We start from the raw sequence: 115,343 nt of genomic DNA on the forward strand, positions 1-115,343 counted from the left end.
GTTGATATTGTCTTCACCCAGCGCACTAAACATACGACTGGCCACATTCGCATGGGAACGCATTCCCACGCCGACAATAGAAACCTTGGCAATCTTGTCGTCTGTGATCACCTCACGGGCGCCAAGTTCCGCCGAAACACGCTCCAAGACTTCGCGAGCCTTAACCAAATCATTGCGATGTACCGTGAAAGTAAAATCGGTAGTCCCGTCAACCGCACTGATATTCTGCACGATTACATCGACCTCGATATTCTCTTTACCGACAGGTGCCAAAATACGGCAGGCAACACCAGGGGTGTCTGGGACACCACGGATCGTTAGTTTGGCTTCATCACGGTTAAATGCGATGCCGGATACGACAGGCTGCTCCATCTCGTTATCTTCCTCATCCAGGCTTATCAGGGTTCCTTCACCCTCTTCAAATGTTGAGAGCACGCGCAACGGAACCTTGTATTTGCCAGCGAACTCCACGGCGCGGATTTGCAGGACCTTGGAGCCAAGACTGGCCATTTCCAGCATTTCCTCAAAAGTGATCCGATCCATACGGCGCGCACTATCCACCACACGTGGATCAGTGGTATAGACCCCGTCAACATCCGTATAGATTTGGCATTCCGTGGCATCAAGGGCAGCAGCAAGCGCTACCCCCGTGGTGTCTGAACCGCCGCGCCCCAGAGTGGTGATATTTCCGTTGTCATCCACGCCCTGGAAACCGGCAACCACAACTACTTTGCCTTCATCCAGGTCTGTGCGCATACGCTCGACATCAATGCGCTGGATGCGAGCCTTGGTGTGGGCATTATCCGTGAGGATCTTGACCTGCCCGCCAGTATAGGAGCAGGCATCATAACCGCGCTTCTTAAGGGCCATGCTCAACAGCGCAATAGTGACCTGCTCACCTGTGGACACCAGTACATCGAGTTCGCGGGGGTCGGGTTTTTCCTGAATCTGGTAGGCGAGCTCAATCAGGCGGTTGGTCTCTCCACTCATAGCGGAAAGAACGACAACCATACCGTGCCCCTTTGCACGAAATGCGGCTACTTTATCGGCGACGGCTTCAATACGCTCAATAGAGCCTACGGAAGTCCCGCCGTATTTCTGCACGAACAAACTCATAACTTTCTGTGTTTCCTTAGCTCCAGGCCAAGTCCGCGCACCACCCGAAATCGTGCAGGCGCGCACTTAATCACCAAACTTCGGCGAAATCAACTTCACACGCTATTTATGGCGCCAAATTGGCCGAAATCAGCTTTTTAGGGCGTTCTCTACCCATACAGGCACTTCTTGCAGCATACCTGGCAGAGCCGAAGCATCGGTGCCACCCCCCTGCGCCATATCGCTGCGACCACCGCCCTTGCCGCCAATCTTGCCAGCAGCAAAACGCATCAGGTCTCCCGCCGATAGGCGGTCGGTGAGGTCTTTAGTCACTGCCGCAACCAAGGCAACCTTTTCCTCTCCCGGCGCCGCCAGCAATACAACTCCGCTGCCCAATTTGCTCTTCATTTGGTCAGCCAGGTCACGCAAAGATTTAGGGTCGGCGCCGTCGATTGATGTAGCCAACAGTTTAAAGCCCGCAATCTCTATTGCCTGGGCACTGAGGTCTCCACCAGCACCACTGGCCAGCTTAGTCTTGAGTTGCGCAACTTCCTTTTCCAACTTGCGGTTATTGAGCAGTAACTGCTCTACCTTATCTGCAAGAGTGTCCGGGCGCGCCTTAAGGAGAGCCGCAACATGTTCTAGCCGCTGCTCAGCTCGATCAAATTGTGACAGCGCATGCGCACCGGTGACCGCCTCAATACGTCGCTGGCCAGAAGCGATGCCACTCTCGCTGACAATACGCAAAAGACCAATATCCCCCGTGCGTTTCACGTGAGTGCCACCACACAGCTCTACAGAAAAAGTCCTGCCCTCTACAGCGCCCATAGAGAGAACGCGCACTGTATCGCCATACTTTTCACCGAACAGTGCCATGGCACCCATTTCTTTGGCTGACTCAATATCTGTCTCGCAGGTATCAACCGGTGTGTTCGCGCGAATCTGCGTGTTCACTAGGGATTCGATCGCATGCAATTGCTTGGCGGTGACCGCTTCCGGGTGGGAGAAGTCAAAACGCAAGCGCTCGGAATCCACCAATGAGCCCTTCTGGGTTACGTGTTCGCCGAGCACTTTACGCAGAGCGGCGTGTAGCAAGTGAGTCGCGGAGTGATTCAATGCCGTTGCCTGGCGTACATCCGCTGACACCTCAGCAGCGAGCTGCTCACCAACAACTACTGTTCCCTGCAGCAGCTTGCCGGCATGTAAATGGTGACCGCCCTGCTTGGCACAATCACGCACCTCAAAACGGCCCGATGCGGCCTTTAGATAACCGCTATCCCCAACCTGACCACCTGACTCAGCGTAAAATGGCGTACGATCGAGGATTACCACGCCTTCTTCCCCATTCTCCAGACGCTCAACCTGATCTCCGTCTTTGAGAATCGCGGTTACTGTGCCTTCTGCTTCGGTGGTTTCGTATCCAAGGAACTCCGTGGCACCTTGCAGATCCAAAGCTTCGGTATAATCCTGCTTAAATTTACCGGCGGCACGGGCCCGCTCACGTTGAGCTTCCATAGCGGCTTCATAACCCGCCATATCCAGAGATAGGCCGCGCTCGCGGGCGATGTCCTGGGTTAGATCTGTAGGAAAACCGTAGGTATCGTGTAAGGTGAATACCAACTCACCCGGCACCTCACTCCCTTCGAGAGTGCTCAATGCACTCTCAAGCAAAGCCATACCTTTATCCAAGGTCTTGGCGAATTGCTCCTCCTCTTTGCGCAGTGCCTGCTCAATCAGCGACTGCTTCTCACGCAATTCTGGATAGGCCTCTCCCATCTGCTCTACTAGAGCGTTCACTAACTTAAAGAAGAAGACTTCTTTGTGGCCCAACTTGTGCCCATGACGCACTGCCCGGCGAATAATACGACGCAATACAAAGCCACGACCTTCATTGGAAGGCATAACACCATCGGCGATTAAGAAGGAGCAAGAGCGAATATGATCAGCGATCACACGCAGAGACTTTTCCTCTGGGTTATCGCAACCAACAATGCTACTAGCCGCTCGTAACAACGCCTGGAACAGGTCAATTTCATAATTTGAGTGCACGCCCTGCATAACAGCGGCGATACGCTCCAGCCCCATTCCGGTATCGACAGAGGGTTTAGGCAGCGGGTGCAGCTCACCGTCCGCCGTGCGTTCGTACTGCATAAATACCAGGTTCCAAATCTCGATATAGCGATCGAGATCGTCGTTGTCGGAACCAGGAGGGCCACCGGGTACATCTTCGCCGTGGTCAAAGAAAATTTCTGAACTGGGACCACAGGGGCCGGTATCACCCATTTGCCAGAAATTATCCTCATCAAGACGGGAGAAGCGCTCAGGGCTCACCCCAACTTCCTTTTGCCAAATATCGGCTGCTTCATCATCGCTGATATGCACGGTTACCCACAGGCGCTCTTCTGGCAAGTTCAGCACCTTGGTGAGGAAGTCCCAGGCAAAACGGATGGCATCGCGCTTAAAGTAATCACCGAAGCTGAAATTACCCAGCATCTCGAAGAAGGTGTGGTGGCGCGCGGTATAACCTACATTTTCCAGGTCATTATGCTTACCCCCAGCACGCACGCAGCGCTGCGAACTAGTGGCCCGGTTGTAGGGACGCTTTTCCTGACCGAGGAAGGTGTCCTTAAACTGCACCATGCCGGCGTTGGTGAATAGCAGGGTCGGGTCATTGCCCGGAATCAAGGAGCTTGACGGCACCACAGTGTGGCCCTGTTCGGCAAAGTAATTCAGAAAGGCGTCGCGAATCTGTGCGCTTTTCATCCGGCGTAATTCCACTTCGTTAGTTGAGAGTTATTGAATGACACCGGTGACGCGGTGTCTCGTCTGTCCCGCTACTGTGCAAGCCCCTGCTCGGGCATGGTTTGTTGAGCCAGTAGATGGACATGCAGGTGAAATACGGTCTGCCCCGCGCTTCGACCATTGTTGACCACAAGTCGAAATCCCTCTAATCCCAGCTTTCTACCAAGTTCAGCCGCCACCCACATCAGATGGCCGAGCAGAGCCTTGTCATCGCTTTTGGCGTCGAACAAGTTAACCAGGGGTTTACGCGGGATAATGAGGAGATGGGTCGGGGCTTGTGGCGCCCGATCCTCAATAACGATACAAAGATCGTCCTCGTAGATTTTCTCGTTCGCAATTTCGCCCGAGATAATTCGACTGAAAACGCTGGGTTCACCCATTGGTTTATTTTTCCAGCTTTTCCTCAGCAGTCAGCTGACGCGCCTCGGATTCCAGCATCACCGGAATGCCGTCTTTTATTGGATAGGCCAGACCGCTAGCTTTACACACCAGCTCCTGGGTCTCCTCACGGTACTCAAGCGGCGCCTTGCTTACCGGACACACTAACAGGCTCAGTAACTTCTTATCCATGTTCCACCCCACTATTTCCCCCTGGCGTAACAAGCAGGGGGCAAAAATGACCGCGTATCATACAATGCTTCATAGGGTTTTTCACGGCATTCGCCAAGGGTGACAACCAGCATGGTTGGCAGCCCTTTATTTTTATCAAGAGACGACAGGCCCCGCCTGCGGTTCGTAAGATTTTAAATGACCAAGCAGCAGATCACGCGCTAAACGTCCCTCTTCGACTTCATTAAAAAGCTCATGATAAGCCTTGGGAAAGCAGTGCAGCATTTTGCGGGCCGAGCCCATCCGCCCAAACCACTCACGACTCACTCCAGCTTCCACCAGCCGATCGGATTCCGGCAGCAACATCAGGCAAGGCACCAGTAATCGCTCCAGATTAGCGGAGAGAAACTCCCGCTCGCGTAGAAATGTCTCAAACCAGCGCAGTGAAACCCCTCGATGCGTTAGCTCATCCTCACGGTAAGCTTCAATTACCGCAGAATCCCGGCTCAACCACTGGCTATCTATCCTGCTGGAAAGCACTAGCCCTGGGAACATCTTTGCCAGCATCAGTACCAGCCTCAACTCGAGTCCCGAAGGCTCCTTAGCCCCGCGGAAACCCGGTGCTGATAGGATGAGGCTATCTACAGCCCCATAGCGAATGGCACTGCCACATGCGACCACCGCCCCCATACTATGCCCCAACAGATGCAGCCCTGTACCGGGGTTACCACTTTTGACCAGGCAGATAAATTCATAGAGGTCCTCGCTATAGAGCGAGAAATCCTCTATGTGCCCCCTCTTCCCCTGGGACAAACCATGACCATAATGGTCCGGCGCATACACACTGAAACCTGCCCGATTAAGATGTGCCGCTAAATTAACGTAACGGCCGCTGTGCTCACCCAGCCCATGGGAAATCACCACAGTTCCCCGCGCGTCTTCAACCCACCAGCGGCGGTAATGCAAACTGATGTTTCTTGTTAAAAATTCCATTGTCGCAGCCCACTTTCCTTATTGTTTTATCGAGGTTTGGTCACCCCTAACCCTCCCCCTCAAGGCTATCTCGGTACTTACCCAACATAGCTAGATGATTCATACATGCTCGCTTAACCAAAGCTCTCTGCACCATTTCGATATTTTCCAGCTTGCCATGCCAAGTCGCTAACGCCGGCTGTTGCAATGCCCTTCCATAGGAGAAGCTCAACTGCCATGGGGCATTGTTAAGCTGGTTAAGGGCATTCAGGTTTTCTGTAGCCTCTTCCGGGCCCTGACCACCAGAAAGAAAATTGATACTGGGCACTGCGGCAGGCACACTGCGGCGCAGGCTGCGCAAAGTGTATTCAGCCACCTCTTGCGGCTCCGCACTAGGCAACTCTGCTCCGGGAGTGACCATACTCGGCTTGAGCAACATCAACTCCAAAATAACACCATGACGATTCAAGGCATGAAAAACACTGCTCCAAACCTGTTCGTTAACAGTCGCGGAGCGTTCAAGACTGTGACTGCCGTCCATTAGCACTTCCGGCTCAACAATGGGCACCACCCCCTCAGACTGGCAAGCGGCGGCATACCGAGCCAGCATTTCCGCGTTAGCCGTAAGCCCCAACTCAGTGGGGTTGTGAGCACTCACGGGATACACTTCCCGCCACTTGGCAAATCGCGCTCCCTGCGCCTTATATTCCCGCAAGCGTTCGATAAGGCCATCGAGCCCATAGGTGATCATGTCCCCCTCCGCACCGGGAAGAGGCCCCTTGCCTTTATCAACTTTAATACCCGGTAGAATCCCCTGTGCCGCCGCCACCTCAGGCAAAGGCGTACCACCTCTATCACTCTGACCGAGCGTTTCCTCAAACAGAATGACACCACAAATAAAGTCCCCAAGCCCCTCACTCGACAGCAGGGCCGCACGGTAATCCCGGCGGTTTGTTTCGGTTGATTCCACCCCTACAGCAGAAAAGCGCTTGGCGATAGTTCCACTGCTCTCATCTGCAGCCAGGATTCCCCGACGACCATCGACCAGAGAATCTATCGTTGCTTTTAACTCATCGTAAACTGTCATAGAAACACCTCCATGTGTCAAAACCCAGTCAAGGATAGACGCTTAAATTAGAATACTTTGCAGGCTGCAACTGCTCGCTTCCAACCCGTCAGTAGGGAATCCCTTTTTTCTGCTGGCATTCCCGGCAGAAAATCGCGCTCAATCTCCAGCAGACGCTCCGGTAGCCGGTGAAAATGCCAGAGACCACTGCCGATCCCCGCCAATAGCGCCGCGCCGATTGCCGTGGACTCAATCTGTCTGGGGCGCTCTACACGCAGATCGGAAATGTCGGCCTGAAACTGCATCAAGAAATTGTTCGCGCTTGCCCCACCATCGACACGCATATGGCTGATATCAACCTTTAGAGCCTCTTCCATAAGCCGCGCCAGCTCATCACTCTGGTAGGCGATGGACTCAAGAGTGGCGCGAACTACTTCAGCCCGCCCCGCGCCCCGGCTCAGGCCACACAAGGTCCCCCGCGCCGACGAATCCCAGTGTGGTGCACCCAGGCCGCTAAACGCCGGCACCAAATACACTCCGCGGGTATTGGGAATGCTCTGCGCAATAATCTCGCTATCGACAGCCCGCTGAATCAATCCCATTTCATCACGCAGCCACTGTATTGCAGAACCCGCGGTAAAAACTGAGCCCTCAACTGCATAGCCTGGTAACCCATGGGGATCACAGGCGATTGTGGCCAGCAGGCCGCGAGGTGGCTCAGGGCGTTTTTCGCCGGCATAGACCAGCATAAAGCAGCCAGTGCCATAGGTATTTTTGAGATCTCCTGGGTTCGTACAGCCTTGCCCAAACAGCGCCGCCTGCTGATCTCCAGCCACCCCACAAATAGGTGCACTGACGCCAGCAAAAGCTGCTGGATCCGTATCGACAAAATATCCGGCAGACGGCCTGATTTCTGGCAGAATCGATTCAGGGCACTCAAAAAGCGCTAATAGCTCTGGATCCCAGCTTTTCTGCTCCAAGTTATAAAGTAGGGTGCGACTGGCATTAGTATGATCAGTCATGTGCGCGCGGGCACCGCTCATCTTCCAGATCAACCAGCTGTCTACCGTGCCAAAACACAGCTCCCCCTTGCGAGCACGCGCCTGTAGATCCGGCTGCTCTCGAAATAGCCACAGCAGCTTACTGGCAGAAAAGTACGCATCCAATAGTAACCCGCTGCGCGCGCGCAGCCATTCGGACTTTCCTTCTGTGGCAAACTGCGCACAAATATCCGCCGAGCGCCGACACTGCCAGACAATTGCCCTATGTACTGGCTCGCCTGTGTGACGATCCCACAGGATCGTGGTCTCTCTTTGGTTAGTGATACCAACCGATTTGATTTCGGATACGCAAACACCAGCACGCTGCAGAGCAGCCATACAGACACGTTGGGTGACTTGCCAGATCTCCTCGGCATCCTGCTCGACCCATCCAGGCTCTGGATAGTAATTGGGGATCTCTGAGTAACTGCGCCCCACCAGGGTGCCGCTACTATCAAAAACGAAAGCCGTAGTGCCTGTAGTGCCCTGATCAATAGACAGGATCATAAAGTCTCTCGCGCTTATTATTCTTTCTCTCATTACCCTAAGCCTGAGGGAGAGCATTACCTTCGCGCCTCAAGCAAGCATGAGAGTATAAGCGTGATTACTCTTCGTCCAGCGCCCAGCTAATAGCATCTGAAGAGAAACCGCGGTAAGACAGGTAGCGTTGGCGACGTGCGCGCTCCTTCAGTTGCTGTTCCCGCGGCAACGCCAAATCAATTGGCGAGCGATATTTGCGCTGCAGCTGCTCATGGGCCAGGGAAAACCAGTCCACCTCTAACTGCTCTAAGACCTGGGATAAAAGCTCAGCGGAAATGCCGCGCTGTTGTAATTCCAGGCGGATACGCAGGGGCCCCTGACCACGCTGAACACGAGAACGGGCAAAAACTTCGGCAAAGCGCTGATCAGACTGGTAGTTGAGTTCTTGCAAGCGCGCGAATAGCGCATCGAAGTCGGCATCGGGGAACTTACCCACCAGCTTGCGCCTCAATTCCAAACGGGAATGCTCGCGGCGGGTAAGCAGCTCAAGCGCCGCGCCGAAAAGCGCTTGAGCTGGGTCGGCGGTGAAAGCCGCCTTGGAGGAAAAAGACACTTACTCTTCCGGCAGTTCCGCGGCCTCTCCGGGGCTGGCCGGAACCAGATCGCCCAACAGCTGTGCGCGCAGCTGGCCCTCAATTTCATTGCGGATATCGGGGTTATCACGTAGGAACTTGGTAGCATTGGCCTTACCCTGACCAATCTTTTCGCCCTTGTAGCTATACCAGGCGCCCGCCTTATCAACCAAGCCCAGCTTCACACCGTAGTCGACAACCTCACCAATCATATTGATGCCTTCGCCATACATGATCTGAAAGTCCGTCTGTTTGAAAGGTGGGGCCACCTTGTTCTTCACCACCTTCACACGGGTCTCGTTACCCACTACTTCATCGCCATCTTTTACCGAGCCGATGCGACGAATATCCAGGCGCACAGAAGAGTAGAACTTAAGGGCATTACCACCAGTTGTGGTTTCCGGGGAGCCGAACATTACACCGATCTTCATACGAATCTGGTTAATAAAGATCGCCAGGGTATTAGTGCTCTTGATGTTACCGGTCAGCTTTCGCAGCGCCTGGGACATTAGTCGAGCCTGCAGGCCAACATGAGTGTCACCCATCTCCCCTTCGATCTCAGCACGTGGAGTCAGAGCCGCGACGGAGTCCACAACCAATACATCTACAGCACCGGAACGCACCAGCATATCTGCCACTTCCAAGGCCTGCTCGCCGGTATCTGGCTGGGAGACGATTAACTCATCAACATTTACACCGAGCTTTTCGGCATAAATGGGATCTAGGGCGTGTTCTGCATCCACGAAAGCACAGGTGCCGCCTTTGCGCTGGGCCTCGGCGATCACTTGCAGGGTTAGAGTGGTTTTACCAGAGGATTCCGGGCCATAGATCTCAACGATACGGCCGCGAGGCAGGCCGCCTATACCCAGCGCCACATCCAGGCCGAGAGAGCCAGTGGAGATTGCGGGGATACGCTCGCGCTCCTTATCCCCCATACGCATCACTGTGCCCTTGCCAAACTGGCGTTCGATCTGCGACAGCGCCGCTTTCAATGCCTTGTCTTTATTGGAATCCATGACCGTTCCCGTATATCTGAGCTGTGTTGAGTGGGGCAAGCTTATCGAAGGATTACTGTATAGGCAACCAGTAATTCCGGCACAATCAGTACCAATCTTCCCAACACGGTTACACCGCTCTAAATTCAGCACAACCCCGCTATCACACCAGTAAACTGACCAGGTAGCTCACCTTAAACAGGGTGCTCCTCCAGGATCTTCAGCATCCCTTTGAGAGCCTCCAGCACCGTTTGTGCCTGAACTGTGGCCCGATCCCCTTTAAAGTGGAAACACCGAGCATCAATCTGAACCGGTTCCTGCCCTTCCGCATGAGCCCAGGCAATCCACACAGTACCGACTGGTTTCTCTTCGGTACCGCCACTGGGACCAGCAATACCGCTTACCGCCACGGACAGGTTGGCATCCATCATAGCCAGCACTCCACAAGCCATTTGCCGGGCAACTGGTTCGCTGACCGCACCAAACTGTTTTAGGTCCTTCGCATCCACCCCTAACACACTGTGCTTGATGCGATTGGCATAACTAACGACTGAACCATCAAACCAATTGGACGCATTGGGAATAGAAGTGATCGCCGCGGCAATCGCACCACCAGTGCAGGACTCCGCAGAGGTTACAAACCAACAGCGCGTTATCAATTCCTCACCAAGCTGCTGTGCCAAACTTAATATCTCGCCATGATCAGCCATTTTTCTACCCACGTATCATTTCTCAAGGTACTCACTCGCCAGGAGCAACCCGCACATCACCTAATATTATGCCAACTGAACGCAACCTCCACTAACAAGACCGCCATCCGCTGCACCAAGCAATGACGTATAGCCATCCATAGACCTACAAGCAGCAAACGAAAATAACATTACCCTGCCAGCCTTAAAATTACTAAAGCGGTACTACAGCCTCTGTAGATGCAAAAAACTACCTCCCTTTAATCAAGACATAACTACCCACAAAAAAGATGTAGCTCTTCTAGTCGGGCACGCCCAACACATAAACATCCTCATAGGTTTTAAAAGTGCGGAAAATATAGCTACAGGACAAAGAAAAATGCATGGTACTAACCTCGTGCGATAAGCAGGACTGAGCACGCGATAAAGGGGGAAAGCACTCACCCAAGAATAACCCGCTATTTGTTAGGCTTTATTCGTCGATAAAAAAATCAACGATACCCCTTTGATAGCCAAAAAAGAATAAAAAGCTATGCTAATAAAACAATCAGTGATGGTTATGACTATCCTGGGAAGCTGCGCTTCTCCATTAATCAACGCAAAAACTTTAATCTGGGAAGATAATTTTGATGGAAACAGTATTAATAAATCCGTCTGGACTTACGATGTAGGCCGCTGGGGCTGGGGCAATAACGAACTACAAGATTACACGGACAATAGTAATAACGCCTATATTGAAGAGGGTAATCTGGTTATTCAGGCACAACGCAATACTGATGGCAGTTTTACATCTGCCCGCCTGAAAACGATTGGCCGATTCTCTTATCGATACGGTACGATTGAAGCCCGCATCAAGCTACCTGACCTTAACGCTGGTCTCTGGCCGGCTTTTTGGCACCTCGGTAATAACTATGGGCAGGTCGGCTGGCCCGCATGCGGTGAACTGGATATTCTCGAAGCCGGCATGGCCGAGGCGCTCGAAAGCGGCAGTGTCAATTCAACGATTTCCAGTGCCTTCCACTGGCATCACGAGTCCGATGAATACACAGGACAAGCGGATTACGGTCAAAGTAAAAACCTCATCAAAGATTTTGGCTACAGTAGGGATTTAACCGAGGATTACCATATCTTTGGTATGACTTGGACACCCGGCCGTATTACGATGTGGGTGGACGATGAAGCCAACGAAATTATCAGCATTGGCAGTGAAGACCCGGCGTTTGATGAGTTTCGTCAAGAGCACTTCCTGATACTCAACCTCGCTGTGGGCGGTATTTTCCCACAGATTTTTAGCAATGAAGAAATCACTGCACCGATGCCCGCCAAAATGTATGTGGATTATATCCGTATCTATGATAACGACGATAATAACTACAACACAGAAATCACCCTGGCCGAAGACAAGGCAAAATTCGGCAACCTAAGCATCTACGGTGACGGTGAAGATATCTCTGAGTCTTTGCAGCTTGGCACCGATACCGAACTCTATATCTGGAACAATATGGAATCCACCGCAAGTGTTGATGACAATGAGGCCTTGGAATTTAATATTGACGCTGGCGATTGGTTTGGCATGGGTTTTTGGATGCACTACGACCTAAATATGATGCACTATCAAAATGGTCACTTAAACTTACGTATCAAGACCAGCAGCACTGAAACGATTGGTATTGGTATCGCCAGCACTGGCAGTGGTAGCGATAGTTGGGTTGATTTAGTCGATGGCGGTGAAGACTATGGGTTAAAACGAGATGGACAATGGCACTTGGTCAGCATTCCGCTAAGCAAATATGCTGTGGACTTCCACACCATTAGCCAGGCCATAATGGTTCGTGGTGACGCACCTGCAGAGGGGTTCACCTTGGCCATTGATGACATTTACTTCAGTGAGGGAGAGGCAAAGACTATCCCCGCTGGCATTTTTTCCGTATACAGTGAAACGTTCGAAGCCGATTCGACTTTTAAGCTGGGTAGCGATGGCAATTTATTCGTGCGGGAAAACACCCTGCTGGAAGTCTCTCAATCACCATTCGAAGGCGAAGAGTCCCTCTCCTACCAATCCTCTGGAGCCGGCTGGTTTGGCATGGCGTTTACCGCCAACAGCTACCACGACCTATCCGCTTACGATAACGATAGAGCCACACTAAATTTTTTCCTTAAAACCAGCAGTGACACCCCTTTTAAAGTCGGCATGAAGAGTGGCAGCATCAATAATGTTGAACAAAAATGGATCGAATTTAACAAAAACCCTGATCCCTATGAATTTGTCCGTGACGGCCAATGGCAACAAATATCCATTCCAGTCAGCGACTTCAGCGATGAAGTGGATATGTCCAACGTGATTCAGTTATTTGAAATATTAGGTGTAGAAGGAGATATCACTAATATTGAGATCGATAACATCTATTTTTCCAGTGAAGCCTCTGGATCCTACTGTCAGCACCCACCCCACAAGTGCCATCCACATCATGGGCGACAGGAGCACCCTAAAAGAAAATGCCAGCCCTGCTGCCCCCTAAGTGGCTTCAGCAATGATCAGCTGTTTAACTATCGACTGGGAGGGCACCAACACCGCCGTCTAGACTCTGCTGAAGAATAACGATGACAGCCACCGGACAATATCCAGTCCCTGTACGGATTAAGTAACCATAAACGTCAACACTCAATCAGTGTAAACTGCAACTACCCTACTTAAAAATTAATTGTACCAAACGGAGCACAGCGTACAGATTACCTACCTGAGAAACCAACGCCTTCTGGACGGTCTGGGCAGCATCTTAATGATGATGCCCAGTTTATTATCTGATTGTGAGGAAAGTTATAAAATTTCAATTAAATCGCACAAAAGGGTATATATACTCTGCACTCAATCATTTAGAGAAATATAAACCCAAAAAACAGCTATCGATAACCCATTGCCGATATGGAGCGCCCTTGATTCAGGTAGCTACTATACAGTTCAGCTACAGGGGTTGGCAGCAATTCGGCCTCCACTACCTCAAAGCCCAGCGACAAATAAAAAGACTCTAAGTGGATATAGGGAAAGGTATAGGTATTCCTGTCAAACCTCTTAGCCAGGAGTGCTAGCAATAAACGCGCGACTCCCCGCCCCTGGTACTCAGGGGCCACCGCAACCCCTGCGAGTAATTTAAAAGATTCATATCTACGCAGGTAGCCACAGCCGATCACCTCACCCCACTCGTTACGCACGACTGCACAATCTTCATGTCGCTTGGCTTTGCCACGAAATCCATGCATGCGATAGAATTTATTCGCTAGCGGAATCTCAATATCTGCCAGCCATTGAACCTTATAAGAAGGCTGCGTAACTCCCATAAATCTGCCTGTACTCAGTAGTCGAAAAATGCCCAGAGAAACCTGCAATACTTGCCTGCGCCCACCCAATGTTTGCTATTGCAGTGCATTGGTGAGCCTAACAAGCACCATAAAAGTGGTGATCATACAGCACCCGCAGGAGGAGAAGCACCCATTCAATACAGGACGTATGGCACACCTATGCCTGAGTAACAGCGAAATGATGATAGCCGAGAGCCTATCGACCCATCAGCTAAACACTTTGCTTTGCACGCCCTCCGCCCTACTCTACCCATCCCTGGAATGGTTACCTGACAGTGGCGAGCTGAACTCTAATAATCACCAATCTGTTAAAACTTCAAGTAAACAAGCACCTGTTAAGCAGCTGATCGTGCTAGATGCAACCTGGAAGAAATCCAAAAAAATTCTCCACCTCAATCCTCAATTGCAACGTCTTCCACGGATCAATCTTGGTGGGGACCTAAAATCAAATTATGAAATCCGTAAAACTTCTGTAGCAGACGGGCTATCTACAATTGAAAGTATCGCCATGGCAATGCAATTGCTAGAGGGGAATAACAATTTTTTAAAATTGTTAGCGCCATTTGAAAAAATGGTTGAGCTGCAACAGAAGAGCTTTACATTTGAACCCGCGTGAATAACCAAACCCATGTTAAATTTCGTATTAGGCCAAAACCCAACTATACGGGGTGTCTACTAAACGTGGGTAAGTCTTACACCTAACGCCGCGCTCTGGGGCAAACCGAAGCGCAGCGTAGGTTTGTCCCTGGCAGTGCCTGTTAGGCCACACCGCTCTGACTATAAATTGAATACTCGGCATGCGTTACCACTCAAGAAAAGCTCCTCCACATCTTCTCCCAACGCCAGCTCTGGAAGATTCTCGAGCGCTTTGGCGGGCATGATCATTGGGTAATTTGTGCCGAAGAGAACTTTGTTGCGGCCATGCCCTCGCATAAACTCGACTAGAGGCTGTGGGTATCTCTTAGCGGTGTACGCTGACGTGTCGATGTATACGTTTTCGTGCTTTGTAGCCACCGCAATAGCCTCATCTGTCCAAGGGTAGCCAATGTGACCACCGACGATTTTTAGCTCAGGAAAATCCAGGGCCACCTGATCTAGGTAGATAGGTCGACCAACCTCCGACGGCATGAGCGGCCCGGTGTGACCAATCTGGGTGCAGAACGGAACACCAAGATCACAGCATGCTGTGTACACGGGATAAAACCGGCGATCGATCGGCGGCACCTCCCAAATCCAGGGCAAAACCCGAATCGCTTTGAAACCTAGTTCGTTTACGCAACGTCGGATCTCTCGAACAGCCTCCATCGGCTTCGAGATGTCCACTGACCCCACGCCAACCAACCTGTCAGGTGCCTTAGCCACGAAACCTGCGACTTCATCATTGGAGATCATGACATTTCGGGGAGCAACCCAAGCCGATATCAGACTGCGATCCACACCACCTTGATCCATCATTCCGAGAGTCATCTCTATCGGGATTTCTGTTGTCGGCATAGGCATCTTCGTCCACCTGCGTAGCGACTTGAAGACTGGATCTTGCGAGTGCCGTAATGTTGGGTGCTGTGCCCAAGCATCAACAATCATCTACTTTTCTCCTTTGCTGCTTAACGCCGCACTAAGCGGCAAAACATTGTTGGCTAAAATAGTGAACGTAGTGAACAACAGCCAACTGTTTTTTGTCCGTTCTTGAGTGCTTTGTTATGTTTTACTACACTGTTTTATCGATTGAAAAAACTTACTAACCAATCGAACGTAAAAATGCTTGTAAGAATTTTCAAACCTACGAGGCCAACAAACAGAACTATTAAGGCTACTTTAAGTTTTTTACTTTTGATGTTATTCCAGAATAATAACTTAGCCTTAAATTCACTTTTTAACTCGGCTATATCTTCTTTCACACTAAATCCCTTTAGTCATCACAAATTTAAAATTGAAGCTAAGAATCAATAAAAACACAACGCCCGAAACAGGGGCGGCCAATGCTGTGCACATTTTGTGCGAAACTGGGAGCGCAGCGATCCGCACAAAATGTGCACTGCGTCGGGCGTCCCGCGGAAGCCCGAAGGGGCGGAGCATCCTGCTTGCGTTTGGTATGAATTTAGCACGCCACTTCACGAATCTCTTCAATTGCAGGTAACCCAGAAAAAATGCCGACTAGCCCAAACACATAGGTAGTCTTACCAATACACCCTTCCATCTCGGAGTGAATCCTGCCATTTCTAATTGCTGTGTCGGAGAATAACAGTAAACTCAATACGTTAGCTGGAGGCCGTGTCTGTAAATTAACATGATCTTTTGATGGAATTAATACTAAAACATTGCCTCTGGGTGGTTTGTACATATAACCGAAAACTTGAACATGATTGCCATAGTAACTTTCAAACATACCGACAACCATAGGCACATCTCCTCACATGAACCCGCCGGACGGCTTATTACTACAAGCGGTCAGCCCCAAGAGAACTAGAAGTAGTATTGATTTAGTATTTCTCATGAATTCATAAGCCGTGGTTTGGGGCTGACATGGAGCGCCAGCGGAATGGCAGTCCCAGCCGAAGGCGACAACACCGCCTTGTTATGTGAAATTAAGGCTAATCTTGAAAATCCCATGGAATTTCCTTTTTAAATAGAGCAATAGTTTGCTCTACTAGCTCTAAATCGAGATCCTTTTTGTAAAGAGTAACTTCTCTAGTTTTTTTTGAGTCATCACGAAAAACCTCCAACACCATATCCTTTCCGGTGTATACCTCTACGCCGATGCCATCCCTATCACCACCGACATCACTAGTTATTATGTACTTTTCAATTTTGGGGAATTCAATACTCATACTCTGGAACTACGTTTTCACTTAACGCCGCATTCAGGTACACCGTAGGCGTCACCTGGAATGCTTTGTTAGCTGCGTGCTGGTTGGTGGAACTCTATAACATTGTCATCTGGATCTCTTATAAAGAAAAACTGAGCACCGTTGTATTCGGCTTCACCTGTTATAGTAAAACCCAGAGCTTCGACGTTACTTTTGGCTGAGTCATAGTCTGTTATTTCTAAAGCGATGTGCGTATAGCCTGGATATTTCATATCACCTTCCATTAGCACATTTTTCCTTGGTGCATCCTTTGAAGCATTAAGGATCAAGTTGATGTTAACTCCTGATGGATGCTCAACTATAGCTACTGGCTCAGGGCCTACTGGGCCAACTATAAACTCAAAACCTAGCTTGCCATAGAATTCACGAGAGACATCCAAATCTCTAACCCTCAATCCTACATGATTAATTCTGGTTATATCTTTCATCATCGTTCCTTGATATTGAGTGTAAATGATTCGGAGCAGCTAACGCCGCCGGCAGGGGCAGCTTACCTTGTGCACATTTTGCGCGCCAATGGGAGCGCAGCGACCTGTGCAAAACGTGCACAAGGTAAGCTGTCCCGCGGAGGGCCGAAGGCCCGGAGTGAACTTGAGTAACTTGTTAATGGCTTAACCCTCCGGCGGCAACATATTACCAAACAAAGCCATTAAACTTAGCACAACAAAGATAACCCACCAGACTATGTAAGCCCCTCTAGTAAATTTCTTTTTCCCGCGGCGAAAAATGGCAAGAGGTATACCTACTATTGCAAAAGCAATTAGAACACTGATTATGGCACGGCCAAAAACAAATCCTATGTCATATGCTGAAGGTCCTTCGTTAGTTGCAATTAGGCTGGCAGTAAAATAATTGAATGCCAAGCTCACAAGAAGCATTACCAACGTATTTATATTTAGTTTGTTATTCATTGTTTTCGATTGTACCCGCGCCCATTAACGCCCCGCTAAGCGGCGAGCGAAGCAACGCGTAGCGAGTCCAGTGGAGGCTGCGCTTTTCGCGGCCGGAATAGTGCTTGAGCGGCTTGTTATGTTTATGACCAAACCAACCCTACCTCAGATGCCTCAGTTGAGCAGCAAAACATTAAGTTACAACCATGGCTACTCTGTTGCTTTATTAAATCTCGCATCTCTTCGATAGCTTTAACCATTTCTTGATAAAACTCAGGTTTCTTTGGCTTACGAGGAACATCTACTTCTGATGCATTAGCAAGTGCAAAATCACCAAGCATTAAGCTCCTACCACTGATGGCATTCCATGATGCTGCAGCTTCTATATCTCCATTATCTACCGCCCTCATAAATCGCTCATTTGAAAATTTATTACTTGATATAACAGCTCGTAATGAAGACTCAACTGTGTCAATACATACCGTTGCCACATGCGACTCATGGTCATGATACAAGGCAAAGGTATATATATCTAATTCACGCGCTTTGGCCTTCCTAAGCCCTTCATAGATTATTTTTTTAAATTCTTCTCTCATAATTACCACAAACTAAAATACATAACGTTGCCAGCAAGGACAGCCGAAGCAAAGCGAAGGCTGTCCGGTAGAGGCCCGCAGGGCCGTAACGAACAGCATCGACTTGTTATATAACTTACTTAACTCGAATAACAGTACCTTTCAAATACTGCCCAATACCATTTACTTCCCATAATAGCAAGGCATTACCACCATTTGCGCACACTAGTGGGCTTGCTTGAGATTTAGCTGATGAAATGGTTCTTGGATAACCAACAAATGGGATAAGTTTAAACTCAACAACACCCAGTTCATCAAAATCTATCTTAGGCGGTATTGTGAAAACAGTAACTTCACAATTTTTACTAAATGCATTATGAGATACATCACCGGTTTTTGTGAACGTACTGCTACAAGATGCTATAAAAAAAACAATTGCTGGAACTACTTTTTTTTCATGGACTATCCTTGTATAGATAATTGGTACTTCATATGTAACGCCCACAACAGCGGCGATTGAAGCATCGGGCGCTTTGCGGGAGCAAAGTGCCCGATGGGTCAAGCGTCCGATGCTTGTGCTGGTTATAGGGGTTCACATCCTTCCCCCCATCAAAAAATAGACTAACCACACACCGATGTAGCCAATACAAAGCAAGCCAATAAAAATCACTGTTGAAAATAGAATTGATCGTTTAACTTCGGCAGCACCTTTCACCCCAAAAGCGCCAACAACGAATGCAATCGTCTGAACCGGAGCTGAATACAAATAGTAAACAGTGGCCGATGAATCATGTTCGTTGACACTTGTAAGAAAGAGTTGAGTAGCTACGGCGATCAGGAAAACCGGTAGCCAAATAAGTGTTGCGAGTCTGATTGGAGTCAAGATCATGATACTGCGGAAGCCCTATAACGCCCGTAGCACGTGAAAATTTGGAGCGCAGCGGAAAATTTTTCCCGTGCCTAGGCTTGTATGGTTGTTCTTGTCCGATTCTGATGTTGAAAATCCTTTTCGCTAACGGGTAAATTGAGACCCACCTTCGGCGGCCACCGAAGGCCTTGTTTGTCACAGTTCGTTGCTGCGCAGGTTCATAAAGACCGTTAACAAGTATGAACGTGACAGACACTCACTAGGCATAACTCGAATAGTCATGTGGGCCTCGAGCTCGAATAGCAAGGCGGAGATAGCTTATCTTATGGAACCTCAAGAGATCAATGTCGGTATCGATACCAACAGTAAACAACTCGATATTTATGTGAGACCTACTGGCCAGTTCTTTAGTGTTACCAATAACAAAGAAGGCATTAAAGACGCTATTAAACAACTACAACCGCTTAAACCTCAAAGAGTATTGATCGAGTCCACTGGAAGGCTAGAATTAGAATTTGTCTGTGCTGCTCATAAAGCGGGACTGCCGATAGTTGTTTGCAACCCTTCACAAGTAAGAAACTTTGCAAAGTCAGCGGGGCGGCTCGCAAAAACAGATAAGCTAGATGCAATTGATATCGCACATTTTGGTGAAGCAATGAAGCCAAGATTGTCATCGATCAAACCAGAAAAACTAAGAAATATCAGTGATTTGCTGACGGTCAGGAACCAGTGCTTAGAAATGAGCACAATGCAAAAGAATCGCCTCAAGAGAATGCCTAAGTCTGTTCACAAGCCCATTCAGGCTATCTTAAAGGCCATCAAAAAAGAGCTAGAAGGAGTCGATAAGCAACTTGATAAGCTTGTTAACAGCGTTACCGAGTGGCGACAAAAACGCGATCTCTTATTAAGCGCTAAAGGAGTCGGCAATGTACTGACTTACACGCTAATGAGCGAACTTCCTGAGCTGGGCAAACTGAACCGCAAAGAGATTGCGGCACTTGTGGGTATCGCCCCGATGAATCGTGATAGCGGCAGCTTCCAGGGTAAGCGCTATATTCGAGGTGGGCGACATCGTGTACGCACGGTTTTGTTTGTTTCTATGATGTCGGCCATACAATGCCACCCTAAATTAAAGCCAATGTATGAGCGCCTGGTCGCTGCTGGTAAACCAAAGAAAGTAGCCCTTATCGCATGTATGAGGAAGCAGCTTACCATTCTAAATACGATGGTAAAAAACAACACTTACTGGGATGAGAAAATGGCTTAAATACTTGACAAAGGACCATAGTCACTTGTTATGTGCTTAAATTTTAACCTTTCGTGCCATGCCTCAATCTCTGATCGAGACTAAATTTATAGCAATCGGAAAGTTTAGCTTTTCGGCATCATATTCAATTTCAACCCAATCCTTCTTGCGCCATTCATTTACGACCTTTTTGTAGATAGAAATCGTTGAAGAATAATCGATTTCTTTTGCCCCGCCTGGGTTGGTAGACATATAACTTGTTAATCCTCCCCCGATTACATCAGCCTGAAGAGGTGACAAACAATGCTCAAGAATATGCTCTTCAATGACTTCTCTAGGAAAAATATCTTGAAGCTTGTAGTCATCTGTAGAGAACTTACTTAGGCCAAAAACAACTTCATCACAAAAATCATATGTTGGCTGATAATACTTTATGTAGAAGTCAGCCCTTTCTTTGAGATGATTAATTAACTCATCGATACCTGAAGTCATATTCTGTCTCTAGGTTGGCATGTTAGAACCGATGTGGGGCACATACCGCCTAAAGCAGCGGCGCGCGTTAGCGCGTTCAGCCCGCAGGGCGATGCTGCCTTTACTTGTTATGTTTATAGACCAGATCATATGCTCTGGACTCCTTTAAATACGAATAACCCTCTTGGCACTTTTGGTATGTGGCGTAAACCACATTGAAGCTAATAGATTCTATTTCAGAAGGCCACACCAGAATACTTTTAGTTGTGACTGCATTTCCGATTATGTCGAGGGCCAGGCCTGCGGCAAGAACTGGCTTTCCAGAAACCATGCGCTTTAAATTGATTTGGCTGATCGGTAGCCCTTCGTGGCTTGAAGGCACTGATACTTTTAAATAGTGAAACTCGCCATCTGACTCGCTAGTGATATTGTAGTTTTCGGCTGGCATAGGTAAGCCTGCCAATACTTCGCCACCGCCGTCAGCTACCTCTTGGCCATTACAGCGTGGAGGCATATCAGTAGCACTTACAGTGCTTGATAAAAGCGAGACTAGAATTGTGATCAATACTTTATTCATGGTGAAACATAACGCCCGCAGCAGCGGGCTAATTTGAAGCGCAGCGGAAAATTAGTGATCTTGCCCCGATAAAACGGACACACTACTTTTCATACTGCTATTCGCTCATATTCCATTGGTGATCGATAGCCTAGAGCTGAATGCAGCCGCCTACGGTTGTAAAAATCATTAATATATCGAGCCAAAGCATACTTTAGATGGCTCATTGTCTGGAATCTAGTTTCTCTAATCAGTTCAGCTTTTAAGCTATGGAAGAACGACTCCATATGGGCATTATCCGTACATTTACCCGCTCTACTCAAGCTATGCTGGATTCCATATTTTCTCAACTCTTTTTGATACTCGGACCCTCTGTACTCTACACCTCTGTCCGTGTGTAATATTAATCCCGGTTTTGATCCTCTTTTCCTTACAGCATTCATCAGGGTTCTTCGGGTTAATTCTGTTGTTCTTTTCGTATCTAAACTCCAACCGATTACTCGGCGAGAATACAAATCCATCACCACTGACAAGTACTGCCATTGACCCTTAACCTTAAGGTAGGTTATGTCAGCAAACCAAACTTGATTCTTGCTTTTAGGCACAGCTCCATCCGGTCTAAGATTCTCCCCAGAGGCTAGGAAACGCTTTATGCCTGGTGCCCTACGTGTCACTCTCGTAACTCTGGCTACGACTCCTAATTCCTGCATCAGCCGGGCTACGCGCTTACGGCTAACTTCATATCCCTTGGTCAGCAGGGCTTTCCAAATTCTTGGACTACCATAGCGCCCCGCAGAGTCATCCGAAATCTTTTGAATCTGAACCTTTAGATCATCATCTTGGTGTTTTCGGTGCGATCGCTGCCTCTTCAGCCAATCATAATAGCCACTGCGCGATACTCCCAGCCACTGACAAGTTCTTTTGATACCTAGTTCTGATCCGAACCTATGGATGAATCGATATCTTGCTGATGTTCCTCCGCAACAAACCGTTGCCACTTTTTTAACAAATCAAGCTCCTGCTTTAATTTACGATTCTCCGCCTCTAAACGCTTTACCCTAGAAAGTTCTTTCTCTGCTTTAGAGACTACACCAGTAAGCTTTCTTCGTTTATCTGCCACAATCTTCCCCTCCTGAAACTCTTTTCGCCATCGTGACAGCATGAAAGGGTGAATGTCGAGAGTTTCGGCCACTTCCTTAACTTGAACACCCTCTATCAAGCTAAGCATTACCGCTTTCACTTTGAATACTGCCAAGTCTTTCTAGGTTTGTTGTATTTCGGCATAAGACACCTCGTCTGTTTGACTTTGGTGTCCGTTAAAACGGGGCAAGATCATTAGTCCGACTGCCTGCGCTTGTTAGCTTCAATCTCATCAAACCGATTAAATATTACTTTTGCCTTGGAAATAGCTTCCTTGATTTGATTGAGGTGGATTTTTTCAAACGTAATCTTAGTAAAGCCATTATCTTTACCAAAATTTAGGTCAAGAATGAGGTAGCAAGAGCCTCCTTCTGGGTAGCATCCTCCTCGGCCAGATATCTCCACCCCCCTATAGAATATCTGCTCCTTCTCTGGAAAGCTAATCGTGATTTTTCCATTTTCAAGCGTTGATCGGCCATTGAGAGCCCAATCCATTCCATCGCCATGTAGGGGAGCACTCGAATATAAAGACGTATCACCACTATTACTTAGCTGAAGCCTATATATAGTTAGTAGCGACGCTCCATCAACTCCATGCCAAGTACCTTCCAGGTCTTGCTCTGAAATAGGAATCGGCAAGACCACGCTCGCTTTCACTCCAAATGACAACAATAAAATTACTAACAATAGTGACTTCATAGGGATAGCTAACGCCCGGCTAAGCGGCGAGCTGCGCAGCAGCGAGCTGGCAGGCGCAGCCTGCGTACTTGAGCCGCTTGTTATGATTTTGGGGCATCAACACGCTTCTTTTTCGATTTTTTACAGAAATACAACACCGCACTTCTTAGCACTGCGTAGAAGCATATAACTGATCCGATAAAGCACGGGACAAAGAGCAATAGAATTCCACCTATATACCCCATATAAGCGAAGACTCCAAGCAGAAAACCGATGAAAATTTCGGTTACCACTGACTCCCAATCTACGGAATCATTTAACTCAACCGTCTTAGCTCCGTAGTGCCTTAATCCTATTCTTTGTATCTTTCTAGGCATAAAAAATCATAACGTTGCCAGCAAGGGCAGCCGAAGCGGAGCGTAGGCTGTCCAGCCCAGCCTCCGGCTGGGCGATCTTGCCTGGCCTAGTTATAGCTGGCGCGTACTGAGCGACCTACTTGCTCTCTGCCAGCCAACTTTGGCTGGCAACTGCCCGATAAATTTACAGGGAAAAATACCATACTTTCCCCACCAGTTAACTAGCTGATTGGCACTCCACAATGGTGCAACTGACTTACAGGGTTTACTGGCTTAAAATGAAGGCACTTGAACGAAACTACGGTGCCAGCTTGCAGATAAACTCTCTGGCGAAGCGTGTTCAGGTAGAGGTTGGTACTTGCAGCAACTAAATACGATCTAAAAATTGACCGCCACAATAACGCCTGGATAAGGGGCGCAGCTTGCTGCGTCCCGTGGAGGCCCGAAGGGCTGTAACGTACCTGAGCCACTTGTTATAAATCGGACAGGTACGCATAGATAATGAGAGCATAAAGTAGCAAAGCTGAGCACATTACTTCAATGTTACTTCTAGTGAAAATTTTTAGATCGTTATCCCATTCATTAACCAAGCAGCTACAACCTGGACAGACAACATCATGTCCTTTAAAAGGAGTATTGCATTTTTCACATGTGTATAATTTTATCCGGTGCTGTTGATAGCCACGGATAAAAGATAATCCCATGATAAGACCCGTGAAAATTACATAAGTGTGTGGATCCTTTTTAGGGTTAGGCCCTAGATAAAATCCAAGTAGGAATAATGGAGTTACAGATAGCCAACACAATAGCACAATTACAAAAGCCTGCTTTGGAGTGTGCTCTTGCTTAATTAGAATACCTTCCAAGCTGCTTGCAATAAAGTAAGCTAACACCATCGTAATTATATATGTGTTTTCAAATATCAAATCCATAAGGATTGGACCTCTAACTCAGACTTATAACGCCCGTAGCAGGCACGCGTATTTTTCGTCGTGTTAGTAGCCTTAGCCTTTATTTGATACGAGGTAAGCTTTAGCTCTTTCAAAACGACCACCCTCTCCGCATATAGACACAAAAAAGTAGCCTTCATATTTTTCTAATAGGACTGATATTTCAAAGCCCTCTTCTTTTAGAATATAGCGCGCTTCATTCTTCCCAGAATTTACAAATTGATCTTCAAATATGGAGAAATTACCCTTTACATAAGTCACTTTTGTCAATTCAGATAGACCAATTAAAACTGACTCTGTGTCTGCAACACACTCTGTATGGTTCATGTTCAATCTATTAGCTACTAATGCCGCCGGCAGGGGCAGCTTACCTTGTGCACCGTTTGCGCGAAAATGGGAGCACAGCGACCCGCGCAAACGGTGCACAAGATAAGCTGTCCCGCGGAGGGCCGCAGACCTGAAGCAAATTGCCCGGCTTTGTTATGCATTATCTTACCCTAGCCGGCTAATTAGTGTGTGGAACCCTAGATAGATTAGCCTTGCTGCTTCAAATATAAACAGGAGAGTAAGACCAAAGGCCCAACCAAACAATGTGCCAAATGCTCTCGGCGCACCATCTCGCTGGGCCAGATCTGTCATAATTTCTTGGGTGGGTGCATAGTTGATTGAATAGCTCCAGAACAACAATGTCGAGGCTGCAAACACCACCCCTCCCAAGACAAACATTACTCCAAAACGCTGGTACCACTTAAACCTAAGTAGATATAGAAAGGCCGGCAACAACACCAAAACAGGGACCGCCCGAATCGTGTTCTGCATTAGCTCATAAAGGCTCATGTGTTACCTAGTGCATAACGTTGCCAGCTGGGGCGGCCTACGCTGTTTATGCGCTCAGCGCATAGCGTGGGCCGTCCCGCGGAGGCGCGTAGCGCCGGAGCGTACAGCCTGGCCTTGTTAAAAATGATTACCTTCTGAGCTATTTCAAAGGCCATATTTTGACTCCAGCACACACCAATGCTGCCACAAGTACCCCTTGGAGCGCGGCTATTACGGGGACCAGGGCCAAGAGCAAAATGAGAGGTTTTCCTAGCTCTGGACCAAAAAAGTATCCAAGTAAAATAGCTATGAATGCCAGAATACTTACGCTAGTAAACCAGCCGCGCCAAACAATTTTGAAGAGATATCCTGTGTTCATAGACCGATTTTTAACGCCGCAATCAGCCGCGGCTTACTTTGTGTGCTTGTTGCACGAAAATGGGAGTGCAGCGACCGTGCACAAAGTAAGACGTCGGCTGCATTGCATTGTTATGGCCTGCTCTGCCTCTGCGGGACGGAGTATGCGACACCACGGCATTCCATATACTGATTGCAAATACCAACTGCTGATTTTCCACACGCCTCAACAACGACACCATTACCACCCAGGCTGTGAGTTCTGATTTTTAAATCATTAACTAAAGCACTCTTGCTCGGCTTTGGTTGATCTATTCTTTCTTGGCAATACGAAGCCTCAACAAAACCCAATGTAATGGCATCATATTTGGAAATTTCAGTGGGCGAATATTCTTCTACGATTGCAGTTTTTACCCTACTTTGTGCATAGGGCCCCACATTTGTATTGAATGTCATGCCGCTACATGCAGTTAAGAACACGGCGAAAATTATTATAAATATCTTCATTCTTGGCTCCTGCCATAACGCTCGTAGCACGAGCAAAATTGAAGCGCAACGCCAATTTTGTCGGCGTGCCTACGCTTGTTATCTGTGTACTAGCGAATAAACCAATACAATCCTTTAAAGCTTGGTGCAGCCAGAATATCAGTATGCCTCACTGACTGGGGGGCTTCCTGCAAGCTCTTCTTTAACTTACGTAGTTTAACAATGCCTCTTATCGCCTGGGAGAAGATTAGCACTGCCAACGCAAGAATTAAGGTATCGAATCCCATTCCAGCAAGTAACGCGGATGCGAGAGTAATCAGTGCAAGAGGCCCCATTAAAAAGGAGGTAATCCAACAACTGAGCAAGTTTGAATCAATCTCACCATAGAGGTCTACTGGCTTTTTTCGAGTTCTTCTCATTCTTTACCTACAAACAGATAACGCCTGGCGCAACGGCGAAGCACACAGTGCTGAGTCCGGCAGCCAAAGGCTGCGTATTGCCGCCACTTGTTATGTGCTTCATCCCTCGCTCTTCTCTGATAATTTTTTAATCGTGTTGCCATAGTAAATTAAGAGCACGCCTAAACATAGCACTAAAATAATAATAATATCGTCAAATACTGACTTAATGAATAATAAAGCATGGGTATCAATATGTCTTCCTAGAAGCACTCCCAAAAAGGACCATATAAAATACAACAATTTGTGCGGCCATACTTCGACCCTGCCCTCCGGGACCATTTTGTATCCAAGAAGTAGGACTCCAATTATAAACGGAATCAATAGTAAAGTATCGTAATAGCCTATATGCATGACTACAAATACTGAAGTCAATAAAAAAGCCCCTAACAATCTAAGATTTAAATATTCCTTTAGCATATTAATATTATTCACATAACGCCTTGCTTAGCGGCAGCCGAAACACAGTGCAGGCTGTCCGGTGGAGACCACGTCTTTTGTGGCCGGAACGTACTACAGCAACTGGTTATGTGTACCCGCCGAACCGTCTAATTCAAGCTTTAAATCCATAGTTCACCTCCATTTTTGAGATCCTTTAACTTCCCTAATATTTCTTCAGCATGATTACGATCTCTGCATGGAATCATAACCTTTCCTTTACCTTTTTTCCGATTCCATATCATTGGATTACCAGATTTAGATTCAAGAATCTCAAATTCTCCGGCTGACCTGGGGATTTGATATTTTGGCAAAGCTCAGTTCCTTCTTAAAACACATAACGCTGCCAACAGCGGAAGCTTTGTAGCGGCGAAGCCGCGGAAAAGCTGTCCAGCGCACGCAGTGCGCGTTGCTGCTTGGTCTTGTTATAAGTGACGCTACCCAATAATTTCATTTTTAGCACTGACAATTTTGCGTGCAACACTAAGACAATGCTCTTTGCTAGCACCCAAACCAATATTGCCCTCTATTGTTGCTACCAGTGACGAGGATATATGCTCGGCATCTTTACCCTCGACCGCAAGAAGAAAAATATGTGGCAGATGACTCTGATACTCGTCGCGAGCTTCTGGCATGTCATTTACACCAATAGGGTCCCAGTCACACCATAAAATTTCATCTATGGCTTTGTAGAGTTCTAGTTCTTCTGGAGGTAATTTCTTGCCCATACTCTTACTTATAACGCTTAGCTAACCGGCAGCCTGTGCGAAGCACGCTTTTGGCTGTCCGACGGAGGCCGCTTGCGGCCGGAGTGTAGTTGAGCGTTTTGTTATGTGTGACCCTGGGCATACTACTAAAGCCTATTCCTAAAGAGGAGTGTTAAGACTGCAGAGCTACCAAATCCGAGTAACCCCAATATACCCAATGGTCTGATGCTCGCTCTGTACTCTTCGCCAAAATAGTACCAATCGATAGCGGACAATAAAATGGCAGCCCCTAAAAGTAGAAACGACAAATTTCCTAAGAGGCTAAGTTTGTTTCGAATGTCCATTTCAGCTCTTACACATAACGCCCGCAGTTGCGGACGACTTGTAGCGACGAAGGAGCGGAAAGGCGTTCCGACAACCTGCGCTTGTTATGTTTAGTCGATGGTATATACAAGACCGCACCCTTTTGATTTTGCGTAATCTCTCGCTGACGTTAACAATTGTAAAAAATCGCTCGCACCAGATATTTTTAAATCTCTTAATTCAGAATTTGATAAATACCCTATTTTTGTCGATTTATTTCCCGTATCAAAATCAGCACCATAACCAGCAAATATGCGCCTGCCTGTTATGGAAAAAATATGCTCTATCTCTGATTCAGTGCACCACACATTTCCCAAACTTTCTGGGAACTCATGATGTTCACCATAAAAGTCAAATACATACTCAATAAACTTGTCGATATATCTAGCTTGCGTTACATCCATAGGTTCTAATTCTGAACCAAAGTTTAAAGAGTCTACATAGTTCAACACTTCTTCAGACAGGCCATACCATAAGCTATCCCTGTAAAATTGGAGTAACTTACTGAGATTACCTTGTATCAGGCATTTCAAACCATCTGGAGAGCCAAGGTATATTTCAAGATATCTATTGACCATTCACTACCCAAGAAACATAACGCCGGCCACACAGGCGAGCGAAACGCAGTGTAGCGAGTCCAGCCAAATGCGCTTTTTGCATTTGGCGATTGTGCTGGCCTTTGTTAAGCATTTTCACCTACCCTACTAGAAAGTATATTACCGAACTCTTCGTATTTAGCTAAAGAGCTAAACGAACGCCTTGGCAGCATATGGAATAGATACTGGTTTACTCTGACTAGTATGTAATTTTTATTGATTTTAACATCATCTATACCTGACCACTTTATAAGCGCCTCATTAGCTTCGGTGCTCTCGGATAACCCTTCCTCGGTAATAACGTATTCATGCTTACCCAATACACCCGATTTAGAGTTAGACATTAGCAAGATGCAGCCCAAGTTCCATAACCATGCTATCAGTGTGGCTACAAGCGCACCAATAAAACTGGACACAACTCCAATGAGCGTACTCTTGGTGAAAAATGTAAATCCATCCTTGTAGCTAAGAAAAACAAACATACCGAGAAATAGCACCATAAAATATATCCAGGTGCCTCTGTTTCTTGGAAAAAAATAGCAGCTTAGGTTTATAAGGTCTTTCTTTGTAATATGCGCTTCAATTTTCATTGTATTACTTAACGCTGAGCTAACCGGCAGCCAGTGCGAAGCACGCTTTTGGCTGTCCGACGGAGGCCGCGTGCGGCCGGAGTGTAGTTGAGCGTTTTGTTATGTGCTTTTGGCATTTTTCCTGTTCAGAACCCTGTAGAGTAATGCTGTTGAAAATATTAGAGCAAATGATAAGGCTATACCCCATGGAAACCAGAACGCTACGTATTGGAACCCGTGATTATTAGCATACAAGTCAGGTGACGGATTCTTAGTCAATACTTCCATCATTCTTGACGCGTGTACCTCGCCGAGAAAATGGATGCCAACGGCCCCAAGAATAAAATATGTTGCGATAAAAATACGCCTGGCTTTCTTGCTCATTCGGGTCTCGATTTACACATAACGCCCACGGCAGGGGCGGATTGGCTTGTGCGCGTTTTGCGCGAAAATGGGAGCGTAGCGACTCGCGCAAAACGCGCGCAAGGTAAGCCGTCCCGCGGAGGCCCAAAGGGCCGCAGCATTACTGCCCGTGATTGTTAGGTTTGCCCCGACAGCCCCGCAATTGGACCCCGAAAATAGAGCCAATATCCTACCACCAATGCAATTGCAGCCAAATAGAAGAAGCCAGACATGAATGAGAGAAATAGATACACAGCTGCCCCGATTAATGCAAAGCTCTTTCCGTGGGCGTAGAAGGAGACCCAAAATACAAATATTACAGCAAGGAAAGAAACAAACCCAACTACCATAAATCCAATGCTGAGTGCTACCGACTCACTACCGATCGGAAGGAACTCCAATGAAGGAAGAGTAAGTAGTGCGAGAACCAACCAATAAAAACTCTTATTTTTTACTATATTCATTCGAAAACCTAACGCTTTTATAAACCGCGCGCGTTTTTCAGCGCGTCCAGTGAAGGCCGTTTTTTGGCCGCAACGGTGTTTCATAAACTTGTTAAGCGCAATACCGGATACACTGTAATTTTTGAGCCAGACTCAGTAATAATGGTGTGCGCCCCTTCTCTGACTATTTCTTTTGCAACGGGGATAGCCGTATTCTCTGTTATGCTATTGAACCAGAAATAATATTTACCATCTTCTTTCACTCTAAAGGTAACTTCATTTGTTTCTGACAAGTTATCATACCCACATGACCCTACATTCGTAGCAGTGTTACAAGGTTCCCCGCACTTGTAAAACTCAAGTTTTTCACCAGGAAGCAGGTGCTCAAGTAATACTTTGATTTCATCGCCTTCTTTTAGGCGCTCTGATGGTGAAAAAGTCCTCTTATAAGTCGGCTCTACGATAATAAAAGAAGATGGCTCGCAGCCGGCAAGAAAGATTAGTACAAAAATTGTTATTAGGTGCTTCATACTTTCCTGAGTTTAACAGTTAATTCAAAAGAAGCGTCTTTATATCACCCTTCTATATAATTCTACTCATTTCTTTCAAGATAATCTCAAAAACCTAATAATATCAAAAAGTTAAGATCTTTGGCATAATTTTCAACAGGTAGATATATAGCAGACGCTATATATCTACCTGCTTTTTCTGCTCTTTATAACATTACCAACCCTATAAAAATCAAAGAGATAGATCGTCATCCCCTGAAATAGGAGGAGCTTCTCTTGAATTCTTATATTGACAGCAGAACAAAAAAGTAAATACTGTATATAAAAACAGATAAAGGCCAATATCATGGATGACATTCGCCACAAAATTCCAAGTAAGCCTGAACGCTTTATGGACAATCTGCGATTTCATATTCGAAAACAAGGACTGTCGTACCGAACAGAGCAAACTTACACGCATTGGGTTTAACGCTTCATTCATTTCAATAAAAAGAAGCACCCTGCTGATATAGGAGCTGTTGAGATTGAGACGTTTCTCTCTCACCTTACAGTTCAAGGTCTTTACTCCGCAAATACACAGCGAATAGCTCTGAACGCTTTGATATATCTGTACAAGAGATTCTTAGGTAGGGATATTCAAGCATTGGACTTTAAACTGGCAAAACAACAAAAGTACTTGCCTGTGGTTTATAGCCGTAGAGAAATATCAGCAATTTTGGATCATATTGAAGGCACTTACAGATTACAAGTTGAGCTAATGTACGGTAGCGGCCTTCGCAGTGCCGAACTGCTTTCTTTACGTATAAAGGATATAGACTTCGACAGCAATAATATTTTTGTTCGAGGTGGCAAGGGGGATAAGGATCGCACTACAATATTACCTAACGGGCTAATAGTGCAGTTACATAGGCAAATAAAGACTGTTTCCCTATTGCACCAACAAGATCTTTTGGCCGGTTTTGGTTCGGTTTATTTACCTAACGCTTTGGAAAGAAAGTATCCAAGTGCAAACCGACAACTCGCCTGGTAATACCTTTTCCCTTCCAGCACCATCGGCCAATGTCCTCGCTCCGGTGAAAACAGAAGGCACCATATGCACGCAACAACTTTAGCGCGCCAGGTTCGTATAGCTGTCAAGCTAGCGAGAGTCAACAAACCGGCTCGTTGCCATGCATTTCGCCATAGTTTTGCGACTCACTTACTCGAAGCGGGTTATGACTTGCGTACGATTCAGGAACTGCTAGGGCATTCGGATGTTAGTACTACTGAAATTTATACCCATGTCGTAAATCGGGGAAATAAAGGCGTTTTAAGCCCCTCAGATCGACTGCGCAACATTAATAAAATTGAGGAGGCTGGAGCTAACTATTTTGTTGGGAGTAAAGTAGGGGAAGTGCAGGGGCTTAACTTATTGACTGCATCTTAGCAGCGAGGGTACCGAATACCGGCTTTCGCCGGTATCGCAATAGAAGAAGGCCGATCAAATTATCCTGGTATTACGTCACCATTCTGTGCTCGGTGGCGGAGAGCATGGTCGATCAAAACAAGAGCCATCATTGCTTCAGCAATTGGCGTTGCGCGGATACCTACGCAAGGATCGTGGCGACCTTTGGTAACCACCTCAATAGCATTGCCTGAGCGATCGATACTTCGGCCGGGGATGCGTAAGCTGGAAGTGGGTTTCAGGGCAATATGGGCAACGATATCCTGGCCACTGGAAATACCGCCGAGGATGCCACCGGCATTATTGGAGAGGAAACCCTCCTCGGGAGTAATTTCATCCCGATGCTCGGTGCCCTTTTGCACCACACAATCAAAGCCGGCTCCAATCTCCACCCCTTTCACCGCGTTGATACTCATCAGGCCGTGGGCCAGGTCTGCATCCAGGCGATCAAAAATCGGCTCGCCCAGCCCTGCAGGGACGCCGCTGGCGTGTACTGAGATCCGAGCACCGATGGAGTTACCCTCTTTGATCAAGGCTTGCATATAAGCTTCCATCTCGGGTACTCGTTCGGCATCTGGGCAAAAGAATGGATTCTGCTCGACCTGCTCCCAATCCAGTTTTTGCACTTTAATTGGTCCCAGCTGGGACAGGTAACCGCGTACTTCAATACCGTATTTCTGCTTAAGCCATTTCTTGGCGATAGCCCCGGCCGCAACACGCATGGCGGTCTCCCTTGCAGAAGAGCGACCTCCACCGCGGTAGTCGCGGATACCGTATTTTTGCCAGTAGGTGTAATCGGCGTGCGCCGGGCGTACCTGCTCAGCAATATTGCCATAGTCTTTAGAGCGCTGATCCGTATTTTCAACCAACAGGCCAATAGGAGTACCGGTAGTTTTTCCTTCAAACACACCGGATAGAATTTTCACTTGATCCGGTTCACGGCGCTGTGTGGTATAGCGAGAAGTACCCGGCTTTCGGCGGTCCAGCTCCAGCTGGATCTCCTCTTCACTGATCTCCAACCCCGGGGGGCAGCCATCGACGATACAGCCCAAGGCTGGACCATGGCTCTCGCCAAAGGTGGTGACGCAGAACAGCTTGCCAAAGGTATTGCCCGACATATGCGACTTTCCCAGATAACGGTTGATAAATTAACAGCGGTTGGCTTTATGGAGAGCCGCGCATTATAAAGGATCTAGCCGCCGCGCGCGGCGTTCAAAGTAAAAAGCACAATTGCTGCAGCTATGTGGCTTTATCAGAGAACCCGGCAATAGCATTTGCCGGGTTCAGAAAAAGAATTACTCTTTTTCAAAGTGGCTTTGGTAGGCGAGCAGCTCTTCGCGACTAATCACAAACACACCGTGGCCCCCATCCTCAAATTCGGGCCACATAAATGGCACTTCCGGGAAAGCCTGTTCCAGCGCTTCCCAGCTGTTGCCCACCTCACAGACCAGTAAGCCTTCTGGCTGCAGGTGATTGGCGGCCTCACGCAGCAAACGGCGGGTAAAATCAAGACCATCGTCACCGGAACCCAAGGCAATCTCCGGCTCGGCCAGGTATTCTTGCGGCATCTCTGCCAGGTCGCGTGCATCCACATAGGGAGGGTTACACACGATCAACTCGTAACTCATGCCTTGCAAACCACTGAAAAGATCCGACTGCACTGCGCGCACACGCTCGTTGAGCTGGTGGCGATTGATATTCAGCTGTGCCACTTCAATAGCGCCTTCAGAAATATCACTCAGGTCGACTCTCGCTTCAGGGAAGGCCTCTGCACAGGCGAGGCCGATACAGCCACTGCCACAACAGAGGTCGAGGATTGCCAACGGTTCTACATTGAGCCAAGGCTCAAAATTGTGGCGGATCATTTCACCTATAGGGGAACGCGGCACCAACACCCGCTCATCCACATAAAAAGTCATATCGCAAAAATGCGCTTCATTGGTCAAATAAGCCGCTGGCAAACGCTCGATAAAACGCCGCTCTAGGAGAGTAAGCACGTCCCTTCTCTCCTCCATGGTCAACCGCGCATGCAGGATTTCCTGCTTACTGTAGGGCGGCAGGTGCAGTGCGTGGGTTACCAGCAGTACCGCCTCGTCCCAGGCATTGTCCGTGCCGTGACCATACCAAAGGCCCGCTTCGCTAAAACGGCTGGCTCCCCAGCGGATATAGTCCAAAACCGTGGTCAGCTCATGCAGGCTGGATTCACGCCTTTCTATCATTGAATCTATCCTTAAGTGCTATGTATCTCATCAAGGCCTATTGTCACTCATTAAGTAGCCTCTGCTGTGGCTATAGAAGCGCCAATCAAGGCACGAGGAGTGTAGTTTGGTTGTTCCAAATAAGCGACGAGTAACGCTGAGTGGCGGTTTAACAGCTGTAACCCGAAGGGCCTAGGCTATTTTTCACCCAACTGCATCGTCGGTCGTTTATGTGGATTCACTCCTTTTGCCTCCCCGAGTTCACAATGGCCCCGACAGAGCGATCAAATTGGTACCAATAGGCCCCTTGGTCCGCGCGGATCTTTACTCTCGGGTTACAAACGCTTAGGGTAGCGCACCCGCCCCCTCGGGCTGAGATGTTGGAAAGAGCAGCATGAACGAACACTACGCACGAATTATTGAAGCAATCGGCGAAGACCTGCAGCGCCCCGGACTCAAAGATACTCCGAAGCGCGCGGCCAAGGCCATGGAATACCTGACCCGCGGCTATCAGCAGACCGTTCAAGAGGTTGTCAGCGACGCACTCTTCCCCAGTGACTGCACCGACATGGTATTGGTCAAGGATATCGAGCTCTACTCCCTGTGCGAGCACCATATGCTGCCATTTATCGGTCGCGCCCACGTGGCCTACATCCCCCAAGGCAAGGTGCTGGGCCTATCCAAGGTAGCGCGTATTGTCGATATGTACGCACGCCGCCTACAAATCCAGGAGCAGCTGACCACACAGATCGCCAAAACACTGCAATCTGTCACTAATGCCGCCGGTGTTGGCGTTATTATTGAAGCAAAGCATATGTGCATGATGATGCGCGGCGTGGAGAAGCAGAACTCCGTGATGAAGAGTTCGGCAATGCTGGGCACCTTCCGCGAGAACCAAGCCACACGCAACGAGTTTCTTTCCCTGATCAGCCGCCCTTAAGGCTGCGAGCTAGCAACGTGCGGCCCCCTGGGCCGCCCGCAATCACGGAGTGAGCCACCATGCCCCATCTGGTTATTGAGTACGCCAAGAATCTGGAAGAACGTATTTCTGTCGCCGCCCTGGTCAGCTCGGCTCAAGAGGCAATGCATAGCTCCGGCTTATTCGCCTCCCATACCATCAAGACCCGCGCCAAGCCCTACGACCAATTTATTGCCGGTGAGCACGGCGATAGCTTTATTCACGCGGAAATCCGCTTACTGGCAGGCCGCAACAACCGCGAGCGGGAAGCGTTGAGTTCAGCGGTTTTTAACTGCCTGTGCCAATTTGCCGATGGGGTACCGGCTGTCTCGGTAGAAGTGCGTGAAATGGACCCCGGCAGTTACTCAAAGCGGGTGCCCTTCTAAGCTTCTCCACGCAGGAAGGGACCAAACCACTCGGCAATGCCCTCGGCGCCCTCTTCCATATGCAGGTGATGGCTGCCGGGTATTTCCCTAACCTCGATCGTTTTATAGCTCTCCAACACCGGGCGCAGCCGCTCGATCATATTCGCAATCCCCTCCTTCGCCAGCACCAGGCGCACCGGCATGCTCAGGCGGGATAGAAAAGCGCGCACCTGCGCCTCGTTAAGCTTGGCAGAGGACGCCGCCATCAGGCGCGGATCATTACTCCAGGTGAAGCCACCTTCTAGTGGCAGGGTCCCCCGCTCGGCCAGCGCGCGCGCCGCCCATTCTGTCAGCGGGAACATGCCGTTCATACGCGCTTCTACCGCCCCCTCAAAAGTGGGGTAAATCTTTGCCCTGCGCTGGCTGTAACGGGCACGCTGGGCGATAGCCTTAGCGAGAATATCCGGCGCCTCGCTATCCTTGGTAGCAGGAGGTACCAGGCCATCAATCAGGGCCAGGCGTTTGATGCGTTTGGGAAAGGTACCTGCCGTTATCACACTGGCAATAGCGCCGCGGGAATGGGCCAGTAAAGAAAAACTGCGCCAGCCCAGCGCTTCGGAGGCACCAATAATATCCTCAGCTTCTTCCCAAATATTGTAATTAGCATGGGGAGACCGATGGTAGCTGCGCCCATGGCCTGCCATATCCACGGCGACCAAATTAACGCCTTTCAAGAGTGGGGCCAGACGATCAAAGCTGGCGCAATTATCCAGCCATCCGTGCAGTGCCAATACCGGCTCCCCTGTGCCATCCCCCCACTGCTTTGCGGCAATGGTCTTGCTGTCGAATTCCAGGCTGATCTCACGGGGGGCGGCTTGCTTCATGCGCGCAGATTCCAGAAGAAAGTGAATATTAAAGAGCCAGATGGTGCAGGCCCAAAGGCCCGCAGGCAATGACAGTTAGCGCCAGCAACCTAGGGATTTGAAGGCAAAGGGTAAAAACCGGAGGAAAAAATGGTTAGCCGGCGTGCTGTAACCACTGCAACTCAGCACAACCATTGGCCCAGACCTCCGCGCTGACACAGGCGAGGCTGGAGGTCCCCATCGGGTGTTGATTGCCACTACCGCAGAGACCGTTCAACAGCATACCCACCAGTGGTTGATGGCTCACCAGGAGAAGAGGGAAATGATCGGCTTGCTGTTTCTGTAACTTGTCGAGTAGCTGCTGCGGATCGGTATCGCCAATCAGCAGTGACTCGGTGACAACAGGCAACCCCAAGTGGGCGGAGACAATATCAGCTGTCTGCTGAGTGCGCACAAAGGGGCTCGCCCAAATAGCACGCACGGAGGACAACTCCTCAGCGCGCTCTTTGCAGACCTGCGCCACCTGCTTACGACCGCGCTCCGTAAGCGCGCGGCCGGCATCGTTACCGTACATGGGTTCGGCCTTACCATGACGCAGGATAAACAGCTGCATTGACTTCGCCTCAATCGGTTTAGTGTGTGTCGCCGCGCTTGTCAGACTCACCCTTCTGCTCACTGAAGGGCGTTGAGGACTCCTCTGCACTCTCCTCTACCAGCTCGGGCTTACCGTCATCACTACCGAGGATAATGGCCTCCTCGGCTTCTTCTTCCTTTTTGGACTCAGTTTTTTTCTCGGCCTCGGCTTCATCATCGGAAGCCATAACTTCTGCATTAACCTCTTGCGCGCCCTCGTAACCGGAGAGATCGTCCACTTCAGATTCCGGCCACTCTGCAAAAGGAAAAGGCTTTTCCTCAGAGTTGTAAATTAAAAACTGTATCGCCTGATAAATATAGGAGGCGAGCTGGTCGCCAAAACGACGCAAATTATCATTGGCACTGCCACCAATAATCGAGAACAGGAACTGCAGCACAACCACCGCGAGCAGCACCCAGCTGGCAATCTGCAGGCAGATCGCAAACAGCACCATATAGATCAGCCGCACCCACTGGTTCCCGGAAGTCAGGTTGCGCTTTAAATCATCATTTTTCATAAGAGGCTTCCATCAAGGCTTGGCCGAGTAGGCCACATCAAAAGTTTGCGCGCCCGACATTAAATTGCGAATTACCTCAGGAATCGGTCGCTCTTCAAATAATATGGCGTGAATTGCGGAAACCAAGGGCATGTAGACGCCCATTTCATCCGCTTTCTTTTTAATCAGACGAACCGTATTCACCCCTTCGGCAACCTGACCGATTTCCGCGACAGCACGATCCAAAGGCTTGCCCTTGCCCACCAAATAACCTACCCGGTAGTTACGGCTGAGGTCGGAGGAACAGGTCAGGATTAAATCGCCAACGCCGGCGAGGCCGATAAAAGTCATAGGGTCTGCACCCATAGCCTCAGCAAAGCGCATCATCTCTGCGAGAGAACGGGTAATCAGCAGGCTGATGGTATTTTGCCCCCGATCCAAGGCCGCCGCCATACCGGTGACAATGGCATAAATATTTTTCAGCGCCCCCGCCAGTTCCACGCCAAATACATCGTTACTGGAGTAAACGCGGAAGGTCTCGGAGTGCAGCGCGGACTGGATATCCTTGCACAGCGCTTCATCTTCACTGGCAACCACGGTTGCTGTGTAGTGACCTGCGACAATTTCCTTAGCGAAGTTGGGCCCGCTCAGCACCCCCACGCGCATACCCTGGGTCTCCTCGCGCAGAATATCGCTCATCAAATGAAAACTGTCGTGCTCTATTCCCTTAGTGGTGGAAATCAACATGGTGCCCGGTTTTAGCAGCGGGGCTACCCGGCGGACCACTTCACGGAAAGATTTACTGGGGATAGCGACAAATACAATATTGCAGTTCCGTACCACTTCCTGCAGGTCGCTGCTGATACAAAGTTCTGGGTGCAGGGCCACTCCGGGCAAATACTTGCTGTTCTCACGGGTTTCTCGACAGGCTTCCGCGCTCTCCGAATCCCGCATCCACTGGCGGGTATCGTGACCATTACCCGCAATAATATTAGCAATGGCCGTACCGAAACTACCGCCGCCCAATACAGCGATGGAGAGAGGGTTGGAAGTTTCCTTTTGCATATTGATACCGATAAAGCTTCTCGAGGGCAGGGATTATAGAGGTATGACCCGCTCAGCCCAAAGGGTTCAACTATCAGGATCTTGCGCGTAAAGTTACAAATTAACACGCCAAAAACGGAAAACGGCCCCAGCGGGACAAGCTACCGGTTGCACAACCGGGCTGTTCCGCTGAGGCCGCAGAAATAAGGCGCAAGAACTTCCGAAGAATTCACCGCGCCAGGCTCCTGAAAGCCAATAACGACTGATTAAAACTTAGTCGTGCATTTCCAGCAGCAGTGTATTCAGGCGACGCACGTAGTCGGCTGGATCTGTTAGCTGGTTGCCCGCCGCCAAGTTGGCCTGATCCATCAGAATATTGGTGAGATCGGCAAAGCGATCCTCATCCTGCTCCTGATCCAGGCGCTGTACCAGCGGGTGCGATGGGTTGATTTCAAAAATCGGTTTAGCCTCTGGTACCGCCTGTCCAGCCTGTTCGAGGATACGGCGCATCTGCGGACCCATATCCTGTTCGCTCACCACCAGACACGCCGGCGAGTCCACCAGGCGAGTGGTAGCGCGTACAGATTCCACGCGGCTATCCAGAACAGACTGCACGCGCTCAACCAGCGCACCGGACTCATTCTCAACTTTCTCGCGTTCGGCTTTATCCTCTTCGCTCTCGGCTTCACCCAAATCCAGCGCGCCTTTGGCCACGTCCTGGAACGGCTTGCCATCAAACTCGTTCATATGGCCCACGAACCACTCGTCCACCTGATCGGTGAGCAGCAGCACCTCGATACCCTTCTTGCGGAATACTTCCAGGTAAGGGCTGGATTTCGCTGTCGCGAAGTTGTCTGCGCACACGTAGTAGATCGCCTTTTGGCCATCTTTCATGCGGCTGACGTAGTCTTCCAGGGACTGATCTTGTTTGTCGGTATCGGTATGCGTGGTGGCGAAACGCAGCAGCTTGGCCACTTTCTCTTTATTGGAGAAATCCTCTGCCGGCCCCTCTTTCAGCACATTGCCAAACAGGTCCCAGAATTTCTGGTACTCGTCACCATCCTTCTTCGCCAGCTTATCCAGCATATCCAGCACACGCTTAGTCAGTGCGCTTTTGATCGCATCAGTATTGCGGTCTTTTTGCAGGATTTCACGGGAAACGTTTAGCGGCAGATCGTTGGAGTCCAGCACACCTTTCACAAAACGCAGGTACAGCGGCAGGAACTGCTCGGCGTCGTCCATGATAAAGGTGCGTTGTACATAAAGCTTGAGGCCGCGGGCGGCATCGCGCTGGTACAAGTCAAAAGGTGCACGCGCCGGAATATACAGCAGGCTGGTGTAATCCTGCTTGCCCTCAACACGATTGTGGCTCCAGCTGAGTGGATCATCAAAATCGTGGGAAATATGCTTATAAAATTCTTTGTACTCCTCGGCTTTCACTTCAGAGCGCGGGCGGGTCCACAACGCCTGGGCCGCATTAACCGCTTCAAACTCGGGCGCCTTCTCTTCTTTTTCTTCCTCACCCTCTGCCGCCGGCATTTCCTCTTTCAGCATCTCTACCGGAATAGCGATGTGGTCGGAGTACTTTTTAATAATGGAGCGCAGGCGCCAACCATCGGCAAACTCTTTGGCATCTTCTTTCAGATGTAGAACGACACGGGTACCGCGCTGGGGCAACTCTGCATTTTCTACGGAATATTCCGCTTCGCCGTGACACTCCCAGTGCACACCCTGATCGGCTTCTGCACCTGCGCGACGAGTAAACACATCCACTTTATCGGCAACAATAAATGCTGAGTAAAAACCAACACCAAACTGACCGATCAGGTGCGCATCTTTTTTCTGGTCACCGGTGAGTTGCTGCATAAAGGCGGAGGTACCGGAGCGAGCGATGGTACCGAGGTTTTCGATCACTTCGTCACGGCTCATACCAATACCGTTATCGGTAATGGTCAGGGTACCCGCATCTTTATCGAACTCGATACGAATACGCAGGTCCGTATCATCGGCAAATAATTCTGGCTTCGACAGCGCTTCAAAGCGCAGCTTGTCAGCGGCATCGGAGGCATTGGATACCAGCTCGCGCAGGAAAATCTCCTTATTGGAGTAGAGCGAGTGGATCATCAGGTGCAGCAGTTGCTTGGCTTCTGTCTGGAACCCGTGGCTCTCTTTGTGGGCCTCAACGGTCATCTGTAGGTCTCCCCATACACGTCAATCGGAACAGGGAGCAAATATTGGGACCTGCTGACAGGTTTCAAGGGCAAAGCTGGAAATAGGGAATATCTGCATGATGCCGTAACGCAAACGGCGCTGACAGTAATTCGCTATTCAGCTAAGACTTTACGGGAAACGGTGGGGTTTCAAGAAGACATTTTAGGGTTGGAATTTCCCCTTAAAGCCCCACCAGCTGGGGCTTTAAGGGGAGTGCATTATTGACTATTGCACAGCCAACTAACGCTTGCGACTGGCCTTAGCCTTGAGCGTAGCGGCTTTGCCCTTGCTGCCGGTCACATCGATCACAAAGTTGGCGGTCATATCGGAGATCACCCGGGATTCGGCATTCAGCAAGATGGCGATACCGATTTTCAGCTTCTCCGAGTAAGCAACTGCCGCACGGAAACCTGCCACCCAGCCACCGTGATAGATAATGCGGTCATCACCAATGGTGTAGAGACGCCAGCCGAGGCCATAACCGGCATGAGATAGGTAATCCCGCCAGATACGGTGGCGCATATGGCGCTGAGTGGACACTCGCTCGGTGGTCATATCCTCGATCATTGCGGGAGAAAGTACCTTGGGGTAGTAACCCATTTGCGCTTTCAACCACTGGGCCATATCCGAAATACTGGCGTTGACACCCGCCGCTGGGGCAGCGAAATAGTACTCTTTTTCCACCTTCACCGGACGCCAGCCACTGCCTGTTTGCACATGGGGCGCGGCGCGGTTGTCCGAGGCCATAAAGCTCTCCCAACCCACCGAGGCATTCTGCATTTTCAGCGGTACAAAGATTCGCGTCTTGAGTTGTTTGGCAAAGGTGGTACCTGTCGCCTCAAGAATCACATCTTCAATCAGGCTGAACAGCACATTCTGGTAGCCATAGCATTTTCCCGGAGTACAGCGTGGGTCAATATTGGCGAATTTCGGCAATATTTTGCTGAGCGGTTTATTGTCCTCCAGGTAATCATCGTAGGCATTGGGCGTTAAGCCGGAGGAGTGACTGAGTAAATGCTCTACTTGCAGCTGGCGAGACAGGGACGGCGTCTTGAAGCTGAGGTCCGGCACATAATTGACGACCTTGTCATCCCAATTAAAGCGCTCCTCATGCTCCAACAGAGTGGCCATACTGGCGGCAAAGGTCTTTGAGACCGAGGCCAGGCGAAAAACGGTATCCGAATCCACCTTACCTTTCTTTCCGCGTGTGCGCACACCGTAAGTGTCCATGGCCACCACCCGGTTGCCATCAACAATGACATAGGCACCACCGGGGATCGACTTGCCAGCCATCATCTTGCGGAAGTATCGATCGAACTCCTTGGCCCTGGCGTCTATATCCATCGCCCGCACAGGTAGCGCCACAGCGCATAGGAGCAGTAGTGAAAGAATGGTACACGCCTTCCAGGCACGTAGGTGGTAGACGATATTTGAAAGAATTGCAGGTCTCATAAGCAAATCGAGCCGCCAAAGCAATCCGGTACATGCAGATAAGACTAGCAGCCAACGGGCAAAAACTCTATTTAGGCGCCACGCAGGACTGACTGCTGAATTCTAGTCGCTTGCCATTAGTCCTGTGTGAATCCCCATGCCACCCGCATAGATCTGCGTATTGGCACTCATTAAAACGAAAAAACCGCCTTTCGGCGGTTTTTTCTGCATCGGGACTAGCTTCGAGCTAGCCCAGCGACCTTGAGCTTACAGCTTCTCAGCGTTCTCGCTCAGGTAAGCCGCTACGCCTTCCGGAGAAGCGTTCATACCTTTGTCGCCTTCCTGCCAACCGGCCGGGCAAACTTCGCCATGCTCCTGGTGGAACGCCAGAGCATCAACCATACGCAGCATTTCGTCAACGTTGCGGCCCAACGGCAGATCGTTCACAACCTGGTGACGAACCAAACCTTCCTCATCGATCAGGAAAGAGCCACGGAAAGCGACGCCAGCGTCAGCTTCTACGTCGTACGCCTGGCAGATTTCGTGCTTAACATCGGCAACCAGAGTGTATTTTACTGGACCGATACCACCGTCGTTGACCGGGGTGTTACGCCATGCGTTGTGAGAGAACTGAGAGTCGATGGAAACACCGATTACCTCAACACCGCGCTTTTCGAACTCGGCAAAGCGGTGGTCGAAAGCGATCAGCTCAGAAGGACATACGAAGGTGAAGTCCAGCGGATAGAAGAAAACTACTGCTTTCTTACCTTTAATCGCTTCTTTCAGGTTAAAGGTATCGACGATTTCGCCATTACCCAATACCGCTGCAGCGGTGAAGTCCGGAGCCGGCTTGCCTACCAGTACTGCCATGAAAACCTCCTCAATCCAATAATGGGTTGTTGATAAAGAGAGTGAAGTGTTCAATTTATACGCAACAGCTATAAATTGAATAGGAATTGATAGTGGGCCGCTATGATACACATCCACTTATTGCAGGCCCATAAATTTTTTTAATGAGCCTGATAGCGGAAAAGCTATGCGTGAACCAGGCCTCAAAATAGGAAAAAACAACCGATAGTTCGCACAAAAAAGAAACATAGGGGTCGTTTTTTAATCTTTCTGGAATCTTATTGACACTCATTCTCAATTGCAATAGGATTCACATCAGTCTAGTATTGAACAGAAATCGAGCAGAGCCCACAACGATGTATGTATGTATCTGTAAAGGTATAACCGACCGCCAAATTAAAGAGGCTGTCTACGATGGCTCCACTTCTGTGAAGGCCTTAAGACGCCAGCTCGGGGTTTCTTCCCAGTGCGGTCGCTGCGCCGAGCAGACCAAGGAAATTATCAGTGAAACCCTGGGTACCGGAATGATTTCCTCGGCCACCAACGGGCTATTTTACTCCGCCAGCTAAGTTCTCATTTTGGCCGCCGCGCACGAATAGATTGCCATGAATGGCGGCCAGTTGTACCTCAAGCCCTACCCCTGCAGCTTTCCCTAGACTTCTGGCAATCACACTCGGTGCGCTAAGCTGGGTGCACATCAATGTGCTCAGCTTTGCCCATGAAGAAGCACCTCTTACACCTCTATGAACGGCTTCGCTCCAGCTTTTGGAGTGTGCCACTCGTGATGATTCTGTCGGCGTTGCTGCTCGCCTACCTGATGCGCCAGCTGGACGCCCTTTTAAGCGCACTGCCTGTATTTGAAACAGGCCATATCGCCACTCTCGACTGGCTGCATATGACCGACGTTAACAGCGCACGCGCCTTGCTCTCGGTAATTGCCGGTTCAACTATTACAGTTGCCGGTACTGTATTCTCAATTACTGTGGTGGCCCTAACCCTTGCCTCCAACCAGTTTGGCTCTCACCTGGTAAGAAATTTTATCCGCGATCGCAGTACCCAGGGGTCCCTCGGGATCTTTCTCTCAACTTATGTCTATGCACTGGTCACAATGCGCGGTATTGAGGGTAGCACTGGGGAAATCACTACCTATGGCTTTGCTATCCAAGTCGCATTACTGCTCACTCTAATCAGCGTCGGCTACCTCGTTTATTTCATCCACAACGTGGCGCAATCCATCCAAGTGGATAACATCGCCCACCAGATCAACCTGGAATTCCACCAGGCAATAAACCGTGAATACCCAAGCTCAACAGAGCCCAAACGCGGCGAGCACTTCGATACTGAGCGCCTGGCACTGGGGCCTGGGTGGATCCCCTTACCCACTCCCCGCGGGGGCTATATACAAATCATCGATCGGGAAAAAATGATTGCCATTGCGGAAAAATTTAATTGCTGTGTGCAGGTCCATTGTCACCCAGGCTCCTATGTGCATCACTGGGGACACATCGGCAGAATTTATCAGGGCGACAACCCTGAAAAGATAATTCCACCACTGCAGTCCGCCCTACAAATTGGCGCATTGCCCACTGCCGAGCAGGACATTGTTTTTTCAGTGCGCCAGTTATCACAGATTGCAGTACGTGCACTATCCCCCGGTATTAATGATCCTTTCACAGCCTATTCCTGTGTTGACCGCCTCATTGAGGGGCTGGGTACTGTGCTGCAAAGACCGGAACCTGCGAATTGTTTTACTGACTCCAGCGGAGCTTTACGCCTAATCAGCTGCAAATTGGAATTTGCTCAGCTGCTTGATGCTTCACTGGATGAAATCGTCGAACACGGCCGCGCCAATGGCGTTTTTATGCGCCACTTACTCAACGCATTGGAACATCTCGCCGAAGTTTGCCAAAGGGAAAAAGACAAGACTGCACTATTTAATTATCTGCAACGTCTGGCCAACGACAATAAAAACTTTATTAAGAGTGAAACCGATTCCACTGAAATTCAGCAAATAATATCTGCTATTCAAAAAAAGCTCGCCAGCTGACACTGCAACCTAAACAAGAATCATTTTCGTTGCTATTTTCGGCCAAATTCGTGTTAAAAACCGTGTTTTTTCTGCATTCCGCAGCTAACAACTTCTTCTTGACTTGCCGCAAATCGCAACGCAAACTCGGCCCGGATTGCAGCTATCACCCTAAAATAAATTGTGGGAAATCGGTCAGCTGCAGACATAAGTGACTAACACAATTTAGTGACTTTTTATTGCTACTTATTTCAAGTAACCAACAAATAGGAATTCTCTGAGGGTGTTATCTAGCTCGCAGGGCCACAGGAGCAAAAGCTATGAAAGGCGATCCCAAGGTTATCGAACATTTAAATAAAGTACTGGGCAATGAGCTGGTAGCTATCAACCAGTATTTTCTGCATGCGCGCATGTACGACAACTGGGGTTTAAAAGAGCTGGGCAAACAGGAATACCACGAATCCATTGATGAAATGAAACACGCCGATTGGCTGATCGAGCGTATCCTGTTCCTTGAGGGTATCCCCAATCTGCAGCACCTGGGCAAATTGATGATCGGTGAGAATACCGAGGAAATGCTCAAGTGCGACTTGAAGATTGAATCCAAAGCAATTCCCGATCTGCGCGAAGCCATCGCCTACTGTGAATCGGTACGCGATTACGGCAGCCGTGAATTACTGGAAAAAATTCTCGACTCCGAAGAAGAGCATGTCGACTGGCTGGAGACTCAGCTCGAACTGATTGACAAAGTGGGCATTCAAAACTACCTGCAAACTCAAATGGAAACTGCAGCCGGCCACTCTGGCAAATAATTAGAACAACCTTTACAAGTATAAAAAAACCGCAGTTTCAACTGCGGTTTTTTTATTCTCAACCATGTACTGCCGCTTTCACCAGGCAGATACATCGAAGCAAAAACAAAAATTAACCTTCGCCTTCACTCTCCGCCGATGCCTCATCGATCAGGGTTTTCAGCTCACCATTTTCATACATTTCCATAATGATGTCGCAACCGCCGACCAACTCACCCTTCACCCAAAGCTGAGGGAAAGTCGGCCAATTGGCATACTTGGGCAATTCAGCGCGAATATCTGGATTAGCCAGGATATCCACATAAGCAAAGCGCTTACCGCAGGCCATCATCGCCTGGGAGGCGCGCATGGAAAAGCCGCACTGGGGCGCGTTGGGGCTACCTTTCATGTAGAGCAGAATGTCGTTGTCAGCAATCTGCTGTTTGATGTTCTCCAGTGTATCCATAAGCGTGAGAAACCTCAGGTGGTGGAAGCAAATTTATTAACGTGTATCGCATCGGCACCCAGCCATTGCGCACGGTCGGCCATTGTACCTCAGCGCAGGGGGGAATAAGTACCCGCAGCAGTGCATAGCCAAAAAATGCGCACCACTCCCCAATGGCCCCATCCTTTACAAAGAGAAATCAAATAGATGGCCCACACGCCGCAAAGGCTGTGTTAGCATTAGTTCAACAATATTATTTGCAGATTAAAATACATCAAAAAGAATTATCTGCGGAAACGACTTCTGTTAAACAAACCCAACGATTAAATAAGGAGGCGTCTCAGTGCCCCCCCACACACTGATGCACAACTATGGCGAAAGGACCCTGACCCTGGTCCGCGGCGAGGGAAACTACGTGTGGGATGATCGCGGCCACCGCTACCTGGACGCTATTTCCGGTATCGCCGTCTGCGGTCTTGGCCACTGCCATCCAAAAGTCACCGAAGCCCTACAGGAGCAGGCCAACACCCTGCTGCATGTATCCAACCTGTACAACATTCCTCCCCAACAGCAGTTGGCCGACCGGCTCGTATTCCTATCGGGTATGGATAATGTATTTTTCTCCAACTCCGGTGCTGAGGCCAATGAGGCCGCTATCAAGCTAGCGCGTAAACTCGGTAATGAGCGCGGGCTGGTGACACCGCAAATTGTGGTTATGGAGGGCGCTTTCCATGGGCGAACCCTCGCCACGCTTACGGCAACAGGCAATGAAAAGGCACAACAGGGCTTCGCCCCCTTACCCGAGGGTTTTTTGCGGGTGCCTTTCAACGATGTGCAAGCCATTGAAAACCTGGCACAACAGCACAGCGATATCGTCGCCATACTGGTGGAACCAATACAAGGGGAAGGCGGTGTCCGCGTACCAGATACCGACTACCTAAAACAACTTCGTACACTCTGCGATCGACACGACTGGCTGTTAATGTTGGATGAGATCCAGACCGGCAACGGTCGCAGCGGCAGAATGTTTGCCTACCAGCACGCCGACATAGTGCCGGATGTATTAACCACCGCCAAAGGGCTCGGCAATGGTGTCCCTATCGGTGCCTGTCTCGCCCGCGGCAAGGCTGCCGGCCTTTTCACCGCTGGCAGCCACGGTTCGACCTTCGGCGGCAACCCTCTCGCTTGCCGTGCCGGTCTTGCCGTGCTGGAGACTCTTCAGGGCGAGTGGTTAATCGAGCGCGCAGAAAAACTGGGCGAACAATTACTACATTCCCTGCGCATGCGACTGGGCGATTGCCCAGGGGTAGTGGATATTCGCGGACAGGGTCTGATGATCGGTATTGAACTCAACCACCCTTGCGCTGAGCTGGTTGAACGGGCTAGGGAGCAGGCGTTACTGATCAACGTCACCGCCGGCAATGTGGTGCGGCTACTGCCTCCACTCACCCTTACTGACGAGGAGTGCCAGCAACTGGCCGACAATGTCAGCACTCTGATTCAACAATTTACCCCGCAGGCAGTCTGAAGCACTCAAAGGAGAACAATTTATGGCGACCAGGCATTTCCTCACCTTAATGGATCTCTCCGCAGAGGAGCTAAAACAAATTATCGAGCGCGCTATCGAATTAAAAACCCTACGCAACCAGGGCATTACTACCGACCTTTTTCGCGGCAAAGTGCTGGGGATGATTTTTGAAAAGTCTTCCACCCGCACCCGCGTCTCTTTTGAAGCTGGCATGGCGCAGATGGGTGGCAGCGCCCTATTCCTATCGCCGCGGGATACTCAGCTGGGGCGCGGTGAGCCTATCGAAGACAGCGCTCGGGTGATCTCACGCATGGTCGACATAGTAATGATCCGCACCTTCGGCCATCAAAATGTGGAGCGCTTCGCAGCCCACTCACGGGTGCCCGTAATCAATGCTTTATCTGACAGTTACCACCCCTGCCAGTTACTCGCCGATATCCAGACTTTCGTCGAACACCGCGGCAGCCCCGCGGGCAAAGTGGTGGCCTGGGTGGGCGACGGCAACAATATGTGTCACTCCTATATCAATGCGGCGCGGCTTTGCGACTTTGAACTACGTATCTCTTGCCCCCAAGGATATGCTCCAGATGCCGATATTGTCGCTGCCGCCGGCGATCGGGTAAAAGTTGTGCATAACCCTATGGAGGCCGTGCGCGATGCCGACTGGGTCAGTACCGATGTATGGGCTTCCATGGGCCAGGAGACAGAACAACAAGCCCGCAGCGAAGCCTTCGACCGCTACCAAGTGAATCACGAGCTGATGAGCCACGCTAACGAAGACGCAATTTTCATGCATTGTCTGCCAGCGCACCGCGGTGAGGAAGTCAGCGCCGAATTACTGGAGGACGAGCGTATTTCCAAGGTGTGGGACGAGGCGGAAAATCGCCTACATGCACAGAAAGCACTCATGGAGTTTTTACAGGAGCACAGCCAGTAAGGTTTTTTATGCGTCGGTCGATGGCGTTATTTACAACCTGTCGACTGGCCCATCCTCCGCCCTACCTCCCCCCTCCACCAACTGACATCCGTGTTAAAAACGACCACGCACTTTTTTCGTGGCATCAAAATACAGGTTCAGACGAAACAATACCGATGAACAAATAATAACCAGGCATGTTGCAACAAAAAAATCACGCCACAAAACTGATCATCTTAGTACCAACTTGCTCAAATTGCGCACATTCGCAAATGGTTATTGCCGTTGTTAATTTAGAACGCCCCGGCTATTAAAAAAAATTGTAAGAGCTTGTATTACCCTTCTCCCTTCACTGACAAATGCCATGCAGCCCAGCTGTGGCGGGACCTGCCGCAGAAGTGGCTACTGACTCAACACGCCTACCCACAATTTATCCACAAACAACCACAAAGTTATTCGGCTTGAACTGACCCGCCTACCGCATTATCTTGTAGCGCGCTCGAGGCATACCCCCTATATATTGGGGTAAGGGACCTTGAGCATCCCCAAATCTAGGGGCGAATCCCGGCACTCCGCCACACTTTTTGGCGGCCGGTGCCAGACGCTGCTTTTTTCAAAGCAGAATCAGAGGTAAGCGGGCGGAAAGGAATGATCCGCCACAGGCAGCAGCCGGCAAAGCTTAACTGAACGCCGGCCATCGAGCCGCCTGTTTCCAGTGCCTTCACGGTGTGGGAGGAATCACTGGCCAAGCGATGGACTCGCTCCGCACATGCCACGCAGTCCAGTGGCGCTGTTCTGGTGAACACACGCGGACAGACAACAATACAAACCTTTCGGAGATTTACATGCACACAGAGACAGGGCGCTCTCAAACCGTGCCTGCGGCAAAATCAGGCACAACCAGCGACCAGGCTACTGACGGCACCACTCTGGCCGCCACCGCACCAGGCCAGATCCGCGTCATCAAGCGCAATGGTACCGTTGTCCCCTACGACGATGGCAAAATTTCCGTCGCCGTTACCAAGGCCTTTCTCGCTGTTGAAGGCGGCACCGCCGCTGCGTCCAGCCGTGTCCACGAGCAAGTCGAGGAGCTGGTTGGCCAGATCAGCGCCACCTTTAAGCGTCGCATGCCCTCTGGCGGCACTATCCATATTGAGGAAATTCAGGACCAGGTGGAACTGGCCCTGATGCGCGCCGGTGAACACAAGGTTGCCCGCGACTACGTACTCTACCGCGAAGAGCACGCACGCCTGCGTGCAGAAAAAGAAAAAAGTGCCAGTCAAACCGAGCAGGCCGTCGATGCGCACCCCAGCATCCGCGTTAAACTCGACGACGACAGCCTCGTTCCCCTGGATATGGAGCGCCTGCGCACTGTTGTCAGCGAAGCCTGTGAAGGTCTGAAAGACGTCAACGCCGAGGCCATCCTCAGCGAGGCCCTGAAGAACCTTTACGACGGCGTCTCCGAAAACGATATCAATACCGCCCTGGTAATTACTGCGCGTACTCTGGTTGAAAAAGAGCCAAATTACACTTACGCCACAGCCAGCCTGCTGCTGGACAAGCTGCGCTCCGAAGCCCTGCGCTTCCTCGATATAGCCGAGCGCGCCACCCAGCATGAGATGGAAAAACTCTACGCTTCCACTCTGCCCGCTTACGTGAAGAAGGGTATCGAGCTGGACCTGCTGGACCCCGCCCTGGCCACCTTCGACCTGGAAAAACTCGGCGGAGCTTTAAAAGGCGAGCGCGATCACCAGTTTACCTACCTGGGCCTGCAGACCCTGTACGACCGCTACTTCCTGCACAGTGACGATATTCGTTTCGAGCTGCCGCAGATTTTCTTTATGCGCGTCGCCATGGGCCTCAGCATTAACGAAGAAAACAAGAACGAGCGCGCGGTAGAGTTCTACAACCTGTTGAGCTCTTTCGACTACATGAGCTCCACCCCGACCCTGTTCAACGCCGGCACCCTGCGCCCGCAGCTGTCCTCCTGCTACCTGACTACGGTACCGGACGACCTGCACGGTATTTACGGTGCTATCCGCGACAACGCCATGTTGTCCAAGTGGGCCGGCGGCCTCGGCAACGACTGGACGCCGGTGCGCTCCCTGGGTTCCTATATCAAAGGCACCAACGGCAAGTCACAAGGTGTTGTGCCCTTCCTGAAAGTGGCCAATGACACCGCTGTAGCGGTCAACCAGGGCGGTAAGCGCAAAGGCGCTGTGTGTGCCTACCTGGAAACCTGGCATCTGGATATCGAGGAATTCCTCGAGCTGCGCAAGAATACCGGTGACGACCGCCGCCGCACCCACGATATGAACACCGCCAACTGGGTCCCCGACCTGTTTATGAAGCGCGTGTTCGAAGACAAAGAGTGGACCCTCTTCTCCCCGGCAGATTGCCCGGACCTGCACGACCTGTTCGGCACCGCCTTTGAAGAACGCTACAACCACTACGAGCAACTGGCTGCCGAAGGCAAGCTGCGTCTGTTTAAGAAAATCCGCGCGCTCGATCTGTGGCGCAAGATGCTGGGCATGCTGTTCGAAACCGGCCACCCCTGGATCACCTTTAAAGACAGCTGCAACCTGCGCAGCCCACAACAGCACGCCGGTGTGGTACACAGCTCCAACCTGTGCACCGAGATCACGCTCAACACCAAGGCCGACGACGAAATCGCCGTATGTAACCTGGGCTCTGTCAACCTGGCTCAACACATTGGTGAAAACGGTGAACTCGACCGCACCAAACTGGCTAATACCGTAAAAACCGCGGTACGTATGCTCGATAACGTTATCGACATTAATTACTACGCGGTTGAAAGTGCACGTCAGTCCAACATGCGTCACCGCCCAGTGGGCATGGGCCTGATGGGCTTCCAGGATGCGCTGTACAAAGCAGGCATCGCCTACGCCAGCGATGAAGCCGTCGCCTTCGCCGATAACACCATGGAAGCGATCAGCTTCGAAGCCATCTCCGCTTCCAGCGATCTGGCTGCTGAGCGCGGCAAGTACCAGACCTACGAAGGCTCCCTGTGGAGCAAAGGTGTTCTGCCACTGGATTCCATCCAGATCCTGTCTGAGCAGCGCGGCCAGCAATTTATCGATCAGGACACCAGCTCCACTCTGGACTGGAACGGCCTGCGCGAAAAAGTAAAAGCCCAGGGTATGCGTAACTCCAACGTGATGGCGATCGCCCCTACCGCGACCATTGCCAATATCACCGGGGTTTCCCAGTCGATCGAACCGACTTATCAAAACCTGTATGTGAAATCGAACCTGTCCGGCGAATTCACCGTAGTAAACCCCTACCTGGTACACGATCTGAAAGATCGCGGCCTGTGGGATCAGGTCATGGTTAACGACCTGAAATACTACGAGGGTTCCGTACAGAAAATCGATCGCGTACCGGAAGACCTGAAAGCGAAATACCGCACCGCGTTTGAAGTGGAACCGCGTTGGATTGTGGACGCCGCCAGCCGTCGCCAGAAGTGGATCGACCAGGCCCAATCCCTGAACCTGTATATTGCCGGCGCTGATGGCAAGAAGCTGGACCTGACCTATCGCATGGCGTGGTTCCGCGGCCTGAAAACCACTTACTACCTGCGCGCCCTGGCTGCCACTACCACAGAGAAATCTACGGTAAACAGCGGCACCCTGAACGCGGTAAGCGCACACGGCAGCAGCAATGGTGCCGCCGCAGCAGCGCCTGTAGAACAGGCTGCACCCGCACCGGCTGCAGTGCCGCAGGCTTGCTCTCTGGACGATCCAGACTGCGAAGCCTGTCAGTAAAAATTTGGCCCCTCCTGGGGCCAGTACTCACTCTCGGGGGAGAGCGTCGTAACCGCAAGTGCGGGCATGACCATGCGCAACGACCCCGGCCCACCCGGTATGCAAACACCGGGAGGAATTTTCGGGCCGGGGATCGTCTGCGTTTTTCCCCAACTGCGTTTTCAGTAACCCGCACAAAGGTGCGGCGCATGAAAACTACGAAAAAAACTTTGCCACAAACCTCACAGCCGTGCGGTGAAAACCCAAAAATAAATTTTGGCTAAAAGCAAAGTGATAATTGATCTGGCACAGAAACTTTGTGCCCCGCTGGGGTAAAAATACCTGCAGCGATTGACCACTGCCGGAAAATTCCGGAATAGCACCCCTGGCCTCGCTCTGCGAATGTAGCGCCAGGAAGAACACAGAAATTAATATCGAATTTCCGATAACGAGACCGATTAAAAGGGCCGACTATGCTGAGCTGGGACGATTTCGAGACAAAGCCCCAACAACCCGAAAAAGCCGTTAAGGCGCAGACCGCAGCGGAGCCCCAGGCGAAATCCGTACAAGAGCCCAGCGCTTCTTACTCTGCGGAAACTCCAGCGAGCTCCACCACAAAAAATGGCTCCGCCGCTGTTGAGGCTGCACGTGCAGCCGTTGCCAGCCTGGACCCGGCGCCCGGCCTGGAAGAACTGGAAATGGGTGCAGCCCGCATCCAGGTGGATGAAAAGCGTATTATCAACTGCCGTGCGGACCTCAACCAGCTGGTCCCCTTTAAATACGACTGGGCCTGGCAAAAATACCTGGATGGCTGCGCCAACCACTGGATGCCCCAGGAAATTAATATGAACAAAGACGTGTCCATGTGGAAAGACCCCAACGGTCTGACCGAGGACGAGCGTCGCATCGTAGAATACTCCCTGGGTTATTTCTCCACTGCAGACTCCCTGGTTGCCAACAACCTGGTGCTGGCGATCTACCGTCATATCACCAACCCGGAGTGCCGCCAGTACCTGCTGCGCCAGTCTTTCGAAGAAGCTATCCACACCCACGCCTACCAGTACTGTGTAGAATCCCTGGGCATGGATGAAGGCGAAGTCTTCAATATGTACCGCGAAGTGCCCGCCGTTGCCAAAAAAGCAGCCTGGAGCCTGTCCCACACCCAGGCCATCGGCGACCCCAACTTCAAAACCGGCACCGTTGAATCCGACCAGGAATTGCTGCGCAACCTGATCGCCTTCTATGCCGTCACCGAAGGTATCTTCTTCTACTGTGGTTTCAGCCAGATTCTGTCCATGGGCCGCCGCAATAAAATGACTGGTGTTGCCGAACAGTTCCAGTACATCCTGCGCGACGAGTCTATGCACCTGAACTTCGGCATCGACGTGATCAACCAGATCAAGCTGGAAAACCCACACCTGTGGACGGCGGAATTCCAGCAGGAAGTAACCCAGATGATTCTCGAAGGTATGGAACTCGAAGTGGCCTACGCCCGCGACACCATGCCCCGCGGCGTACTCGGCATGAACGCGAATATGATGGAGGAATACCTCCAATTCATCGCCAACCGCCGCCTCAGCCAGCTGGGCCTGAAAGAGCAGTTCCCAGGCGCACAGAACCCATTCCCGTGGATGTCTGAGATTATGGACCTGCGCAAAGAGAAAAACTTCTTTGAAACCCGCGTTATCGAATATCAGACCGGCGGCGCGCTGCAGTGGTAAGAGAGGCTTCCGGCCAGTGAATTACTACAAAAGGAAAAAGTAGTCGCTCACAGGAAGAGAAGTATTGAAAACGGGCTTAATGCCCGTTTTTTTTATCCGATTCTGAATAGTTTAAAACCGAAGCGTAAAAAGGCTTCCCCTGCCTTTCCACAGGCCCCCACCAAACTCAACACTCATTGCATTACACCCTGCCCCCTCGGAGTCTATTTTTAGTGGAGAGTGCTTGGCCCCCTTAATGAGTAATTCATTAACTTTTTAGCAGAGCGTGGCCCTCTCCCGCTTTAATCAAGTAGCTTCTTACTGCGAATCGCTAACCGTCACCCAGCCAATAGGGCCCCAAAGAATAATTCCCTAGCGTGCTAAACCCGTTCCAGTAGTTTTCTGAAATCAAGGAGCTAAGCGAAGAGAAAAACTTCTTTAAAACCCGGATTATCTAATATCAAAACAGCCGCACACCGCAGGGGAAGAGATGAGTAAGTCTCAGTATTAAGTGACTAAAATCACACCATCTGGCAACTTTGAAAACACTTCTTATTTGTCGAGTTAAGCGAAACGTAGTATAAAAAAGGTTTATCCATACTAATAGCGAGTTTTTGCTATTTCGGAACCTTCTCTAATAGACTGTTGAAATGGAGTTACTATAAAAATAGTGAACCACAGGAAGATATGTATTGAAATGAGTGTTATGTAGAAGACCTAAAGAATTTCCAAATAATTCCAACCCTATTGAGAAAAACAAATAATTTAGCAAGAACACTTCCAAAACTGCATATAATTACTTTTAAGAAGCCAAATACCTTGCCAAGCTTAGTCAAATCCAACAGGACAGGCTTCTAGCCAAAACAGAAAATATTTTACCTTAGATTATTTTCCAGCCCATAACGCACTTTACAGCTAAAAGGTAACCGAAGTAGAAAGCCAAGATCGCTTAAGTTAACAACGCGTACTCGCTACTTAAAAAACTTTAACCTTAATGATTCAGCAACGGAAAAACACTCTGCGAAATGACCTTGCATCTAATTTTTCGGGACTGGCACTTGCTGAAAACACTCCTAGTTAGACGACGACTTTTAATATCATCATCTTCTGCAATAAATGGCCTTGGTAAATATTCCTAAACATAATCAATGCCTATCAAAGGGATAAGGCATTTTGCAATTTCAAGGGAGCTATCCAGCATAGCTGCCCCACTAAACATCCTTTACCCATAGCTCGGACTGATAAAACAGCTATGGAAGAGCTGTATTTATTTACTAAATATGTAATTTATCTCGTGATTTAACAGCCTTAGAGAAAAGAACAATGTCGCTGAGTACGAAATCGGCTAAATCCGCTTTCGTTTTGGCAGTTAAACCTCAGGGAGCGCTCTTCATAAAGCTAGTTGAACTGAGGGAGTAACAATGACTTGTACGACTCTATCTGGCTGGAACCCGGCGTACTCGTAGAGGAGGGCTAGCTTTCGACAAAAGCTCATAGTTTCTTGCAAATAAAATGGCGATGAAAAGGTGCGCTCAAGCCTGCCATGTCATCGCATGAAAAATGTCGCGTAAAGCAAGCATAAATCTAAATTTCTATGCTATAGGTTCTCACTCTGTAAGTGAGCCCAATTCACTTGATGTCCCCCCTGATAACAAAATGACACGAATAAAATTCACACACAAACGCTCTGCCCAGGAGCCCTAGGCTACTGGCTGAGGCGCAGCATCACTTGGAGACTCCCCATGAAGAACAATGAAGTGACACCCGAACGCACGGAAGAGGTTGAGCCAACTACCTTGCCTGGCGACACGACTGCACTCACGCCGGTACCCATGACTGTTGTCGAGGTCACTAATTGGCGATACCAGCGCTTAAGCTGCTTCTGGGGAGGGCCGAAGGGGCTCGATTACGGTCTATTGCGTGGGCATCAGGATATTCAAGTCGCGAATGCCTACCCGGATCAAAATTCCACTTATTTCGTCGGTCAGTTCAAATTGCCAAAAGGCGCTTACCTGAAGCTGCGGGGACATTACGGTCACCTGCGTTATTTCTCACTCACCATCGCAAACAATTTGCCGGGCGGAGTACAGGGGAACGGTAGTTACCTGCGTGACGACCAAATCGTGCCCGATGAGGGCTCAATCAACCCTTTTATGTCGCCCAATAGACGCGATGTACCGACAGAACGCCGACGCTACACCGTATATATCCGCTCGGGGCAGGCTCCTCGCAAGCCTCGCCCCAATACACTTTATACCGGTACCAACTCTGAGCGAGCCGGCATCCACCTCGCGTTTCGTAACTATATGCCCGACAAAGGCTATGATGGCACAGGCAACGTGCGCATGCCGCCTCTTGAGGAGGGTGGATTGCCTGTTGAGCTGGGCCTACCAACAGTCACGCTGCACCTTCCGGAGACCCCGATCCAGGGCGAAGAGGGTTTGTATAACAGCAACGATGTAGTGCTAACAGGCGAGAGGATGTGCCGGGCATTATTGGCTTCTAAGGAGGGGCAGAAGCAGGAATTCCCGACTAAAGAATGGCTTCAATTGATCGAGGACTCCTGGGACCGGGTCAATGCGCCTGCCATGCCCGCACCCATGTTCCAGCGATTCTGGAATATGGATTACAGTGTCAAAGGCGCCTTCATCCCCGATCCTATCAAGCGGGTTATCCGTTGCCCTGCAAGCAATGAAGGGGCATGGCTGAACAACCCCGACACTGTATACATGGTTGGCCTGTTCTCGCTAGCTTTTGGCGAGGTCGTGGTGATCGAAGGTAAGATGCCAACTTTTCCTAAAACCAAGCATGGTCAGGTGAGCTGGCCCGAAGAGCAAACCCAGGTACGCTACTGGTCTCTTACCACTGGGGGCACGGCGCCGTCGGGTCTGGGCTGGTCGTCAATCTTCGATGAAGAGATACCACTGGTTGAGGATCGTAAGTTCACTATCGTCATGAGCCGGGCGATCGATCGGCCCAAAAATGCAGACCGTGAGCACGGCGTCAAATGGATAGAGTTCGGAGCCGGCGAGGGGCACTATATAGGCGCGCGCAGCTGGGTCAACTGCGTCTACATACGCTACCAAGCGTCACTGAGCAACTACGACTGGCCAAACTCACCCCTCAACATTCCGGTGCCTACTGAGGAAAATCCCGCGCCTATGGACAGCTTGGTCATGGGACCCTACTACCCTACTGCGAAGTATATGTCGAAAAAAGAGTTTGAGCGGCTTAAAGGAACTGCAGTTCCTCGATAGTAATTCAACTTTGCCGAACTCCCACAAGCGAAACTGGTCCGCCATATCTTTAAAGAAACCAGGAGTAGCTGCAGAACATGGCCAAACGATCGCCGGTAGGCGTGATCTTTGCCGAAGAAATACTCGGCACTGGTCTCGATGCTCTGATGGCTGCCCCGAATTTCAGAGTCACGGGCAAAAGCCCTTTTCGATACCTTTCTTGATCACAGCTTTGTGACAAGAGCAGTAACAGTGGAAACTGAAGCTTTATCGACTCATGACTTAAATTGCACAATGATAAACTGCCCCAAGTTTGCATAAACAAGCTCCAATATTGACAAAGCTTCTCTAATAGCAACTAGAGACTCTAGGCCAAAAACAGGCTAAGCCACCAGATAAAGTACCTATCTAATATAAACGTCGTTTGATAGGGTAAATCTGAGCGTTATCTGCTATAAAAGCCAATCTGTAAATAGTTGATTTTATTGAGGTTTTATACTGTATTATATGGTAGAGTTCGCAACAGGTTTCGGGCCAATGAATTACCACAAAAAGAAAAGTTGTCGCTCATAGAGAGAGTTGTTGGAATAAGCCTTCAAGCCGATTTTTATTGAGAGTACTTCGATTTACTCTCCAAACCAGTCATAGACTTATATTCCACAGAATCCCTCCGCCTCCTCTCTACTACCGGGCAAACCATCTGGACAGTATCTTGTATTCGCGCATAATGCCTCGCATTGACTGTGTTACTGTTACACACTTATTCGAGCAGGCCTGTAAATATCAGCCTGCTAACAATCAGCCATTGCGAATTTATATATGAGTACTCCCAATCTAAATGAAGTAATTAACCAGAGTTGTGAAGACCGATACGAATATTTCCTGAGTGCAATCGGTGAAGAGCGGGAAATTTGGATATTAGTCGACAACCAAAACTGCTTCCTCAAAATACATACCGATGAGGACGGAGGTTTTGAGTATTTACCCGTATGGCCTACGTCAGAATTTGCTAGCGCTTATGCTAAAGATGAAACCGAACTCACGCCTAAAAGTATTCCCCTCCCACAGTTTCTGAAGAAATGGCTCCCCGGCTTGAGAAAAGATAATATTGAAGTTGGTGTATTCCCCGCACCAGATAAAAGCGTATGGATTACTGGCACTGAGGAGCTGGAACACGACCTACGTGAAGAGTTGAATAATTTCTAATGTCACTGGCCTCAAACTGGGTTCTATGGCAAACCTCTGACACTCTAAAAAGAATTGATAAATAGCTACAAAGTTAACCGTTAACTCGCAATAAAAGTCTCACATCCCAATGGGGTTTTTATTGCGTTTTTCTAGGAAACTCGGCCCCAGCTTAGGGGCTTTAGTAGGTTCCCCGAATTGGATAGTTATTCTCCGGATTTCGAATAAACTCGATCCCCATCAACAAAGTCTGCAAGTCTGGTCTGGCGAAGGGTGCATTAGAAATATCAACGATTTGCAGCTTACCAGCCTCATTAATCACAAAAATCCCGGGTTCGGCAAAAGGCTTATCAGTTTCCTGTGGAGACCTGGGATTGGAGATATAGACTCCAAGTTGCTGCATCTGAGGGATGGACAAATTGTAACCTATCGGAAAATCTGGTTTGACCTCCTTCATTTGTTCAGACGCTTTCTCGGCGCTATCCGCTGACACAGCTGTCACATAAACGCCCTCTTCATGATATCTCGGCAGCAGCACATTCAATTCCCGTAAATACTTGGTACAGAGCGGACAGTGCTTACCTCGATAAACCACTACCATTTGCCAGGGGAAGCTCCCTTCCATTTTACCCAGCTGAATTTTCCCACCACCCAGCTTGGCCACTTCAATAGCAGGGATTTCAGCACCCGCTGCCAACTTAAGATTGCCCATAAAGCCGCTCCATAAGACTACTGCCAAAGACACTCTATCAAGACTAGCCCTTTAGAACACGGCTGACTTGAGAAGCCAAATGTAAGGAGGACTACATCGCCCACTCTCCAATGATAGAAGCTATAGTTATGACTAATCGGACAAGAAAATCAAATATTAAATACAGGTGAGTATATGAAGTAACTCTTATCAGTTTTATTCTATTTGATACTCTTTAAAGGATATATTTGCACTGAGCGAGACTATCTGGAGAGATTACTGACTGACACTGCCAGATATATATTTCCCAGGAATGAGTTCTTCGAACTATTCCGGTAAGCCCCATACAATAAACAATATAGATAGTTAACGTTTTGGAATACGCACCATTTCCAAGGAAAAGATGACCGAATGGCACTGATAAGTAACAGCGGTTGATACCACCCACCTTGAACTTTCCCTAAAAAAAGCCCGCTATAAATAAGCGGGCTTTATCCTGTGAGGAAGCAGGAAGCGATTAAGCCCCCTAATGTGCCAAAAAAGGCACAAAAGTAAATCTAAAAATTACTGAGTACAGGCAGCAATACGACCAGCGCTGTTCTTACCAATACCGCAGTTCAGACCACTAGGAATGCCGGTATAATCTGGGGACATAATGCCACCATTACGCTGTGCATCGTGGTCAGTATAGAGGCTTGCCAGGTTATATGAACGCGCTGTGCCCTTGTGATCGTTGTCACAGGAGAAGATAGCGCTGCCATAGGCAATACCCAGGAAGGTTTTGTATTCCTTCAGGTCTGAATAGAGATTACGCTTGGCAGAACCGGAGCAGTTCATCTGGGATGCGAGATTAATATAACCATCGTCCTCACCAGCAAGCAATATAGAACTTGCGGTTGCAACACCAGGGAAACCAGCATAACCACCAATGGTATATACGGGCGATGCCAAGTTAGTGCCCACATAGTTGCGCACGGAGTACACATCATTAGTTTGCAGATAACGTACCGCTGAGCATTCACGACCGATAAATAGGTCGTTAACCACGCTTTCGATCCAGCTACCATTACACAGGCGATCGACGAACTCGGTGCCTGTAATAGCTCCCCCAGTGGTAAAGATCGCAGCAATACCATTCATAGCTTTGTCGAAGTCGACCTCTACAGCAAAGCGGTCATCTAAACCGGCAACATTTCTGGTTTTGGTTTCCGTTTTACATCTCTTCCAAAACCAGCGACCAGTACAAACCTTATTGCTCTCAGTAATAGTATTACTATCAAACTGATTATAAGCACGATTGTAATAAGGAGACCCAGGCACTGCGTTACCAGATAAGTACATCATTTGTGCAGCGCCCTGACTATGGGCAATCACCCAAAAAGTATCATCGGCTTTACATTGATTCTCATGTTGATAGCCATCTCCCTTACCGCTGCGAATATCGATAATCTGTCTGGCAATTTCGCCAGCTGTGCCATCATGCCAGTAAGGCATTTCACCTTCATCGGTGGAGTTATAACCTACAACTCCATAGTTGCCGCCATTGATTCGCAGCTGCTCAATAAAATTACTGCCGTTATATTTATCAAAGAAAGCTTCACTCCAATAATCTAGGGCTGGTTGCTCTAACTTACCCTGGGAGTTGGTGCGCTGTTTTATATGCCCTTCGGTACCATGTCCGTGAACCAGGATATAGCAGTTATCTGCCGCAGCAGATACGGAAGCAAATAGGCCAGCCAGTGCAAGTGAGAGACTCGCACCTAGTCGTTTACAAAGAGTCATTGTTGTTTCCTTATATTTATTTCCCGGCTCTAGATCACACTTCCCAAAAAATTATTTTTATTGGCCGGAGTCATTTTTGGACAGGGAAAGTTATCCGGGGATGCTCAACGGATATAGGACTTAGGGCGCCAAACGAGAACCGGGGGCGACAGGCTTGCAGACCAATCAGTCACAAGTTTGACTGCCAGCTGCTAATCGAATTAACTCAAATCAAAATCGCCTTGATCGGTACTGATCCATAAACCCAATGTAAGGAATATTGAAGTTACTATTCCCCTCTATTCCCCCCCCTCTCTCAAGAAAGAAAGTCTGCCCAAGCCTATTGAGGCTCACCCTCCACCAGGCCCATTTAGTAAAGATTACGAGGTATCATCAAGTCATTTACATCCTTAGACTTCTCAAAAAAACGCTATAGAAATTAGGGCAACTATGCATTCCCCTGAGAAAGATATTAAAGACGGGGTAAAGGTATGGGGTGTTAGGCAAACGCTCTATATGGATATAAACCCAAAATATGAGATGAATTACATCGCTGACATCTGTGCAAAATCGAAGTATTCGATTCCATAGCTGGAGTCTATTTTGTTCCAGGAGATACTATACGCCTACCGCTTTAACTTAATGATACCTACAGCTCCAGAATGGAAAGGATTGGAGCTTCACGGGCTAATACAGTAGATATTCAGCAGGCACCGCTTTGGCAAAGGAAGGCCAGTCCTATTTAAAAAATATACCTTGCAACTTGGTTTCCGATTAAACAAAAAATTAAATTTGCAGAACTCAAGCAGAAACATGAAACTTACTCCACCATTTATAGAAAATGGCCTAGCAACAATACTGGGCCCAAACTTACTACCCTTTTTGACGGAGGGGCTTAATTGGTACTCTTGGAGTGATAAATTATCGCCTGCCACATATTCTGCTGGCCACCACCATAATTTTCAATTTTCGGGTTCTTAATGTAGCTCCAAGCTACCTTGCCATCACCTAAATACATCGGTTCATCTAGCCCCCCAACCATGGTTGGGAAGTTGAACTGAGCCCACAAGAATATTCAAATCCGAATCGATCTCCATAACATAATACGCTTTTGGGACCAATAATCGCAGTGAGTTAGGGCTATTAATTCAATCAAATTTCAGATTATCCGAAATACATTGAAATTTAGCATAACCTAGTAAATAACGACCATTTCTTAAGCCAATCAACTGAGGATCACTAATTTGGCAATTATTATCCTCAACCAACCATTTAAAGCCCTCACCATCAATGCTGCCACTACCATTAACCTTGGCAATTCCCATACGAGTTAAAAAAGAGGAATCCAGTCCGTTACCGGAATAAAGAGCCTGGCGCTCTATAATGGGACAATCATCATTATCATATTCACTCTTATGGGCCATATAAGAGAGAAAACAATTAACCTCCCAATTTGAACTATATCCCTCATCAAAAGCATCTACATCATTAAGATCAGCACCAACCTCATCACGAAGGTAGCGCTCCATATCTGAATATTCTATGTATTTAGGAGAAACAATAATTGATAGGTTGGTCACCGCATCTAGAGGTACCACCGTGTGGCCTCCTCCATTGGATACCATCGCTGAAGTAGAAGTACAAAATGATTAAAATAGCCTTCGAATGAATCACTCCGCTCCATTTTTATCGCAATTGTACCCAAATGACCACGTGACCATTGCCCCAGCCACGGTTATCTGAGCCACTCACTTTCAAAGACCAATCATTTCTATTAATGATTGTTAAGCCCGCAGAGTAGTAAGAGCCAGGGCCAATATTTTTTTGTCAAAAAGAATTCCCATGATTTTTCTTCACCCCGTAAGTCGTTACAAATATAGTCATTATTTGGTTTGAGATACACGTAAGCCAACGCGACCTTATTAGCTATGCAATCGATTTTCCGTGATGCATCCACCGCAAAAACCGTGACATAGATCAAACTGCAAAAGACAAAAGGTCTTGATAAAGCAACATGAGAACAAAAATACTATGCAAAGTATTGAACATTGATGCGAGCAGTCACCAAAAGAGAACTTATTAAAAGATCATAGATACAATTCAATAAAAGTGTAGACAAACAAATAATCAAGGTATTTCTTATTAATGTTCAGTAAGCAAGCTATATACTTTGATTGAGATAGAAAGCTGCTAGGTTATACAGCTTTTAACAAAAATTATCATTCTTCAAGCTATTAGGGCCTGGCAACAATATACGCCTATGAAATAAATCGATATTCCACCGCATAAGTAGTACACCTGTAAAAACCTAACAAGGATATAGTGAAATGAAACTACCACTACTAATTATCAGCTTGCTCTTATCTAGTGCTTGCCTGGCAGCTCCAGAAATTAGAGGTACACCCCAGGACCTACGTGGACTCCTCCACCCGGCGGAGAGTATTGTTACCATCCGTGGCAGCGCGGAAGAAACCGCCTACTCCGATAAGGCCATTGTCAGTTTGATTGTCACAACGGAAGAAGAGCTACTATCAAATGCAATTGACGCCAATCACAGGCTCCGTTCCAAATTGCATCAGAGCCTGACAGAGGCTGGAATCAAGGGAGCAAATATTAAAAGCTCAAAATTTTCCTCCTCACCCCAATATGGCTGGATGGGCAAGAAGCCCAAGAGCTATAAGGTTGTTAACCGCGTAACTATTTCAATCAACGAGGAAAGCCAACTCCACAGTATTGCGCAGCTCACAGATCAAAATAGAGAAGTTGAAATAGCAAACACCACATTTGAGCATTCAGAAAAGCATTTGTTTAACAAAAAAGTTAAATCCAAGGCTCTGCAAGATATTCTGGAACAGAAAGCAGATTATGAAAAGGCGCTTGGTGTCCAGCTGACACCGATAGGCATTCGCGGTGATAACATACACTACCGAGCCACTGAAGGCGCCATGGCTATAGAAGAGGTTGTTGTTACCGCTTTCCGTGACTCCAGCAGTAACTTTGAGAGCAATTTTATTGATTCTGGCCAGGATAAATCATTTGATGAGGTTATTTATGAGGCGGAGCTCTCTGTAGACTTTCGTGTTCGTCCTCAGCCATAGTTAAACCAGTTCTAGTGTTATTACAATTCTGATGATCTGAGCCCACTCTTTAAACTGCTTAAGCAGTGGGCTCCATCTACCAAGCTTAACGAACTACCCAACAGATAATGATAATATCTGGCTGATCTCATTTAAGCTGCGGTTCGACTGCGCCTGCCAAGTTTCAATAGCCGCTTGTAGTGCGGCCCAGTCTTTTTTTGAAGAGGGAGATTTATCTACTACCCTCTCTCTCACTAGAGCACGAATAGTATCGCTGGCAAAGACCAGTGTATCCACCCCCATACGACGCAAAAAAACCTGGGCGGTTTTGCCTCCCAGTCGGTCTCCACCTTTGCGTAAACTCTGGAGATTCTCTACATAGTTTTTCGTATTCCAGCTAGCAAAATACTTCCCCAGACTCCCATTCTCATTGGATAAATGCCAGAAGAAGTCTGCATTCCGAGAGATTGAGCGGGTTTTGGTCCAATGCTTAATCATGCCCTCCTGGCGCATTAAGTCATCCAGCGCTTCCTCAGAGAGATATCGGCAAAAGGACAAATCAAAGCCATAAAAAATATGCTCTATCCCCGGCCATTTTTTCTCCACGACTTTCCAACTAAACCCCGCCTGAAATACAGCCCGAGAAGCCGCAGACAACCATTGGCTGTTGGGTATTGCTGAGATTTCTTTAGCGGGTTTGGGCTTTGTGAGTCTGGCCGTAAGGTCTTTCTTTCCGCCGAAACGGTCAATGACGGGGGCTTCAATATCGAGAAAATTTCGCATTTATGCTTAATATCCTTTAATAGCTAAAGCATGTCGTACGAGTGATGAAGTTAGCGGTGAGCACATTTGACAGGACCACAGTGTGTCCAGGCTATCGGAGTGAGCCTATCATAGCCTCTTCTCCCACCTTCTTTAGAAGGTCGTTAATCAGTAAGGGAGCCCTTACAATTGGCTTGATCACCGCAGGGATGTAAAGTTGCCTCCATACATCAGCGCATAACAATCTACGAATCAATAATCTCAGGTGAGCTCATCAATCATACGCATCGCATCCTGAGCACCATAGGATTGCCTTCTGGTAGTTTCAGCTTCAGATGACGCTTGGGCCTGGCTCTGTGAATGGCCAGAAGGCTTGGCAACATTCACCACTCGCGCCATCGCTTGGTAGGGGTAACCCGCATTAAACGCCAAGCCACCAATCGGCTTCCAGCCCTCATTCAGCAGCTGGGTAACTTCCTCTTCCAAACTGGAAAAGCCAGACTTCCCGACGGCAATTTTATACTCAGCTTTCTTCACATCTACCTCCTGTACCGCATGTTTTTCCGATTACGCCATTCACACTCTGTAACCGGTACATAACCTTATTAGGCTCAAAGGGGCGGAGTTTAAAACACTTACCGCCCACTCTAAAGTAATGGATACCAGCCCTAGAGAAACCTGTGAACTCAACCCGGTAAAATCAACCAACTCATCCCCGCAATAATCAACGATGCGGTCACACTGAGTACCGCCCCCTCGCGAACCATATCCTGTATCCGCACTTTACCAGTCCCGTAAGCAATGGCATTCGGAGCCGTGGCAACAGGCAACATGAAGGCACAGCTCGCGCTCATGGCAGCGGGGATCATCAATACCATAGGTTCAAAGCCCGCAGAGGTCGCCGCGACAGCGAGAATGGGCATGAGTAGAGTCGCAGTGGCTGTATTACTGGTGATCTCTGTAAGAAAGGTAACTCCCAAACATAGAATCACCAACATCAGCCATAGTGGCATGGCAGTAAGAAAGGACAATCCATTACCGAGCATGTCGCTCAAGCCAGATGTTGAAAATCCTTTGGCCAGGGCAATACCACCTGCAAACAATAACAACATGCCCCAGGGAATGGTTTCCGCTGTCTGCCAGTCCAGCAAGCGCCCTCCTTTGCCATTGGGTACCAGGAACATTGCCACCACTGCAGCGAGAGCTACGGTACTGTCTCCCGCCGCTCCTATCCCCAGCCAATCGCTCCAGCCACCAAACGGTGCATTGCGGGTTACCCAGAAGAAAATAGCGATGGCGAACACTAGCAGAGTGCGTTTCTCCTCAGCCCGCCACTCACCAACTTGAGGCGGCTCAATTTCATTCTTCAAATGAACATTGCGGGTAAGCCAGAGGGCCATTATCGGTAAAGTTACCAGGGCAACCGGTACCCCGATCTTCATCCAGCCAAGAAAGCTAAACTCCCGACCGGTGACCTCTTCATATATCCCCATGAAAATGACATTGGGTGGTGTCCCCAGAGGCGTCCCCACGCCTCCAAGGCTTGCTCCATAGGCAATCCCCAGAACCAGGGCAACAGTGAGGCGCTGATTATCAATACGAGAGAGAATTGCCAGGGCAATGGGTAACATCATCAGGGTTGTGGCGGTATTGGAAATCCACATACTGAGGAAACCAGCGGCCAGCATAAAACCGAGCACCAAGCGCCTACCGCTAGATACCCCAAAGATACGCAACATATACAGAGCCAACCGTTCGTGGGCACCACTCTTTTCAAGGGCTTTCGACAGAATAAAAGCGCCCATCAAAAGCAGAATTACATGGCTACCAAGGGATGCCGCAACAGTCTTATGATCCGTCACCCCAAATAGAGGTAAAAGCACAAATGGCACCAGAGAAGTGGCGGGAATAGGAAGCGCCTCTGTTACCCACCAAGTCACTGTTAGCAGGGTGATCGCTGCCGTTACTGCCGGAAGATACTGCATCCCCAGTAGAGTCAAAAAAATGTAAAACGCTACAGCCAGTAACGGCCCCAAGACGATAAATTGTTGCCGCGCAATCGACATACCAGCTCCCAATTCCCCCCTAGCCAGAAGGGTTAACTTTCTTATTGATTTATTCCCCAGGTGAATTTGGTGAGCAGTGCTACCCCTCTCATCTGGAGCTGCACAAAATACAAGAAATCGAGCGGCTTTCGCAGCCTTGACCTGAAGAAAATACTCCGGGAAGGGGGCATATTTAAATAAGCAGACCTAGTAGTCATGAGGGAAGGGCTCAACCGCCGTCACCAAAAGACAAGCCCAGTGTCATAGCAATGAGAATTTCCGCTTCAATCCAGTAATGAAGGACCCTTTCTGCTTAACGCTTAATTTGTACAGATGTACAATGCGCGCCAATCATGACTTTACGATCTTTGCCGCTTGCTAACACCCAAGCGCCTGTCGACTGACTGAATTGAGGTACCCCTTGAATCATATCGCTCTCACCGCCCTAATCGCATTAGTTAGTAGCGGCGTTTACGCAGAGGAGAAGCCTTTTTACCTAAAAGCCTCACTGGGTAATATGCAGTTTGATAGCGAAGACTCCACTGCGATAAGAGAGGACCTCCACTCAACCGGCTACGCATTGACTGTTGGCTATCAGGTAAATAACTATATTGCCTTCGAAGGCGGTATAGCGAATCTCGGCAATATCCACAGAGACTATGAACAGAGCGCTCACGGCCTCGAGTGGCACAATGAAGATGAAGTATTAATAGAAAACTACGATTTCAGAAGTCAGCAGGAATCCAAATACAATTCTTATAGCTTAGGATTAACCCTTTCGACGCAAATTCAACAAAACTTAAATGCCGGAGTTCGCTTTGGTGTACACCAGTGGAATGAAAATAACAGCGGCCAGGCTGAAGACACCGGCAACCGCAGCGTATACAGCCTAGATCGCGAGCTCTTGTATGCAGAGTCCTACGATAGGTCTTATAGCTGGAGCAATGAGAAGGACAGCGGCAGCAACCCATACTACGGTGCTGAAGTTAAGTGGAAGAACGGTGACTGGGGCATCAACCTGGAACACACCATCTACGAGATTAAAAAAGAGAAGGCCAACCTGTCTTCTGTCGGCGTAACGTATAGCTTCTAGGCAATTCACTGCCAGCTCCTATTTGAAGCCCTCAAATTGAGGCCTTGTAAGGCGGGTGCTCACTAACCGCCAGCACAAGGCCCACTAAACCCTCAGTGTGTAAATTAAACACATCAATCCCAATCTTCCCTGCTCCACCCTGTACATCTCATTTTTATCCGGCAAACTATCGCCCTCCAAAAATAACACTAAAGGGGCAGAAGGGATTCATGAGCACGATACCGAATACCGTGGCAGTACTGGACAAACTGCGCTGGAATGCCCATCTGTGTAAGCACAGCCACTTCCGCGCCTCTATGAAGGGGCGCAATCTGCATGTGCTCTGCGGAGTCCCCATAGTGGTGGTCAACTTATTCCTCGGCTCTCTATTCTTTTCCCTAATCAATGCGGAACTTCCTGACTGGACCAAGTGGAGTGGCGCCGCTTTAGCCTTGCTGGCTGCTTTACTGGGGGGAGTACAGACTTTCTTCAACTTTAAGAAAAACTATGAGGGACACCGCCAGGTGGGTAATGAATACCTAGCCATTGCCAGAGAATGTGAGCGGTTAATTGCCCTCTACTTTGATCGCATTCTCGACCTGGAGCATCTCTCCAATAAAATTTCCGAACTCAATACCCGCTACAGTGAAATTAATCAACGGGCCGAAGAATTTATTGTCTCCGACAAGGTTTATCGCCAAGCGATGCAGATACAAAGCCAAAAGGCCAGCAAGGAGCCTTCTTTAGTGGAGCGCATGAGGAATACTTCTTTCGAAGAAGCTAAAATAGGCTCACAGGTAGAGAGTTCCCAAGAACCTCTCAGCAGTTAATAGTCATTTTCAGCAGCGGTAACTATGCAGAAAGAGCACAGCGATCATTCACCCAGCAAACACAATTTTCCCCTTTGCTATTTGGCCATTGATATTCGCACACCCAGCAATATCGGTGGACTCTTTCGCATTGCCGATGCCCTGGGCGTAGAAAAAATTTACCTGGCTGGAGATAGTCTGCTACCACCAAACTCCAAGATCCGTAAGGTATCCCGCTCAACTGAGCAGCACATTCCCTATCAACACGAGGAAGACGCCCTAAAAGCCGCCTTAGCACTACGGGAAGAGGGATACCGGATAATCTGTTTAGAGATCACATCCAGAAGCGTTGAACTGGGTCAAGCCCCTGTCGTTGAGGGAGATAAGGTCTGCTTGGTTTTGGGGGCTGAAAAAGATGGAATTGCCTCCGAAATACTGGAAATAGCCGATGCAACGGTGCACATCCCTATGCATGGGGTTAATTCCTCAATGAATGTCACTTCGGCCTGTGCTATCGCAAGTTATGAGCTATTAAGAAAGATGACTTCCTCGCGGTCCGCTTAAAACAACAATCTTCTTTACAGAGTTATAGACACAACGGCAGGATAAATAATTTATCTCATTCCGTTATTTAAGTTCTGCCCTCAATCCGGTACTTTTAAAGTTATATTTTTCTTGTGTACATAATCCGGATCACCGCCAAGCCGCTTGTTACAATTCAAGTTGTTAATCGACTGGATATCGGAGTTACTCAGATTAAAATCGCTTAGTAAGAAGTTAGTTCCTATATGCTCTAAAGATTCCGATTTAGGTATAACAATACGATGCTGCTGAATATTCCACTTTAAGATGACTTGTGCCGGCGTAGCAGAATGCTTTTCAGCAATTTCAGCGATCACCGGGTCCATTATCGGCTTCTCAGCCAAAGGCACCTCTGCCCAGCCCCCGGTACCCAGTGGGGACCAACAACTAATTGCAATTTTATGAAATTGACAATAGTCAACTAGTGGTTGCTGGGTGAAATATGGATGCAACTCTATTTGGTTAATAACCGGGCGAACTTCGGCAAAAGATGCTATTTGCTCAATATCTGATTTGCGGAAATTTGATAACCCTAAAGCTCGAACTTTTTTCTGTTGGTATAGCCCCTCCATCGCCTCCCAGGTTTCCCGTGTATAAGCGGGAACGGGCCACTGGATTAAATAAAGATCCAGGTACTCCAGTTTCAAACGCTCCAAGCTTCGTGCAAAAGCATCGTGAGTCTTCTTTCCTCCCTGCTCGGTATCCCAGACCTTACTGGTAATAAACAGTTCACTCCTGGGGATACCCGACTCCTTGATAGCTCGGCCCAAGGCGCGTTCATTGCCATATAAGGATGCCGTATCGAAATGCCTATAGCCAATTGCCATGGCCTTTAGGATTACCTCGGTGACAAAACCATCATCTTGCTGCCAACTACCTATCGCAGCCATCCCCATTCCGATTTGGGGAATCTCCACGCCATTATTTAATTCGATAAAATACATACTCGATCCCTTGCCAAATGCTGCAGTCTCTACCCACAACAAACAGCCACCCTTGTTCTAATTACGCCCGGCGCTGAATATAGGTGATACAAGTTGTTCGCGACGAAGTTTTCAAATAAATAGACATTTAATTAAAAAGGAAAAAAGAAATACACCACTCTCGATTGCATAAACGACCTCAATGTCATTTGTCGAAATATTTCGATAATAGTGCACTCTTTTTTGCGAATCGATATAAAAATCCAAGTGCAAAAGCCAGGAAATCTTGGCTACCATTGCATCTCTATTCTTTGCTTTATGTTATTTGGGAGGGAGAGACCCCGCGAATTCCACCCCCCGATTTACCCACTCATCGAGGTCCTGCTCCACTGCATCTTCCTCCACATAGACCATCCCCTTTAGAGGGCGACCGGTATAATCCATAGGGCGAGTATAACGCTCAGCCAAAGCATCCTGATAATTATCCGGCCCCACCCGCACCATCAACTCTTCACCAACCACACCACAAGCCATATTGCCATTTAACATAAATGCGAGGCCACCAAACATCTGCTTTTCAGAGAGCCCCTGACTTCCCTGTAATAAATTGCGCACTTTTTCTGCTAGTGTTTCGTTGTACGCCATGACAATCTCCTTAGTCACTGTTGCTAGGTAGGAAAAAGAATTTTTGGTACTGCTGGGATCTGCGCCAATAAAAACGCGACAAGCGAAAGATCAGTCGAAGGGAGTTTATGAGTAGCGCCCCATGCCGAATTTCTGCATAGAAGCCAATTAAAAAATTGTGAATCGATACAGATAACTGCACCATAGCGAGAAAAGTTATTTCGAATAATCCTTTAAGTGTAGCAGGAAATATCCAAAGCGCTCCAAAAAGTAAATCGTGCCAGATACAAATACTGACAAAACCATAAAAAATCAATTAACAGTGAAAATACACTCGGCACTGAATTCGAAGAATCACTATCGATTTTGAAGGGCGATTTAACAGCTGATACAGGCGGCATATCCTTATGCCACAAAAATCCATTTACCTGCCTAGAGAATAATTTGCACCCCGACAGAATTGTGGGGTGCAGAAGTGAATCGGCTTAGTCGACAAATACCCGCGCATTGCGGAACAAGCGCATCCAGCCGGAATCTTCTTTCCACTCATCTGGATGCCAGCTGTTGCTGACAGCTCGGGCAACACGCTCGGGGTGCGGCATCATAATAGTCACGCGGCCATCTTCAGAACTCAGGGAGGTAATACCATTGACCGAGCCATTGGGGTTGGCCGGATAAGTTTGGCTGATTTCCCCTTTGTTATTCAGGTAGCGCATCGCGATAGTGCCGGAAGCTTCACACTTCTCCAGCGCCTGCTGGTCGGCAAACTCCACGCGCCCCTCACCGTGAGCAACGGCAACCGGCATGTAAGTACCCGCCATACCCTTAAACAACACGGAAGGTGAGTCTTCAATGCCTACCAGTGCGAAGCGCGCTTCATACTGCTCAGAGAGGTTGCGCACAAAGCGCGGCCAGTGATCCGCACCTGGAATCAGCTCTTTGATCACTGAGAACATCTGGCAACCGTTACACACCCCCAAGCCGAAGGTATCGTTGCGATTGAAGAAGCCTTCAAACTGATCGCGAGCACGATCATTAAACAGAATGGTTTTAGCCCACCCCTCACCGGCACCCAGAACGTCACCGTAAGAGAAGCCGCCACAGCCCACTAGGCCTTTGAACTCATCCAAAGCGACACGACCGGACAGGATGTCACTCATATGTACGTCGACAGCGTTAAAGCCCGCGCGGTGGAAGGAGTGCGCCATTTCCACCTGACTGTTCACACCCTGTTCTCGCAGTACCGCAACTTTCGGGCGAACACCTTTAGCGATATAAGGTGCGCTGATATCGTCGTTGATATCGAAAGTGAGGTTTACTGTCAGGCCCGGATCTTCCTGGGCGATTGCGGCGAATTCCTGCTCGGCACACTCGGCGTTATCGCGCAGGGACTGGATACGGTAGCTGGTTTCCGACCAGATCTGCTGCAATTCAGCACGGGAGCGCTTGAAGATTTCAACACCGTTATTAGTGATGCACAGATGTTCGTTATTGTTCAGGTAACCGATCTTGTGGGTGGGTACACCCACAGCGGCAAAGCGCTGTACCAGCATATCCGCTTCACAGGCGGGAACCTGCAATACCGCACCCAGCTCTTCACTGAACAACGCGGCAATCGGGTCTTCACCCAATTCGTAGATTTCCACATCCATACCCACGCGGCCGGCAAAGCCCATTTCCGCCAGGGTTGTAAACAGACCGCCGTCAGCGCGGTCGTGGTAGGCCATGATCAGGTCTTCATTCAGAGCCTGCTGTACCACCTCGAAGAAACCTTTCAGCTTCTTGGCATCGTCCAGGTCTGCGGGCTTGTCGCCCAACTCGTTGTAGACCTGTGCCAGACAGGAAGCGCCCAAACGATTTTTGCCAGCACCCAGATCAACCAACAGCAGCTCACTCTCACCTTTATTGGTGCGCAGTTGCGGGGTCACTGTTTTGCGTACATCGGTAACCGGAGTAAAGGCAGAAATTACCAGAGACAGCGGTGCGGTAACCGACTTTTGCTCACCCTCATCTTCCCAAGCGGTGCGCATAGACATGGAGTCCTTGCCCACTGGGATGGTAATGCCCAATTCAGGACACAGCTCCATACCCACCGCTTCTACGGTGCGATAGAGTTTTTCCTCTTCACCAGGGTGGCCCGCAGCGCACATCCAGTTGGCGGAAAGTTTGATGTCGGACAGCTGCTTCACCGGAGTACAGGCGATATTGGTAATTGCCTCACCCACAGCCAGGCGGCCTGAGGCCGGCGCATCCAACAGTGCCACTGGGGTACGCTCACCCATAGACATGGCTTCACCGGAGTAGCTGTCATAGGCAACAGTAGTCACCGCACAGTCCGCTACAGGTACCTGCCAGGGACCGACCATCTGATCGCGGGATACCTGGCCGGTTACAGTGCGGTCACCAATGGTAATCAGGAAGCTCTTGCTGGCCACAGTGGGCAGGCGCAGCACGCGCTCAGCCGCTTCGTTCAGGTCGATATCCGCGGTGGAGAAAGCCTTGGCTTCAACGTGGCGAGTCTCTGCTTCGCGGTGCATGCGCGGCGGCTTACCGAACAGTACCGACATCGGCAGATCCACTGGTTTGGAATCAAACTTCTTGTCATTCAGCAACAGGTGCTTGTCTTCGGTAGCCTCACCAACAACAGCGTAAGGCGTACGCTCACGCTCACAGATTTGCTCGAAACGCTCCAGGTCTTCCGGCATAACCGCCAGTACATAGCGCTCCTGGGATTCGTTACACCAGATTTCCAGCGGGCTCATACCCGGCTCATCACAGGGCACATTGCGCAGTTCGAAATTACCGCCGGTACCGCCATCTTTCACCAACTCGGGGAAAGCATTGGACAAACCACCTGCACCCACATCGTGGATAAAGGCAATCGGGTTGTTCTCACCCAGCTGCCAGCACTGGTCGATCACCTCTTGGCAGCGACGCTCGATTTCCGGGTTTTGGCGCTGTACTGAAGCGAAATCCAGGTCTTCAGAGCTGGAGCCGCTGGCCATACTGGAGGCCGCACCGCCACCGAGGCCAATCAACATGGCCGGGCCACCCAGCACTACCAGTTTGGCGCCAGGGGAGAACTCGGGCTTCTCTACATGCTCTTCACGGATATTGCCGTAGCCGCCGGCCAGCATAATCGGCTTGTGATAGCCGCGACGCTCGCCATCGAAATTTTCTTCAAAGGTACGGAAGTAACCGCAGATATTCGGGCGGCCAAATTCATTGTTGAATGCTGCGCCACCGATGGGGCCTTCGATCATAATGTCCAGAGCGGTAACGATACGCTCGGGCTTGCCGTAATTGGACTCCCAGGGCTGTTCCCAACCGGGGATCTGCAAGTTGGAAACGGTAAAACCGGTCAGGCCCACTTTCGGCTTGGAGCCGCGGCCCACCGCGCCCTCATCGCGAATTTCACCACCGGCACCGGTACCAGCGCCGGGGAAAGGAGCAATTGCGGTGGGGTGGTTGTGCGTCTCCACCTTCATCAGCAGATGAATGGCCTCATTACTGAAACCGTATTCCTTGCTTTCCGGGTCTGGGTAGAAACGTCCAGCCACGTTGCCCACCACAACTGCGGCATTATCCGCATAGGCAGATAACACGTTGTCGCCGCCTTTTTGGTAGGTATTCTTAATCATGCCAAATAGAGAATGCGGCATTTCTTCGCCGTCGATAGTCCAGGAGGCATTAAAGATTTTATGGCGGCAGTGCTCGGAGTTCGCCTGGGCGAACATCATCAGCTCCACATCGGTGGGGTTGCGATCCAATTCCTGGAAGCTGGTGAGCAGGTAATCAATTTCGTCTTCGGCCAGGGCCAGGCCCAGTGTCACATTGGCAACTTCCAATGCCTCGCGGCCACCTTCGAGAATATCCACACCACGCAGCGGGCGGGGCTCTTCTTCTACAAACAGCTGCTCAGCCTGTTCGAGCTCGGTAAAGACCACCTCGACCATACGATCGTGTAGTTGTGAGGCCAACGCCTGGCGCTCGGCCTCGCTAAGCTCAACCCCACTCAGATAATAGGCAACACCACGCTCAAGCCGATGAATTTGGGTGAGACCAGCATTGTGGGCAATATCGGTGGCCTTGGAAGACCAGGGAGAAATAGTGCCCGGGCGCGGCACCACCAGGATCAGCTCGCCTTTCGGCTGGTGCTTCTCTTCGCTGGGGCCGTACTGGAGTAGCCGCTCAAGCAGCGTCATCTCCTTGTTATCCAGTGCGTCGCTATCGGCGAAGTGTACGAACTCGGCGTAAAGATCGTCGATGGTCGGTAGCAGCGCGCGCAGTTGGTTGAGTAGTTTTTTATGGCGGAATTTCGACAGTGCGGGAGCACCACGCAGAACTAACATTGCGGGAGATAGCCTCTTGTCTAAATGAGAAAGATTGCGCGAAAGAAGAATCGCACAAGGCCCCGGAAATTTGAGAGGCGCAATTGTACCCGAAGCGCCGCAACTCCAACACACCCGCCCGTCACTTGAGTACACATGAACTAAATAGCAATCAATGTGTTCAAAAGGCGAACAAAACCAATCGTAAATTCACCGATTTTATTAGGGGGTTAAAACTCCCTACAAAAGTCTTAATGGCATTTCAAGCGCCCATGTCACAGTGTCCTAAAGCCAAATTGGGCAGATTGTCGTCAAATAATGTAAAATTGGCAGACTGTGCCATCATTGGCGAGGAAAGCCCTGGCGGAAATACCCGCAGCAGGCCTTAGGCATAACAGCGATAAAACCAACGGACGAGCTAGAGGGGACAGCCTATGATGATGAGAAGCCGAGCGCTGCGCTATGTCCGCCGCGTGTGCAAAGGTATCGCGCTGTCCTGCTGTGCCTCCCTATTAGTTGCCAGTAAAGCACCGAATACCCTGGAGCGAATTAAAGCTTCCGGTGAACTTGTTGTCCTCTCGCAAAACGGCCCCACCACCTATTACGAAGACGCCTCTGGCAATCCCACCGGTTTTGAGTACGGCATGCTGCACGCTTTTGCCGAAGAGCTGGGAGTCAAGCTGGTGATTCGCGATGTGCACAGCCTGGATGATATGTTCGCTCGCCTGCGCGATCCCGAAGAGGGTGCCCATTTTGCCGCCGCCGGGCTGACAGTGACTCCGGAGCGCCGTGAACAAGTGCGTTTCTCCCCTTCTTATTTCGAAGTTCGCCAACAGATTATCTACCGCCTCGGAGAAAAACGTCCGCGCAGAACCAGTGACCTTGAAGGTAAGACCATTGCGGTTATCGCTGGCAGCGCCCATGCCGAAGAATTAAAAAAACTCTCACAGCGTTACCCCAATTTGCGCTGGGAAGAAGTTTCTGATGTCGACGCTATGGAGCTGGTAGAGATGGTACACCAGGGCCAATACAGCTATGCGGTGGTGGATTCCAACGCCTACGCTGTGCACCGCGGGCTCTACCCCAAAACTGGAGTGGCTTTTAATCTCAGCCAGTTCCAACCGGTTTCCTGGGCTTTTCCCAAGAGTGACGACGACAGCCTCTATCAGCGAGCGCGACTGTTTATGTTGCGTGCCAATACTAACGGCATGATCGCACAGCTGCGCGAGGAATTTTTTGGTCACGTCAGCGAACTGAATCCCGGTGGTGCCCAGGCATTCGCCAGGCGTAGCCGCGAGCGACTGCCCAAGTGGCGCGGAGTTATGCAAAAAGTGGCCGATCAATACGAGTTGGATTGGCATCTGTTGGCTGCACTCAGCTACCAGGAATCCCATTGGAATCCCCGCGCTCGCTCACGCACTGGGGTTCGTGGCCTGATGATGCTTACTTTGAATACCGCCAAAGAGCTGGGGGTAAACCGCCTCAACCCGGAAGAGAGCATTGAGGGCGGCGCTCGCTATATCGTGCATATCCGCAACAAGCTACCGGAACGCATCCGCGAGCCCGACAGAACCTGGATGGCTCTGGCCGCCTACAACGTGGGCTACGGTCATCTGGAAGATGCCCGCGTACTCACCCAGCGCATGGGCGGCAACCCGGATCTGTGGCCGGATGTACGCGACCATCTGCCACTACTGGCCAAGCGCCAACATTACAAATCTACCAAGCACGGCTACGCACGCGGCTGGGAGCCGGTCACCTATGTGCAAAATATCCGCCACTACCAGGCCCTGCTGAGCTGGACCAGCCGTATCGAAGAACAACGCCTGGCGGCCAATGATGAAAACGGTGGGATTCTTGCAGAGAACAGCGCAGTGGAAGCGGAAGGCAGTGCCGCACCCGCGCTATAAATTACAGGCGCCAGAGAGATGGAAGACACTGTTAAAGAGATCGAGGAGTTTATCGATTATCTTGTACAGGCAGGAGTCCACTGCCGAGTGGATGAGCTGGAGAGCGTCTACTACAGGAATATGCAGGTCTACATGCTCGATGAATCCGACCAGTTGACCCTGGCCGATTAGAGCGCATTTATCGATTTATTCAAACACAAGCACGATGCCGGTGAATTGCCACTGAACAGCTGGAAAAAATTCACCATGTGGCAGCGAACAACAACTCTGCGCTGGTAATATTTTCCCGAAAAAATAACTTAGCTGGCCAGGAAAGAAAATTAAGGCTGGGCATCAACCTGGTTTATGAGGATGGGCGCTGGCAAGTCATTCGGGAAATCATCTTTCTGGAGCCCCCCCTACCCTAGCTAACTCCTTCGTAGCAGTTACACTGGCCGCCCCCTATAAAAGGCCCACTGTACAACAGATAATTTGTTGAATCCCCACCTGGCTAGTAGAAACCAGCTAGCTTTCCGCTTGAGACACTCCCCAGGCACAAGGCAAAAACTGCAAGTCCTCTGGCTCATCAATATCTGGTAGCACTTCCAAACACCGGCAGAGCATTGCACATTCCTGTAGGCGCTCCAGGGTTTGCTGGGCAACCACCTCCGTGCTCCAGGAAATGTCCTCAAACAATCTCCAGTGCACCCGCTTGAGCCCCAACAGGGTGTATCCACCATCTTTTGCCGGGCACATAACTGCATCGGTATTCTTTAGCGCAACGGCCGCCTTTCGCAGACGCGCGGCCGTTAATGCAGGGCAATCTGTGCCCAGTAATAAAAGTCCCTGGCCCGCCACCTGACAAGTATTGGCCGCATGCCACAAACGCTGACCTAGGTCGCCTTGCGTCTGATTATGCAGAGTTACCCCCCTGGGTAGGGCTAGTGTTTGCCAGAAGGGATGCAGTGAGTCCGGCGCAACATGCAACTCTACTGGGCCGAGGTCGGCTTTTACTGCTTCCATTAATGTCTGCTGCAACAAACGCTCAGCCAAAGAGGCGGCACCCTGCTCCCCAAGAGCTGGAATCAAACGGGTTTTTGCATAGCCGGGAAGGGGCGCCTTAGCCATTACCACCAGACGCAGAGAGGTCAGAGAAGAGTTACTCATAGCGTTTTGCCAGACACTCCGCCGGAACGCCGCGCCAGTAATCGAAACGCAAACGCCACATTAACAAGACTGTGCGCCAAATTCCGAACTTTTGCCAGCGGCGCCCAGAGGTAGTGACTCTCTGACGCAAACAATGGGGCCGCGCTATTTTTAACAGTTGCCGGCTCAACTCAATATCTTCCATCAGTGGTTGCCGGGCATAACCTCCCACCTCATTGAAGAGGGAGCGGCGAACAAAAATCGCCTGATCACCTGTGGCGATCCCACTCAAACGAGAGCGCCAATTAATCATGGTAGAAATCAGGGGAAACCACAGGCTGTCTCCACTGATACGAATATTAAAACGTCCCCATTGTGCCCCCCTAACCGAGGCAGAGGCAATGGCACTCAGAGCACCTTGCGGTAGGCGAGTATCCGCATGTAGGAATAACAACCAACTGCCACAGGCAACCGAAGCACCCGCATTCATTTGAAGCGCGCGTCCACGTTGGGATTGAATTACCCGCAACCCGGCTGCAGTGGCTATCTCTGCACTACCATCACTACTGCCACCATCAACCAGGATTATTTCACAACTGCTGTATGCGACCAGCTCCCTCAGTTGCGCTACAAGCTTGGGTAACTGCTCCCGCTCATTTAACAGGGGCACAATAACACTGTATTGCACTATCTTGCCTCAACTCCGCCTCATCCCTTTTTTACTTAGGCCTTACCCCAGTCTCCACTGGTGAAATTTTTCCAACCAGCGCAGCAAGCGTTTGGGTGCATTGGCCCGCTTCCAGTTTCCTGCAACAAATTTATTGCCTTCGGTCATTGTCGGATAGATATGAATGGTGGATAGGATTTTATTCAGCCCCAGCCCCTGCTTCATAGCAAACACAAACTCGGCGATAAGCTCTGCCGCATTTTCACCAACAATTGAAACGCCTAATATTTTATCTTTACCTGGTACTGTTATTACTTTAATAAAACCCTGTGCCGCCCCATCTACAATAGCCCGATCCAGATCATCAAGATTATAACGAGTTACCTCATAGGCAATATCATGTCGCTTGGCCTCGAGTTCACTGAACCCAACACTGGCCACCTCAGGATCGATAAAAACTGCCCGAGGTACCAGCGAATAATCTACGGCAAATTTCTTGATATCACCAAAAAGGCCATTCACTGCAGCATACCAGGCTTGGTGCGAAGCCATATGGGTAAACTGATAGGGACCGGCAAGATCCCCAGCCGCGAGAATATGGGGGTGGCGAGTGCGCAGGAAAGTATCGGTTGTCAGTTTACCATCCTGTAACAAATCCAATTTTTCTAGCCCGAAGCCCTTGGTGCGAGCGCGCCTGCCAAGTGCCAGGATAACCTCATCAAATGTCACCTGTGTTTCACCCTCGGCATTACGTAAATGTAATGTGCTCTCCTGGCGATCTTTATTGCCACTAAAAGAAACTGCCTCATGCCCAGTGAGAAGACATACCCCTTCAGATTTCAATGCCTTGGCAACAGCCTCCGATACTTCGTGGTCTTCCTGGGGGAGTAGACGTTTATCCCGCTCAATCAAGGTCACCCGAGACCCCAAACGGGTAAATGCCTGGGCCAGCTCACAACCAATGGCACCGCCACCCAGTAATACCAATCTATGCGGAACCTTATCCAGTTCAGCAAACCTATCCCAGAGTGTTTCACTCGTCAGATAATTAACTGTATCAAGGCCGGGGAATGGCGGCACTATAGGCTCGGCACCAGTAGCCAGGATAATGGCACGCCCACGCAAAGATCTTTCACCGCCACTTTTCAAAGTGATATCAACTGTCCAGGGATCAACCAATCGTGCATAGCCTTTTATCACTTCCACACCGAGCTCTGAATAACGCTCCACGCTGTCATGAGGCTCTATCTGCTGGATAGATGCACGCACATGCCGCATCACCCCAGGAAAATTAATCTCCGGTTCCGGCAGCCGCACACCGAAATTACCCGCAGTACGTGCGGAGTGCGCCACACGAGCACACTTGATCAATGCCTTACTGGGCACACAGCCGGTATTCAGGCAATCCCCCCCCATGTCCCCAGACTCAATTAATGTCACCTTAGCTTTTACTGCCGCAGAAATATAAGCACTGACCAACCCTGCAGCACCTGCTCCGATAACAATAATATTACGGTCAAACTTTTTAGGTTTTTTCATTGGAGTCTCACTTGGCCTCGCGGCGACGTTTAAGCCAGTTGAGGAAGTATTTTGCCAACAGAGGGAAAATACCCAGCAGCGCAAAGGACAAAAGCAATTGAGGCGAAGCGATATCTTTAAGGCTTTCTATTCGGGCGAGTTGCGTTCCCGCATTCACGTAGACAATTGTGGCCGCAAGCATGCCTAACTGGCTCACCCAATAAAATGTCCAGACTCTCAGGTGGGTTAACCCCATCAAGATATTAATCAGAAAAAACGGGAAAATAGGTACAAGGCGCAGGGCAAAAAGATAAAATGCGCCTTCCCGCTCAATACCTTTATTCACAACTTGGAGGCGTACCGCAAACCTTTCCTGAATATAATCGCGAAATAAGTAGCGGGCCATAAGAAAAGCCAGAGTGGCACCGATACTGGAAGCAAAAGACACAATAACAGTGCCCCACAACAAACCAAAAATCGCACCAGCGGCTATGGTGAGAATAGCCGCCCCAGGCAAGGACAAGCCGGTCACCAAAATATAAAAAATTAAAAACAGGAAACTCACTAAAAATGGTGAGGCCGCTTTCCATTGCTGGAACTGCTCCCCGCCTTCCTGCAACTTGTCTAGACTCAACCAGTGATGTAAATCAAGTGCGTAAAAAGCAATCACCAATACCGCGATAACCACCAACAGCAGTATTTTTTTACTCATAGTATTCCTGCCCTATGGCTATAAAACCCTTTCCTCTTACAGTGCTCCACCACAGCTACTACCCTGCCCCGCAGTACAGCCGTAGCAGTGATCTGCCACTGCAATCGCGCCCCCCTGCAGATTCTCATCGAGTAAATCATGCAGGTGCGGCCTACCTGGCACAGGAATATCTAGCTGCTGATTAAAATCACAATCGAATAGATTCCCCTGCCAGTCAACACTCACCAGGCTGCGACACATAACGCCATCGAGATTTTCAGCGCTATAACTGTCACGTAATAAAGTCATATAATCTTTAAACTGTCCCTTGGAAATCAACATGGAACCAAAGCGCTTGATGGGCATATTGGCGAGCGCAAACAATTGATTGAACTCAATATTAAATTGCCTTCTCAATTCTCTGCGATAGTCCGCCTCCAGGACACTCTGCTCTGGGGGTAAGAAGGGGCCTTGAGGGTTGTATACCAAATTTAACTGCAAACCACTTTCTGGCTTGCCATAACCCAGTTCATTGAGCTTTTGCAGACCGGCAATACTCTTGTCAAAGACCCCTTTGCCGCGCTGTTTATCGACGTTATCCATGGAATAACAAGGAAGAGAAGCGACCACTTCCACATGATTTCGGGCGAGAAACTCCGCAGTATCTTCCTGGCCTGGCTCGAACAAAACTGTGAGATTACACCGATCAATAACCTGCACTCCCAATGCCCGTGCAGCACTGACCAAGCCGCGAAACCCCCAATGTAATTCCGGTGCGCCACCAGTAATATCCAGTCTCCGAATACGGCGCTTCTCAATGACCTCCAACAGCAGTGCCAGGTTTGCATCTGACATCATTTCCGTGCGATTGGGACCTGCGTTTACATGGCAGTGCACACAAGACTGATTACAGCGATAACCAATGTTGAGCTGCAGGGTTTCGATAGTACTGCGGCGTATTGCCGGGAAATCGGATATTTCAAGTAATGGCAGTGTTTCATGCATATGTCTCAGTGCTCCACTTCTTCCAACACTGATTGTGTCGGTTCAAGCAGTGGTTTTATTACAGCAAGCTGGCCCTGCGACATTGTTTCCACAGGTGTGACCAATCCACTGGTCAATGCCGTATGGGCAATGGAGTCAGGTTTCTCCATACCCAATAATCGAATGGCCTCTGCTGCTATCAACTGGGCACGCGCAGCATTTTGCTGCAGATTGGCGATTGCCACTTCTGCGGTAACCGCTTGCTCGCGAGGGTGCCAACAGTCGTAATCGGTGGCCATTGCGAGTGTGGCGTAGGCAATCTGCGCCTCTCGCGCCAATTTCGCCTCTGGCATATTGGTCATACCAATGACCGACGCCCCCATGCTGCGATACCAGTGGGATTCCGCTCGCGTTGAGAACTGTGGCCCCTCAATGCACAAGTAACTACCACCCCGATGTAACTGCACCGGCTGCTCGGCCTGGGTGGAAGCAAAGGCCCGCGCCAGACAATCCGCCACTGCGGAACATACGGGGTCTGCCATAGAGACATGGGCTACAGCGCCACCACCAAAAAAAGTGCACTCACGCTTGCGCGTCATGTCGATAAACTGATCGGGAATCAACATATCCAGTGGCCTGACCTTCTCCTGCAGAGAGCCAACCGCAGAGAGAGAGAGCAGATAGCGCACACCCAACTGACGCAACCCATGGATATTTGCCCTGTAGGGCACCTCAGAGGGGATCAGCCTGTGACCGCGTCCATGGCGGGAGAGAAAGGCAACCGGGATACCCTGCAGCTTGCCACACAGAATCGGATCCGATGTCGGGCCAAATGGGGTCTCCACTTGAACCTCTTGTACATCAGTCAGCCCCGGCATTTCATAGAGACCACTCCCCCCAATCACACCAACCAGTGCTCTAGCCATGTTCACTCCTAAGTAGTTAGTTTTTCCGCAGTATAGAATTGAGCAATGACCCTGTATATCGCCAGATAGGGTGCAAAATACTCCCTAAGAACGCACCTAGAGCCAGAAATACTCACGGTAATCCCACCGATAGTAGTCCTTCAGCACATACCAGTAGATTTTGCGAGAGACCTTTGCTGTACATAGACAAATTGATCGCCTATATTTACCAGGGTAATATTATTTTGCCCGGATAAATTAATAGGAGACTTTTGTTGTGCCTGAGTACATAGCCATTGAGCGACAACAACTGATTGCACGGGGCACACTGGAGTCGATCGTTCGCCAGGTAAAATCCCGTGAAACACCACTTGAACCCATGGTTTTTTCAACCGATAACTGCCAAAGAATCGAGATCGATTGGCAAGGCGATATTGAGACGGTACTAACCAGATTGAAGCCCAGCACAACACCTACCAGTGCAAAGCGAGGGCGCCCAAAGTTGGGAGTCATTTCCAAGGAAGTCACATTGTTACCCCGTCACTGGGAGTGGCTGAGACAGCAACCTGGCGGAGCCTCCGTAATCCTGCGCAAGCTGGTGGAGCAGGCCCAGAAAGATATTTCACTCGAAGAGCGTATCACCACAAGCCAGCATCAACTCGATAGATTTATGCTGCAGGTTGTTGGTGACGCCCCAGGCTTCGAAGATGCCAGCCGCTCCCTCTATCGAAATAGCAAAGTAAGCTTTGAAAAAGCCATCCGAGCCTGGCCAGAAGAAATCAAACACTTTGTTTTGGCCAAATTTAATGATATTGCAGAGATACATAGTGGAAATAAGTAATAGGGATCGTATATGAGCGAACAACAAGACAACATTTTCCTCAAGGGTGCACTTTTACCGGTTTTCTTCAAAACAGCGGCACCGATCATTTTTATAATGTTGGTAAACGGCTCTTTTACCCTGCTGGATGCTTATTTCCTGGGGGAGTATGTAGGCCCTGACGCACTGGCAGCTGTCACCCTGACATTTCCAATGTTTATGTTGCTAGTGGCACTATCCTCCTTAATATCGGCTGGCTACTCCAGCGTTCAGGCCAGACTCTTGGGCGCGGGAAAAACAGATAAGGCAAAACAGGCTTTCTCTCAGGCAATCACCTTGGCACTGTTAGTTTGTGGCCTTCTTATGGTGCTGTTTACTCTTGGGGGTAAACAATTGACGATGTTAGTAGCCAATGGCTCCCAGCCGTTGGCGGATATGGGCTACACCTATTTAACAATTCTTGTTTTCCTGTCTCCCGCCCTATTTATTGGTTCCGTAAACTCCGACACATTACGCTGTGAGGGGAAACTATCGTTGATGGCGATAGTTTCTTTAAGCTCCATACTTCTTAATATCGTTTTTAACTATATTTTTATTGCCCATTTTCAAATGGGAGTAGCGGGCTCCGCTTATGGAACAGCATTGGCTCAATCAATCGCCCTGATGATAGTGGCCGGCTATCGTCATTACGGAAAAACAGTCATTGATACACAGGTCATCCGCCTCTCCTATGAGAAACAATATTGGAGAGAGTTTCTGTCCTTGGGCTTACCGGCTAGTTTGAGCTATATCGGCGTTCCCCTCACCTCTATGGCAGTTATATTCAGCCTACAGGCATGGGGAGCGGAAAACTATGACGCTACCGTTAGCGCCTACGGTATTACCACTCGGATTATGACTTTTATTTTTCTACCCCTACTCGGCTTAAGCCAGGCTTTTCAAACAGTGGCTGGAAATAATGCTGGCGCAAAGATCTGGTCGCGAATGGATAGTAGTATCAATATCGCCCTGACTGCGGCATTCGGCTACTGCCTGCTGCTTCAACTCGCTGTCATTATTTTTAAAGACACTTTAGGTGGGCTATTTGTTAACGATCCTCTGATCATTGAAGAAGTAGCGCGTATCCTGCCAATGATGACTCTGGTTTATTTCTTGGCTGGCCCCCTCATGATGGTTAATACCTTCTTCCAGGCGATTGGTGACGCCAAACGAGCAGCCATTCTCGGACTGGCAAAAACTTATATATTTTTACTGCCTTTGATAGTGCTACTACCGCTGGCCATTGGTGAAGTTGGAATCTGGTATGCAGGGCCCATTGCTGAGTTATTACTACTTAGCCTGACGGCTTTTATTCTTTACCAACGCAGTCGCACACACGGTCACAAATACGGTTTGTATAGCACCTAGCAGTACCGAATACTTCAGCGGCACAGATAGAAAATGCAATTTATCTTTTAGTAAATTTTGCGCTTAAGCCTAAAGAGCTAGAAATTTAGAGGGTACGTTTAGAGAAGAAAATAAAAAGTAAAAAAGGGAGATGCTGACTCCCTTTTTTAAGTCACCTTCACAGCAACGAACTGATCTACACCATTGGCATCGCAAAAGATCTTGGTAAGGTCAGACGCCTGCCATCATACAAATAGGAAAGCATATTCAAATCACCCGCGCTGGGATTCCAACTTGAATTATTTACCTGGTTGGGGGTAATTTTACAACCGCCTGTCCTGGTATTTTCCCTGACCCCCAGCGCTTGGGCTTGAGCATCGTACATCATGATAGACTGGCCATCGAATGACGAGCCATGAGTCATAAAGCGTGCCATTGTCTGGGTGCGGGTTTGCACTTGTAAAGAGTCCAGTGTGCTCTGCACTGCCATGGGAGCATCTGAACGCATATGCTCGTGGGCCAATCCCAGGGTATGACCAATTTCATGTGGAAGCGAGGCAATCGCAGCCCGATTCCCTCTCCAATTAACGCCGCAATACTGATTTGTTGTATTGGTATAACCTACGGTGGCACTACTATCATTATCCCGGATAGTAATCACACCCTGCCCCGCCGCTCCCACCTGCAAAAATTTAATCGCCGCAAACTGAAACGCCCGATAAATACACAACTCCCAGCGGGACATGGCTTTCTTAACCGCCGTCACATAGCCAGCATCAAGATTATTCGGTACGTAATATTTAACGATCCCATTAGGCCAGACTCCGCCAACATCCTCATTTCTATCCAAAGAAAAACCACTAAAGACCAGCTTATATGAAATATTTCGAATATTTTTATCTATTGATAGTCCCATGCTGTGAACCTCCACAATTATTTGGTCATTATTTTGAGGGTTAATAAATCCTTTATCTAACTTACAACCGGACTCTTAAAAGCCAACCTCCGCATTTAATCCCAACAAGGAATTTATACCCCAACAAATTCACAACACCTAGAAAAAATTAAATAACTCCTAAAACACTCCAAGAAAAAATAAAAAATAAGATACCTTCTCAAACAACAATAAATATCATTCAATATTTAATTGCATAAAAAACAAAAATATGGAAAAACCACAAGGCAGAAGAAAAATATCGGCAAAATGCACAGAAATAGTGAGTAGCGTGAAAATTAAAATGGCTGCGCAGCGAAATTAATCTGGCAACAAAAGAAGCCAAGGGAAAGATTGGCACGGAATTAGGATGACGGTTGAGTTTAATAAACAAAAAAAGGCCACCCAAAGGGTGGCCTTTTTTTGTGCTAGCCAGCTAGTAATTACTTACCAGCCAGTAACTTCCTTCAGAGCGTCGCCGATCTGAGCCAGGGAGCGCACGGTTTTAACACCTGCGTCTTCCAGAGCAGCGAACTTCTCGTCAGCGGTGCCTTTACCACCAGAGATGATCGCGCCCGCGTGACCCATACGCTTGCCGGGAGGAGCAGTTACACCAGCGATGTAGGAAACTACAGGCTTAGTAACATTTTCCTTGATGTAAGCAGCGGCTTCTTCTTCAGCAGTACCACCGATCTCACCGATCATAACAATCGCTTCGGTCTGCGGATCGTTCTGGAACATCTCCAGGATATCGATGAAGTTGGAGCCCGGGATTGGGTCGCCACCGATGCCCACACAGGTGGACTGGCCGAAGCCGTAATCGGTAGTTTGCTTAACCGCTTCATAGGTCAGGGTACCGGAACGGGAAACGATGCCCACTTTACCCGGCTTGTGGATGTGACCCGGCATAATACCGATCTTGCACTCACCCGGAGTGATAACACCCGGGCAGTTCGGGCCGATCAGACGCACGCCCAGCTCGTCGCACTTCACTTTAGCGTCGAGCATATCCAGAGTCGGGATACCTTCGGTGATACAAACAATCAGCTTGATACCAGCGTTGGCCGCTTCCAGGATGGAATCCTTACAGAAAGGTGCAGGTACGTAGATTACGGAAGCTTCAGCGCCGGTCTTCTCTACCGCTTCTTTAACGGTATCGAATACTGGCAGGCCCAGGTGAGTCTGGCCGCCTTTACCCGGAGTTACACCACCAACCATCTTGGTGCCGTAAGCAATCGCTTGCTCGGAGTGGAAAGTACCCTGGGAGCCTGTGAAGCCCTGGCAGATTACTTTAGTGTCTTTGTTAATCAATACTGACATGATTATTTACCCTCCGCAGCTTTAACCACTTGCTGAGCCGCATCGGTCAGACTGGTCGCCGCGATAATGTTCAGGCCACTGTCGCTCAGAACCTTGGCGCCCAGGTCTGCGTTGTTACCTTCCAGGCGTACAACAACCGGTACTTTAACGCCAACTTCTTTTACTGCGCCCACAACGCCTTCGGCGATCATGTCACAGCGAACGATACCACCGAAGATATTGATCAGTACGGCTTTTACGTTCTCGTCAGACAGGATGATCTTGAACGCTTCAACAACGCGCTCTTTGGTCGCGCCGCCGCCAACATCTAGGAAGTTAGCTGGCTTGCCGCCGTGCAGGTTGACGATGTCCATGGTACCCATGGCCAGACCAGCACCGTTTACCATGCAGCCGATGTTGCCATCGAGGGCTACGTAGTTCAGATCGAACTTGGCAGCGTGCGCTTCACGGGAATCTTCCTGGGAAGGATCGTGCATTTCGCGCAGGTCCGCGTGGCGGTACAGCGCGTTGCTGTCGATTACCACTTTGGCGTCCAGGCAGTGCAGGTTGCCTTCGGTAGTAATTACCAGCGGGTTGATCTCGAGCAGGGCCAGATCTTTTTCTTCGAACATTTTCGCCAGGCCGAGGAAGATCTTGGTGAACTGCTTCACCTGAGTCGGGTTCAGGCCCAGTTTGAAAGCCAGCTCGCGCGCTTGGTAAGGCTGAGCGCCTACCAGCGGGTCGATGGTGGCTTTCAGGATTTTTTCCGGAGTCTCTTCCGCTACTTTCTCGATCTCAACGCCGCCTTCGGTGGAAGCCATGAAAACGATACGACGGGTGGAGCGGTCAACAACGGCGCCAAGATACAGTTCTTGGTCTATGTCGGTGCAGCTTTCAACCAGGATACGGGAAACAGGCTGGCCATTTTCGTCTGTTTGATAAGTTACCAGGCGCTCGCCCAGCCACTTCTTGGCAAACTCTTCAATTTCTGCCTTGGAATCTACCAGCTTTACTCCGCCAGCCTTACCGCGGCCACCAGCGTGTACCTGGGCCTTTACTACCCACTTATCACCGCCAATTTCGTCAGCCGCTGCTACTGCCGCTGCCGGGGTTTCCGCTGCAATGCCTTTGGAAACCGGCAATCCGTATGCCGCAAACAGTTGTTTGCCCTGATACTCATGCAAGTTCATAGTCAATACCAATTCACATGTAAAATGTGTTTATTAATTGCAGATCTCTCTGCACCTGAAAGACAAAACTCAAAATTTCCGTCGTTGCAAATTTTGAATTCCGCAAATGAAACCGGGGCGCTAATTAATCAATAATTAGTGCCCCGACATCGAAAAAACTTCTTACTTGCGCTTCTTGCGATTTACGGTGTGAATCGCATGACCGTTCACGCCCAGTGCCGCTTCTTTCACGGTCTCAGACAGAGTCGGGTGTGCGAATACGGTCATACCGATATCTTCGGCGCTGGAGCCGAATTCCATCGCGATCGCCACTTGCTGAACCAGATCGGCAGCAGACGGGCCAACGATGTGGGTACCCAGTACACGGTCAGTTTCCGCGTGAGCGATGATTTTCACAAAGCCCTGGGTATCGTTGGCAGCCATAGCGCGACCGTTGATCGCAAACGGGAAGCTACCTACGTTGTAGGGCTCGCCATCGGCCTTCACCTGCTCTTCGGTGCGACCAACCGCAGCGATTTCCGGGTGAGTGTAAATAACGTTGGGGATCACGTCGTAGTTCATCATTGGCTTCTGGCCGGCGATGCGCTCAGCGACTACAACACCTTCTTCAGAAGCCTTGTGCGCCAGCATCGGACCGCGTACCACGTCACCGATCGCCCATACGCCCGGTGCAGAAGTCATGCACAGGTCGTTGACGTAGATAAATCCACGCTCATCCATCTTCACGCCGGCATCTTCAGATAACAGGCCTTCGGTATAAGGACGACGGCCAACGCAAACGATCAGCTTGTCGAAAGTTTCCTGGTGCTCTTTACCATCTTTATCCTGGTAAGTAACAACCACTTCCTCGCCCTTCACTTCAGAGCCGGTTACGCGGCAAGCGAGGCGGATATCCAGGCCCTGCTTCTTGAAGATCTTCTGGGATTCTTTGGCAACCTGTTGGTCCATGATCGCCAGGAACTTATCCATCGCTTCCAGAACAACCACTTCAGAGCCCAGGCGGTTCCATACTGAACCGAGCTCCAGACCGATAACGCCGGCACCGATAACGCCCAAACGCTTGGGCGTTTCAGAGAATTCCAGAGCGCCGGTGGAGTCGACAATAATTTTATTGTCTACCGGAGCAGGCGGAATATTTACCGGTACAGAACCGGAAGCCAGAATGACATTTTCGGCTTCGTAGACAGTGCTGTTGCCTTCGTCGTCAGTGACTTCCACTTTCTTGTTGGCCAGCAGTTTACCGGTACCGAAAATGGAGGTCACTTTATTGGCGGTAAACAGGCCCGCTACGCCGCCGGTCAGCTTCTTAACGATCTCGCCCTTGCGCTCGATCATCTTGCTCACATCCATCTTGACCTTGCCGACTTCAATGCCGTGCACGTCGAGAGCGTCTTTGGACTCGTGGTACTTCCAGGAGCTGTCCAGCAATGCCTTGGAGGGAATACAACCTACGTTCAGGCAGGTACCGCCGTTAACGTATTTACCTTCCTTGTTTTTCCACTTTTCAATACAAGCAGTCTTCAGGCCCAGCTGAGCGGCACGGATGGCAGCGACATAACCACCAGGACCAGAGCCGATTACGATTACGTCAAATTTTTCCGACATGATCAGTTCCAGATATTTCTAATGCAGTGTGATCGAGGGGCCCGCAGGCCCCAGAACTTATTTTTTAAACTTCGAGCAAGATACGCGCTGGATCTTCGATCATTTCCTTGATCGCTACCAGGAAGCCAACCGCTTCTTTACCGTCGATCAGACGGTGGTCATAGGACAGCGCCAGGTACATCATCGGCAGGATTTCCACCTTGCCATTTACCGCCATCGGGCGCTCCTGGATTTTGTGCATACCCAGAATTGCGGTTTGCGGCGGGTTCAGGATCGGAGTGGACAGCAGGGAGCCGAATACACCACCGTTGGTGATGGTGAAGGTACCGCCAGTCATCTCTTCGATAGACAATTTACCATCGCGGGCGCGAACACCCAGATCGCGGATATTGTTTTCCATATCCGCCAGGCCCATGTTTTCCGCATTGCGCAGAATCGGTACAACCAGGCCTTTCGGAGAGGAAACCGCTACACCGATATCCTGGTAACCGTGGTAAACGATATCGTTACCATCGATAGACGCGTTCACCGCGGTGTAGCGCTTCAACGCTTCTACCGCAGCTTTCACGAAGAAACCCATAAAGCCCAGACGAGTGCCGTTGTGGGTTTTTTCGAACAGGTCTTTGTAGTTCTTGCGCAGGTCCATGACCGGCTTCATGTTCACCTCGTTAAAGGTGGTGAGCATGGCGGTGGACTGGGAGGCATCCAGCAGGCGTTCAGCAATACGCTTGCGCATGCGGGTCATCGGCACACGCTTCTCCACGCGCTCGCCCGGAGCAACAGCCACTTCGGCAGCAGCGGCGGGAGCAGCAGCGGCAGGCGCAGTGCCAGCTTTCATTACGTCTTCTTTGAGAACACGGCCACCCTTGCCAGTGCCTTCAACACCCGCCAGATCGACACCCTTCTCAGCGGCCATTTTCTTGGCGGATGGCATGGCAATTTTTTCGCCAGCAGCGGGGGCAGCCGCTTCGGCAGCCGGAGCTTCTGCTTTTTCTGCCGCCGGGGCAGCGGCCGCGCCAGCGCCCGCTTCAAACTTGGCAATCACTTCATTGGAGAGGACGGTATCGCCCTCACCCTTGATGATTTCAGTCAGGGCACCATCGGCAGGTGCAACAACTTCCAGCACAACTTTATCGGTCTCGATGTCCACGATCAGTTCATCGCGGGACACAGCTTCACCGGGTTGTTTATGCCAGGTGGCGACAGTTCCGTCCTGAACAGATTCAGGGAAAGTTGGCGCTTTAATCTCGATCGTCATTTTTTCTGTTTCCTGAGATTGACTCTTCACTTATTACTGCCGCCGGTTACTTGACGGTCAGCGCCTCGTTGATGAACTTATTCTGTTCTTCAAGGTGCGTGGACATGTAGCCTGCCGCAGGTGCTGCGGATGGGGCGCGGCCCACGTATTCCAGATCCAGCTTCGGATGGGTTTCCGACAGTAGACGACGCAAGTGGTGCTGGCTGGAGTACCAGGCGCCCTGGTTCATGGGCTCTTCCTGACACCAAGCAACACTCTTGATCCTCTTGAATGCGGATACCGCTTCCACAAACTCTTCGTCTGGGAATGGGTACAGCTGTTCGATTCGTACGAACGCAACATCTTCCTGCTCACGCTCCATACGGGCTTCCAGCAGGTGGTAGTAAACCTTGCCGGAGCACAGCACCAAGCGTTTCACTTTTTCTGGGTCTACGCCCTGGTCCTGGATCACGTTATGGAAGCGGCCTTCGGCCAGCTCTTCCAAGCTGGAGGTGGCCAGCTTGTGACGCAAAATCCATTTCGGGCTCATAATCACCAGCGGACGACGCATCGGGCGCACCGCCTGACGACGCAGCAGGTGGAAGATCTGTGCCGGAGTAGTGGCATTACACACCTGGATATTGTGCTCGGCACACAGCTGCATAAAGCGCTCTAGACGTGCAGAGGAATGCTCCGGACCCTGGCCTTCGTATCCGTGCGGCAGCAGCATTACCAGGCCGCACATACGGCCCCACTTGTGCTCACCGGAAGTGATGAACTGGTCGATTACTACCTGGGCACCGTTGGCGAAATCACCAAACTGAGCCTCCCAAACCACCAGGGATTTTGGTGTAGTGGTGGCGTAGCCGTATTCAAACGCCAACACCGCCTCTTCAGACAGCAGCGAGTCGTAGATGTAGAAAGGCGGCTGGTCTTCGAACATATGCTGCAAAGGCACATAGCTCTGGCCATCTTTCTGGCTGTGAATCACCGCGTGACGGTGGGAGAAGGTTCCGCGACCCACATCCTCACCGGTAAAGCGGACCATAAAGCCCTCTTCCAGCAAAGTGCCATAAGCCAGTGTTTCCGCCATGCCCCAATTCAAGGGCAGTGCGCCACCGGCCATCTTGCGGCGGTCATCGTAAATCTTGGAGACCTGGCGCTGCATCACAATGCCATCGGGCACAGCGGTCATACGGTTGGCCACATCCTGCAACTTCGGCAGCGCATAGCCAGTATCTGCAGCTACTTGCCAGTCGTGGCCCAGGTAGGGGCTCCAATCTACAAACATGGAGGAGTCCGGCTGCTTCACCAAGCCGGTGGCCACGTCCTCACCCGCATCGAGTTTATCGCGGTAGTCGTTGGCCAGTTTATCCGCAGCAGCCTTATCGAGAATGCCCTCACCTACCAGCTTCTCGGAGTAGAGGGTACGGGTAGTTTTATGCTTGCGGATAGTCTGGTACATCAGCGGCTGGGTACCAGAGGGATCATCAGTCTCGTTATGACCGCGACGACGGTAACAAACCAAATCGATAACGATGTCTTTCTTAAATTCGTAGCGGTAGTCCACCGCCAATAGCGCGGCCAATACGACCATTTCCGGGTCGTCGCCGTTTACGTGCAGCACCGGCGCATCGATCATCTTGGCGGGATCGGTAGAGTACTCGGTGGAGCGAGCGTCTTCGCGCTTGCTGGTGGTAAAGCCCACCTGGTTGTTCAGTACGATGTGCACAGTACCACCGGTGTAGTAACCGCGGGTCTGAGACATCTGCAGGGTTTCCTGCACCACACCCTGACCGGCAAAAGCCGCGTCGCCGTGGATGTTAATCGGCATTACTTTTTCACCAGTCCCGTCTTTACGACGGTCCTGGCGAGCACGTACAGAACCAACCACAACAGGCGCACTGATTTCCAGGTGCGACGGGTTAAAGGCCAGCGCCAGGTGTACTTCACCACCGGGAGTCATTACGTTGGAGGAGAAGCCCTGGTGATATTTCACGTCACCGGAAGTATCAAGGGTCTTCTTGCCCTCGAACTCTTCGAACAGGTCCGATGGGTTTTTACCGAGGATATTCACCAGGGTATTCAGACGGCCGCGGTGGGCCATGCCGATCACGATTTCCTTCACCCCATAGGTACCGGAGCGGCGGATCAGGGCGTCCATCATCGGGATCAGACTCTCACCACCCTCGACACCAAAGCGCTTGGTACCCGGGTATTTGGAATCCAGATGGCGCTCCAGGCCCTCTGCTGCAGACAAGCGCTGCAGGATTTCAATCTGGATATCGGTGCCGAAGTTGGCCTTGGACTGGCTGCGCTCCAGGCGCTGCTGAAACCACTGCTGCTCTTCCAGATTGGAGAGATGCATGATCTCTGCACCCAGATTGCCACAGTAGGTGCGCTCCAACCCCTCTACGATCTCACGCAGGGTCGCCTCTTCTTTGCCAAGGAACAGGCTACCGGTATTGAAGGTGGTATCGAAATCACCCTCAGTCAGGCCGTGGTAGCTCAACTGTAAATCGGGCACCTGTTCGCGGGCCATCAGGCCGAGCGGGTCCAGGGTCGCTTTCTTATGGCCGCGATGGCGATAGGAATCGATCAGCTGCAGAACTTTAATCTGCTTGCGCTCGTGTTCGATATTGACGGAGCCGGAACCTGGCGCCGCTACTGGGCGCGCGCGGTGTTTGCTGAGCAGCTCGAAGTGCTGGCGCACTGCGGCGTGAGAGACATCGCTGCTGCCCTCAACGCGGGGGAGGCTGTCGAAGTAATTGCGCCACTCCTCCGGTACACCGTTGGGGTCGTGCAGATAGGTCTCGTAAAGCTCCTCCACATAGGCAGCATTGCCCCCGGAGATATGGGAGCTACGCCACAGCTGCTCCATGGTACTTTCGTGCATTTTGATGCCTACCTCGATTGCAGTGGACTCTCATCGCTCTGGCCACTGCGCTTTCCTTCACTCACAAAAGGGGAGGCGCATAAAGCCACCTCCCCTTTTTAATTTAATACCGGCCGGAGCCGGTTTTTGTCATTCGATCAGCGCCCTACTTGGCACCGGGCCCACCCGAGGCGGGCCCTGATAAAAGTCATCTCGTGACTTTCAGCAATCCCTATACCGCGCGTGTCAGCAGCATATTGCGAATATGGCCAATGGCGCGGGTCGGGTTCAAACCCTTCGGACATACGTTGACACAGTTTTGAATGCCATGGCAACGGAACACACTGAAGGGGTCGTCCAGGTTGGACAGGCGCTCATCAGTGGCCAAGTCGCGGCTGTCCGCCAGGAAGCGGTAGGCCTGTAGCAGGCCGGCCGGGCCGATAAACTTATCCGGGTTCCACCAGAAAGAAGGACAAGCGGTAGAGCAGCAGGCGCACAGAATACACTCGTACAGGCCGTCGAGCTTCTCGCGATCCTCTGGGGTCTGCAGGCGCTCAATCGCCGGTGCCGGAGTGTCATTCTGCAGGTACGGCTCGATCTTCTTGTACTGCTCGTAGAACTGCTCCATATCCACAACCAGGTCGCGGATCACCGGCAGGCCCGGCAGCGGACGCAGAATCAGTTTACCCTTGGGGGCAGCTTCAGACAGTGGCGTAGTACACGCCAGGCCGTTGCGGCCGGAAATATTCATACCATCGGAACCACACACACCTTCACGGCAGGAGCGGCGGAAGGACAGGGTCGGGTCCTGCGCCTTGAGCAACTCCAACACGTCCAACACCATCAGGTCCTTGCCCTGGGTGTCGAGCTGGTAGTCCTGCATGTAAGGCGCTTTGTCGGTTTCCGGGTTGTAACGGTAAATGCTTACTTTCAACATACTCTATTCCGCTCCCGAATCAGTAGGTCCGAGCTTTCGGTTCAAAGGCTTCCATGGTAGTCGGCGCGAAGTTTACCGCACGCTTGCCAAAGCGTTTCTCTGCCGGGAAGTACATGGAATGACACAGCCAGTTTTCATCATCGCGCTCCTGGAAGTCTTCGCGGGCATGGGCGCCGCGGCTCTCAGTGCGGGTCTCCGCGGCAATCGCGGTGGCCTCGGCAACTTCCAGCAGGTTTTGCAGTTCCAGGGCTTCAACACGGGCGGTGTTAAAGGCGCGGCTTCTGTCGTCCAGGCGTACGTTCTCGATGCGCTCACGCAGGTCAGCCAACTTCTTCACGCCTTCCGCCATGTAATCGCCGCGGCGGAATACACCGAAGTGATTCTGCATCACGCCCTGCAGCTCTTTGCGCAAGTCGGCAGCTTTCTCGCCGGTTTCGTTGGTTTCCAGACGGTTCAGGCGCGCCATCGCCGCTTCGAGATCGGACTCGGAAGCTTCGCGGTGCTCGATACCTTCACGCAGGGCCTTCTCGATAAACAGGCCGGAAGCGCGTCCGAATACCACCAGATCCAGCAGTGAGTTGCCGCCCAGTCGGTTAGCGCCGTGTACAGATACACAGGCAACCTCACCACAGGCGAAGAAGCCGTCGATGATCTGATCGTTGCCGGCAGCATCCTGGGTCAGGGCCTGGCCGTGAACGTTGGTTGGGATACCGCCCATCATGTAGTGGCAGGTAGGCACAACCGGGATCGGTGCCTTAACCGGGTCGACGTGGGCAAAGGTTTTGGACAGTTCACAGATACCGGGTAGGCGGCTGTTGAGCAGCTCTTCACCCAGGTGATCGAGCTTCAGGAATACGTGATCGCCTTCAGGGCCACAGCCGCGGCCGTCGAGCATCTCGAGCACCATAGAGCGGGCCACAACATCGCGGGAAGCGAGGTCTTTGGCATTGGGCGCGTAGCGCTCCATAAAACGCTCGCCGTCTTTATTGATCAGGTATCCACCCTCACCGCGACAACCTTCGGTCACGAGTACACCGGCACCGTAAATACCGGTCGGGTGGAACTGCCACATCTCAATGTCCTGCACAGGCATGCCTGCGCGCAGGGCCATACCCACACCGTCGCCGGTGTTGATGTGTGCGTTGGTGGTGGAGGCGAAGATACGGCCGGCACCACCGGTGGCGAATACGGTCGCCTTGGATTTGATAAAGACCACTTCGCCATCTTCGATGCACATGGCGATCACACCCACCACGGCACCGTCTTGGTTCTTCACCAGGTCAATGGCAAACCATTCGTTTAGGAATTCGGTTTGGTGCTTAACGTTGTTCTGGTACAGGGTGTGCAGCAGCGCGTGGCCGGTACGGTCGGCGGCAGCACAGGTACGGGCAGCCTGGCCACCGCGGCCAAAATCTTTGGACTGACCACCGAAAGGACGCTGGTAAATACGGCCTTCTTCAGTACGAGAGAAAGGCAGGCCCATGTGCTCCAGCTCGAATACGGCCTCAGGGCCTACGGAACACATGTACTCGATCGCTTCCTGGTCGCCGATATAATCGGAACCTTTAACGGTGTCATACATGTGCCAGCGCCAATCATCATTGGGGTCGGAGCTGGCAATCGCACAGGTAATGCCACCCTGGGCAGATACCGTGTGAGAACGGGTTGGGAATACCTTGGTGATTACCGCAGTCTTGTAGCCGGACTGGGCCATCTGCAGGGCCGCGCGCATACCCGCGCCGCCGCCACCAATTACAATCCCGTCAAAAGAAATAGTACGCATGTTCGCCATTGCTTATACACCCCAAAGAATTTCAATGCCCCACACCGTGTAAAGCACGGCAACCGCAGCCAGGATCACTTCCACGAACAGGCGCAGAACAGTGGCCTTACCGCCCATCACCCGGTTGGTGATGTAATCGGTAACCACGGACCAGAGACCAATCCAGGCGTGAATCACAGTGGACAGCAGGGCGACCAAGCTGAATACACGCATCCAGCGCTGGGCGAACAACTCAGACCAGGCCTGGTAGCCAAAGTCTTTGGTGAAAAAGATAAAGCCCACTATAAAGAGGACGTAAGCGAGCAGTATCACTGCGGTGACGCGCTGGTAGAGCCAGTCGAAAGTACCGCTACGGCCGAAGCTAGTTACTGTTCTTACCACAACCATACTCCCACTAAAAGAATAAGGATTACACTCACCACCAGCACGGCAATAGCGCTGCGACGACCACCTTCGAAGCTCTCACCCATACCCAAATCCATAAACAGGTGACGCACACCGGCCAACAGATGGTAAATAAGAGCTGCCAGGGAGGCCCACAAAATGAGCTTGGCAGGAATACTGTTAAATGCCGCCGCCATATCGGCGAAGCCCTGTTCGGATTCCAGGCTGGCATCGAGCATGCAGAGCAACAGCGCCACAACGGCGAAGAGCACTACACCAGATACACGGTGCAAAATGGAAACCAAAGCGGCAGCGGGAAGCTTTATAGTGGAAATGTCTAAATTGACAGGTCTGTTTTTGTTCACAGGAAAAACACCTTGTTGCCCTGAACGACCGGGCGCCCGTTAGCTTTTCAAATTGGGAGGGACGAGCTGCTTGCTGATCACTTTGCACTCGACCTGATGAAGCCTTGTACAAAGTAGCCGTACCATGGCGCAAGCCGCGCGGATTATAGGCATTCGATAGTCAAAACACAACGAACGCCTAGGAATACGCCACCTCAGCACACCCCGCAGGCACAGGATTTAGCTCAACGGGATTTCCGCAGATTTTTGCGCCCACGACCAGGCAAAAGCTCTACCAGCCCACGCTGTCGCCGAATATCCTGTTGCCGGCCGACTGGCCGTCCACCCCTTTGGGTTTGACAATTTGCGGCGCGGCACTTAAGTTTGGCCCCGCTCAAAAGGCCGCCAGCACCCGAAAACACTAGGAAAAGGCCGCCATAAGAACAGTTTTTAGGAGTCCGCAATGTCCGATAAAAAAGCGCACCTCACAGTCGATGGTATCGACGGCGCTCTTGAGATGCCCGTTCGCTCCGGCACCCTCGGCCCCGATGTGATCGATGTCGGCGGCCTGACCAGCAAAGGCTTTTTCACCTACGACCCGGGCTTCGTATCTACCGCCTCATGTGATTCCAAGATCACTTTTATTGATGGTGGCAAAGGCCAATTATTGCACCGGGGCTACCCCATCGAGCAATTAGCAGAAAAATCCGACTATCTGGAAACCTGCTACCTGCTGATGAATGGCGAGCTGCCCAATGCAGAAGAAAAGAAGAAGTATGTAGACACTATTATGTCTCACACCATGGTTCACGAATCCCTGGTGAGTTTCTTTAAAGGCTTCCGTTACGATGCCCACCCAATGGCAATGATGTGTGGCGTAGTGGGTGCCCTCGCCTCCTTCTATCACGACTCCCTGGATATCACCAATCCGGAGCACCGCGAGATTTCCGCGCACCGCCTGATTGCCAAAATGCCAACCTTGGCAGCTATGTGCTACAAGCACTCCCAAGGCATGCCCTTCATGTACCCGGACAATAGCCGCAGCTATTCCGAGAACTTCCTGCACATGATGTTTGGCAATCCCTGCGAGCCCAGCAAGATCGATCCGGTTGTCGCCAAGGCAATGGACATCATCTTCCTGTTACACGCTGACCACGAGCAAAACGCCTCCACCTCGACCGTGCGCCTGGCGGGCTCCTCTGGCGCCAACCCCTTCGCCTGCATCTCCTCCGGTATCGCCACCTTATGGGGACCCGCACACGGCGGCGCCAACGAGGCAGTACTGAACATGCTGCAGGAAATTGGCGATGAGAGCCGTATCGACGAATTCGTGAAGCGTGCCAAAGACAAGAATGACCCCTTCCGCCTGATGGGCTTCGGTCACCGCGTTTACAAGAACTTCGACCCACGCTCCCGTGTAATGCAGGGCATCTGCGATGAAGTTCTGGGAGCCATGGGCGCAGAAAACGATCCTCTGCTGAAGATCGCTAAGAAGCTGGAAAAAATCGCCCTTGAGGACGATTACTTCGTCGAGAAGAAGCTCTACCCGAACGTCGACTTCTACTCCGGTATTATCATGAAGGCTATCGGCATCCCCACCGATATGTTCACCGTAATTTTTGCCACCGGCCGCACTTCAGGCTGGATCGCACACTGGAACGAAATGATTTCCAACCCGTACAAAATTGGTCGCCCTCGCCAGCTTTACACCGGCTATGCCCAGCGCGATTATGTTCCACTGGAACAACGCTAATAAAGCTCAAAATAAAAAACCCGGCAATGCCGGGTTTTTTATTTCCTGAAATAACCACCTGGAATTTAAAAATATTCAACAAAATTCAAATAACGAAACAACCCAGACCTCCATTAATTGTGACGAGGTTCTCAATATTAAAATTCTCACCCTGATGCAACTCCCGCCACACAGAAAAACACCTGTCATGCAATGTAAAATCCGCGCCTCTCGGACCGGGTGAATTTGCTGTGTAGTTACCGCACCTCAGCGACTACCCGCCCGCGGTTTCCCTTACCCATACAACACACAAAATTAAACCTATTAAGGGCACAGCATATGCTTAGCTTTATCTCCGGCATGTTCAGAGGTAGCAAGTCCTCCGACAGCGTCGACCTGGAAGAAAAATATACCCGCAGCAACTATGCCAGCGCTAAAGGCAGCCGCACAATTTCTTACGACCCAACTCTGATCAAAGCCCTGGAGGACGATCACCGCCACTTAATTGGCATTTTCCAACGTATGTGGTCCGAAGGCTTTGAAAAGCAAAACTATCGCCAACTGTCACAACTACTCACTCAATTTAAGTCCGGCTTCCAGGCACACCTGATAAAGGAAAATGTTCGCTTCTACGTCTATCTGGAGCAGGCCCTCGCCGGCGATGCGCACACACTGCAGGTTGTAAAAGATTTCCGCACCGATATGAATGAAATCGCCAATGCCGTGGTGCAATTCTGCAAGCGCTACAACCATGAAGCCTTCACCCCGGAAATGGTTCGCGACTTTAAAATGGATTACCAAAAGATAGGTGAAGCACTCACTCGCCGCACCGCACTGGAAGAAAAAGAACTTTACGTTCTCTATCAGCCTTCCTAAGTATTTTCGGACTAGAGAGGTCCAGTTCGTTACTCTACATCTACAGGAATTAGGCGCAAGCCAATGAGTGAGTAACAACTTATTAAAAAATACTTTGAATGGATGTCTGCGACCCACAAGGACGGGGCGCAAACCTTTTCCCTTTAGAAGCCTGACTCCAGGCCCTCACTGACTCAAAATATTTTTCTAAAAACCGCTTACCAACCCAAAAGCGTTAGACGCATACCCGACAGGTAAGTGAAAATTATTTTGGAATTATTTCGGATAAGCGCATCTAGCCCATAAGAGTGGAGTGCATATTTTTTAGCTTATTTAAAGCTACACCTCAAGGCTAATCAAACTTACCCACCTAATAGGTATTGACAGCGAAGACCTGATTAAAAATTTTTCCTCAACAAATAAAAAGTGGCAACCACAATCAGGCCAGCCACTTTTTTTGCTGAAGCCAGCATCAAAAAAAGCGAACAATAACAACAACTTAAAAAAACTTTCCAGCCTGACCTCCCATACCTTCCTATTCTCTCTCGCGATTTCTATTCAACACTAGACGTTTATTTAATTTTGTTTAAACATATAGAAATTAGAATTTAAAAAAACTCATAACGGTGGAATATTGGTCTAGGAAGTTCTGAAAGCTTTGTGGCTTAAAACAAAAAGGACAAAAGGCCAGTAGTAAAAGCCGGGGGATTCGGGGGAAATATGACTGAACTAGAAAGTTCAGCTGCTCGTCAATATTTACCAGATGGCGCCCGCACCAGCGACAGCAGCTATCCGATTTATGTAATTGTAGGCACTGGACCGGTCGGGGTTCGCTGTGCACAAAAGCTGCTTGAATTCTGTGACGAAGCGCAAATTGTTATCTATGGAGCGGAAACAGAATCACCTTATAATCGTGTAAAATTATCACAGTACCTCTCTCGCCATGTGGAACGGGAGGAACTGGATAATCCCATCCTAGGTAAAACTGACCACCGGCTCGCAGAATATATCGACCGTAAAATCGTCTCTATAGACCGTGTCAAAAAAACGGTAACAGATGCTGCCGGTAATATTCAGCCCTACACCAAGCTGATTCTAGCCACCGGCTCCAACCCCAAAATTCCCGCAATACCCGGTGCAGGATTACCCAGCGTTTACCCCTTTCGCAGCCTGCGCAATACCAATGATCTAATCGCCCTGCGGGAGCGGCACGCCGATATTTGTGTGATCGGCGCCGGCGCCCTGGGGCTGGAAGCGGCAACGGCTCTAAAAACACCGAAAAATACTGTCACACTTCAATCCCGCGGAAAATTACTAAGTGGCCTTTTAGGTGAGGAAGGCGAAGAGTTTTTAAAATCCTCTCTTGCCGCCCTTGGTGTGCAGCTGAAAACTGGCTCAATTCTTAAGTCAATTGAGCAGCAGGAAGAAAAATCCAATTTACACTTTGAGGATGGCGAAAACCTCTGCGTCGATGCCATTGTTCTTTGCACTGGTATTCAGCCGGAAGTCGCCCTTGCCCAAAAAGCCGGACTAAAAATCGATAGAGGGGTTGTAGTCAACGAATGGATGCAAACCTCCGATCCGGATGTTTACGCAATTGGTGAATGTGCCGAGTTTGATCAAAAGGTTTATCAGCTGGTTCGCCCCGGTTATGAGCAGGCGGAAAGCTGTTGTTCACATATTCGCCGCGAACATGGCGGGGAGATTTTAGAGCGCCCCTACTCCGGCAGTTACACAGATATCCAACTCAAAATCGCCCATATTCCTTGCGCTATTATGGGAGACGTTGCCTCCGACAACCTTCATCAGCAGGGTAATTTACAGAGTCACGTTTTCCGTAATCGGTTCAAGGGTATTTATCGCCGGCTATTTGTTCAAGATGGGCGCATTCTCGGTGCTATTTATATTGGCAGCTGGGATGAGGCCAACAGCTTGCGCCAAGCGGTGGCTCAGGAGGAAAAAGTCAGTGCTCAAGCGCTTAAGCAGTTTGCAGACGAGGGCCGTCTATTTGGCCTGCAGACGTCAAACAGTATCAAGACTTTTCCCGACAGCTACCTGGTGTGCCAGTGTAATTCCGTCAGCAAAGGGGAATTATGCAAGGCTATTTCCGAAGGCAAGCGCACGTTAAACGAACTGCAGCAGGCAACCACCGCCGGATCTGTCTGCGGCAGCTGCCGCCCCTTAATGGCCGAGCTACTCGATACCCCTGCGCCCAATCTGGTTATGCGCCACGCCAAGGGTATATTAATCACTTCGATTATATCGTTACTTTTAATTACCTTGTCATTCCTGATGCCACCCCCGCCAATATCTGACTCTGTGCAGGCCGGCCAATTCTGGGAAAAACTCTGGTATGACAACTTCTGGAAACAGGTAACCGGCTACACGATCCTCGCGCTGTGTTTTTTTACCGCTGCACTCAGTGTGCGAAAGCGCTGGAAAAAACTATCTTTCGGCCATGTAGATCACTGGCGCTACGCCCACAGCCTTACTGGGGTAGTTGCCGTGGCCGCACTCGCTGTGCACACAGGCTTCCGTATGGGGCAAAACCTCAACCTCGCACTCATGCTGGTCTTCCTTGGGGTTACTGCTACTGGCTCCCTTGTTGGTGTTTTTATGGCCCGCAACCATCACTGGACCGATCTCAGACTACGCGAACATCGCAAGTGGTGGTCACGCGTTCACTACGCCTTACTTTGGGCACTGCCGGTACTCCTCGCCTATCACATTCTTGCGGTTTATTACTTCTAAATGAAATCTTATCAATTTAAATTTTGGCATTACGGACTACTGTTGACGCTGGTTGTAGGTGCCTACGCTTCCTATAACCTAACGGCAGATGACAAGTCTTTATTTATAACTGGCGAGCCCACACATGGCCATCATCAGATAGAGCTCGCTTGTACTTCTTGTCATACCGATGGGTTTTCAGGGGAAGAATCTATTCAGCAATCTTGCCTAAGCTGCCACGCAGAAGAATTAGAGCTGGCCGATGACTCCCATCCACGCAAAAAATTTCTCGACCCTCGCAACGCCCAATTGCTGGAAACCCTGGATGCGCGTCAGTGCATCAGCTGCCACACAGAACACAAACAGCAAATTACTCGCGAAATGGGTGTCAGCCTGGCCGGGGATTTCTGCTTTCATTGCCACAGCGAAATTGCCGAAGAGCGCAGTAGCCATGAAGGTATGGGCTTCGAGACCTGTGCCAGTGCCGGCTGCCACAACTACCACGATAACGGCACCCTTTATGAAGATTTCTTAATCGCCCATGTCGGACAACCCGATCTGCTCGAGGAGGCAAAGCTTCCGGCTCGTACCGCCATGCAATCCTGGTTACAGGAACATCCCGATGCCCAGCCCCTACAGGTGCAGCAGGCGGATATACAGGAAGAAACTGCAGCTGCAGGAATCGCTGAGACTTGGGTGCAAAGCCCCCATGCTCAAGTGGACGTGAACTGCAGCAGCTGCCACACCAATGGACAGATGCAATTTACTAGTGCTGAGGTTGTTGAACAGTGTGCAAGCTGCCACAGCGAGCAACGGGAATCTTTTACCCAAGGTAAACACGGAATGCGCCTCTCATCCAAGTTGCCACAGGAATTTGTTCAACAGGTTGGTGCCATGACGCCACACCAGGCCTGGATACCCATGCAGTCTGACGCTTCCGGGGAACTCAGTTGCACCAGTTGTCACGGCCCGCACGATGTCGACTTGCAGTTCGCTGCTGTGGAATCCTGTCTCAGCTGCCACAGCGATGAGCACAGCTTGGCCTACAAGGAATCGCCGCACTTCAATACCTGGCAAGCAGATCCAGAAAACGGCGTTAGCTGTGCCAGCTGTCACTTGCCGCGGGAAACCCACGGAGAACAGGTTGTGGTCAATCATAACCAGAACCACAATCTCCGCCCCAATGAAAAAATGTTGCCTGTCTGCCTGAACTGCCATGGAGCGGAGTTTTCCCTGGCAGCCATGGCGGACGAAAAACTGATCTCTCAGAATTTCAAGCATAAGCCTGCGGATAAGCATGAAACGTTTGACTTAATCCGCGACCGCATTGCAAGAATTTCCAAAAGCAAAAATAAGCAAACACAATCCCAATAGGAGGGGAACATTATGCGTATTGCCGCTTGTTTTATCGCCGGACTGGCCCTACTCACTGGCTGTGAAAAAAACCAGGGCGTGGCACCTGAGCGAATGGCGGATGCTATCTTTGCCGTGATTGAGGCAGACAGAGCCAATTACACCAACAAGGTAGTTAACCGTTTGCAAAATGAGGAAAAAGTTCTGGATGCCGACGAGCACTGGCAGGATAAAAAATTGCTGCCGTTGCCCGCACAAATGATGCGAATGGGTGCTGAGCGAGTCGCGGAAAAAGAATCTGGCTTCAGCTACGCCCTGCTGTCGCTATGGCCGGTAAACAAACAGAACAAGCCGCGTACCGAAATGGAAAAGCAAGGCTTGCAGTTTGTCATCGACAACCCAGGTAAAAATTTCTATGGCCGTGAGACACTCGGTGATACCGAATACTTTACCGCGGTTTATGCCGATGTGGGTGTATCCCCAGCTTGTGTCAGCTGTCACAATGATCACGCGGATAGTCCACGCGATAATTTTGAGCTTGGCGAAACTATGGGTGGTGTAGTTGTCCGTATACCACTTTAATTTATCGCTTGAACTTTCTTAGCCGATCAAGCCCCGGTAAATCCACTGCCGGGGTTTTCCCCAACGCCCTCTACATTTAACAATCAACGATTTTCTTTTATCCCACAGAGCTAAGTGCAAAATTTCTTAGAATTCCAATAGTTACCGATAAAAATCAGCAAAATATAAGCAAAAATTAAGGAAAATATTTTGAGTAGATACAATCAATTAGCGGCCGAATTCATTTCGACCGCTCCCTCTTTAATATGACTGGCTCTACTCCCGCTTTAACCTCGCTGAAATCATTCAGACCAGTGGTCACCCGCTGTGGGCCTATTTCCGGGCTAGTCCAGTCTCCATTACGGACCGCTTGTTGTTAACGCTTCGCTCCGCAAAGCTCACCTAGGCATTTGCATATTAGACTCGCAACCTAGAAAATCAAAATCAAGGTACTGGTATAACATGCTCTTAACCAAGCTAGTAGGCATTTTTTCCACAAAAAATCATGGAAAACGAAACAAAGAAAAGAGCAGCCTAGGAGTTTTTAAAGTGGTCACTTGCTTAGATTTTTTTGACTTTTACCAAGAGACAACAATGAACATCTTCAGATTATTTTAACGGCGCAATCAGCCCTTCCAGCCCTTCAATTTTGATCTCCAACGTCAGAGCCATCAACTGCCCCAACTTCCCAGTAGGAAAACCCTTTTTGGCAAACCAAAGCAGGTACTCCTCAGGAAGATCGATAAGTACTCTACCCGCATACTTACCGAATGGCATTGGAGTTTGGGCAATATCAATCAATTGTTGCTTTTCAAACATCGCAAAATCCTTCAAATCTCTTATTTTGTGCTATACGCAGCCCACAGCTTAGATATTTGTTGCTGACTTATCTCCACCCTACACTGGCTGCGAAATTATTCGGTCTGTCTTACCGAATCTCTATCCCTCAAGCATCACTGAAAGGGGTGACTATGCGTATCAAAGCGATTAAATACCTCAGCTTAACCGCAGTATTGGCCCTAGGCCTCGGCGGGCAAGGCTGTGCCAATATGAGCGATACCGATCGTCGCATCGGAACCGGCATCGGCGTCGGTGCCGTAACCGGTGCCCTAATCAGTGGTGGTCGGCCCGGTGGCACCGCAGCAGGCGCCGTGATTGGCGCAGGGGCAGGCTATCTCTACGACAGAGAAAGAAAACGCAGAGACTACTATCGCTATCGCGGAGGCTACTATCGTTATTAGTGTTTAGTGTTTAGTGTTTAGTGTTTAGTGTTTAGTGGAGAATCGTCAGGCTCAGAGTTAATGCATGGCGCAACCCCTGGTGCGCCTAACGCACCAGGGGTTATCTGGGATAAGAGCCACCCGGGACAATGAGTAAAATTCAGGAAGCTGTGTTTTCTCTAGCGAGCCACTCTAAAGCAACTTGGTCTTGGTTTTTCCACAGCGCTCACAGCAATACTCTGTGACGAGCTTGCCCTGCTTAACATCAAACTTGCGCTCGGTAACCACTTTCCACTTGTGAAAACCTTCCCGGCAAAGAGTGCTGCCTTTGTGTTTCTGCCAGGTGGTTTTTCTTTTAAAAGGAATCACATCTCCCATATTAGGCGACCTCCCCCGCCGCGTGCCCAGAAGCCCAGGCCCACTGAAAATTAAAGCCCCCCAGCCAGCCAGTCACATCGAGTACTTCACCCACAAAATAAAGCCCTGGCTGGGTTTTGCACTCCATAGTACGCGAAGAAATCTGATCTGTATCCACGCCGCCGAGGGTAACTTCTGCAGTGCGATAGCCTTCGGTGCCATCGGGAACCAGCGTCCAGACTTGCAACTTGGCTCCGAGTTCTCGCAACTCAATTTCAGTAAACTGCTTGAGGGGGCGGCTGTCGATATGCTGCCGTTGTAGGAAAAACTGTACAAGCTTCTTAGTCCAAAGCTCAGACAAAACACTGTGCAAGTGAATCTCCGGGCTCTCCCGGCGGCGCTGTTGCAGCCAATCGGCCAGATCGCGATCGGGGGCCAGATCGAAAGTCACCTTTTCACCTTCGCGCCAATGGCTGGATATTTGTAATACCGCCGGTCCACTCAAACCTCGGTGAGTAAATAGCATCTGCTCGTGAAAGCTGCCCTCACCACAGGAAGCCGTCACACTAAGCGAGCTGCCCGGTAGGCTATCCTGCCGCTCCAACTGGCGCTTGTGCTGGGTAAAGGGTACCAAGGCCGCACGAGTGGGAATGATATTAAGCCCAAACTGGCGAGCGATATCATAGCCAAAGCCCGTGGCCCCCATGGTGGGTATCGACAATCCACCAGTAGCCACGACTAGGGACTCACAGTGAACCAGCCCTAGGCTGGTCTCAACACGATAACCACTTTGCCCCGACTCTATTGAGGATATGGCACAACGGGTGCGAACCTGAGCTTTGGCTGCACGGCACTCCGCCAATAACAGGTCGAGAATATCCTTGGACTTGTTGTCGCAAAACAACTGGCCCAGTGTTTTCTCGTGGTAGGAAACCCCATGCTTTTCCACCAATGCAATAAAATCCCATTGGCTATAGCGCGCCAGGGCAGACTTACAAAAATGGGGATTGCGGCTGTAGAAATTTTCCGCGCTGGTGTAGAGGTTGGTGAAATTACAGCGGCCACCGCCAGACATCAGGATCTTCTTGCCAACTTTATTGGCATGATCCAAAACCAGCACGTTACGGTCGCGCTGGCCGGCAGTGGCGGCGCACATTAAACCCGCTGCCCCGGCGCCGATAATCAGTACATCGACACTTTTAGGCAGCTGGCTATCGGATACATCACTCATGAAATAGGGCTGCGCAATCACCCAAGTATCAGGTACGAGGCAGGGTCACGCCGCGCTGCCCCTGGTACTTACCACCGCGATCCGCATAGGACACATCGCAGACTTCATCAGACTCGAAGAACAACATCTGAGCTACACCTTCATTGGCGTAGATCTTCGCCGGCAGATTGGTGGTATTTGAAAACTCAAGGGTCACATGCCCTTCCCACTCCGGCTCCAGCGGCGTTACATTGACGATTATGCCGCAGCGCGCATAGGTAGATTTACCTAGGCAGATAGTCAGTACTGAGCGCGGAATACGGAAATACTCCACGGTACGCGCCAGGGCAAAGGAGTTCGGCGGGATGATACAGTACTCCCCTTCCACATCGACAAAGCTGTTTTCATCGAAGGTCTTGGGGTCCACGGTAGCCGAATGCACGTTGGTAAAGATCTTAAACTCGCCTGCACAGCGCACATCGTAACCGTAACTAGACGTACCGTAGGAGATGAGTCGCTCGCCATCATTGCCATGACGCACCTGGCCCGGCTCAAATGGCTCAATCATGCCGTGCTGCTCAGCCATGCGGCGAATCCACTTATCGGACTTGATACTCACTCCGTCCCCCTAAAAAGAATAATCAGTGCTCAACAAAAGAGGCGGAATCATAGCCGGTTTAGAGTGTGCAAAAAAGTGCCAATCGACGCCTTTCGTCCTTGTCGCCAACCACTAACTACTGTATAAATCCACAATAAACTGTATATATATACAGTCACCTGGTTAGATCCGACTGAAGACCGAGACAAGAATGCAGGGTGGCAATGTGAACAAAGCCAAAAACTTTATACAAAACAATCACTTGGAAAACCAAGCCGACCCCTCAATCAGACTGCGACACTTTAGAGGCAAGAAGGCCTGCCAAGCAGCCAATGAACCCCAAAACGCAGGGACCACTACCGGTTTCACCAGCCTGGATGTCCTTCTCAAAGACCGCGGCTGGCCGCACGGTAGCACTACTGAGCTGCTTGTACCCCAGGCAAGCTCCAACACATTAAGCCTCCTACTCCCTATGCTCGCTGAACTGACCCAAAAAGGAGAGATGGTGGTTCTCATCAAACCCCCATTTACTCCCTGTGCATCAGAACTTGCCCAGCATGGTATCCAACTGGAACAGCTATTATTAGTCCACCCCCGCGACAAGAGGGACTGCCTCTGGGCCATAGAGCAGTCCCTACAATCCGGAGGCTGTTCCGCAGTTTTGAGCTGGCAGGGCGAGCAGGCAATAAGTTATCGAGAGCTGCAGCGCCTGCAGCAATCCGCCGAGGCAAGCAACTGTATTCACTTCCACTTCCGCCCCCTGTCAGAAGCCCCCCAGCCCTCGCCTGCCACGCTACGACTACAGCTGCATAGCAAGCCAGAACAGCTTGCCCTCAGACTGCTGAGGCAAGTGGGTGGCCCTAGTGGTCAGCACCTTCAAATAAACCTCCAGCTGAACAACACATCGAAGAGGCATCACCAAGCCCTGCACTAGGCGGTATCCAAGGAACCCTCATGCTCTGGCTCTGTATACGATTTCCCAAACTTCCCCTGGAGGCGCTCACCTGCGCTCAGACGCCAGAGGAAAGAAGCCAGCCATTGGCGATAGTGGAAAAGCAAATCATAGTGGAGGCAAATAAAGCCGCCTTCGAGTTTGGAGTCATTGCTGGCTTGAGTATTACCCGTGCTCGTCAACTATGCCCAGGTTTGCAGATATTGCACCGCAATAGAGAAAGAGAGCTGCAGCTGGAGGAGCTTGCACAACAGGTATTGAGCTCGTCAGCGATGATTTGTATAAAAACTGAAAAATATGAAGAAGGCTATCGTCATCCACAGCTTTACCTTGAGTTGGGCAACCGCTTTAAAATACATGGTGGATTTCGAGCATTACTGCATAAAATACAGCAAGAACTTGCACAAATGGATATTCGCCACCGTATGGGGCTTAGCCACAGCCCCAGTGCAGCGCTGCTGCTTAGCCAATTACCGGAGCATCGCCGTTGGTTACAGCAAACCCACACCCCACCGACAACACAGCAGTGGAAACAGTGGATCAGTCACGCTCCCAGCAAACTGCTAGAGTGCGATAATAAAACCTTAGAGAAACTCTATTCCAGTGGGTTTAAACACGTAGGCCAATTGCTGTCAGCTCCTTTATCGAAGCTGGGAAAGTACTTTGACCGATCTTTTCTCGATTATCTGGCACGGCTCAACGGCAGCCAACAGGAGCAGGCCACCTGCTATTCGCTATCTCCCCGCTTCGCTGCAGAGCTATTTTTTCCAAGGCCAATAAGTCATAACGAACAACTGCTATACACTTGCAACCTTCTGCTTCGGGAACAAAGCCAGCAACGGCAGTGTCATCAGCTCCACCCTCAACGACTCCATTGGCAGCTTCAGAGTAACGGAAAACCAATATCCCATTTCAATACAGAAGCACTTTTTTCACAAACAGAAATACAAGAGCTGACTAAAGAGACCAAGCTTCAGCTTGAAGGAATCTCTTTCAAAAAACCAATCCACTTACTGCGGCTACCTTCCTCCCAATTAACTTCTCAGAACTTTGAAAAGTTGAGGAGCAATCCTCGTGAAAACAAGCTATTAAATAAAAAAAGAGAAAGCCAAAAACTTATAGATAAATTAAAAGAGCGCCTGGGATATCAGGCTGTTTCGGGCATTTTTATTAAATGATGTATGCTAGCGTTCACGCGGGAGCAGAGCTGTAATATATGCTTCGCTAAGCCATATTATTTCTAGAGACGCGGAATTAATCAAAATACCAGTGGGCTACAGGGATACCTCTCCCGAAGGGAATGAAAATTATCAAGCTGCCAAAAAATCCAGTTTAACGATGTAATCTTTCGTATTAACCCCCGAACTCCAAAGGATAAGTTACTGGAGCCCGCAGGAAGTTTTAGTGAAAAGCTCCATATCACTTATATGGGAAGTCTAGCAATTACTAGCGTTGACTAGAGCACTACTGAGCAATCTTATAATGTTTATATTGGATGTAAAAATGTAAAAGCCAAGAGTTAAGCCCTGAAAGGCATTCTTGCCTTTAGCTGGAAATAAGCCCGATAAAAACTGAGCTTATTTCCACAAAGCTATAAACTTTACTGTAAAATAAAGTACTTTCGCTTATTTATGAGAAGGTAATACCCGCTTTAGTTGTGGCCTTTGAACCTTCCTCACATTGTGCATCAGTAGAGGGACCGTCTGCCACAGCTTTTGATCCATAGCTTACAGCCCCAGTACCTGCAATTGCAGCCTCAACCATACAACCATCGTTTTTCCAGACGAAAGTCAGATCTGCTCCCTCACCTGGAGTACCGGTTAGCTTTAAGTTCGCAGTTCCAGCAGCAGTAACATCAGCGGCAATAGTAGCACAACCGATACCCGTACCAACACAGGCCTGAGCTTTGGATACAAAGCCAGCTACACCTTTCATAGCTGCACCACCATAGGAAGTTGCAACATATTCACGATAAGCAGGAATTGCGACTGCAGCCAAAATACCGATAATCGCCACCACGATCATCAATTCAATAAGAGTAAAACCCTGTTGCTTTTTCATTGTAACCGTCTCCATACAGACTTTTAATTAAGTGAATCCCGTGAGGAAGTCGCCAAACAAGATACAAGGTTTATGCCAAGTTTGGCAAGACGAGTCACTATCTCGTTTTCACAAGTGAGATAGCAATCACTAATGCAGGAAATTATCTGAGAGTTACAAATATTGCTGACACCCCAACCCAGTAACTGACAAAAAATGTCATCTTTGGACATCAATCGCCTTTATCTGTCGGTAGCCCTTAACCAGTTAAATGCCTAATTGGCTCCCTAAACTTTATTCGCTATATTTGTCACACTCTTAGTTCCTCGTCCACAAATATCATTGGAACAAAAATCAAACACTAGTGCGCTCTATTTAACCCAGTTTGAGAGTGCGGCAAAGACAAAAGTGGTTCCCCATGACAAGCTCCTCCCTTAGTGGCCTGGCAAAACGCCTAGTAGCAGACCAAATCCTCGATGAAACCACTGCCGCCTCCGCATTAAAGGCGGCCCGCCGCGCGGGGCAGCCTTTTGTGCAACACGCGGTAGAAGCCAAGCTGGTAAAAAGCCGGGAGCTTGCCAATCTTGCTTCCCTAGCCTTCGGCACACCACTCTTTGACCTGGGTAGTTATAATTTCGAGATGATCCCCAAAGGGGTGGTCGACGAGAAGCTGATCAGCAAACATTTCGCCCTTCCCTTATATAAGCGTGGAAATCGCCTCTTTATTGCTCTCGCAGATCCCACCAACCTGGCGGGGCTAGACGAGATCAACTTCAATACCGGCCTCAGTACAGACGCGGTTTTAGTAGAAGCTGACAAACTAGGCAAGGCGATAGAGAGCTACCTATCCGACGGAGGAGATATCGGGGGTGGTCTAGAAGGTATTGATGATGAAGAGCTGGACTCGCTCAATGTTGGCGAAAGCGAATCTGAATCCGACGATGAAAGCGAACCGGGTGGGGATGAAGCGCCCGTTGTAAGGTTTGTCAATAAAGTTCTACTTGACGCTATTCGCACCGGGGCTTCCGATATCCACTTTGAACCCTACGAAAAGTCTTACCGGGTGCGCTTTCGCACTGACGGTGTACTCCATGAAATTGCCAGGCCGCCGATTCAGTTGGCAACACGTCTATCGGCCCGCTTAAAAGTGATGTCCAAGATGGATATCTCAGAACGGAGAGTGCCCCAGGACGGCCGGATCAAAATGAAGTTGTCCAAGACCAAGGCAATCGACTTCCGGGTAAACAGCTTGCCAACCCTATGGGGAGAAAAAATTGTTTTGCGAATTCTTGACCCCTCTTCGGCAAAACTGGGGATTGATGCGCTCGGCTACGAAGACGAGCAAAAGAAAATCTATATGGATGCCCTGGCCCAACCTCAAGGCATGATCTTGGTCACCGGCCCCACTGGCTCGGGCAAGACTGTTTCACTTTATACCGGCCTCAATATACTTAATACCCCTGAACGCAATATCTCCACGGCTGAAGACCCGGTGGAGATCAACCTGGAAGGGATCAATCAGGTCAACGTCTCTTCCAAGGTCGGCCTGAATTTTGCGGAGGCCCTGCGCTCCTTCCTGCGGCAAGACCCTGATATCGTCATGGTAGGCGAGATTCGGGATCTGGAAACTGCAGAAATTGCCATTAAGGCTGCACAAACTGGGCACTTGGTACTGTCTACCTTGCATACCAACTCAGCCCCGGAAACCCTCACGCGCCTGATGAATATGGGAGTTCCCACTTTTAATATTGCCACTTCCGTCAGTGTTATTATCGCCCAACGCTTGGCGAGGCGCTTGTGTAATGAATGTAAAAAGGCTACCACTCTTCCCAATGAGGTCTTGGAAGCCGAGGGTTTCTCTGCAGTGAATATTCCAAGGAACGACTGGGCCATTTACCAACCGGTTGGCTGCGAGCACTGCTCAAAAGGTTACAAAGGGCGTGTAGGGGTGTATGAAGTGGTTCGCATCACCGATGGCATTTCCAGAATTATAATGGAAGGCGGTAACTCGATTCAGATTGCCGACCAGGCTCGCGAGGAAGGCTTTAGCAACCTGAGAACCTCAGCATTACGCAAAGTGGTAATGGGTATTATCAGCCTGGAAGAAGCCAACCGAGTAACCAAGGATTAAACTTACTACAGATGAAACCTGTAAGCAGGCAAGATAATACGCTTTACCTCGCCCCTAAGCATCTGGGCTGCCCCAGAGCAAGATAGATATTAGGCATGGCCCCAGCCTTGCCAACGAAAGAACCAGGAATAAAAACTATGGCCAATGCCGCAGCAGTCGCATATATCTATAAAGGTGTGGATAGTAAAGGGGCTAAAGTTCAAGGGGAAATCAATGGTACCAGCCCGGCACTGGTAAAGGCACAGCTACGAAAGCAAGGCATTATTGCCAACCGTGTACAAAAAAAGCCAAAACCACTACTAGGTGGTGGCAAGAAAAAAATTAAGCCCGCGGATATTGCTCTTTTTACCCGGCAGTTAGCCACTATGATGAAAGCTGGCGTCCCCCTAGTGCAGAGCTTTGAGATCGTCGCCGATGGTTTGGATAACCAAGGATTAAAAGAGCTAATCTTCAAAATCCGCGATGATGTTGCCTCTGGTACTGCCTTTGCAGACGCTCTGCGTAAACACCCTCTTCACTTCGATGACTTATTTTGCAATCTAGTTGCCTCCGGTGAACAATCAGGCGCACTGGAAACTATGCTGGACCGTATCGCAACTTATAAAGAAAAAACAGAATCCCTTAAAGCTAAAATCAAAAAAGCTATGACATATCCCTTAGCAGTAATTGTTGTGGCGATCATTGTCACCTCTATCCTATTAGTAAAAGTAGTTCCGCAGTTTGCGGAAACATTTCAGGGCTTTGGTGCTGAACTGCCTGCATTTACCCAGTTCGTAGTTGGTATTTCTGACTGGATGCAGGCCTATTGGTTTATGGCTTTAATCGGAGTTGTGCTCGTAGTTGGCGGAACTCTAGAAGCTAAAAAACGCAACAAAGCCGTTGGTCAATTCTTCGATAAATTAATATTGAAACTGCCCATACTTGGGACCATTACTTACAATTCCATTGCCGCAAGGTTTGCAAGGACTCTATCAACCACTTTTGCCGCGGGTGTCCCTCTGATTGATGCATTAAAATCGGTTGCCGGCGCAACAGGTAACTGTATTTATGAGGAAGCAACATTCAAAATACGTGACTCTGTAGCAACTGGTATTCCGCTTAATAGCGCCATGCGCCAGTCTGGTCTCTACCCTGTAATGCTAGTGCAAATGACCTCTATTGGTGAGGAATCTGGGGCGCTGGATGAGATGCTTAGTAAAGCAGCAGACTTTTATGAAGAGGCTGTGGATAATGCCGTAGATAACTTAACGACCTTGCTCGAGCCGATGATTATGGCCGTTCTTGGTGTTTTAGTCGGCGGTCTCCTTATCGCCATGTACCTCCCAATTTTCCAGCTGGGCCAAGTAATCTAGTTTTCATGTCAGAAATTTTACCTAATAGTCCAGCACTGCTTATAGGCAGCGCTTTTATTTTGGGCCTACTTATAGGCAGTTTCCTCAATGTCGTTATCCTGCGCCTACCAGTGATGATGGAGCGTGAATACAAGCGGGACTTTTACAGCTATTTTGACTCAAAGCCTGACAAGGTCGAGCAAGAGGAGCTGAATAAGCCGTTCAATCTGGTGTTGCCCCACTCCCATTGCCCCAAGTGCAAAACCGAGATTAAGCCCTGGCAAAATATTCCCGTAGTCAGCTACTTACTTTTACGTGGCAAATGCGGCTCCTGCGGTACACCGATATCCAAACGCTACCCTTTGATTGAGTTGGCTACTGGAATTCTCACCGCAGTAGTGGTTTGGCAGCTGGGCTTTACTTGGCAGGCGCTGGCAGGCTGTGTTTTTACTTGGGCTTTAGTCGCACTAACCGGTATCGACTTCGATAAGCAGTTATTA

104 protein-coding genes and 2 pseudogenes (2 of these 106 cut by a window edge) are annotated in these 115,343 nt (G+C 49.9%); 34 read left to right on the forward strand and 72 right to left on the reverse strand.

Annotated elements, in window-relative coordinates:
* The 10 genes from ACJJH9_RS13850 to ACJJH9_RS13895 all read right to left on the reverse strand — a co-directional run.
* Positions 1-1,116 carry the 5' portion of an aspartate kinase gene (locus ACJJH9_RS13850; RefSeq protein ID WP_444884137.1) on the reverse strand. The gene continues 108 nt to the left of window position 1, outside the view, so only the first 1,116 of its 1,224 coding nucleotides appear in the window; it begins with the start codon at positions 1,114-1,116; the stop codon falls past the left edge of the window.
* 129 nt (positions 1,117-1,245) lie between these two features.
* On the reverse strand, positions 1,246-3,858 hold the full coding sequence (gene alaS, locus ACJJH9_RS13855; protein ID WP_444923122.1) for an alanine--tRNA ligase: 2,613 nt from the start codon (positions 3,856-3,858) through the stop codon (positions 1,246-1,248).
* 71 nt (positions 3,859-3,929) lie between these two features.
* Positions 3,930-4,277 carry a histidine triad nucleotide-binding protein gene (locus ACJJH9_RS13860; protein ID WP_444900153.1) on the reverse strand — a complete coding sequence of 116 codons (348 nt, stop codon included), beginning with the start codon at positions 4,275-4,277 and terminating at the stop codon, positions 3,930-3,932.
* A gap of 4 nt (positions 4,278-4,281) precedes the next feature.
* Complete coding sequence (locus tag ACJJH9_RS13865) at positions 4,282-4,467, reverse strand: Trm112 family protein (protein WP_152452364.1); 186 nt, start codon at positions 4,465-4,467, stop codon at positions 4,282-4,284.
* Positions 4,468-4,602: 135 nt separating this feature from the next.
* On the reverse strand, positions 4,603-5,439 hold the full coding sequence (locus ACJJH9_RS13870) for an alpha/beta hydrolase (protein WP_444923123.1): 837 nt from the start codon (positions 5,437-5,439) through the stop codon (positions 4,603-4,605).
* A gap of 46 nt (positions 5,440-5,485) precedes the next feature.
* Positions 5,486-6,505, reverse strand: a complete 1,020-nt coding sequence (locus ACJJH9_RS13875) for a class I fructose-bisphosphate aldolase (RefSeq protein ID WP_444923124.1) — start codon at positions 6,503-6,505, stop codon at positions 5,486-5,488.
* 47 nt (positions 6,506-6,552) lie between these two features.
* Complete coding sequence (glpK, locus tag ACJJH9_RS13880) at positions 6,553-8,031, reverse strand: glycerol kinase GlpK (RefSeq protein WP_444923125.1); 1,479 nt, start codon at positions 8,029-8,031, stop codon at positions 6,553-6,555.
* Positions 8,032-8,128: 97 nt separating this feature from the next.
* Positions 8,129-8,617, reverse strand: a complete 489-nt coding sequence (locus ACJJH9_RS13885; RefSeq protein ID WP_444900149.1) for a regulatory protein RecX — start codon at positions 8,615-8,617, stop codon at positions 8,129-8,131.
* On the reverse strand, positions 8,618-9,652 hold the full coding sequence (gene recA / locus ACJJH9_RS13890; protein WP_444923126.1) for a recombinase RecA: 1,035 nt from the start codon (positions 9,650-9,652) through the stop codon (positions 8,618-8,620). It abuts the gene before it with no gap.
* A gap of 173 nt (positions 9,653-9,825) precedes the next feature.
* Positions 9,826-10,341 (reverse strand): CinA family protein, encoded by a 516-nt coding sequence (locus tag ACJJH9_RS13895; protein ID WP_444923127.1) that lies wholly within the window; start codon positions 10,339-10,341, stop codon positions 9,826-9,828.
* A gap of 511 nt (positions 10,342-10,852) precedes the next feature.
* Here ACJJH9_RS13895 and ACJJH9_RS13900 point away from each other — a divergent pair.
* The gene (locus ACJJH9_RS13900; RefSeq protein WP_444923128.1) at positions 10,853-12,919 is read left to right on the forward strand and encodes a glycoside hydrolase family 16 protein; all 2,067 of its coding nucleotides are present in this window, start codon (positions 10,853-10,855) and stop codon (positions 12,917-12,919) included.
* Between the two features lie 302 nt (positions 12,920-13,221).
* Here ACJJH9_RS13900 and ACJJH9_RS13905 read toward each other — a convergent pair whose 3' ends face one another.
* A complete protein-coding gene (locus ACJJH9_RS13905; RefSeq protein WP_444923129.1) occupies positions 13,222-13,656 on the reverse strand; it encodes a GNAT family N-acetyltransferase in 435 nt (144 codons plus the stop codon).
* A 28-nt stretch (positions 13,657-13,684) separates the two neighbouring features.
* On the opposite strand from ACJJH9_RS13905, the gene ACJJH9_RS13910 reads away from it, so the two are divergent.
* Positions 13,685-14,293, forward strand: a complete 609-nt coding sequence (locus ACJJH9_RS13910) for a tRNA-uridine aminocarboxypropyltransferase (protein WP_444923130.1) — start codon at positions 13,685-13,687, stop codon at positions 14,291-14,293.
* A gap of 161 nt (positions 14,294-14,454) precedes the next feature.
* On the opposite strand, the gene ACJJH9_RS13915 is transcribed toward ACJJH9_RS13910, so the two are convergent.
* The 8 genes from ACJJH9_RS13915 to ACJJH9_RS13950 all read right to left on the reverse strand — a co-directional run bounded on the left by ACJJH9_RS13915 (position 14,455) and on the right by ACJJH9_RS13950 (position 18,898).
* A complete protein-coding gene (locus ACJJH9_RS13915) occupies positions 14,455-15,261 on the reverse strand; it encodes an amidohydrolase family protein (RefSeq protein ID WP_444923131.1) in 807 nt (268 codons plus the stop codon).
* 514 nt (positions 15,262-15,775) lie between these two features.
* The gene (locus ACJJH9_RS13920) at positions 15,776-16,075 is read right to left on the reverse strand and encodes a hypothetical protein (RefSeq protein ID WP_444923132.1); all 300 of its coding nucleotides are present in this window, start codon (positions 16,073-16,075) and stop codon (positions 15,776-15,778) included.
* A 193-nt stretch (positions 16,076-16,268) separates the two neighbouring features.
* Positions 16,269-16,505, reverse strand: coding sequence for a hypothetical protein (locus ACJJH9_RS13925; RefSeq protein ID WP_444923133.1), 237 nt, complete (start codon positions 16,503-16,505; stop codon positions 16,269-16,271).
* A 68-nt stretch (positions 16,506-16,573) separates the two neighbouring features.
* Positions 16,574-16,972: a VOC family protein gene (locus ACJJH9_RS13930; protein WP_444900143.1), complete on the reverse strand. Its 399-nt coding sequence runs from the start codon at positions 16,970-16,972 to the stop codon at positions 16,574-16,576.
* A gap of 183 nt (positions 16,973-17,155) precedes the next feature.
* Positions 17,156-17,455, reverse strand: coding sequence for a hypothetical protein (locus ACJJH9_RS13935; protein ID WP_444902851.1), 300 nt, complete (start codon positions 17,453-17,455; stop codon positions 17,156-17,158).
* 122 nt (positions 17,456-17,577) lie between these two features.
* Complete coding sequence (locus tag ACJJH9_RS13940; protein WP_444923134.1) at positions 17,578-18,030, reverse strand: hypothetical protein; 453 nt, start codon at positions 18,028-18,030, stop codon at positions 17,578-17,580.
* Positions 18,031-18,145: 115 nt separating this feature from the next.
* Positions 18,146-18,571 carry a hypothetical protein gene (locus ACJJH9_RS13945; protein WP_444923135.1) on the reverse strand — a complete coding sequence of 142 codons (426 nt, stop codon included), beginning with the start codon at positions 18,569-18,571 and terminating at the stop codon, positions 18,146-18,148.
* Between the two features lie 30 nt (positions 18,572-18,601).
* Positions 18,602-18,898, reverse strand: a complete 297-nt coding sequence (locus tag ACJJH9_RS13950; protein WP_444923136.1) for a hypothetical protein — start codon at positions 18,896-18,898, stop codon at positions 18,602-18,604.
* 304 nt (positions 18,899-19,202) lie between these two features.
* Between ACJJH9_RS13950 and ACJJH9_RS13955 the strand changes: the two genes are divergently transcribed.
* Positions 19,203-20,144 carry an IS110 family RNA-guided transposase gene (locus ACJJH9_RS13955; protein ID WP_444923137.1) on the forward strand — a complete coding sequence of 314 codons (942 nt, stop codon included), beginning with the start codon at positions 19,203-19,205 and terminating at the stop codon, positions 20,142-20,144.
* Positions 20,145-20,207: 63 nt separating this feature from the next.
* Here the strand turns inward: ACJJH9_RS13955 and ACJJH9_RS13960 are convergent, their stop codons facing one another.
* The 13 genes and pseudogenes from ACJJH9_RS13960 to ACJJH9_RS14020 form a co-directional block, all read right to left on the reverse strand.
* Positions 20,208-20,615: a hypothetical protein gene (locus ACJJH9_RS13960; RefSeq protein WP_444923138.1), complete on the reverse strand. Its 408-nt coding sequence runs from the start codon at positions 20,613-20,615 to the stop codon at positions 20,208-20,210.
* A 100-nt stretch (positions 20,616-20,715) separates the two neighbouring features.
* Positions 20,716-21,171, reverse strand: a complete 456-nt coding sequence (locus ACJJH9_RS13965; RefSeq protein WP_444923139.1) for a hypothetical protein — start codon at positions 21,169-21,171, stop codon at positions 20,716-20,718.
* An 89-nt stretch (positions 21,172-21,260) separates the two neighbouring features.
* Positions 21,261-22,434, reverse strand: a pseudogene (locus ACJJH9_RS13970) (IS3 family transposase).
* Positions 22,435-22,485: 51 nt separating this feature from the next.
* Positions 22,486-22,989, reverse strand: coding sequence for a hypothetical protein (locus tag ACJJH9_RS13975; protein WP_444923140.1), 504 nt, complete (start codon positions 22,987-22,989; stop codon positions 22,486-22,488).
* A gap of 1,339 nt (positions 22,990-24,328) precedes the next feature.
* A complete protein-coding gene (locus ACJJH9_RS13980) occupies positions 24,329-24,700 on the reverse strand; it encodes a hypothetical protein (protein WP_444923141.1) in 372 nt (123 codons plus the stop codon).
* 879 nt (positions 24,701-25,579) lie between these two features.
* Positions 25,580-25,954 (reverse strand): hypothetical protein, encoded by a 375-nt coding sequence (locus ACJJH9_RS13985; RefSeq protein ID WP_444923142.1) that lies wholly within the window; start codon positions 25,952-25,954, stop codon positions 25,580-25,582.
* Positions 25,955-26,043: 89 nt separating this feature from the next.
* On the reverse strand, positions 26,044-26,352 hold the full coding sequence (locus ACJJH9_RS13990; protein ID WP_444923143.1) for a hypothetical protein: 309 nt from the start codon (positions 26,350-26,352) through the stop codon (positions 26,044-26,046).
* Positions 26,353-27,157: 805 nt separating this feature from the next.
* A complete protein-coding gene (locus ACJJH9_RS13995) occupies positions 27,158-27,283 on the reverse strand; it encodes a hypothetical protein (RefSeq protein ID WP_444923144.1) in 126 nt (41 codons plus the stop codon).
* Positions 27,267-27,557 carry a hypothetical protein gene (locus ACJJH9_RS14000; protein WP_444923145.1) on the reverse strand — a complete coding sequence of 97 codons (291 nt, stop codon included), beginning with the start codon at positions 27,555-27,557 and terminating at the stop codon, positions 27,267-27,269. The genes ACJJH9_RS13995 and ACJJH9_RS14000 overlap by 17 nt, the downstream gene beginning before the upstream one ends.
* A gap of 413 nt (positions 27,558-27,970) precedes the next feature.
* Entirely contained in the window at positions 27,971-28,477 is a 507-nt protein-coding gene (locus tag ACJJH9_RS14005) for a hypothetical protein (protein WP_444923146.1), read from the reverse strand.
* A 104-nt stretch (positions 28,478-28,581) separates the two neighbouring features.
* Entirely contained in the window at positions 28,582-29,085 is a 504-nt protein-coding gene (locus ACJJH9_RS14010) for a YcxB family protein (protein ID WP_444884625.1), read from the reverse strand.
* Positions 29,086-29,603: 518 nt separating this feature from the next.
* Positions 29,604-29,930 carry a hypothetical protein gene (locus tag ACJJH9_RS14015; RefSeq protein ID WP_444923147.1) on the reverse strand — a complete coding sequence of 109 codons (327 nt, stop codon included), beginning with the start codon at positions 29,928-29,930 and terminating at the stop codon, positions 29,604-29,606.
* Between the two features lie 80 nt (positions 29,931-30,010).
* Entirely contained in the window at positions 30,011-30,439 is a 429-nt protein-coding gene (locus ACJJH9_RS14020; RefSeq protein WP_444923148.1) for a hypothetical protein, read from the reverse strand.
* Positions 30,440-30,893: 454 nt separating this feature from the next.
* On the opposite strand from ACJJH9_RS14020, the pseudogene ACJJH9_RS14025 reads away from it, so the two are divergent.
* Positions 30,894-31,844, forward strand: a pseudogene (locus ACJJH9_RS14025) (integron integrase).
* Positions 31,845-31,903: 59 nt separating this feature from the next.
* Here ACJJH9_RS14025 and aroC read toward each other — a convergent pair.
* Both aroC and prmB read right to left on the reverse strand, forming a co-directional pair.
* Positions 31,904-32,980, reverse strand: a complete 1,077-nt coding sequence (gene aroC / locus ACJJH9_RS14030; RefSeq protein ID WP_444923149.1) for a chorismate synthase — start codon at positions 32,978-32,980, stop codon at positions 31,904-31,906.
* A gap of 177 nt (positions 32,981-33,157) precedes the next feature.
* Positions 33,158-34,081, reverse strand: a complete 924-nt coding sequence (gene prmB / locus ACJJH9_RS14035; protein ID WP_444884114.1) for a 50S ribosomal protein L3 N(5)-glutamine methyltransferase — start codon at positions 34,079-34,081, stop codon at positions 33,158-33,160.
* A gap of 373 nt (positions 34,082-34,454) precedes the next feature.
* Between prmB and folE the strand changes: the two genes are divergently transcribed.
* Positions 34,455-35,000 (forward strand): GTP cyclohydrolase I FolE, encoded by a 546-nt coding sequence (folE, locus tag ACJJH9_RS14040; protein WP_252082843.1) that lies wholly within the window; start codon positions 34,455-34,457, stop codon positions 34,998-35,000.
* A gap of 59 nt (positions 35,001-35,059) precedes the next feature.
* Positions 35,060-35,404 (forward strand): 5-carboxymethyl-2-hydroxymuconate Delta-isomerase, encoded by a 345-nt coding sequence (locus ACJJH9_RS14045; RefSeq protein ID WP_252082845.1) that lies wholly within the window; start codon positions 35,060-35,062, stop codon positions 35,402-35,404.
* Here ACJJH9_RS14045 and ACJJH9_RS14050 read toward each other — a convergent pair.
* The 7 genes from ACJJH9_RS14050 to ACJJH9_RS14080 all read right to left on the reverse strand — a co-directional run bounded on the left by ACJJH9_RS14050 (position 35,401) and on the right by ACJJH9_RS14080 (position 42,932).
* A complete protein-coding gene (locus ACJJH9_RS14050; protein WP_444902882.1) occupies positions 35,401-36,267 on the reverse strand; it encodes an alpha/beta fold hydrolase in 867 nt (288 codons plus the stop codon). The two genes, ACJJH9_RS14045 and ACJJH9_RS14050, sit on opposite strands and share 4 nt — an antisense overlap.
* Before the next feature lie 133 nt (positions 36,268-36,400).
* A complete protein-coding gene (sixA, locus tag ACJJH9_RS14055; RefSeq protein ID WP_444923150.1) occupies positions 36,401-36,859 on the reverse strand; it encodes a phosphohistidine phosphatase SixA in 459 nt (152 codons plus the stop codon).
* A 19-nt stretch (positions 36,860-36,878) separates the two neighbouring features.
* Positions 36,879-37,397, reverse strand: coding sequence for a DUF4389 domain-containing protein (locus tag ACJJH9_RS14060; RefSeq protein ID WP_444886899.1), 519 nt, complete (start codon positions 37,395-37,397; stop codon positions 36,879-36,881).
* Positions 37,398-37,409: 12 nt separating this feature from the next.
* Positions 37,410-38,441 carry an NAD(P)H-dependent glycerol-3-phosphate dehydrogenase gene (locus tag ACJJH9_RS14065; protein WP_252082853.1) on the reverse strand — a complete coding sequence of 344 codons (1,032 nt, stop codon included), beginning with the start codon at positions 38,439-38,441 and terminating at the stop codon, positions 37,410-37,412.
* 252 nt (positions 38,442-38,693) lie between these two features.
* Positions 38,694-40,610, reverse strand: a complete 1,917-nt coding sequence (htpG, locus tag ACJJH9_RS14070; protein WP_252082854.1) for a molecular chaperone HtpG — start codon at positions 40,608-40,610, stop codon at positions 38,694-38,696.
* Between the two features lie 261 nt (positions 40,611-40,871).
* Positions 40,872-42,083 carry a serine hydrolase domain-containing protein gene (locus tag ACJJH9_RS14075; protein ID WP_252082855.1) on the reverse strand — a complete coding sequence of 404 codons (1,212 nt, stop codon included), beginning with the start codon at positions 42,081-42,083 and terminating at the stop codon, positions 40,872-40,874.
* Between the two features lie 246 nt (positions 42,084-42,329).
* The gene (locus ACJJH9_RS14080; protein WP_252082857.1) at positions 42,330-42,932 is read right to left on the reverse strand and encodes a peroxiredoxin; all 603 of its coding nucleotides are present in this window, start codon (positions 42,930-42,932) and stop codon (positions 42,330-42,332) included.
* A gap of 305 nt (positions 42,933-43,237) precedes the next feature.
* On the opposite strand from ACJJH9_RS14080, the gene ACJJH9_RS14085 reads away from it, so the two are divergent.
* The 3 genes from ACJJH9_RS14085 to bfr all read left to right on the forward strand — a co-directional run bounded on the left by ACJJH9_RS14085 (position 43,238) and on the right by bfr (position 45,749).
* Positions 43,238-43,480 carry a bacterioferritin-associated ferredoxin gene (locus ACJJH9_RS14085; protein WP_444889680.1) on the forward strand — a complete coding sequence of 81 codons (243 nt, stop codon included), beginning with the start codon at positions 43,238-43,240 and terminating at the stop codon, positions 43,478-43,480.
* A 149-nt stretch (positions 43,481-43,629) separates the two neighbouring features.
* Positions 43,630-44,958 (forward strand): DUF2254 domain-containing protein, encoded by a 1,329-nt coding sequence (locus ACJJH9_RS14090; RefSeq protein ID WP_444923151.1) that lies wholly within the window; start codon positions 43,630-43,632, stop codon positions 44,956-44,958.
* Between the two features lie 299 nt (positions 44,959-45,257).
* Entirely contained in the window at positions 45,258-45,749 is a 492-nt protein-coding gene (gene bfr / locus ACJJH9_RS14095) for a bacterioferritin (protein WP_252082861.1), read from the forward strand.
* Between the two features lie 112 nt (positions 45,750-45,861).
* Here bfr and grxD read toward each other — a convergent pair whose 3' ends face one another.
* Complete coding sequence (grxD, locus tag ACJJH9_RS14100; protein WP_444884108.1) at positions 45,862-46,194, reverse strand: Grx4 family monothiol glutaredoxin; 333 nt, start codon at positions 46,192-46,194, stop codon at positions 45,862-45,864.
* A 322-nt stretch (positions 46,195-46,516) separates the two neighbouring features.
* Here grxD and ACJJH9_RS14105 point away from each other — a divergent pair, with 322 nt between their 5' ends.
* The 6 genes from ACJJH9_RS14105 to ACJJH9_RS14130 all read left to right on the forward strand — a co-directional run bounded on the left by ACJJH9_RS14105 (position 46,517) and on the right by ACJJH9_RS14130 (position 58,523).
* On the forward strand, positions 46,517-47,701 hold the full coding sequence (locus ACJJH9_RS14105) for an acetylornithine transaminase (protein WP_444923152.1): 1,185 nt from the start codon (positions 46,517-46,519) through the stop codon (positions 47,699-47,701).
* 22 nt (positions 47,702-47,723) lie between these two features.
* Positions 47,724-48,638, forward strand: coding sequence for an ornithine carbamoyltransferase (argF, locus tag ACJJH9_RS14110; protein ID WP_444923153.1), 915 nt, complete (start codon positions 47,724-47,726; stop codon positions 48,636-48,638).
* Positions 48,639-49,462: 824 nt separating this feature from the next.
* A complete protein-coding gene (locus ACJJH9_RS14115) occupies positions 49,463-52,402 on the forward strand; it encodes a ribonucleoside-diphosphate reductase subunit alpha (protein ID WP_444923154.1) in 2,940 nt (979 codons plus the stop codon).
* 452 nt (positions 52,403-52,854) lie between these two features.
* Entirely contained in the window at positions 52,855-54,102 is a 1,248-nt protein-coding gene (locus ACJJH9_RS14120) for a ribonucleotide-diphosphate reductase subunit beta (RefSeq protein WP_252082869.1), read from the forward strand.
* A 1,721-nt stretch (positions 54,103-55,823) separates the two neighbouring features.
* Positions 55,824-57,338, forward strand: a complete 1,515-nt coding sequence (locus tag ACJJH9_RS14125) for a hypothetical protein (RefSeq protein ID WP_444923155.1) — start codon at positions 55,824-55,826, stop codon at positions 57,336-57,338.
* 798 nt (positions 57,339-58,136) lie between these two features.
* Positions 58,137-58,523, forward strand: coding sequence for a DUF2750 domain-containing protein (locus tag ACJJH9_RS14130; RefSeq protein WP_252082877.1), 387 nt, complete (start codon positions 58,137-58,139; stop codon positions 58,521-58,523).
* Positions 58,524-58,683: 160 nt separating this feature from the next.
* On the opposite strand, the gene ACJJH9_RS14135 is transcribed toward ACJJH9_RS14130, so the two are convergent.
* The 3 genes from ACJJH9_RS14135 to ACJJH9_RS14145 form a co-directional block, all read right to left on the reverse strand.
* Positions 58,684-59,214: a redoxin domain-containing protein gene (locus ACJJH9_RS14135; protein ID WP_444923156.1), complete on the reverse strand. Its 531-nt coding sequence runs from the start codon at positions 59,212-59,214 to the stop codon at positions 58,684-58,686.
* 543 nt (positions 59,215-59,757) lie between these two features.
* Positions 59,758-60,975, reverse strand: coding sequence for a hypothetical protein (locus ACJJH9_RS14140; protein ID WP_444923157.1), 1,218 nt, complete (start codon positions 60,973-60,975; stop codon positions 59,758-59,760).
* A gap of 1,127 nt (positions 60,976-62,102) precedes the next feature.
* On the reverse strand, positions 62,103-62,552 hold the full coding sequence (locus ACJJH9_RS14145) for a hypothetical protein (protein ID WP_444923158.1): 450 nt from the start codon (positions 62,550-62,552) through the stop codon (positions 62,103-62,105).
* Positions 62,553-63,281: 729 nt separating this feature from the next.
* Here ACJJH9_RS14145 and ACJJH9_RS14150 point away from each other — a divergent pair.
* Positions 63,282-64,052, forward strand: a complete 771-nt coding sequence (locus tag ACJJH9_RS14150) for an SIMPL domain-containing protein (protein WP_444902892.1) — start codon at positions 63,282-63,284, stop codon at positions 64,050-64,052.
* A gap of 93 nt (positions 64,053-64,145) precedes the next feature.
* Here ACJJH9_RS14150 and ACJJH9_RS14155 read toward each other — a convergent pair whose 3' ends face one another.
* From ACJJH9_RS14155 to ACJJH9_RS14165, 3 genes are all read right to left on the reverse strand, one after another.
* Complete coding sequence (locus ACJJH9_RS14155; RefSeq protein WP_444923159.1) at positions 64,146-64,814, reverse strand: DNA-3-methyladenine glycosylase I; 669 nt, start codon at positions 64,812-64,814, stop codon at positions 64,146-64,148.
* A 240-nt stretch (positions 64,815-65,054) separates the two neighbouring features.
* Positions 65,055-65,330 (reverse strand): hypothetical protein, encoded by a 276-nt coding sequence (locus ACJJH9_RS14160; protein ID WP_444923160.1) that lies wholly within the window; start codon positions 65,328-65,330, stop codon positions 65,055-65,057.
* A gap of 149 nt (positions 65,331-65,479) precedes the next feature.
* On the reverse strand, positions 65,480-66,859 hold the full coding sequence (locus ACJJH9_RS14165) for an SLC13 family permease (protein WP_444923161.1): 1,380 nt from the start codon (positions 66,857-66,859) through the stop codon (positions 65,480-65,482).
* A 400-nt stretch (positions 66,860-67,259) separates the two neighbouring features.
* Between ACJJH9_RS14165 and ACJJH9_RS14170 the strand changes: the two genes are divergently transcribed.
* From ACJJH9_RS14170 to ACJJH9_RS14180, 3 genes are all read left to right on the forward strand, one after another.
* Positions 67,260-67,931 (forward strand): outer membrane beta-barrel protein, encoded by a 672-nt coding sequence (locus ACJJH9_RS14170; protein ID WP_444902896.1) that lies wholly within the window; start codon positions 67,260-67,262, stop codon positions 67,929-67,931.
* Between the two features lie 209 nt (positions 67,932-68,140).
* On the forward strand, positions 68,141-68,740 hold the full coding sequence (locus ACJJH9_RS14175; protein ID WP_444884091.1) for an SLATT domain-containing protein: 600 nt from the start codon (positions 68,141-68,143) through the stop codon (positions 68,738-68,740).
* 24 nt (positions 68,741-68,764) lie between these two features.
* Positions 68,765-69,283 carry a TrmH family RNA methyltransferase gene (locus ACJJH9_RS14180; protein WP_444923162.1) on the forward strand — a complete coding sequence of 173 codons (519 nt, stop codon included), beginning with the start codon at positions 68,765-68,767 and terminating at the stop codon, positions 69,281-69,283.
* 80 nt (positions 69,284-69,363) lie between these two features.
* On the opposite strand, the gene ACJJH9_RS14185 is transcribed toward ACJJH9_RS14180, so the two are convergent.
* The 3 genes from ACJJH9_RS14185 to purL form a co-directional block, all read right to left on the reverse strand.
* Positions 69,364-70,245, reverse strand: a complete 882-nt coding sequence (locus tag ACJJH9_RS14185; RefSeq protein WP_444923163.1) for an aldo/keto reductase — start codon at positions 70,243-70,245, stop codon at positions 69,364-69,366.
* Between the two features lie 300 nt (positions 70,246-70,545).
* A complete protein-coding gene (locus ACJJH9_RS14190; RefSeq protein WP_252082900.1) occupies positions 70,546-70,869 on the reverse strand; it encodes a TfoX/Sxy family protein in 324 nt (107 codons plus the stop codon).
* A gap of 464 nt (positions 70,870-71,333) precedes the next feature.
* Entirely contained in the window at positions 71,334-75,200 is a 3,867-nt protein-coding gene (purL, locus tag ACJJH9_RS14195; protein ID WP_444923164.1) for a phosphoribosylformylglycinamidine synthase, read from the reverse strand.
* Between the two features lie 413 nt (positions 75,201-75,613).
* Between purL and mltF the strand changes: the two genes are divergently transcribed.
* Together mltF and ACJJH9_RS14205 are read left to right on the forward strand one after the other, a co-directional pair.
* Positions 75,614-77,089 carry a membrane-bound lytic murein transglycosylase MltF gene (mltF, locus tag ACJJH9_RS14200; RefSeq protein WP_444923165.1) on the forward strand — a complete coding sequence of 492 codons (1,476 nt, stop codon included), beginning with the start codon at positions 75,614-75,616 and terminating at the stop codon, positions 77,087-77,089.
* Positions 77,090-77,107: 18 nt separating this feature from the next.
* Entirely contained in the window at positions 77,108-77,260 is a 153-nt protein-coding gene (locus ACJJH9_RS14205) for a hypothetical protein (RefSeq protein WP_444884086.1), read from the forward strand.
* Between the two features lie 333 nt (positions 77,261-77,593).
* Here ACJJH9_RS14205 and ACJJH9_RS14210 read toward each other — a convergent pair whose 3' ends face one another.
* From ACJJH9_RS14210 to mtnP, 6 genes are read right to left on the reverse strand one after another with little or no spacing between them, the layout of a single operon-like run.
* The gene (locus tag ACJJH9_RS14210) at positions 77,594-78,235 is read right to left on the reverse strand and encodes a TIGR04282 family arsenosugar biosynthesis glycosyltransferase (RefSeq protein ID WP_444923166.1); all 642 of its coding nucleotides are present in this window, start codon (positions 78,233-78,235) and stop codon (positions 77,594-77,596) included.
* Positions 78,228-78,902, reverse strand: a complete 675-nt coding sequence (locus tag ACJJH9_RS14215) for a TIGR04283 family arsenosugar biosynthesis glycosyltransferase (RefSeq protein WP_444900099.1) — start codon at positions 78,900-78,902, stop codon at positions 78,228-78,230. Before ACJJH9_RS14215 ends, ACJJH9_RS14210 begins: the two co-directional genes overlap by 8 nt.
* A 42-nt stretch (positions 78,903-78,944) precedes the next feature.
* A complete protein-coding gene (locus ACJJH9_RS14220) occupies positions 78,945-80,420 on the reverse strand; it encodes a dihydrolipoyl dehydrogenase family protein (RefSeq protein WP_444900098.1) in 1,476 nt (491 codons plus the stop codon).
* A gap of 7 nt (positions 80,421-80,427) precedes the next feature.
* Positions 80,428-81,111, reverse strand: a complete 684-nt coding sequence (locus ACJJH9_RS14225; RefSeq protein ID WP_444900097.1) for a TVP38/TMEM64 family protein — start codon at positions 81,109-81,111, stop codon at positions 80,428-80,430.
* 36 nt (positions 81,112-81,147) lie between these two features.
* A complete protein-coding gene (arsS, locus tag ACJJH9_RS14230; RefSeq protein ID WP_444923167.1) occupies positions 81,148-82,095 on the reverse strand; it encodes an arsenosugar biosynthesis radical SAM (seleno)protein ArsS in 948 nt (315 codons plus the stop codon).
* A 5-nt stretch (positions 82,096-82,100) separates the two neighbouring features.
* Entirely contained in the window at positions 82,101-83,000 is a 900-nt protein-coding gene (gene mtnP, locus ACJJH9_RS14235) for an S-methyl-5'-thioadenosine phosphorylase (RefSeq protein ID WP_444923168.1), read from the reverse strand.
* 256 nt (positions 83,001-83,256) lie between these two features.
* Here mtnP and ACJJH9_RS14240 point away from each other — a divergent pair, with 256 nt between their 5' ends.
* Both ACJJH9_RS14240 and ACJJH9_RS14245 read left to right on the forward strand, forming a co-directional pair.
* On the forward strand, positions 83,257-83,820 hold the full coding sequence (locus ACJJH9_RS14240) for a DUF2239 family protein (protein ID WP_444923169.1): 564 nt from the start codon (positions 83,257-83,259) through the stop codon (positions 83,818-83,820).
* A 12-nt stretch (positions 83,821-83,832) separates the two neighbouring features.
* Positions 83,833-85,206, forward strand: a complete 1,374-nt coding sequence (locus tag ACJJH9_RS14245; RefSeq protein ID WP_444923170.1) for an MATE family efflux transporter — start codon at positions 83,833-83,835, stop codon at positions 85,204-85,206.
* A gap of 175 nt (positions 85,207-85,381) precedes the next feature.
* Here ACJJH9_RS14245 and ACJJH9_RS14250 read toward each other — a convergent pair whose 3' ends face one another.
* The 10 genes from ACJJH9_RS14250 to sdhC form a co-directional block, all read right to left on the reverse strand.
* Positions 85,382-86,101, reverse strand: a complete 720-nt coding sequence (locus ACJJH9_RS14250) for a M12 family metallopeptidase (RefSeq protein WP_444884077.1) — start codon at positions 86,099-86,101, stop codon at positions 85,382-85,384.
* A gap of 465 nt (positions 86,102-86,566) precedes the next feature.
* Positions 86,567-87,439, reverse strand: a complete 873-nt coding sequence (gene sucD / locus ACJJH9_RS14255; protein WP_020412684.1) for a succinate--CoA ligase subunit alpha — start codon at positions 87,437-87,439, stop codon at positions 86,567-86,569.
* Positions 87,440-87,441: 2 nt separating this feature from the next.
* Positions 87,442-88,608 (reverse strand): ADP-forming succinate--CoA ligase subunit beta, encoded by a 1,167-nt coding sequence (sucC, locus tag ACJJH9_RS14260; protein WP_252082922.1) that lies wholly within the window; start codon positions 88,606-88,608, stop codon positions 87,442-87,444.
* Between the two features lie 162 nt (positions 88,609-88,770).
* Complete coding sequence (gene lpdA, locus ACJJH9_RS14265; RefSeq protein WP_444923171.1) at positions 88,771-90,213, reverse strand: dihydrolipoyl dehydrogenase; 1,443 nt, start codon at positions 90,211-90,213, stop codon at positions 88,771-88,773.
* A gap of 64 nt (positions 90,214-90,277) precedes the next feature.
* Positions 90,278-91,471 carry a 2-oxoglutarate dehydrogenase complex dihydrolipoyllysine-residue succinyltransferase gene (gene odhB, locus ACJJH9_RS14270; RefSeq protein WP_444923172.1) on the reverse strand — a complete coding sequence of 398 codons (1,194 nt, stop codon included), beginning with the start codon at positions 91,469-91,471 and terminating at the stop codon, positions 90,278-90,280.
* A 46-nt stretch (positions 91,472-91,517) separates the two neighbouring features.
* Positions 91,518-94,346, reverse strand: a complete 2,829-nt coding sequence (locus ACJJH9_RS14275) for a 2-oxoglutarate dehydrogenase E1 component (protein WP_444923173.1) — start codon at positions 94,344-94,346, stop codon at positions 91,518-91,520.
* Between the two features lie 211 nt (positions 94,347-94,557).
* The gene (locus ACJJH9_RS14280; protein WP_152454469.1) at positions 94,558-95,262 is read right to left on the reverse strand and encodes a succinate dehydrogenase iron-sulfur subunit; all 705 of its coding nucleotides are present in this window, start codon (positions 95,260-95,262) and stop codon (positions 94,558-94,560) included.
* A gap of 19 nt (positions 95,263-95,281) precedes the next feature.
* Positions 95,282-97,054: a succinate dehydrogenase flavoprotein subunit gene (gene sdhA / locus ACJJH9_RS14285; protein ID WP_444923174.1), complete on the reverse strand. Its 1,773-nt coding sequence runs from the start codon at positions 97,052-97,054 to the stop codon at positions 95,282-95,284.
* 3 nt (positions 97,055-97,057) lie between these two features.
* Positions 97,058-97,426 carry a succinate dehydrogenase, hydrophobic membrane anchor protein gene (sdhD, locus tag ACJJH9_RS14290; protein WP_252082931.1) on the reverse strand — a complete coding sequence of 123 codons (369 nt, stop codon included), beginning with the start codon at positions 97,424-97,426 and terminating at the stop codon, positions 97,058-97,060.
* Positions 97,420-97,794, reverse strand: a complete 375-nt coding sequence (gene sdhC / locus ACJJH9_RS14295) for a succinate dehydrogenase, cytochrome b556 subunit (protein WP_444919680.1) — start codon at positions 97,792-97,794, stop codon at positions 97,420-97,422. Before sdhC ends, sdhD begins: the two co-directional genes overlap by 7 nt.
* Positions 97,795-98,236: 442 nt before the next feature.
* On the opposite strand from sdhC, the gene gltA reads away from it, so the two are divergent.
* The 5 genes from gltA to ACJJH9_RS14320 all read left to right on the forward strand — a co-directional run bounded on the left by gltA (position 98,237) and on the right by ACJJH9_RS14320 (position 105,025).
* Positions 98,237-99,526: a citrate synthase gene (gene gltA / locus ACJJH9_RS14300; protein WP_252082934.1), complete on the forward strand. Its 1,290-nt coding sequence runs from the start codon at positions 98,237-98,239 to the stop codon at positions 99,524-99,526.
* Between the two features lie 318 nt (positions 99,527-99,844).
* Positions 99,845-100,381 (forward strand): hemerythrin domain-containing protein, encoded by a 537-nt coding sequence (locus tag ACJJH9_RS14305; RefSeq protein ID WP_252082936.1) that lies wholly within the window; start codon positions 99,845-99,847, stop codon positions 100,379-100,381.
* A 699-nt stretch (positions 100,382-101,080) separates the two neighbouring features.
* On the forward strand, positions 101,081-103,111 hold the full coding sequence (locus ACJJH9_RS14310) for an FAD-dependent oxidoreductase (RefSeq protein WP_444923175.1): 2,031 nt from the start codon (positions 101,081-101,083) through the stop codon (positions 103,109-103,111).
* Positions 103,112-103,153: 42 nt separating this feature from the next.
* Complete coding sequence (locus ACJJH9_RS14315; protein ID WP_444923176.1) at positions 103,154-104,464, forward strand: cytochrome c3 family protein; 1,311 nt, start codon at positions 103,154-103,156, stop codon at positions 104,462-104,464.
* A 12-nt stretch (positions 104,465-104,476) separates the two neighbouring features.
* Positions 104,477-105,025, forward strand: coding sequence for a Tll0287-like domain-containing protein (locus tag ACJJH9_RS14320; protein WP_252082940.1), 549 nt, complete (start codon positions 104,477-104,479; stop codon positions 105,023-105,025).
* A 588-nt stretch (positions 105,026-105,613) separates the two neighbouring features.
* On the opposite strand, the gene ACJJH9_RS14325 is transcribed toward ACJJH9_RS14320, so the two are convergent.
* A complete protein-coding gene (locus tag ACJJH9_RS14325) occupies positions 105,614-105,823 on the reverse strand; it encodes a DUF3820 family protein (RefSeq protein ID WP_444884072.1) in 210 nt (69 codons plus the stop codon).
* Positions 105,824-105,975: 152 nt separating this feature from the next.
* Between ACJJH9_RS14325 and ACJJH9_RS14330 the strand changes: the two genes are divergently transcribed.
* On the forward strand, positions 105,976-106,245 hold the full coding sequence (locus ACJJH9_RS14330) for a YMGG-like glycine zipper-containing protein (RefSeq protein WP_252082942.1): 270 nt from the start codon (positions 105,976-105,978) through the stop codon (positions 106,243-106,245).
* 171 nt (positions 106,246-106,416) lie between these two features.
* On the opposite strand, the gene ACJJH9_RS14335 is transcribed toward ACJJH9_RS14330, so the two are convergent.
* From ACJJH9_RS14335 to dcd, 3 genes are read right to left on the reverse strand one after another with little or no spacing between them, the layout of a single operon-like run.
* Positions 106,417-106,602, reverse strand: coding sequence for a hypothetical protein (locus ACJJH9_RS14335; protein ID WP_252082943.1), 186 nt, complete (start codon positions 106,600-106,602; stop codon positions 106,417-106,419).
* 1 nt (position 106,603) lies between these two features.
* The gene (locus ACJJH9_RS14340) at positions 106,604-107,812 is read right to left on the reverse strand and encodes a BaiN/RdsA family NAD(P)/FAD-dependent oxidoreductase (RefSeq protein ID WP_444923177.1); all 1,209 of its coding nucleotides are present in this window, start codon (positions 107,810-107,812) and stop codon (positions 106,604-106,606) included.
* Between the two features lie 28 nt (positions 107,813-107,840).
* A complete protein-coding gene (gene dcd / locus ACJJH9_RS14345) occupies positions 107,841-108,410 on the reverse strand; it encodes a dCTP deaminase (protein ID WP_444900087.1) in 570 nt (189 codons plus the stop codon).
* Between the two features lie 205 nt (positions 108,411-108,615).
* On the opposite strand from dcd, the gene imuA reads away from it, so the two are divergent.
* Both imuA and ACJJH9_RS14355 read left to right on the forward strand, forming a co-directional pair.
* Entirely contained in the window at positions 108,616-109,323 is a 708-nt protein-coding gene (gene imuA / locus ACJJH9_RS14350) for a translesion DNA synthesis-associated protein ImuA (protein ID WP_444923178.1), read from the forward strand.
* Between the two features lie 20 nt (positions 109,324-109,343).
* Complete coding sequence (locus tag ACJJH9_RS14355) at positions 109,344-110,519, forward strand: Y-family DNA polymerase (RefSeq protein ID WP_444923179.1); 1,176 nt, start codon at positions 109,344-109,346, stop codon at positions 110,517-110,519.
* 451 nt (positions 110,520-110,970) lie between these two features.
* Here ACJJH9_RS14355 and ACJJH9_RS14360 read toward each other — a convergent pair whose 3' ends face one another.
* Positions 110,971-111,402, reverse strand: coding sequence for a pilin (locus ACJJH9_RS14360; RefSeq protein WP_444923180.1), 432 nt, complete (start codon positions 111,400-111,402; stop codon positions 110,971-110,973).
* A gap of 397 nt (positions 111,403-111,799) precedes the next feature.
* On the opposite strand from ACJJH9_RS14360, the gene pilB reads away from it, so the two are divergent.
* The 3 genes from pilB to ACJJH9_RS14375 form a co-directional block, all read left to right on the forward strand.
* Complete coding sequence (gene pilB, locus ACJJH9_RS14365) at positions 111,800-113,512, forward strand: type IV-A pilus assembly ATPase PilB (protein WP_444923181.1); 1,713 nt, start codon at positions 111,800-111,802, stop codon at positions 113,510-113,512.
* Between the two features lie 137 nt (positions 113,513-113,649).
* A complete protein-coding gene (locus ACJJH9_RS14370; RefSeq protein WP_444923182.1) occupies positions 113,650-114,864 on the forward strand; it encodes a type II secretion system F family protein in 1,215 nt (404 codons plus the stop codon).
* A gap of 5 nt (positions 114,865-114,869) precedes the next feature.
* Positions 114,870-115,343 carry the 5' portion of a prepilin peptidase gene (locus ACJJH9_RS14375; protein WP_444923183.1) on the forward strand. 405 nt of this gene lie beyond the right edge of the window, so 474 of the gene's 879 nt are visible here — the first part of the coding sequence; it begins with the start codon at positions 114,870-114,872; its stop codon lies beyond the right edge, outside the window.

The sequence above is a fragment of the Microbulbifer mixtoriginis (SeqCode) genome (genome assembly GCF_052466715.1).

Coding starts and splice junctions, on each gene's coding strand:
- alaS (WP_444923122.1), bottom strand. CDS start 3,858: ATGAAAAGCGCACAGATTCGCGACGCCTTTCTGAATTACTTTGCCGAA.
- ACJJH9_RS13860 (WP_444900153.1), bottom strand. CDS start 4,277: ATGGGTGAACCCAGCGTTTTCAGTCGAATTATCTCGGGCGAAATTGCG.
- ACJJH9_RS13865 (WP_152452364.1), bottom strand. CDS start 4,467: ATGGATAAGAAGTTACTGAGCCTGTTAGTGTGTCCGGTAAGCAAGGCG.
- ACJJH9_RS13870 (WP_444923123.1), bottom strand. CDS start 5,439: ATGGAATTTTTAACAAGAAACATCAGTTTGCATTACCGCCGCTGGTGG.
- ACJJH9_RS13875 (WP_444923124.1), bottom strand. CDS start 6,505: ATGACAGTTTACGATGAGTTAAAAGCAACGATAGATTCTCTGGTCGAT.
- glpK (WP_444923125.1), bottom strand. CDS start 8,031: ATGATCCTGTCTATTGATCAGGGCACTACAGGCACTACGGCTTTCGTT.
- recA (WP_444923126.1), bottom strand. CDS start 9,652: ATGGATTCCAATAAAGACAAGGCATTGAAAGCGGCGCTGTCGCAGATC.
- ACJJH9_RS13895 (WP_444923127.1), bottom strand. CDS start 10,341: ATGGCTGATCATGGCGAGATATTAAGTTTGGCACAGCAGCTTGGTGAG.
- ACJJH9_RS13900 (WP_444923128.1), top strand. CDS start 10,853: ATGCTAATAAAACAATCAGTGATGGTTATGACTATCCTGGGAAGCTGC.
- ACJJH9_RS13905 (WP_444923129.1), bottom strand. CDS start 13,656: ATGGGAGTTACGCAGCCTTCTTATAAGGTTCAATGGCTGGCAGATATT.
- ACJJH9_RS13910 (WP_444923130.1), top strand. CDS start 13,685: ATGCCCAGAGAAACCTGCAATACTTGCCTGCGCCCACCCAATGTTTGC.
- ACJJH9_RS13915 (WP_444923131.1), bottom strand. CDS start 15,261: ATGATTGTTGATGCTTGGGCACAGCACCCAACATTACGGCACTCGCAA.
- ACJJH9_RS13920 (WP_444923132.1), bottom strand. CDS start 16,075: ATGGTTGTCGGTATGTTTGAAAGTTACTATGGCAATCATGTTCAAGTT.
- ACJJH9_RS13925 (WP_444923133.1), bottom strand. CDS start 16,505: ATGAGTATTGAATTCCCCAAAATTGAAAAGTACATAATAACTAGTGAT.
- ACJJH9_RS13930 (WP_444900143.1), bottom strand. CDS start 16,972: ATGAAAGATATAACCAGAATTAATCATGTAGGATTGAGGGTTAGAGAT.
- ACJJH9_RS13935 (WP_444902851.1), bottom strand. CDS start 17,455: ATGAATAACAAACTAAATATAAATACGTTGGTAATGCTTCTTGTGAGC.
- ACJJH9_RS13940 (WP_444923134.1), bottom strand. CDS start 18,030: ATGAGAGAAGAATTTAAAAAAATAATCTATGAAGGGCTTAGGAAGGCC.
- ACJJH9_RS13950 (WP_444923136.1), bottom strand. CDS start 18,898: ATGATCTTGACTCCAATCAGACTCGCAACACTTATTTGGCTACCGGTT.
- ACJJH9_RS13955 (WP_444923137.1), top strand. CDS start 19,203: ATGGAACCTCAAGAGATCAATGTCGGTATCGATACCAACAGTAAACAA.
- ACJJH9_RS13960 (WP_444923138.1), bottom strand. CDS start 20,615: ATGACTTCAGGTATCGATGAGTTAATTAATCATCTCAAAGAAAGGGCT.
- ACJJH9_RS13965 (WP_444923139.1), bottom strand. CDS start 21,171: ATGAATAAAGTATTGATCACAATTCTAGTCTCGCTTTTATCAAGCACT.
- ACJJH9_RS13975 (WP_444923140.1), bottom strand. CDS start 22,989: ATGAAGTCACTATTGTTAGTAATTTTATTGTTGTCATTTGGAGTGAAA.
- ACJJH9_RS13985 (WP_444923142.1), bottom strand. CDS start 25,954: ATGAAGATATTTATAATAATTTTCGCCGTGTTCTTAACTGCATGTAGC.
- ACJJH9_RS13990 (WP_444923143.1), bottom strand. CDS start 26,352: ATGAGAAGAACTCGAAAAAAGCCAGTAGACCTCTATGGTGAGATTGAT.
- ACJJH9_RS13995 (WP_444923144.1), bottom strand. CDS start 27,283: ATGAAATTATTGGGTAGCGTCACTTATAACAAGACCAAGCAGCAACGC.
- ACJJH9_RS14000 (WP_444923145.1), bottom strand. CDS start 27,557: ATGGGCAAGAAATTACCTCCAGAAGAACTAGAACTCTACAAAGCCATA.
- ACJJH9_RS14005 (WP_444923146.1), bottom strand. CDS start 28,477: ATGGTCAATAGATATCTTGAAATATACCTTGGCTCTCCAGATGGTTTG.
- ACJJH9_RS14010 (WP_444884625.1), bottom strand. CDS start 29,085: ATGAAAATTGAAGCGCATATTACAAAGAAAGACCTTATAAACCTAAGC.
- ACJJH9_RS14015 (WP_444923147.1), bottom strand. CDS start 29,930: ATGAATATAGTAAAAAATAAGAGTTTTTATTGGTTGGTTCTCGCACTA.
- ACJJH9_RS14020 (WP_444923148.1), bottom strand. CDS start 30,439: ATGAAGCACCTAATAACAATTTTTGTACTAATCTTTCTTGCCGGCTGC.
- aroC (WP_444923149.1), bottom strand. CDS start 32,980: ATGTCGGGCAATACCTTTGGCAAGCTGTTCTGCGTCACCACCTTTGGC.
- prmB (WP_444884114.1), bottom strand. CDS start 34,081: ATGATAGAAAGGCGTGAATCCAGCCTGCATGAGCTGACCACGGTTTTG.
- folE (WP_252082843.1), top strand. CDS start 34,455: ATGAACGAACACTACGCACGAATTATTGAAGCAATCGGCGAAGACCTG.
- ACJJH9_RS14045 (WP_252082845.1), top strand. CDS start 35,060: ATGCCCCATCTGGTTATTGAGTACGCCAAGAATCTGGAAGAACGTATT.
- ACJJH9_RS14050 (WP_444902882.1), bottom strand. CDS start 36,267: ATGAAGCAAGCCGCCCCCCGTGAGATCAGCCTGGAATTCGACAGCAAG.
- sixA (WP_444923150.1), bottom strand. CDS start 36,859: ATGCAGCTGTTTATCCTGCGTCATGGTAAGGCCGAACCCATGTACGGT.
- ACJJH9_RS14060 (WP_444886899.1), bottom strand. CDS start 37,397: ATGAAAAATGATGATTTAAAGCGCAACCTGACTTCCGGGAACCAGTGG.
- ACJJH9_RS14065 (WP_252082853.1), bottom strand. CDS start 38,441: ATGCAAAAGGAAACTTCCAACCCTCTCTCCATCGCTGTATTGGGCGGC.
- htpG (WP_252082854.1), bottom strand. CDS start 40,610: ATGACCGTTGAGGCCCACAAAGAGAGCCACGGGTTCCAGACAGAAGCC.
- ACJJH9_RS14075 (WP_252082855.1), bottom strand. CDS start 42,083: ATGAGACCTGCAATTCTTTCAAATATCGTCTACCACCTACGTGCCTGG.
- ACJJH9_RS14080 (WP_252082857.1), bottom strand. CDS start 42,932: ATGGCAGTACTGGTAGGCAAGCCGGCTCCGGACTTCACCGCTGCAGCG.
- ACJJH9_RS14090 (WP_444923151.1), top strand. CDS start 43,630: ATGAAGAAGCACCTCTTACACCTCTATGAACGGCTTCGCTCCAGCTTT.
- bfr (WP_252082861.1), top strand. CDS start 45,258: ATGAAAGGCGATCCCAAGGTTATCGAACATTTAAATAAAGTACTGGGC.
- grxD (WP_444884108.1), bottom strand. CDS start 46,194: ATGGATACACTGGAGAACATCAAACAGCAGATTGCTGACAACGACATT.
- argF (WP_444923153.1), top strand. CDS start 47,724: ATGGCGACCAGGCATTTCCTCACCTTAATGGATCTCTCCGCAGAGGAG.
- ACJJH9_RS14115 (WP_444923154.1), top strand. CDS start 49,463: ATGCACACAGAGACAGGGCGCTCTCAAACCGTGCCTGCGGCAAAATCA.
- ACJJH9_RS14120 (WP_252082869.1), top strand. CDS start 52,855: ATGCTGAGCTGGGACGATTTCGAGACAAAGCCCCAACAACCCGAAAAA.
- ACJJH9_RS14125 (WP_444923155.1), top strand. CDS start 55,824: ATGAAGAACAATGAAGTGACACCCGAACGCACGGAAGAGGTTGAGCCA.
- ACJJH9_RS14130 (WP_252082877.1), top strand. CDS start 58,137: ATGAGTACTCCCAATCTAAATGAAGTAATTAACCAGAGTTGTGAAGAC.
- ACJJH9_RS14135 (WP_444923156.1), bottom strand. CDS start 59,214: ATGGGCAATCTTAAGTTGGCAGCGGGTGCTGAAATCCCTGCTATTGAA.
- ACJJH9_RS14140 (WP_444923157.1), bottom strand. CDS start 60,975: ATGACTCTTTGTAAACGACTAGGTGCGAGTCTCTCACTTGCACTGGCT.
- ACJJH9_RS14150 (WP_444902892.1), top strand. CDS start 63,282: ATGAAACTACCACTACTAATTATCAGCTTGCTCTTATCTAGTGCTTGC.
- ACJJH9_RS14155 (WP_444923159.1), bottom strand. CDS start 64,814: ATGCGAAATTTTCTCGATATTGAAGCCCCCGTCATTGACCGTTTCGGC.
- ACJJH9_RS14165 (WP_444923161.1), bottom strand. CDS start 66,859: ATGTCGATTGCGCGGCAACAATTTATCGTCTTGGGGCCGTTACTGGCT.
- ACJJH9_RS14175 (WP_444884091.1), top strand. CDS start 68,141: ATGAGCACGATACCGAATACCGTGGCAGTACTGGACAAACTGCGCTGG.
- ACJJH9_RS14180 (WP_444923162.1), top strand. CDS start 68,765: ATGCAGAAAGAGCACAGCGATCATTCACCCAGCAAACACAATTTTCCC.
- ACJJH9_RS14185 (WP_444923163.1), bottom strand. CDS start 70,245: ATGTATTTTATCGAATTAAATAATGGCGTGGAGATTCCCCAAATCGGA.
- ACJJH9_RS14190 (WP_252082900.1), bottom strand. CDS start 70,869: ATGGCGTACAACGAAACACTAGCAGAAAAAGTGCGCAATTTATTACAG.
- purL (WP_444923164.1), bottom strand. CDS start 75,200: ATGTTAGTTCTGCGTGGTGCTCCCGCACTGTCGAAATTCCGCCATAAA.
- mltF (WP_444923165.1), top strand. CDS start 75,614: ATGATGATGAGAAGCCGAGCGCTGCGCTATGTCCGCCGCGTGTGCAAA.
- ACJJH9_RS14205 (WP_444884086.1), top strand. CDS start 77,108: ATGGAAGACACTGTTAAAGAGATCGAGGAGTTTATCGATTATCTTGTA.
- ACJJH9_RS14210 (WP_444923166.1), bottom strand. CDS start 78,235: ATGAGTAACTCTTCTCTGACCTCTCTGCGTCTGGTGGTAATGGCTAAG.
- ACJJH9_RS14220 (WP_444900098.1), bottom strand. CDS start 80,420: ATGAAAAAACCTAAAAAGTTTGACCGTAATATTATTGTTATCGGAGCA.
- ACJJH9_RS14225 (WP_444900097.1), bottom strand. CDS start 81,111: ATGAGTAAAAAAATACTGCTGTTGGTGGTTATCGCGGTATTGGTGATT.
- arsS (WP_444923167.1), bottom strand. CDS start 82,095: ATGCATGAAACACTGCCATTACTTGAAATATCCGATTTCCCGGCAATA.
- mtnP (WP_444923168.1), bottom strand. CDS start 83,000: ATGGCTAGAGCACTGGTTGGTGTGATTGGGGGGAGTGGTCTCTATGAA.
- ACJJH9_RS14245 (WP_444923170.1), top strand. CDS start 83,833: ATGAGCGAACAACAAGACAACATTTTCCTCAAGGGTGCACTTTTACCG.
- ACJJH9_RS14250 (WP_444884077.1), bottom strand. CDS start 86,101: ATGGGACTATCAATAGATAAAAATATTCGAAATATTTCATATAAGCTG.
- sucD (WP_020412684.1), bottom strand. CDS start 87,439: ATGTCAGTATTGATTAACAAAGACACTAAAGTAATCTGCCAGGGCTTC.
- sucC (WP_252082922.1), bottom strand. CDS start 88,608: ATGAACTTGCATGAGTATCAGGGCAAACAACTGTTTGCGGCATACGGA.
- lpdA (WP_444923171.1), bottom strand. CDS start 90,213: ATGTCGGAAAAATTTGACGTAATCGTAATCGGCTCTGGTCCTGGTGGT.
- odhB (WP_444923172.1), bottom strand. CDS start 91,471: ATGACGATCGAGATTAAAGCGCCAACTTTCCCTGAATCTGTTCAGGAC.
- ACJJH9_RS14275 (WP_444923173.1), bottom strand. CDS start 94,346: ATGCACGAAAGTACCATGGAGCAGCTGTGGCGTAGCTCCCATATCTCC.
- ACJJH9_RS14280 (WP_152454469.1), bottom strand. CDS start 95,262: ATGTTGAAAGTAAGCATTTACCGTTACAACCCGGAAACCGACAAAGCG.
- sdhA (WP_444923174.1), bottom strand. CDS start 97,054: ATGGCGAACATGCGTACTATTTCTTTTGACGGGATTGTAATTGGTGGC.
- gltA (WP_252082934.1), top strand. CDS start 98,237: ATGTCCGATAAAAAAGCGCACCTCACAGTCGATGGTATCGACGGCGCT.
- ACJJH9_RS14305 (WP_252082936.1), top strand. CDS start 99,845: ATGCTTAGCTTTATCTCCGGCATGTTCAGAGGTAGCAAGTCCTCCGAC.
- ACJJH9_RS14310 (WP_444923175.1), top strand. CDS start 101,081: ATGACTGAACTAGAAAGTTCAGCTGCTCGTCAATATTTACCAGATGGC.
- ACJJH9_RS14320 (WP_252082940.1), top strand. CDS start 104,477: ATGCGTATTGCCGCTTGTTTTATCGCCGGACTGGCCCTACTCACTGGC.
- ACJJH9_RS14325 (WP_444884072.1), bottom strand. CDS start 105,823: ATGTTTGAAAAGCAACAATTGATTGATATTGCCCAAACTCCAATGCCA.
- ACJJH9_RS14330 (WP_252082942.1), top strand. CDS start 105,976: ATGCGTATCAAAGCGATTAAATACCTCAGCTTAACCGCAGTATTGGCC.
- ACJJH9_RS14335 (WP_252082943.1), bottom strand. CDS start 106,602: ATGGGAGATGTGATTCCTTTTAAAAGAAAAACCACCTGGCAGAAACAC.
- ACJJH9_RS14340 (WP_444923177.1), bottom strand. CDS start 107,812: ATGAGTGATGTATCCGATAGCCAGCTGCCTAAAAGTGTCGATGTACTG.
- ACJJH9_RS14355 (WP_444923179.1), top strand. CDS start 109,344: ATGCTCTGGCTCTGTATACGATTTCCCAAACTTCCCCTGGAGGCGCTC.
- ACJJH9_RS14360 (WP_444923180.1), bottom strand. CDS start 111,402: ATGAAAAAGCAACAGGGTTTTACTCTTATTGAATTGATGATCGTGGTG.
- pilB (WP_444923181.1), top strand. CDS start 111,800: ATGACAAGCTCCTCCCTTAGTGGCCTGGCAAAACGCCTAGTAGCAGAC.
- ACJJH9_RS14370 (WP_444923182.1), top strand. CDS start 113,650: ATGGCCAATGCCGCAGCAGTCGCATATATCTATAAAGGTGTGGATAGT.